This is a genomic window from Comamonas aquatica (assembly GCF_018064205.1).
Taxonomy (GTDB): Bacteria; Pseudomonadota; Gammaproteobacteria; order Burkholderiales; family Burkholderiaceae_C; genus Comamonas; species Comamonas aquatica.
In genome coordinates this window covers 1,582,827-1,696,714 of the sequence record NZ_CP072916.1, presented here as the reverse complement: position 1 = coordinate 1,696,714, position 113,888 = coordinate 1,582,827, and the positions used below count along the sequence as shown (strand labels likewise).

Below are 113,888 nucleotides of genomic sequence, written 5' to 3'. Positions count from 1 at the left end.
CCGTGTGGCTGATGCCCTTGATCAGCCGGATGCGCTCCAGCGCCCGCGCCAGCTCGGGCAGGGTGGCCACCTGCAACTCGGCCAGCAGGTCCCACTGGCCGTTGGTGGCGTGCAGGGCCTGCACGGCGGGTTCGCCCAGCAGGCTGGCGGTCACGCGCCGGGCATCGTTGCCCTCGATGGCAATGCTCATCCAGGCCTGCAGGCCGCCGGTGTCGGCCGCGGGTTTGAGGCGCAGCGTGTAGCCGGCGATCACGCCCTCATCCTCCAGCCGGCGCAGGCGGTTGGTGACCGTGCCGCGCGAGACACCCAACCGCGCCGCCAGCGTGGCCACGCTTTCGCGCGCGTTGTGGCGCAGCAGGGCGATCAGGCGTTGGTCGATCTGGTCCAGATTGGACATAGTGGTAATTCATGCTGTCGAAATGACAGGTATTTAACGATTTTGAGTCAGATTTGGCAATTTGAATTGTGCTTGACCTGTGTCACGCTTGGCGCATCGCCCTGGAGCCCCCACGGCAGGAGGACCTATGACCCCCGTGACCCCCACCACCCAACGCTTGCCCCGCAACGCCGCACCCAGCCCGGTGCACACCGAGTTCTTGAGCGCCAGCGACGCCGCCCGCCTGGTGGCGCGCGTCGGCGTCGTGGCCTGCCTGCGCCAGATGGTGCAGGCGCTGGAGGCGGACTTTGCCCGCTGGAACGATTTCGACAAGAGCGCGCGCACGGCGGCGCATTCCGCCCACGGCGTGATCGAGCTGATGCCCGTGGCCGACGCGCACGACTACGCCTTCAAATACGTCAACGGCCACCCCGTCAACACCCAGCACGGCCTGCCCACGGTGATGGCCTTTGGCGCCCTGGCCGATGTGGCCACCGGCGCGCCGCGCTTTGTCAGCGAGCTGACGCTGACCACCGCCTTGCGCACCGCCGCCACCTCGGCCATGGTGGCGCGCCGGCTGGCGCGGCCGGACAGCCGCTGCATGGCGCTGATCGGCAACGGCGCGCAAAGTGAATTCCAGGCCCTGGCCTTCCTGGACCTGCTGGGCGTGCGCACGCTGCGCCTGTTCGACGTGGACCCGGCCGCCTCGGCCAAGCTGCAGCGCAACCTGGCGCCGTGGCTGGACCAGTACGGCGCCGAGGCAGTGACCGTGGACAGCGTGCAGGCCGCCGTGCAGGGGGCGGACATCGTCACCACCGTCACCGCCGACAAGCGCAACGCCGCGGTGCTGGACGCCCGGGCGCTGGCGCCGGGCATGCACCTCAACGCCGTCGGCGGCGACTGCCCCGGCAAGACCGAGCTGGCGGCCGAGGTGCTGCGCCGCAGTAGCGTGTTTGTCGAGTACGAGCCCCAGACCCGCCGCGAAGGCGAGCTGCAGCAGATGCCGGCCGACTTCGCCGTCACCGAGTTCTGGCGCGTGCTGACCGGCCAGGCCCCCGGGCGCGTGTCGCCGGCGCAGATCACCCTGTTCGACTCCGTGGGTTTTGCGCTGGAGGATTACTCTGCCCTGCGTACCATGCAGGCGCTGGGGCGCCAGGCGGGCCTGCTGTCGGCCATCGAGCTGGTGCCCACCTTGGCCGACCCCAAGGACTTGTTTGCCCTGCTGCACCCGGCCGCCGGGGTGGGGCATCCCGTTTTGCACAAGGTGGCGTGAATGCAAAAGCTGCAAAAACAAGAGCTATTGGCACAAGACCAGCAAGCGCTGGATGCCAAAAAGGCTGTGACTCTGATCGGCGTGCCCACCGATGTGGGCGCCGGCCGCCTGGGCGCCGCCATGGGCCCGGATGCGCTGCGCGTGGCCCAGCTGGGCCGGGCGCTGGGCCGATTCGGCGTGGACGTGCAGGACATCGGCAACCTGGCCGGCCCGCCCAACCCGCGCGGACCGCGCGATGCCCAGGGCCTGCGCAACTATGCCGAATGCTTGGCCTGGAACCAGGCCGCGCACGATGCGGTGTACGCCCAGCTGCGGGCCGGGCGCATGCCCATCATGCTGGGCGGCGACCACACCCTGGCCACCGGCTCCATCAGCGCCGTCGCGCGCCACTGCCGCGCCACCGGCCAGCGCCTGCGCGTGCTGTGGCTGGACGCGCACGCCGACTGCAACCTGCCCGAGATCAGCCCCACCGGCAACCTGCATGGCATGCCCGTGGCCAGCCTGTGCGGCCAGGGCCCTGAGCCGCTGGCCGCCCTGTCGGGCGCCATCCCCGCCGTGCAAGGCCCGCAGATCTGTCAGATCGGCCTGCGCAGCGTGGATGCGGTGGAAAAACGCATCATCCAGCGCCTGGGGCTGGAGGTGTTCGACATGCGCGCTATCGACGAACAGGGCATGCGTGCCGTGATGCAGCAGGCCCTGGCGGGGCTGGATGGCCCGGACGGCGAGGGCGTGCACCTGCACCTGAGCTTCGACGTGGATTTCCTGGACCCCGAGATCGCCCCCGGCACGGGCACCACCGTGCGCGGCGGCCCCAATTACCGCGAGGCCCAGCTGTGCATGGAGATGATTGCCGACACGGGGCGCCTGGCCTCGCTGGACATCGTGGAGCTGAACCCGGCGCTGGACATCCGCAACCAGACGGCGGAGCTGGTGGTGGATTTGGTGGAGAGTTTGTTCGGGAAAAGCACCTTGGTGCGGGGGTGAGGTGGGGCTTTTGTTTGCCTTGCATTGGCTTGGTGGGTGGCCGCCCTGTGTCGCCGCTGCGCTGCGACAGCTTGCGCCTGGTGGGCGGCGGGTTGCAGCGCCAGTGAAGACTTGGTGATCAGAGGCCGGGAGTTCGCCCCGGCGGGCGACCTCCTTTCATTTGTCTCGCCAAATGAAAGGAGGCAAAGCAAAGGCGACTCTGCCGAGTGCTTTGCCGTGGAACTCGCTGCGCGCCGGAGGCGCTTCGCTCAACCAGCCACGGCAAGTCAGGTGACGAAGCAGACCTGTCTCGCAGCGCTGCTGCGGCAGGTCTGCGGGAAGAGCCAGCGCTGTGGCGAAGCATGCGGGCATGACGAGGCACAGCGCCACCCGTGTACGCACAAGCGTCGTGCACCGGGAGGAAGTCCTTCTGACTTTCGGCGACTGTCGGAGTGCAGCGCGCTCTCCCAGGCAGCCGTCGGCAGACGCGTTGCTTTGGCCTTCACTCACGGTGCTCCGCAGCGTGCGTGGCGTCCCACGCCAGCGTGAAAGTCACTGGGCTGCCGAGGCGCCCCCCGGCCTTTGCCCCACAACACACCACCCAATATGCATTCGGGCGCTGCAGCCAATTTGGTGCATGCACCAAATTGGCTGCTAACGCTTGCTAGACAAGCGCCAGCAGCTCTTGTTTTTGATTCGATGAATCTTTGTCAGTTCGCCGGCAAAGGCGCCACTTCAGCTTTCTGTCCCTGGCGTGCCAGGCGCTCGGTGCCCAGGTGCAGGGCCAGCTTGGCGTCCAGCGGCAGCGGTTCGCCGTGTAGTTGGGCGGCGATCAGCTCGCCGCACAGCACGGACAGGGTCAGGCCACGGGCCCCCAGGGCGGTCAGTGCCCACAGGCCCGGGGTGGCATCGCCCACCGGGCCGGCAATCGGCAGGCGGTCGTGGCTGGCCACGCGCACGCGGCCCCAGGTGGGCTGGCAGCGTTCGTCGCCCGGCGTGAACCATGGCGCCATCGGCGCAGCGCTGGCGGGCAGCAGCGTGGCGAGCTTGTCGTAATTCACCGCGTGGGCGGCCATCTGGTCTTCGGCGGAGATGGGCAGGGTGTCCACATCGCGCTCGAAGGTGGAGCCCATGACCCAGGCCGCGCCGGGGGCCAGGGGCACATGGGTGACCAGGTTGCCATTGCCGTTGACGGGGAAGGGCGGCAGCGCGGTGGCGTTGGCGGGGGTGTGCCAGCCCCAGGTGATCTGGCCGCGCAGCGCCTGCAGGGTCCAGGCGGTGCCCGCCGGCAACAGCGCCGCAGTGCCCGGGCCGCAGGCCAGCAGGGCGACATCGGCCTGGGCCAGCACTTGGCCTTCGGCATCCAGGGCCTGCCAGAGGCCGGTGTCCGTGGCACGCAGCTGCGCCACCGGGGTCTGGCCGCGGAACTGAATCAAGGGGTGCTGCAGTTGCGCCTGCACCAGCTGGGCCGGGCGCACCCAGCCGGCCTGGGCGTGCCAGCAGGCGGTGGTGTCTGCGGGCAGGCCGGCGGCCTGCAGCTGCTCTGGCGTGGTGGCGTGGCTCCAGTCGGCGCCGGGGCCGTGGGCCCAGTCGGCGGGCAGGCCGGTGCCGCCGTCGGTGCAATGCTCCAGCACGCCGCTGTGGCCCCAGTCCTGGCCTTCGTGGCAGACATCGCGCAGGCGCTGCAGCGTCATGCGCACGCCGCTGCGTGACAGGCGCGAGAGCACGCTGTCGTCGGGCGAGACATGGGGGCAGAACAGCCCAGCCGGCAGGCCGGAAGCCCCATCGGCCGGGTCCTGGCCCTGGCCCAGCACCGTGACCTGCCAGCCGCGCAGCGCCAGGCTGTGGGCCACGGCGGCACCCGCCAGGCCCGCGCCCACCACCAAGGCAGTGCCCGGCTGGGTGGCGATGGGCGGGCTGGAGCTGCGCTGGCGCGGCTCCCAGCGTGGGTCGAACCGCAGCACCGGGGTGGTCGCCGTGGTGTCCGCCACAAAGCCCACGCCCGCCAGGGCCTGCTGCAGGGCAGCGTCCGCAGGGGTGACGGCCAGCACTGTGCCCCGCCGGCAGTGGCGCGCCAGGGCCTTGAGGCTGTGGGCATCGCTGGCCCAGGGGGTGTGCAGCAGCACGGCATCGGCCACGCTGTGCTGCTGGCGCAGCAGGCTGTGCGCCTCGCCCACCCACAGCGTCAGCAGCACGCGGCCGTGGTCAAAGCCCAGGCGGTGCACACCGGGCAGCAGGCCGTACAGCTGGTCGGCCAATGCCTGGGCCTGGGGCTGCAGCGCCGCCGGGGCCTGGGCCAGCACCTGCTGGGCGGTCACGGGCTGTGCCAGCACGGCGGTGACGTGCAATTGGGCGCTGCGCGCGGGGTCGGCCTGCCAGGCGGACCAGACCTGCAGAAAGCTGTCCCCGTGGCCGAAATCGGTGCTCAGCAAGCGCCAGCTGGGGCGGCCTTGCCAGGCGAGCAACGGGGAGGAGGGGAACAGCAGTGCAGGTGGAAAATGCATATCTATGAATAAATCAGGCGCGATCGCCTGCGGGGCTCACTCCCAGCGCTGCTGGTAGGAGAACACGGGCAGGCGCCAGCCAAAGCGGATGGCGGCCAGGCGCAGGCCCAGCCCCCCGGCAAAGCACAGGGCGGTGCTGATGCCGATCGACACCTCCAGCGCCTGCAGGCCCAGGTAGAGCAGGCAGACCAGCATGGAGACGCTGGCATACAGCTCGCGGCGGAAGACCACGGGCACCTGGTTGCACAGCACATCGCGCAGAATGCCGCCGCTGATGCCGGTGATCATGCCAGCCATGACGACCACCAGCGGGTCATACCCCAGCTTGATGGCCACGTTGCTGCCGATCAGCGAGAAGGCAATCAGCCCCATGGCATCCAGCAGCAGGAACACATGTTTCATGCGTTGCATGTAGCGTGCAATGACGGTGGTCAAGAGGCCCGCAGACACCACCAGGTAGACATAGGCCGGATGCTGGGTCCAGCCGATGGGGTAGTTGCCCAGCACCATGTCGCGGATGGTGCCGCCACCCAGGGCGGTGACGAAGGCGATCACGACCACGCCAAAGATGTCCATGTTGCGACGCCCGGCGGCCAGCGCGCCGGACATGGCTTCGGCCGTGATGGCGATCAGGTAGATGACGAGGATGACGTCCAGCTGGACGCTGGCGGCGGAGTGCAGGAAATCGGACAGGACGGACACGGCAGGCAGCGCCCATGGGCGCACAAGGGTGAGACCCACACGCCCAGGCCTGCAATGCAGCAGCTGCCATGGGGGCATGGATGAGCCTCTCCCGCTGTCCTTTTACCTGAGAGTTTTTGCACGGCGCATGTTCGTCATGCGTGCGCTTGCCCCTTCGGTGAGCCGGCTGACCTTGTGCCAAGGTCCCGGCTGCTCTCCAGTCGGCATGTGTGTTCCGTGGTGCTGGGTGCCTGAGCGATTATGGGAGTTTGCGCCTTCGGCGGAGGCCGGCCCGGTGTGGCTGCCTCGCTCTCCCACGGAAAACAAAAGCTGCGATTATGGCCTGCGTGCAAGACCCAAACGCCCAGGGGGACTTGCCGGCCCATAAAAAAACCGGCCTGTGGGGCCGGTGGGCGGGAGGCTTTGGCGGAACCGCGGTCCTGCCATGCGGTGTCAGGCCAGCCGGTGCAGGGCATGCCGCCCAACCCCTGTGTCACCGCTGCCGAAGCCGTGCTTGTGACGCCCCTCGCTGCAGCGCCTGCCGTGCCGGATGCCGACGGGCATGTAGCCCGCCGCTGCGTCGCTACCGACGAAGTGGTTGGGGGCAACCACTTCACTGGGGATTACTGCGCGCTGGGAGGCACGTAACCGGCGGCAGCGTCCGCGCCTGCGCCGAAGAAGTGGTTTTCCATCTGGCGGGCCAGGTATTGGCGGGCGCGGGCATCGGCCAGGTTCAGGCGGTTTTCGTTCACCAGCATGGTCTGGTGCTTGAGCCAGTCGGCCCAGGCTTGCTTGCTCACATTTTCAAAAATGCGCTTGCCCAGTTCACCGGGGTAGGGGGGAAAGTCCAAGCCTTCGGCTTCCTGACCCAGTTTGATGCATTGAACGGTACGTGCCATGGGGTGTCCTCGGTTGATTTCAGATGTTTAGGTAATAAAGAACTGAAATCTTATTGGTTTAAGTTTTGTTGGCTTGCTTTCAGAATGCCATTCAACGGTGAAACGGACCGTATTTCCCAGCACAACCCAGAAAGCCAACAATGAACGATCGCCGCAACTTTATCAAGATTCCCGTTGCCCTCAGCCTTCTGGCGGGCTTCTCCTTCACGGCTTTGCCGACATTCGCGGCCGACCCGGTCACCCTGCTGAACGTGTCCTATGACCCCACCCGGGAGCTGTACGTCGAGTACAACAAGGCGTTTGCCAAGCACTGGAAGGCCCAGACCGGCCAGGACGTGACCATCAAGCAGTCGCACGGTGGTTCGGGCAAGCAGGCGCGCTCCATCATCGACGGCATCGAATCCGATGTGGCCACCCTGGCCCTGGCGGGGGATGTGGATGCCCTGGTGAAGAACGGCAACTACCTGTCGGCCGACTGGCAAAAGAAGCTGCCGCTCAACAGCGCGCCCTACACCTCCACCATCGTGTTCCTGGTCAAGAAGGGCAACCCCAAGGGCCTGAAGGACTGGAACGACCTGGTCAAGCCCGGCGTGCAGGTCATCACCCCCAACCCCAAGACCAGCGGCGGTGCGCGCTGGAACTACCTGGCCGCCTGGGAATACGCCAAGCGCAAGAACGGTGGCGACGAGGCCAAGGCCAAGGATTTCGTGAAGCAGTTGTTTGCCAATGTGCCCGTGCTGGACACCGGCGCCCGTGGCTCCACCATCACCTTCGTGCAGCGTGGCGTGGGCGATGTGCTGCTGGCCTGGGAGAACGAGGCCTTCCTGGCACTGCGTGAATTCGGCCCCGAGAAGTTCGAGATCGTCGCGCCGTCCATCTCCATCCTGGCCGAGCCCACGGTGGCGGTGGTCGACAAGGTGGTGGACAAGAAGGGCACGCGCAAGGTGGCCCAGGCCTACCTGGAATACCTGTACTCCGACGAAGGCCAGCAGATTGCCGCGCGCAACTTCTACCGCCCCACCAACGAGAAGATCAAGGCCGACTTCGCCAAGCAGTTCCCCAAGCTGGAGCTGTTCACCATCGACCAGGCCTTTGGCGGCTGGGCCAAGGCCGACAAGGCCCACTTTGCCGACGGCGGCAGTTTCGACCAGATCTACACCAAGAAGTGATGTGCCGCACCAGCGGCCCGGGGGCGGCGTTGCGCGCCGCCCCGATTGTTTGAAGGAGCGCACCATGTCCACCCCCATCGTTTCCATCGCAGCCCCTGTCGCCACGTCGCGCGACGTGTTGTGCGTGCACGCCCTGCGCGTGCTGCGCACCACGGCGCAGCAATGGGGCATGGGGGCCATGCCGCGCCCGCAGCGCACACCGCAGGTGCAGCGCTGCGGCCATGCCACCTCGCCGTGCGCGGCGTTGCGGGCCTGGGGGCTGGCAGCATGAGTGCCCGCCTGCCTGCCGATGGCGTGGTGCTGGGCGTGCACCATGTGCAGCTGCCCTACCCGGCCCACCTGCAGGCGCAGGTGGAACGTTTCTACAGCGAGGGCCTGGGGCTGCCACGGATCATGCATGCCCAGGTGCAGGCCTACCTGGCCGGTGCCCAGCGCATCGACCTGGTGCCGCGCACCACCCCGGGCCACGGCTGCGAATGCCTGGGGCACCTGGCCTTGCAGGTCGCCGGGGTGGAGGCGCTGCAGCAGCGCCTGCAGGCCCAGGGCGCCACGGCCCTGGCCGTGGTGCGCGTGGCCGAGGGCTGGCGCTTTTACGCCAAGGACCCCGCCGGCAACACGCTGGAGCTGCTGCAACCCGCGCCGCTGGCCGCCCCACGGCCGCGTGCCGCCCCGGCGGCGCAGCCGGCAGGCCAGCAGCAGGCCCCCGTGGACAGTGCCTGGACGGTAGCTGCATGAAATTGGCTGTCAACGCTTGCTGGTCAAGCGCTGACAGCTTCTGTTTTGATAGTATATGAATTTCCAGCAATTGCGCTCCGTGCGCGAGGCCGTGCGCAGCGGCTTCAGCTGTCGATCGCCGCCACGCACAGCCAGGCGCGCTATGCGCTGCCGCAGGTGGTGCAGGAGTTCCGCCAGCATTACCCCCAGGTGCGCTTGCACCTGCACCAGGGCTCGCCCAAGCAGGTGGCGCAGATGCTGCTCAGCGGCGAGGCCGACCTGGGCGTGGCCACCGAGGCCCTGGCCGGCTACGAGGGCCTGGTCACGCTGCCTTGCTACCGCTGGACGCACAGCGTGGTGCTGCCGCCCGGCCACCCGCTGCTGCAGCATGAGCTGCCGCTGACCCTGCAGGACCTGGCGGCCTTTCCCATCATCACTTACGAGCAGGGCTATACCGGGCGCGCCCACATCGACGAGGCCTTTGAGCGCGAGGGCCTGGCACCCGACGTGGTGCTGACCGCCATGGACGCCGATGTGATCAAGACCTATGTGGAGCTGGGCATGGGTGTGGGCATCGTCGCCTCGGTGGCGCTCGATCCCGAGCGCGACCTGCACCTGCACGCCCTGGATGCAGGGCATTTGTTCGAGGTGAACGTCACCCGCCTGGGGCTGCGCCGCGGTGCCTGGCTGCGCGGCTATGCCTACGACTTCATGCAGCGCTTCGTGCCCACGCTGACGCGGGAGGTGATCGCGCAGACCCTGCAAGGCAAGGCGCCGGCGGTGTAGAGTCGGGCCCGTGTTGCGCGCTTACCCACCCCCTCATTTCTGGATCCTGCACATCGATGGCTCGGCCATGCCCAACCCGGGGCGCATGGCGGTGGGCCTGGTGCTCACCGGCCCCGATGGGTCCCACCACCGCGCGGCGCGGCGCCTGCCGCACACCGGCTGCAACAACGAGGCCGAGCTGACCGCCTTGCTCGACGGCCTGCAGGCCGCGCAGCAGGCCGGGGCCCAGGCCCTGCGCGTCTACACCGACAGCCATGTGCTGCTGGAGCAGCTGGCGCCAGCCCCCGGCCGCCCACCGCGGCCGATCGTGCGGATGGAGCCGCTGTTCGCCCAGGCGCGCCAGGCCTTGCAGGCCCTGGGCACGGTGCAGTTGCGCTGGGTGCCGCGGCGCTGCAACAGCGAGGCCGATGCCCTGGCGCGCGCGGCCGCCGAGGCGCTGGAGGTTTGAGAAAAACATAGCGCACAGCGCAGTCTGCGTAAGCGCTGGTACCATTTTTGGCTAGAAAATCTGGTGCAGCCGTGCCGTGAGGACCGGGGGCGCGGCTGTGCCGGCCCGGCCTGCTGCCATGCGCCATCCACGTGGGGGCCCCGCTTTCCTGTTGCCGCGCAAGGTACTCAGAGCCTGAGACAATGTCGCCCATCATGAGTGACCAGAACGACAAGATTTCCCCCGATACCGAGTACGCCGACATGCCCGCCGCCAACCCCAGCCTGCCCGAAGGCTGGCTGGAAGTGGTGTCCATGGACATGGAAGCCAAGGGCGTGGCCCGCAAGCCCGATGGCAAGGTGGTGTTCATCGACGGGGCTTTGCCCACCGAGCTGGTCACGGCCAACGTGCACCGCAAGAAGAACAACTGGGAAGCCGCCAGCCTGCGCGAGATCCACCGCGAATCCGCACAGCGCGTGCAGCCCGGCTGCCCCAACTTCGGCCTGCACGACGGTGCCTGCGGCGGCTGCAAGATGCAGCACATGCACGTGGCGGCCCAGGTGGCCGTCAAGCAGCGCGTGCTGGAGGACAACCTGTGGCACCTGGGCAAGGTCAAGCCCGAGACCCTGCTGCGTCCCATCGAAGGCCCGGCCTGGGGCTACCGATATCGCGCCCGCCTGTCGGTGCGCTATGTGATCAAGAAGGGCAAGGTGCTGGTGGGCTTCCACGAGCGCAAGAGCCGCTACATCGCCGACATGGAAACCTGCAAGGTGCTGCCACCCCACGTGGACGCCATGCTGATGCCCATGCGCGCGCTGATCGCCAGCCTGGATGCGCGCGAGACCTGCCCGCAAATCGAGGTGGCCTGTGGTGACCATGTCACCGCCCTGGTGCTGCGCCACCTGGAGCCGCTGTCCGACGCCGACCTGCAGCGCCTGCGCGACTTTGCCGCCGCACAGAACGTGCAGTGGTGGCTGCAGCCCAAGGGCCCGGACACCGTGCATCTGATGGACCCGGTTGGCCCGCAGCTGTCGTATGCGCTGCCGGACTTCGGCATCACCATGCCGTTCAAGCCCACGGACTTCACCCAGGTCAATCCGCACATCAACCGTGTGCTGGTGACACGTTCGCTGCGCCTGCTGGATGCGCAAAAGAGCGACCGTGTGATCGACTGGTTCTGCGGCCTGGGCAACTTCACGCTGCCGCTGGCCACCATGGCGCGCGAGGTGCTGGGCATCGAGGGCTCGGACGCGCTGGTGCAGCGCTCGCACGAGAACTACGCCGCCAACAACGCCACGCGCGCGCAGGGCGATCAGCTGGCTCCGACCCGCTTTGTGGGCCGCAACCTGTTCAACATGACGCCGGCGCTGCTGATGGCCGACGGCAATGCCGACAAGTGGCTGGTGGACCCCCCGCGCGAGGGCGCGTTCGCCCTGTCCAAGGCGCTGGCCGACATCCACCAGATCCGCATCGGCGCCAAGCAGACCGGCGTGGCCACGCAAGAGCAGCCCGACCTGCTGCCCCCGCTGCCCGAAGGCCACGAGGCCTGGCAGTTCCCCGAGCGCATTGTCTACGTCAGCTGCAACCCCGCCACGCTGGCGCGCGATGCCGGCCTGCTGGTCCACCAGGCGGGCTACCGCTGCGTGGCCGCCGGCGTGGTCAACATGTTTCCGCACACGGCCCACGTGGAATCGATGGCCGTGTTCGAGCGCGCCCACTGAGGGTGTACCTGACCGGGGCGGCGTTGCTGCCCTGGGTGTGACACGCCACAAAAAAGCCCGGAGAGCCTTGCGCTCATCCGGGCTTTTTTGTGGGGGCTGGGCGCCCGCTCAGCTGCGGGGGCGGGTGTATTCGGTTTCGACGTCGTCTTCGCGGGCGCGTGCAGGCTCGGGCTTTTGCGTCAGCACCGAGGGCGTGCCCTCCAGCTTGTGCTCGCGCATGTACTCGTCCATCTCCTTCCAGCCGGCGAACACCATGGCCTTGGGCGCCTTGGGGTTGAGGGTGTAGCAGTCTTCGATGCCGCGCATGGCATGGCGGCAGGCGCTGCCGATGGCCTTGGCCTCGTTCTCGCGGATCACCATGCGGGGGTCCGGACCCAGACCCGGCACCTGTTCAAGACAACCTGCCAGCAAGCCTGCGGCCAGCGGCAGCAGCAAGAAGGCAGGGCGGAAGGAGTGGAGATGTTTTGGCATGTGTCAGTGGTATCGACAAGCTGCAGACAATATTAAGGGTTTCTTCGCGCGGACGTAAAAAAAGCCCCCGAAGGGGCTTTTTTGTCGTGTGGCGATCCACTGCGCATCAGTCGCGTTCGCCGCCCATGATGCCCAGCAGGGCCAGCAGGCTCTGGAACACGTTGAAGATGTCCAGGTACAGGGCCAGGGTGGCGCTGATGTAGTTGGTCTCGCCGCCGTCGATGATCTGCTTGATGTCGTACAGCATGTAGGCCGAGAAGATGCCGATGGCCAGCATGGAAATCGCCATCATGCCCGCGGTGGAACCCACGAACACGTTGATGACGGCACCCACCATCAGCACCAGCGCGCCGACGAACAGCCACTTGCCCATGCCGGAGATGTCACGCTTGATGACGGTGGCCAGCGAGGCCATGACGAAGAACACGCCGGCCGTGCCCGCAAAGGCGGTCATGATCAGCTGTGCGCCGTTGCTGAAGCCCAGCACCATGGCAATCATGCGCGACAGCATCAGGCCCATGAAGAAGGTAAAGCCCAGCAGCACGGGCACGCCTGCGGCCGAGTGCTTGGTTTTTTCGATGGCGAACATGAAGCCGAAGGCGCCGCCCATGAAGACGAGCAGGCCCACAAAGCCTGTCAGGCCGGCCGTGATGCCGGTGGCCACACCAACCCAGGCGCCCAGCACGGTGGGCAGCAGGCTCAGTGCCAGCAGCCAGTAGGTGTTGCGCAGCACTCTGTGGCGCTGCTGCTGCGCGATACCGTAGCTTGCAGAGTCCAAAGTGTTTACTTGGTGGTTCATTGAGTGTTTTCTCCTGTTGAACGGGCGAAATGCCCGTGGCGTCCATTCTATGAGAAGGGTTGCGGGGTGTAAGTTCCCGCCGCCCGCGCAGGGGACAGCGGTTTTCCGCGCGTTTTTGGGTTGGAATGTTTTGCGCAGAAGGTTGGGGCGGGGGGCTGGATTGTCGCTATGCTTGCCCTGTTTTGTATACAAATTGTGGGAGTCGTAGCGATGAAGAGCAAGTTTGAACTGGAATTGGCCGATGTCAAGAAAATTGCCGCCGCGGCAGAAGCCGAAGCGCTGAAAAACCACTGGCCAGTGACCATCTCCATCGTGGACGATGGCGGCCACCTGCTGTGGTTGCAGCGCCTGGACGGCGCAGCCGCCATCTCCTCGCACATTGCGCCAGCCAAGGCCCGCTCGGCCGCTCTGGGCCGCAAGGATACCAAGGCCTTCGAGGACATGATCAACAACGGCCGCACGGCCTTCCTGAGCGCGCCCTTTGTGGATGGCCTGCTGGAAGGTGGCGTGGCCATCCTCAAGGACGGCCAGTGCCTGGGCGCCGTCGGTGTTTCCGGTGTGAAGGCCAGCGAAGATGCGCAGGTGGCGCAAGCCGGCATTACCGCGCTGGGCCTGTAAGCTGCTGCTTCTGCAGCCATAGAAAAAGCGACCGGTCAGGTCGCTTTTTTTGTTGGGAGCTTCGTGGAAAAAAAGGACTGGCTACGCAATGCCCGATGAACGCCTTGTTGGCTGGCCTAAAACGATGCCGGGCCAGTGAACCCGGAATCGCCCCACGATGAAACGGTTTATTTGGTCAGGATCAGCTTGCCCAGCTTGGTGGCCTGCAGGCGGTAGGTGGCGCCGTTGTGCACGATGGACACCGATTTCTGGCCACGCAGCAGCAGCTCGCTGTCCACGCTCAGGTCCTCGGCGGCGCTGGCCGGCTGGCTGGCACGCTCGGACAGCACAGACGATGGGGCTGCAACGCGGCGCGCGGTGGGGAGGGTGAGAGTGGCTTGCATGGTGCGAAGTGTTGGGTTGGTGTGAATGTTTTTTAATGATAACGATTCTTATTCGTGCGTCAACCGCTATTCGGTGTCCCTGGATGTAAAAGGGGATTGCATGCAGGAATAGATAGCGCCTGGCGCTCGTCTGCATTCGCATTCAGCCCAAAAAGTGATTGAAACCCAGGAATGGCAAGCGCTAACAGCTCTGTTTTTTTGCAAAGCCCTAAAAAAAGCCCTGCAGGCTTGCGCGTGCAGGGCGGCGGCGTTCTCGGGAATGCAGCCGGCGGTCAACGCTCAGGTTCGGTCACGAAGCCGATCTTGCGGATGCCCGAGGTCTGGGCCGCCGCCATGGCCTTGGCCACGCGCTCGTAACGCACTTGCTTGTCGCCGTGGATGTGCAGGTCCGGCTGCGGATCCTTGGCGGCCTCGGCCTTCAGGCGCTCCACCAGCTGTTCGTCGCTGATGGCTTCCTTGTTCCAGTGGTACTGGCCCTGGGCGTCGATGCTCAGGCTGATGTTCTGGGGCTTGACCACCTCGGGCTCGTTGGAGGCTCGGGGCAGGTCCACATTCACCGCATGCTTCATGACAGGCACGGTGATGATGAAGACGATGAGCAGCACCAGCATGACGTCCACCAGGGGCGTCATGTTGATTTCGTTCATGACTTCATCGCTGTCGTCTTGGGTGCCGAAGGCCATGGCTTACGCGCCTTTCTTGATCGGCAGCACCTTGCCGTCGGTGCCGTTGCTGGATGTGTCCACGGTCATGCGGGCGCCAGTCACGAAGAAGGCGTGCAGGTCGTGGGCAAAGCTGTTCAGGCCACCCAGCACGCCCTTGTTGCCGCGCACGATGGCGTTGTAGCCCAGCACGGCGGGGATGGCCACAGCCAGACCGAAGGCCGTCATGATCAGGGCCTCGCCGATGGGGCCGGCCACCTTGTCGATGGACGCCTGGCCACTGGTGCCGATCACGATCAGCGCGTGGTAGATGCCCCAGACGGTGCCGAACAGGCCCACGAAGGGGGCGGTGGAGCCGACCGATGCCAGGATGGCCAAGCCGGACTGCAGGCGGGCCGTGAACTCATCGATGCCGTTGCGCAGGCAGCGTGTGATCCAGTCGCTGACGTCCAGCGCATCGTGCAGGTGGGCACTGGTCTTGCGGTGGTGGGCGATGGCTTCGCGGCCTTCCAGGGCCAGGTAGCGGAAGGGGTTGGACGGATTGGCGTCCAGCTTGTTCAGGCCGGCGCCGAAGTCTTCGCTGTGCCAGAAATCCTTGGCTTCCTTGGCGTACTTCTTGAACTTCATCAGGCCCAGGGCCTTGACGATGATCACGACCCACGAGGCGACCGACATGAGCAGCAGCAGGATGGCGACGCCACGCGTGACAAAGTCGCCTTGCGCCCAGACGTGGGCAATGCCGAATTGGGATTCCATGAAAACTCCTGAGATGACTGTTTATTCGAGAACGAAATTGATGGGCACGATGTACCACATGGCTTCGGGGACGCCATTGCGCTTGCCGGGCACAAAGCGCCAGCGCTGCACGGAGGTGATGGCGGCCTTGTCCAGGCGCTCATAGCCACTGGACGTCTTGATTTCAATTTGCTGCGGCAGGCCTTGTTCGCTCACCATCACGCGCAGCAGCACCTTGCCTTGTTCGCCCATGCGGCGGCTGATCGATGGATAGCCGGGGCGTGGATTGTTCAGGTAGGCGGCGTCGCTGGATGGCAGCTGCACGGCCCCGCCCGAAGGTGCGGCTGGCGGTGTCGACGGGGCCGGTGGCGCGGGCGGGGCGGGCGGCGCCGTGTTGACGGCGGGTGCGCTGTCCAGCGTACCGGTGGGGGCATTCGGGGCAGGCGTCGGGTCCGCAATCGCCTTGGGCATGGGGGGCGCCTTTTGCACCGGCTGCGGCTTGGGCGGCGGCGGCTTGGGGGTGGGCTTGGGCGGCTGCGGGGTGGGCGGTGCCGCAGGTGCGGGAGCGGGGGGTTCGGGCGCTGGCGGCGCAATGAATTGGGCAATCACCTCGGCCGGAATGATCTGTGGCTCTGGGGGGCGGTCCATACCGCTTTGCAAGGCCCAGATGCCTGCGGCATGCAAGGTCAGCACCACGCCGGTGATCATGGTCTTGTGACCAAAATGTCCGGCAGGCGCGAATTTTTCAGAAGGAGACATAGATATCAAAAAGCCGGCTGTCGCAGCCAGCAGGCCTGCCATCGCGGCCTAGTGCGCAAGGTGGAAGAAATCGTACGCCCAAAGCGTCGGTGCTGCGTCCGCTATTTGCGGAAGATCCACCATGAGCAGCCCAGAACCAGAATCAGGCTGCCTGCAACTGTTGAGACGAATGCCATGCTTTGCTCTCCAAGATAGGGGTGGCAAGCTGAACTGTCTGTACGCTGGCTTCGTTGTGGATGGCCGCCGCAGCACCGCTGCTGCAGCACTTGGCCACCACGTCACGGGCGCAGGTTTCGCAGCGACCGCATTGGGTGGCCACACCCAGTTCGAATTGAATTTCGTCAAAACTCATGCCCGCATGTGCATGGCGCGCGATCTCGCGATCAGAAACTCGGTGGCATACACAAACGATCATGGCTGCAAGCAGTTGTGGCTGGCTATTGATGTGATGCAGAAATTATAAATGCGAATTCATCGCATTTGCAAACACTTTCTATGTGTCGGGTTAAAGCGAGGCCGCAGACGGGCGTAAAAAAACCGGCCGAAGCCGGTTGTGTGTGCGCCAGGTGAATCAGCTGACGTGCTTGCCGATCAGGCCAGCCATTTCGAACATCGAAACTTGGGGCTTGCCGAACACTTCCTTGAGCTTGGCATCTGCGTTGATCATGCGCTTGTTGGCAGCGTCTTGCAGCTTGTTGGCCTTGATGTAGACCCACAGCTTGCTGATGATTTCGGTGCGGGGCAGAGGATCCTTGCCCACCACGGCCGCCAGAGCGGGGCTGGGGGTCAGGGGTTTCATGAAGGCGGCGTTAGGAGTGCGCTTTTTTGCGGGAGCTGCGGTTGCAGCAGTTGCCTTCTTTGCAGTTGCCATGTTTGCTTTCCTTGTTGGGATGGGTGTTGTGCCAGCTTGGCGGGGCGCGGGCCTGCGCCACGACTGGTTGAGCCTGATGCTAATGGGAAAAATTAGGCTTTCCAAGCGGGCGAACCAGTTTTTTTCACCAGAGTTGTTGCAACAGAGCACGTCTTGACGCAAAAGCGTACCGTTTCTTTCCAGTCCGCCCAAGAAATGGGAGCATGCCTCTGTGTGAATCCAGAATCAAACCAAGGGCGTTGACCTGCCCTCAAGAGGAGATGTGATGCCAGTCAATTTTCAGACCTGTGACCTGTGCGACGCCCACAAGAGTGAGGATGGTGGGGCCTTCAGGGTGTTGCCGCCGGTGTTTCACCACTATGGGGGGATGCGGCAGTTTGCGGGTCCAGTTGCCACCGTAAAGTGCTTCGAGGACAACAGCCTGGTCAAGCGGGCGGTGGACTCTGCCGGGAGCGGGCGGGTCTTGGTGGTGGACGGCGGCGGGTCTCTGCGCAAGGCGCTGGTGGGGGGCAACCTCGCAGCGGCTGCGGCGCGCAACGGCTGGGCGGGGGTGGTGGTCGATGGGTGTGTGCGCGACGTTGCAGAGTTGCGCAGTGCGGAGGTGGGCATCATGGCCCTGGGTCTGATGCCCATGCCCACTGAGAAGCGCGGCGAAGGCCAAAAGGATGTAGCGGTGATGCTAGCGGGCGTGCCCGTGCGTCCGGGGGACTGGCTGTATGCGGATGAAGACGGGGTGGTGGTGACACATGGGCCGGTGCACATGGCCGCAAGCTGAATCAGCCTTTCAGCCGCAATTTTCACTTGGCAAGGATGTGTTTTCATATTGCAAAATTTCTCAATGTTGCAATGCAATAAGAAATTTCACGGATAAGAATTTGATTTTGTATTGAGAAATATGTGTATAAGTATTTGATTTTTAATGATGAAAATATTTGTCTTGTATAAGACATAAGAGCTTGCATGACTCTTCTATAAGACTTAAATTTATCTCCAGGCCGACAAGAAATCGGCACCCAAGTTCGGATCATTGACTGACTTTTAACTGGAGACCCACCATGCCTGAATCCCTGAACCAACAACTCAGCCGTGAACAGCAGATCGCCGCCCTGGAAAAGGATTGGGCGCAAAACCCCCGCTGGAAAGGTGTGAAGCGTGGCTATACCGCTGCCGATGTGGTGCGCCTGCGTGGCAGCCTGCAGCCTGAGTACACCCTGGCCCAGCGCGGCGCAGCCAAGCTGTGGGAAAAGATCAACGGTGGTGCCAAGAAGGGCTATGTGAACGCCTTCGGCGCGATCTCTGCAGGCCAAGCCATGCAGCAGGCGAAGGCAGGGCTCGAAGCGGTGTACCTGTCGGGCTGGCAAGTGGCCGCCGACGGCAACACTTCCGAGACCATGTACCCCGACCAGTCGTTGTACGCCTACGACTCGGTGCCCACCATGGTGCGCCGTATCAACAACACCTTCAAGCGTGCTGACGAAATCCAGTGGGGCCGTGGCATCAATCCTGGCGACAAGGAATTCATCGACTACTTCCTGCCCATCGTGGCGGATGCCGAAGCCGGCTTCGGCGGTGTGCTGAACGCCTTCGAATTGATGAAGAACATGATTGCCGCTGGTGCTGCCGGTGTGCACTTCGAAGACCAACTGGCGGCTGTGAAAAAGTGCGGCCACATGGGTGGCAAGGTGCTGGTGCCCACGCAGGAGGCCTGCGAGAAGCTGATCGCCGCGCGCTTCGCCGCCGACGTGATGGGTGTGCCCACCATCGTGCTGGCCCGTACCGATGCGGAGGCCGCCAACCTGATCACGTCCGATCACGACGCCAACGACAAGCCCTTCCTGACTGGCGAGCGTACGCAAGAAGGCTTCTACCGTGTCAAGAACGGTCTGGAGCAGGCGATCAGCCGCGGCGTGGCCTACGCACCTTATGCGGATCTGGTCTGGTGCGAAACCGGTGTGCCCGACATTGGCTTTGCCCGTGAGTTCGCACAGGCCGTGCACGCTGCCTGCCCTGGCAAGTTGCTGTCGTACAACTGCTCGCCCTCGTTCAACTGGAAGAAGAACCTCGACGACAAGCAGATCGCTGCGTTCCAGGACGACCTGTCGGCGCTGGGTTACAAGTACCAGTTCATCACGCTGGCCGGCATTCACGTCAACTGGTTCAATACCTTCCAGTTCGCCCATGCCTATGCCCGTGGTGAAGGCATGAAGCACTACGTGAACATGGTGCAGGAGCCCGAGTTCGCGGCGCGTGACAAGGGGTATACCTTCGTGTCGCACCAGCAGGAAGTGGGTGCGGGCTACTTCGACGACGTGACCACCGTGATCCAGGGTGGATCTTCCAGCGTCAAGGCGCTGACCGGCTCGACCGAAGAAGAGCAGTTCCACTGATTGAGCGCCTGCCGGCGCAGAGCATGGTGGGGTTCTGCGCTGGCTTGGAGTGATATGGCTTGGCCTGCAGTCGCTGACTGCGGGCTTTTTTGTTGTTGCAGCGTTAAAATGCGCAAATACTTAATCAACAAGGGCGAGAAAGGCAATCTGGTTATGACACCGCGAACGACGAGCACGGAGTTCTCTCGCAGCCATTGAGGCTGTGTGTTCGCGCCTGCCTGCAGTTGTTGGCCCCTCCAGCGCGGACATGTCCGCGCTTTGTTTTTTCAGTCACTGCGCGCTTCAGTCACAGACAAGTTTCCAAGGATTTTCATGCTAAAGATCACACTTCCAGACGGCTCGCAACGCGAATTTGACGGCCCTGTCACGCCCATGCAGGTGGCTGCATCGATTGGCCCTGGCCTGGCCAAAAACACGGTGGCTGGCAAGGTCAATGGCCGTTTGGTGGATGCCTGCGATCTGATTGAGCAAGACGCGCAGCTGCAAATCATTACGCCCAAGGACCAGGACGGCCTGGACATCATTCGCCACTCCTGTGCCCACTTGGTGGGGCATGCCGTCAAGCAGCTATATCCGACCGCCAAGATGGTGATCGGTCCTGTGATCGACGAAGGCTTTTACTACGACATCTCGTACGAGCGTCCCTTCACGCCCGAAGATATGGCGGCGATTGAAGTGCGCATGAAGGAGTTGATCGCGCAGGACTATGACGTGATCAAGAAGATGACCCCGCGCGCCGATGTCATCAAGGTGTTTCAGGAGCGTGGCGAAGACTACAAGCTGCGTCTGGTCGAGGACATGCCGGACGAGCAGGCCATGGGCTTGTACTACCACCAAGAATACGTGGACATGTGCCGTGGCCCGCACGTGCCCAACACCCGCTTCCTGAAAGTCTTCAAGCTGACCAAGCTGGCAGGTGCGTACTGGCGTGGTGATGCCAAGAACGAGCAACTGCAGCGTGTGTACGGCACGGCCTGGGCCGACAAGAAGGACCTGCAGGCCTACATCACCCGCATCGAGGAAGCTGAAAAGCGCGATCACCGTCGTCTGGGGCGCGAACTGGACCTGTATCACATCGACGAATGCTCGCCTGGCACCGTGTTCTGGCACCCCAAGGGCTGGCGCGTGTGGCAGGAGGTGGAGCAGTACATGCGCCGCATCTACCGCGACAACGGCTACGAAGAAGTCAAGGGTCCCCAGATCCTGGACAAGACGCTGTGGGAGAAGACCGGCCACTGGGACAAGTACCGCGACAACATGTTCGTGACGGAGTCCGAGAAGCGCGACTACGCCTTGAAGCCCATGAACTGCCCCGGGCACATCCTGATCTTCAAGCAGGGCATCAAGAGCTACCGCGAATTGCCGCTGCGCTATGGCGAATTCGGTCAGTGCCACCGCAATGAGCCCACCGGTGGCTTGCACGGCATCATGCGTGTGCGCGGCTTCACGCAGGACGATGGCCACATCTTCTGTACCGAAGACCAGATCCAGCAGGAAGTGCTGAACTTCAATCAGTTGGTGCAGAAGGTGTATGCCGACTTCGGCTTCACCGACATCATCTACAAGGTGGCCACCCGCCCTGCGGCGCGCATCGGCTCGGACGAGATCTGGGACAAGGCCGAAAAAGCCTTGTTCGATGCACTGAAGGCATCGGGTTGCGACTACCAGATCGCGGTGGGCGATGGTGCCTTCTACGGCCCCAAGATCGAGTACACCCTCAAGGATGCGCTGGGTCGCCAGTGGCAGTGCGGCACCATCCAGGTGGACTTCTCCATGCCGGAGCGCCTAGATGCCGAGTATGTGGGCGAAGATGGGGCACGCCACCGCCCCGTGATGCTGCACCGGGCCATCGTCGGTTCGCTGGAGCGTTTCATCGGTATTTTGGTCGAACAGTACGCGGGCGCCTTGCCCGTGTGGCTGGCGCCAGAGCAGGTGGCGGTGCTCAACATCACGGACGCACAGGCCGATTACGTGAAGGAAGTTGTGGCAAAGGTGCAAAAAGCATTGCCCCATCAAAGCCTTAAGGTCGTGTCTGATCTGCGCAACGAAAAGATCACGTATAAAATACGCGAGCATGCATTGCAGAAGCTGCCTTACATCCTGGTCGCCGGCGACAAGGAAAAAGCGGCAGGCACCGTCGCTGTGCGTGCCCGAGGTAACAAGGACTTGGGCGTCATGTCGGTGGAGGCGTTCATTGAACTGCTGACCAGCGATATCCACAACAAAGTCTGATGCAGTAAGGCGCGGCCAGTCCGCGCCGATCTCATCAATGCAAGCAGCTACGCTTTTCGTAGCGTTTTCAATTTAGGGTGAAAGCCATAGCTACAGAATTCCGTGACCGTCGCCACCGCGAGGAACGCAAACACCGTCTGAACCGTGAAATCATGGTGCCTGAAGTGCGTCTGTCGGGTCCTGAGAATGAGCCCCTGGGCATTGTTTCCTTGCAGGAAGCATTGCGCATGGCCGGTGATTTGGACGTTGATCTGGTGGAAATTGCCGCAACGGCAACGCCGCCCGTATGCCGCTTGATGGACTACGGCAAGTTCAAGTACCAAGAGCAGAAGAAGGCGGCGGAAGCCAAGGCCAAGCAGACCGTGATCGATATCAAGGAGGTGAAATTCCGCCCAGGTACCGATGATGGCGACTACAACATCAAGCTGCGCAACATTCGCCGTTTCCTGGCGGACGGCGACAAGGTCAAGGTGACCCTGCGTTTCCGCGGCCGTGAAATCACGCACCAGCAACTGGGTCTGGATCTGCTGAATCGTCTGCGCGACGAGCTGGCGGACTCCATCCAGGTGGAGCAATTCCCCAAGCTGGAAGGCCGCCAGATGGTGATGATGATCGCTCCTGCGCGCAAAAAGCCTGCCGGTGGCAAGCCTGCCGCAGACACGGGCGCACAAACCGCGTAAAATGAATTGTTTTTCGGGAGCCTGCCCGCAAGGGCAGGTTTTCGTTTTGCAGCTTCCAAAGCTGTAAAAGCCGGCGCAAGCCAGCACCCAGAAGTGTCTCGGGGCCTACAAGTTGGGGCAGGGTTGCCACAACGCCTCACGAGCACAACAAACAGGAGCATTCACATGCCCAAAATGAAGACCAAGAGCAGCGCGAAGAAGCGTTTTCGCGTTCGTCCCGGTGGTACCGTCAAGCGCGGTCAAGCCTTCAAGCGTCACATCTTGACCAAGAAGAGCACGAAGAACAAGCGCCACCTGCGTGGCATCACTTCCGTGCATGAAGGCGATATGGGCTCCATCGCAAAGATGTTGCCTGGCGCTGGTCTGTAATTCACTGACGAACTAGGAGAAAACACATGCCTCGCGTCAAACGTGGTGTAACGGCTCGTGCCCGTCACAAAAAAGTTCTGACCCTGTCCAAGGGTTTCCGCGGTCGTCGCGGTAACGTCTTCCGCGTCGCCAAGCAGGCGGTGATGAAGGCAGGCCAATACGCCTACCGTGACCGTCGTACCAAGAAGCGCGTGTTCCGCCAGCTGTGGATCGCCCGTATCAACGCCGCTGCACGTGAACTGGGCCTGACTTACAGCCAGTTCGCCAACGGCCTGAAGAAGGCTTCCATCGAAATCGACCGCAAGATGCTGGCCGATATCGCTGTGCACGACAAGGCTGCTTTCAGCAGCATCGTTGACCAAGTGAAGGCCAAGCTGGCTGCTGCTTAAGTTAACGGTTGGTTGCTACTCTTCGGGTAGCTGCTAGCGCACAAACGGCAAGGGCTAGGGCTTGAAAAGGCACTAGCCCTTGTTTATTTTTACAAGTCGATAAAGAGTCGATATGAACGAGTTGGATTCTCTGGTCGAAAGCGCGCAGCAGCTGTTTGCGCAGGCCCACACCCCCGCTGATCTGGAAAATGCCAAGGCGCAGTTTCTGGGCAAGTCGGGCAAGATGACCGAGCTCATGAAGGGCATGGCGCAGCTTTCCGTCGAAGAGAAAAAGTCGCGTGGCGCTGCCATCAACGTGGCCAAGCAGTCGATCGAAGCGGCCCTGACCGCGCGCCGCAAGGCGCTGGCCGATGCCGAGCTGCAGGCCCACCTGAAGGCCGAGGTGTTGGACGTGACCCTGCCGGGTCGCCGCCGCGGCACTGGCGGTCTGCACCCCGTGTCCGTGACGATGGAGCGCATCGAGGGCATCTTTGGCTCCATGGGCTTTGACGTGGCCGAAGGCCCCGAGATCGAATCCGACTGGTTCAACTTCACGGCGCTGAACACGCCCGAAGACCACCCCGCGCGCTCCATGCACGACACCTTCTACGTGGAAGGTGGCGCGCAGCACGCGCCCAACCTGCTGCGCACGCACACCAGCCCGATGCAGGTGCGCCATGCCGTGCAGCACGTCAAGAAATACCGCAATGCACTCGATGCCGGCCAGTCCATGCCCGAGATCCGCGTCATTGCCCCCGGCCGCACCTACCGTGTGGACTCGGACGCCACGCACTCGCCCATGTTCCACCAGTGCGAAGGCCTGTGGATCGGCGAGAACGTGAGCTTCAAGGACCTGAAGGTCGTGTTCACCGACTTCTGCAAGACCTTCTTTGAATCGGACGACCTGGTGCTGCGCTTCCGCCCCAGCTTCTTCCCGTTCACCGAGCCTTCGGCCGAAATCGACATCCAGTTCCAGAGCGGCCCGCTGGCCGGTCGCTGGCTGGAAGTGGCCGGCTCCGGCCAGGTGCACCCCAACGTGGTGCGCAACATGGGGCTGGACCCCGAAAAGTACATCGGCTTTGCCTTTGGCATGGGCCCCGATCGCCTGACCATGCTGCGTTATGGCGTGAACGACCTGCGCCTGTTCTTCGACGGCGACATCCGTTTCCTGTCGCAGTTCCAGTAATTCATAAAGTGAGCGGTTTGTGCGCGCCCATCAAGTGTTTCGGATGGTTTTGATACGGAAATCCTTGATCACCGCGCGCCAACAGCTCCTGCTTTTGAAAGTACGCCTGCCCAGTCCGCTGCAGACCTGCAAGGTGCAACGGGCATGAACGCCAAAGAGTCTGACTATGCAATTTCCTGAATCCTGGTTGCGCGAATACTGCAACCCGACACTGACGACCCAAGAGCTGGCCGACACCCTGACCATGGCTGGTCTGGAAGTCGAAGAACTCGACCCCGTGGCGCCTCCCTTCACCGGCATCGTGGTCGGTGAAATCAAGGAAGCCGTGCAGCACCCCGACGCCGACCGCCTGCGCATCTGCCAGGTCGACGTGGGTGGCCCCGAGCTGCTGAACATCGTCTGCGGCGCGCCCAATGCGCGCGTGGGCATCCGTGTGCCTTGCGCCACTGTGGGCGCCGAGCTGCCACCCGGTGAGGACGGCAAGCCCTTCAAGATCAAGATCGGCAAGCTACGCGGTGTGCAGAGCTTTGGCATGCTGTGCTCGGCCAAGGAGCTGGGCATCGACGACGACGCCAGCGGCCTGCTGGAGTTCCCCGCCGATGCGCCCCTGGGCCAGAACGTGCGCGAGTACCTGAACCTGGACGACACGCTGTTCACGCTGAAGCTCACGCCCAACCTGGCGCACTGCCTGAGCGTGTATGGCGTGGCGCGCGAGCTGTCGGCCCTGACCGGCACGCCGCTCAAAGCCCTGTCCTTCCCTGCCGCCGCCGTGGCGCTGCAGGACAAGCTGCCCGTGAAGATCGAGGCGACCGACCTGTGCGGCCGTTTCTCGGGCCGCATCGTGCGCAACGTCAACACGCAGGTGAAGACGCCCCAGTGGATGGTGGATCGCCTGGCGCGCTGCGGCCAGCGCGCGGTCTCGCCCCTGGTGGACATCTCCAACTACGTGATGTTCGAGCTGGGCCGTCCCAGCCACATCTTCGATCTGGACAAGATCCACGGCGGCCTGAATGTGCGCTGGGGCAAGGAGGGCGAAACGCTCAAGCTGCTCAATGGCAACACCATCAAGATTGATGATTTCCTCCAGGTCGGCGTGATTGCCGACGACCAGGGCCTGGAATCGCTGGCCGGCATCATGGGCGGTGATGCCACGGCCGTGTCCGACGACACCAAGAACATCTACATCGAAGCCGCGTTCTGGTTCCCCAAGGCCGTGGCCGGGCGCTCGCGCCACTTCAACTTCTCGACCGACGCCGGCCACCGCTTCGAGCGCGGCGTGGACCCTGCGTTCACCACCGAGCACATCGAGCGCATCACCGCGCTGGTGCTGGAGATCTGCGGCACGCCCGACACACAGGTAGGCGCCCTGGACGACCAGCAGCCCAATATGCCCGTGCCCAAGACCGTGCAACTGCGCGTGGCGCGTGCGGCCAAGGTCATCGGCATGGCCGTGACGCAGCAGCAATGCCTGGATGCCTTGAATGGACTGGGCCTGCCAGCCACCGTGGCCGGTGAAGGCGTGATTGCGGTCACTGCACCCACCTTCCGCTTCGACATCAACCTGGAAGAGGACCTGATCGAGGAAGTGGCCCGCATGATCGGCTACGACAACCTGCCGACCACCAAGCCGCTGGCGCCCATCGCGCCCAAGCTGCGCGCGGAAAACCGCCGCAGCCCCTACGCCGTGCGCCATGCGCTGGCCGGCCTGGGCTACCAGGAAACCATCAACTTCTCGTTCGTGGAGGCCAAGTGGGAAGCCGAGCTGGCGGGCAACCAGGACCCCGTCAAGCTGCTGAACCCGATTGCCAGCCAGTTGAGCGTGATGCGCTCCAGTCTGATCGGCTCGCTGATGCAGGTGCTGAAGTTCAACGTCGACCGCAAGGCGCCGCGTGTGCGCGTGTTCGAGCTGGGCCGCGTGTTCTTCAAGGATGCGTCCGTGGTCGACTCCGACACCACCGTCAAGGGCTTCTACCAGCCCATGCGCGTGGCCGGCCTGGCCTATGGCGCGGCCGAGCAGCTGCAATGGGGTCGTGTGGATGCCAAGGTCGACTTCTACGACGTCAAGGGCGATGTGGAAGCGCTGCTGGCACCGCTCAAGCCCGTGTTCGAGCCTGCCGAGCACCCCGCCATGCATCCCGGCCGCTGTGCCCGTGTGCTGCTGGACGGCCAGGCCATCGGCTTTGTCGGTGAGCTGCACCCCCAGTGGCGCCAGGAATGGGATCTGGCCCAGGCGCCGGTGATGTTCGAGCTGGAGCTGGACGCCGTGCTGGCCCGCCAGGTGCCCGTGTTTGCCCCCGTGGCCAAGCACCAGGCGGTGGAGCGCGACATTGCCGTGGTGGTCAAGGAGGCCGTGACCCACGCCCAGGTGATGCAGGCGATTGCTGCGGGCGTGCCCGGCGGTATGCTGCGCCATGCCGTGCTGTTCGACGTGTTCCGTCCCAAGAAGCTCAAGGCCGGCGAGGAAGCGGCGCCCGGCAGCCTGGCGCAGGACGAGAAGAGTCTGGCCGTGCGCCTGACCCTGGGTCGCGATGATGCATCGCTGACCGACGTGGACATCGACACCGCCATGCAGGCGGCGATTGCCGCCTTGCAAACCCAAGTGCAGGCCCGCCTGCGCGGATGAGGCACACCATGGAAGCAAGCAAAGTGCTGATGGACAGCGACGTGGACACGGCGGGCGCCTTGACCAAGGCCCAGCTGGCCGATCTGCTGTTTGACCAACTGGGCGTGAGCAAGCGCGAGGCCAAGGACATGGTGGATGCCTACTTTGACCTGATCGCGCAAAGCCTGGTGCAGGGCGAGGAGGTCAAGCTCTCGGGCTTCGGCAACTTCCAGATCCGTACCAAGGCGCCGCGCCCTGGGCGCAACCCGCGCACCGGCGAGCTGATCCCCATCGAGGCACGCCGCGTGGTGACCTTCCACGCCAGCACCAAGCTCAAGGAGCAGATCCAGGGCTGAGTGGAGGGCTAGGTCCTTGATTTCAAAGGATATGGTTGAAATCTGTGGTTTGCGGCGTCTGATTTGCCTCAGATGCTACAAAAACTGGATTACAATCATGGCTTCGGCGTGTAGCGCAGCCTGGTAGCGCACTTGCATGGGGTGCAAGGGGTCGCGAGTTCGAATCCCGCCACGCCGACCAATTTATCGAAAATGTGCCAGATACCCATCTGGCACATTTCACTTTCCAAGCATCCTCAGTGTTTGGAAAAGTGGGTGTCAAAACCGCGGTATAATCTGAGGCTTCGGCGTGTAGCGCAGCCTGGTAGCGCACTTGCATGGGGTGCAAGGGGTCGCGAGTTCGAATCCCGCCACGCCGACCAGTTTGAAAAGGCCTTGATCTTCGGATCAAGGCCTTTTTCATTGGTGCATATAAATCACCAAGCATAGCGGCCAGCGTAGGCCTGGCCGGCCTTTGCAATATCTTTGGCACCGAACGCCAGAAACAGTGCGCGCGAGTAGATATGTTTTTGGTAGCGGGTCAAGCCCTTTCTGTGCTTTGTTTTACGCAGGACAAGGCTTGGATGCCGCCGCGTTAATTAACGTCAAACTGTCATCGTGGGGCCGTGGCAGGCACTTAGGATCGCGCCTTTGTCTGGCGCCAGCCATGCCTTGCACCGATTTTGTGCGTGTGCGGGCTCTCTGAGAACGACGTGTATGCGCGAAAACCTTCCCGTGATGGACCAAGAATTTGATTACCCGGCGGACGAGCTGTTGATGTCCACCACCGACAGCCAGGGGCGCATCACCCACTGCAATGCCGCTTTCGAGCGCGTCAGCGGCTACACCATGCAGGAATTGATGGGGCAGCCGCACAACCTGGTGCGTCACCCGGACATGCCACCGGAGGCCTTCAAGGACATGTGGTCCACGATTGGCCATGGCCGCAGCTGGAAGGGGCTGGTCAAGAACCGGCGCAAGGACGGCAGCTTCTACTGGGTGGCGGCCCATGTCACGCCCATCGTGCACCAGGGCAGGCCTCTGGGCTATATGTCGGTGCGGGCCAAGCCCACGCGGGCGCAGGTGCAGTCGGCCGAGGCCCTGTATGCCCAGCTGCATGCGCAGCGGGGGCAACCACAGCCTTCGGTGGCGCTGCATGCCGGCCACGTGCGCCGCCAGGGCTGGCGCAACCACCTGGGCAAGCTGCAGCGCCTGTCCTTCACGCAGCGCATGGCCTGGTTGCTGGCACCGGTGTTGGCACTGGCCCTGATTTTCCCCTGGATGGGCTGGACCCAGGCGTGGCAGCTGGCCGTGCAGGCGTTGGCGCTGCTGGCGTGGATGGGGTTGGCGCTGTGGCGCTTGCATGCACGTGTCAGCCTGCCGTTGGCGCAGGTGCAGGCGCTGGCCACGGACCTGGCCGGCTGCCAGCTGAACAAACCCTTGCCGCCCTTGCTGCCGGGGCGCCATCCCATGGCCTTGCTGATGGAGCGCTTGCAGCAGATTCACATCAACCTGCGCGCGGTGGTGGGTGATGCGCGGCATGAGATCGGCAGCTTCACCGATCTGTCGCACGGCATTGCGGCGGGCGCCACCCACCTGGCGCAGCGCACCGATGTGCAGGCCGGCAAGCTGCAGGAAACGGCCAGCACCATGCAGGTGCTGGCCCAGGCGCTGGGGCAGTCGCAGCAGACCACGCTGGAGGTGATGGCGGAAAGCCAGAAGAGTGCGCAGCTGGCATCCGAGGGCGGCAAGGCCATGGAGCACGTGGAAAGCCTGGTGGAGAGCATCCGTCGTTCGTCGCAGCAGATGGGCAGCATCATCGCCACCATCGAGTCGATCGCGTTCCAGACCAACATCCTGGCGCTGAACGCCGCGGTGGAGGCCGCACGCGCCGGCGAGCAGGGGCGTGGCTTCGCGGTCGTGGCCGGGGAGGTGCGGGCCCTGGCGCAAAGCAGTGCCCAGGCGGCGGGGGAAATCCGGCGGCTGATCTCGGATTCGCACGCACAGATGGGGCAGGGGGTGGAGAAGATGCAGGATGCTGGGCGCACCATCGCCGAGGTGGTGCAGGCCGTGGCCCATGTGAGTGATCTGATGGGGGCGATTGGCGATGCTTCGCGCGACCAGGCCAGCGGCATCGGTCAGGTGGATGCCGCCTTGCGCGATCTGGACACGGTGACCCAGGGCAATGCCCGCCAGGCCGAGGAATCGGCGCAGGCCGCCCTGGGCATGAGCAGCAATGCCACCATCCTGGGTCGCACCCTGGAGGTCTTCAGGCTGTAGCGGAGTGCGGTCCCCATCGGTGGATGGGGGTTGGCAATCAAAAAGCCCCGGAGCGCATGGCTGCCGGGGCTTTTTTGATGGGGTGTGCGCGGCTTAGGCGGCTTGCTGGTCCTGGATCAGGAAGTTCAGGCGGTCCTGGCCGGCGATCCACAGCGGTGGCTTGCCGCGGCCGGTCCAGGTGGCGCCCGTGGCGGGGTCGCGGTACTTGGGGGCCACGGTCTTGGCGCCGGTGCTGGCGGCCGCGCGGGGGGCTTTCTTGGAGAAGACGTCTTCTTCGGTCAATTCATACTCGGCCACGATGGCGCGCACCTGGGCGATGGCAGAAGCCAGGGCTTCTTTGCGTGCCGCTTCAATTTGCTTTTCCAGTTCTGCGCGCTGGGCCAGTAGCTCTTTATAAGTAGTCATCAAGTTCAGAGGTGTCGGTGAAAAGGGGAGTTACGCCGAAACGCAATCTCAATTGGGTTTCTATTTTATCTGAGTTTGCAGGAAACAAAAATTAATACGGACAAGGAGTGCAGCTTTCTTGCGGAAATCGTAGGTCGCTGGAGAAAAGGTGCTGCGCTCTACGTAATTCCACGAATGAAAATTGCATTCCATGGACGTCAGCTTGTCGAAAGAGCGCCGTGAATAATGGCCGGCAGATAAAAAGTCAAGGAGACGAAACCATGGTGTCATTTGCTGAACTCCATCAGCGCTCGATTGATCCCGCCACCCGCGACGCATTTTGGGCCGAGCAGGCGCGTTGGGTGGATTGGGCGCAAGCGCCGCAGCAAATCTGCGATTACAGCAACCCGCCATTTGCGCGCTGGTTTGCCGATGGCCGATTGAATCTGTGCCACAACGCTGTGGACCGGCATTTGGCCGATCGTGCGGAGCAGGCCGCCTTGATCGCGGTATCGACCGAAACCGAAACGGAAAAGACCTACAGCTACCGCGAACTGCATACCGAAGTGCAGCGCATGGCGGCGGTGCTGCAATCGTTTGGGGTGGAAAAAGGCGACCGGGTGCAAATCTATATGCCCATGATTGCCGAGGCCGTGTTTGCCATGCTGGCCTGCGCCCGTTTGGGGGCCATTCACAGCGTGGTATTCGGCGGTTTTGCGGCGGTGTCGCTGGCATCGCGCATTGAGGACGCCCAGCCCAAGGTGATTGTCAGCGCCGATGCCGGCTCGCGTGGCGGGCGCGTGGTGCCCTACAAACCCCTGCTGGATGAGGCCCTGGGCCTCAGCGCACACAAGCCACAGGCCGTGCTGCTGGTGAATCGCGGACTGGCCAAAATGGATTTGCGCGCGGGGCGCGACCACCTGTGGGGTGATTTGCGCGCCCGCTATCTGGATGCCCAGGTGCCTTGTACCTGGGTGCAATCCACCGACCCCAGCTATATCCTCTATACCAGTGGTACGACCGGCAAGCCCAAGGGTGTCCAGCGCGATACGGGCGGTTATACCGTGGCCCTGGCCGCCAGCATGCCGCATATTTTCGGCACCAAACCAGGGCAAACCTTTTTCTGCACCAGCGATATTGGTTGGGTCGTGGGCCACAGTTACATCGTATATGGCCCCTTGATTGCCGGCATGGCCACCATTTTGTATGAAGGCCTGCCCATCCGGCCCGATGCCGGCGTGTGGTGGAGCCTGGTCGAGAAATACCGCGTGACCCACATGTTCTCTGCGCCCACGGCAGTGCGCGTGCTCAAAAAGCACGATGCGGCTTTTCTGCGGCAATATGACCTGTCGAGCCTGCAGGCCCTGTGGCTGGCGGGCGAGCCCCTGGATGAGCCCACGGCGCAATGGATCAGCGAGGCCTTGCAGGTGCCCATCATCGACAACTACTGGCAGACCGAAACCGGCTGGCCGATTCTGACGCTGTGCAATGGCGTGCAGCCGCAGGTCAGTCGCTTTGGCAGCCCCGGCAAGGCCGTGTATGGCTACAACGTGCAGTTGCTGGATGACAAGACCGGCGAGGAACTGACCGAGCCGGACCGCAAGGGGGTGTTGGCGATCGAAGGGCCCCTGCCGCCGGGCTGCATGCAGACCGTGTGGGGTGACGATGCCCGCTTTGTCAAAACCTACTGGCAGAGCATTCCAGGCAAGCTGGTCTACAGCACCTTTGACTGGGGCATCCGCGATGCCGATGGCTATTACTTCATCCTGGGGCGCACCGACGATGTGATCAACGTGGCGGGCCACCGGCTGGGCACCCGGGAGATCGAGGAAAGCATTGCCGCCCATCCGGACATTGCCGAGGTCGCCGTGGTTGGCGTGGCCGACAACCTCAAGGGGCAGGTGGCCATGGCGTTCGCGGTGGTGCGCGATGCCGGCAAGGTGGCGGATGCCGCGGCCCAGGCGCGCATGGAGGCCGAGGTCATGAAGCTGGTCGACAGCCAGCTGGGGGCCGTGGCGCGTCCTTCGCGGGTGGTGTTTGTGTCGGCCCTGCCCAAGACGCGCAGTGGCAAGCTGCTGCGCCGTGCGCTGCAGGCGGTGGCCGAGCGCCGTGACCCCGGGGACCTGACCACCATGGAAGACCCGACGGCCCTGGCCCAGGTCAAGCAGCTGCTGGATGCCTGACCGACCTCCGTCCAGCACGAGGGACCGCGAGGTCCCTTTTTTGCACCGGTTTTTTCGAAAAGAGGAGCTGTCAGCGCAAACAGGATAAGCGCTGGAGGCCTATTTCTTGCATTTTCTGGGCGACGCAACGCGTCGTGGCCCGTGGGGGGGCGTGTGCCCCGTGGGGGCCGGTGGCGTTGTCGGTCGCCCTTCAGCGCACGGCGGCGGGGGCGACGGGCGGAGTGGCCTGGGCGGCCGACCAGGTCGACAGCCAGGCGGGCAACTGGGCCAGCGGCATCGGGGGGGCGAAGTGGAAGCCCTGGGCGATGTGGCAGCCCATGAGTTCCAGGGCAGTGCACTGGTCGGCGCTTTCCACGCCTTCGGCGATCACCGAGTAGCCGAAGGCCTGGGCCAGGCTGACGACGCCATGGACGATGGCGCAATCCCCGGGGTCGCTGAGCATGTCGCGCACAAAGCTGCGGTCGATCTTGAGCGAGTCCAGTGGCAGGCCGCGCAGATAGGTCAGCGAGGAGTAGCCGGTGCCGAAATCGTCCAGGGTCACGCTGATCCTCTGCGCGCGCAGCTGTGCCAGCACCTGGGCCACGTGCTGGATGTCGTACAGGGCGGCGCTTTCCGTGATCTCCAGCTCCAGCCAGTGCGGAGGCACGTCCGGGTGGGTCTGCAGCAGCTCCGTCACCCATTGGGCAAATCCCGGCTGCTGCAGGTGCCGCGCGGAGATGTTGACGGCCACCTGCAGCTGCAGTCCCTGTGCGATCAGCTGCTCGATGCAGCCCATGGCATGGCGTAGCGCCCATTGGCCGAACGGCACTTCCAGTTCCGTGCCTTCGATCAGGGGCAAAAAGTCCTGGGGGCTGAGCACGCCGCGCTCCGGGTGCAGCCAGCGTGACAAGACCTCCACGCCCACGACGCGCTGGTGGCGGGTGTCGACCTTGGGCTGCACGTAGAGCGTGAACTCCCCGCCCTCCAGTCCCTCGCGGATGCGCAGGCCCTGGATCTGCTGCGCGCGCTGGCTGCGCTCCAGGGTGCTGTCAAAGGCCTGGATGCGGTTGCGCCCGCTTTGCTTGGCCTGGTACATGGCCTGGTCGGCGTGGCGGATCAGGGTGTCGGCGTCGCAGTCGTCCTCGGGGTAGAGGGTGTAGCCGATGCTGGCGGTGACCTGCACGGCTTCGCCATCCAGGGTGTAGGGGCGCGAGATGCTGGCCATCAGCCGCTGCAGCAGGTTTTCGCACTGCACGCGGGTGTGGATCTGGCTGAGCAGCAGCACGAATTCGTCGCCGCCAAAGCGCGCCACGCAGTCATCGGCGCGCAGGGCGTGCTGCAGGCGCTTGGCCACCAGGACCAGCAGCCGGTCGCCGGCGTCGTGGCCCAGGCGGTCGTTGATGGGCTTGAAGCCATCCAGGTCCAGGTAGACCACGCCCAGCAACTGCTGGCTCTGGCGCGCCTGGACCAGGGCTTCGTGCAGGCGCGCCGCCAGCTCGATCCGATTCGCCAGTCCGGTCAGGGCGTCAAAGTGCGCCAGCTGCTGCAGACTGTGCTTTTGTTCCTGCTGGGTGGTGACATCCAGGCACACACCCAGCATGCGCATGGCGCGCCCATGCAGGTCGTAGCGCACCACCTTGCCCATGGAGCGCAGCCAGCGCGAGCGGCCATGCGCCGGCTGCAGGAGCCAGGTGACATCGAAGGGCCCATCCTCGGGGTGGTCAATGTGGCGCAGCAGCTCCAGGTTGAAGCGCGGGATGTCGTGGCTGCCGACCAGCTCGGTCCAGTGCCAGTCCTGGCGGGCCTGGCCCAGGCTGGCCGGGCCATCCTGCACGGGCAGGTGGTTGAGCGTGCTCCAGAACGCATCGCCGGTGATCAGTCCGGTGTGCAGGTCCCAGTCCCAGCGGCCCAGCGAGGCCGCCTCCAGCGTGATGGACAGCAGGGCTTCGCGCTCGCGGATGGATTCTTCCTGGCGCTTTTGCGCATCGATGTCCTGCATCACGCCGCGCATGGCAGTGATGCGGCCGTCGTCGTCCAGGACGGCTTCACCGCGCGAGCGCACCCACAGCTTGCGCCCGTCGGTGCGCAGGATCTGGATTTCCAGCTCCCAGTCGCTGCGTGCGCGCAGGCAGTGCTGCAACTGCGTGCGCATGCGGTCACGGTGCTCGGGCACCACAAAGGTGTTCAGGTAGTCGCGTGGCAGCGCACTGCCGCGGGGCACGCCATGCATGTCGTAGCATACGTCGGACCAGTAGACCAGTCCCTGGCCGCGCCGGTCTTCCCAGGCGCCCAGGCGCGCCAGGTGGCCAGCCTGCTGCAGCTGGCGGTTGAGGGCGTACAGCTCCTGCACGGTGCGTTCGTGCTCGCGCATGTCGTGGAAGACGAAAAGCATGCACTCTTCGCCCGCCACGGTGATCGGGATGGCCGAGATCGTGCCCGGCACCAGCTCGCCCCCGGTCTGGCACATGATGCGCATCTTGTCGACCTGGCCCTTGAGGGACAGCTCGTCCAGCAGCTTGCTGCGTTCGTCCGGGGTGGCGTAGACCTGCAGTTCGGCATTGGTGCGGCCGATGATCTGGTGCAGCTCCAGCCCCACCATGCGGCAGAACGCTGGGTTGACATCCACAAAGCGCCCATCGCGCAGCGAGGTGATGCCGGCGGCATCGGGCAGGGTGCGGTAGGCCGCACTGTAGATGGTCTGCACCACCTGGCGCTGCGCGCAGATGTGGTTGTGCCAGAGGTGGGCCAGTGCGGCCCAGGCCAGTGCAACGGCCAGCCAGGGCAGGTTCAGCCAGTCCCAGCCCTGGCCCCACCAGGCGCCGGGGTGCTGCGGCCACTGCTGTGTTTCCCAGATCGCCACCAGGGTGACGGCCAGGACCACAGCCAGGCCCAATGCCGCAGTGCGGGTGCGCAGCAGGGAAAGAAAGAGTGGACGGAGGGCATTCATGGACCGGGGAGTGTGGGGCAGCCGAGAGCAGCCGCAATGCTGGGGGCGGTCCCCGCTCGTTGGAATCGGGGATTTCCTTGTAACAACATGTTTTTCGTGCTGCATCAAGCTTTCGCCCGGGCTTGTGCAGACGGGGTGGACGCCGCCACTAAAATGTGGCTGCAGGCACGACGGACGTGCCTTGTTTTTTTGCAGATCCAACGCTGAGGACACCACTGTGCAAATTGCTGCTTCCATCTTCAAGGCCTACGACATTCGCGGCATCGTGCCTTCCACGCTGAACGAGGAGGTGGCGCGCAGTGTCGGGCGGGCCTTTGGCCAAGCTGCCCTGGCCGAGGGTGAGCGGGTGGTGGCCGTGGGGCGTGATGGTCGCCTGTCCGGCCCGGCGCTCAGCCAGGCATTGATGGCCGGGCTGGTCGAGGCGGGCGTCGACGTGCTGGACGTGGGCATGTGCACCACGCCCATGCTGTACTTTGCGGCCAGCACCTTGTGCACCAGCGGCATCATGGTGACCGGCAGCCACAACCCCAAGGATTACAACGGTTTCAAGATGGTGCTGGCCGGACGGGCCATTTATGGCCCCGAGATCCAGGCCCTGCGCCAGACCATTGAGGCCGAGCGCTGGTCGCTGCCCGGTGGCGGCCAGGTGCGCCAGGCCGATGTGCTGGAAGCGTACACGGCGCGCATCGTGGGCGACGTGCAGCTCAGCCGCCCGATCAAGGTGGTGGTCGATTGCGGCAATGGCGTGGCTGGCGCCACGGCGCCCGGCATCTTCCGCGCCCTGGGCTGCGAGGTGCTGGAGCTGTTCTCGGAGGTGGATGGCACCTTCCCCAACCACCACCCCGATCCCAGCAAGCCCGAGAACCTGCGCGACGTGGTGCGTGCGCTGCAGGAGACGGATGCCGAACTGGGCCTGGCCTTTGACGGCGACGGCGACCGCCTGGGCATCGTCACCAAGGACGGTCAGACCATCTACCCCGACCGCCAGATGATGTTGTTTGCCCAGGACGTGCTGTCGCGCGTGCCCGGTGCGACGATTCTGTTCGACGTGAAGTGCACGCAGCGCCTGGCACCCGCGATCCGCGCCGCCGGTGGCGTGCCGGAGATGTACAAGACTGGCCACTCGCTGGTCAAGGCGCGCATGAAGGAAGTCGACTCGCCCCTGGGTGGCGAGATGAGCGGGCACATCTTCTTCAAGGAGCGCTGGTTCGGCTTCGACGACGGCACCTATGCCGGCTGCCGCCTGCTGGAAATCCTGAGCCGCGAGGCCGACCCTAGTGCCGTGCTGAATGCGCTGCCCACCAGTTTTTCCACGCCCGAGCTGAACGTGGCCTGCGCCGAGGGCGAGCCCCATGCGCTGACCGCCGAGTTGCAGGCCCTGGCCCCCGCGGTGTTTACTGCGCCGGCGCAGATCAGCACCATCGACGGCCTGCGCGTGGACTGGCCCGATGGTTTCGGCCTGATCCGTGCCAGCAACACCACGCCCGTGCTGGTGCTGCGCTTCGAAGGCCAGACCGAGGCTGCGCTGCAGCGCATCGAGGCGCAGATGCTGGCACTGCTGGAGCGTGTCAAGCCCGGTGCCCAGGTGGGCCATGCGGCGCACTGAGCCGGGGACCCTGGCTGCATAGGACACCGCGCATGAACTGGAGCTTGGCTGCCTATTCCGCCCTGGCCTGGGTCGCGCAACCGCTGCTGCGGCGCAAGCTGCGCCGCCGTGCGCAGGCCGAACCCGGCTACGGCGAGTCCGTGGGGGAGCGCTTTGGTCGCTACGCCCCGGCCGACCTGGGCCGTGACGGCGCAGGAAACTGGGTCTGGGTGCATGCCGTCTCGCTGGGCGAGACCCGGGCGGCCGCCCTGTTGATCGCAGAGCTGCGCGCGGCCCTGCCCGGCATGCGGCTGTTGCTGACCAATGGCACGGCCACAGGCCGTGCCGAGGGGCGCAAGCTGCTGCAGCCCGGGGACGTGCAGGTCTGGCAGCCCTGGGACAGCCCGCAGGCCGTGCGGCGGTTTTTGCGCCAGTTCTGTCCCGCCGTGGGCGTGCTGATGGAAACCGAGATCTGGCCCAATCTGGTGGCCGGCTGCCACCAGGCCGGCGTGCCCCTGGTGCTGGCGAATGCGCGGCTCAACCCCAAGTCCCTGGCCGGTACGCAGCGCTGGCCGGCCTTGTTCGGCCCCACCTACGCCGCCTTGCGGGCCGTCTGGGCGCAGTCCCAGGAGGACGCCGAGCGCCTGCGCAGCCTGGGCGCACCGGTGCAGGCCGTGCTGGGCAATCTGAAGTTCGATGTCCAGCCCGACGCGCAACTGCTGGCCCGCGGCCAAGCCTGGCGCGCCGCCAGCCCGCGCCCGGTGGTGATGCTGGCCAGCGCCCGCGAGGGCGAGGAAGCCCAGTGGGTGGCCCAGTGGGATGGGCGCAAATTCCACGGTGTGGCGGGCCAATGCCAATGGCTGATCGTGCCGCGCCATCCGCAGCGCTTTGAGGCGGTGTATGCCCTGTTGCAGGGGGCCGGCCTGCGCGTGGCCCGCCGCAGCGCCTGGGGCGATGGCCTGCCGCCTGCGGATGTGGATGTCTGGCTGGGCGACAGCGTGGGCGAGATGCCGCTGTACTACGCCGCTGCCGATGTCGGGCTGCTGGGTGGCAGTTTCGAGCCCCTGGGCGGCCAGAACCTGATCGAAGCGGCCGCCTGCGCCTGTCCGATGGTACTGGGGCCGCACACCTTCAACTTTGCCCAGGCTTCGCAGCAGGCCTGCGAGGCCGGGGCCGCGTTTCGCGTGCTGGACATGGAGCAGGGCGTGCAACTGGCCACCGCCCTGGCGCGCGATGCCGATGGGCTGCGCCGTGCGCGCCAGGCGGCGCTGGAGTTCGCTCAGGCCCACCGCGGTGCCGCGCGGGCCACGGCCCAGGCGATTGCAGCGATCGTGCACACGGGCGATACTTTGAAAAAGTGAGCTATCAGCGCTTGCCAGTTGTGCGCTGGAAGCCATTTTTATTGATATTTTTGCGACCGCATCGGTTCGGCGCTGCACGATGTACAACACCCACGATCCCCAAGTCCTTCCTATCCGCGACGGCGTCAAGCCCAGTTGCGTGGTCTTGCCCAGCACCGGGCAGGGCCGCACCCTGGACTATCTGGTGCAGCGCCTGCCCGCCGTCGCCGGGGACGACTGGCTGGCCCGCATGGCGCGCGGCGAGGTGGTGGATGAGCTGGGCCGCCCGGTGCAGCCGGACACCCCGCTGCTGCATGGTTTGCGCGTGTACTACTACCGCGAGGTAGACACCGAGCCCCACATCCCCTTCGAGGCCGAGGTGCTGTACCAGGACGCGCACATCGTCGTGGCCGACAAGCCGCACTTTCTGCCCGTGGTGCCCGGCGGGCGCTACCTGCAGAACACCTTGCTGGTGCGGCTGAAAAAGCAGCTCGGCCTGCACGACCTGTCGCCCGTGCACCGCATCGACCGCGACACGGCGGGGCTGGTGCTGTTCGCCATCCGGCGTGAGGACCGGGGGGCCTACCAGGCCCTGTTCCGCGAGCGCACGGTGCACAAGACCTACGAGGCGATTGCGCCCTGGAACCCACAGCTGCAGTTTCCCCGCGAGCACGCCAGCCGCATGGTCGAAAGCCAGAACTTCATCCGCATGCACGAGGTGGCGGGCGTGCCCAACAGCCTGACGCGCATGGAGCTGCTGGAGCACAACCTGCAATGGGCACGCTATCGGCTCAGCCCCGTCAGCGGCAAGCGCCACCAGCTGCGCGTGCACATGGCCGCCCTGGGCCTGGGGCTGAAGGGCGATGGCCTGTACCCGGTGGTGGACGATGCGCCGGAAGGCGACTTCTCGCGCCCGCTGCTGCTGCTGGCCCAGACCCTGGCGTTCCAGGACCCGGTCACCGGCGCGGCGCGGCAGTTCCGCACGCGCCGCAGCCTGGGGCCGTTGCCAGACCCGGCGCCGGCTGCCTGAACCTGCCGGCGTTGCGCGCGGGGCGCAATTGCAGGCCTGCGCCCGTGGTACAGGCCTGCAAACCTATAATCCCCGGTTGTCCCGTGCCGCGAGCTTTGCGCACAACGAAACCACATATCCATGAGCACTCCCACTTTCTCCGTTGCAGACATCCGCAAGACGTTCCTGGACTTCTTTGCCTCCAAGGGCCACACCATTGTGGAATCCAGCCCGCTGGTGCCCGGCAATGACCCCACCTTGATGTTCACCAACTCGGGCATGGTCCAGTTCAAGGACGTGTTCCTGGGTACCGACAAGCGCCCCTACACGCGTGCGACCAGCGTGCAGACCTGCCTGCGCGCCGGCGGCAAGCACAACGACCTGGAGAACGTGGGTTACACGGCCCGCCACCACACCTTCTTCGAAATGCTGGGCAACTGGTCGTTCGGCGACTACTTCAAGCGCGAATCGCTGAAGTGGGCCTGGGAGCTGCTGACCGAGGTCTACAAGCTGCCGGCCGAGCGCCTGCTGGCTACCGTCTATGCGGAAGACGACGAGGCCTATGACATCTGGACCAAGGAAATCGGTCTGCCTCCCGAGCGCGTGATCCGCATCGGCGACAACAAGGGCGGCCGCTACAAGTCCGACAACTTCTGGATGATGGCCGACACCGGCCCCTGCGGCCCCTGCTCGGAAATCTTCTACGACCACGGCCCGGAAATTCCCGGCGGCCCTCCAGGCTCGCCCGATGAAGACGGCGACCGCTACATCGAGATCTGGAACAACGTGTTCATGCAGTTCGACATGGCCGAAGACGGCTCGGTCAAGCCGCTGCCCGCACCTTGCGTGGACACCGGCATGGGCCTGGAGCGCCTGGCGGCCATCCTGCAGCACGTGCACAGCAACTACGAGATCGACCTGTTCCAGAAGCTGATCGCCGCGGCCGGCCGTGAGACCCACACCGCCGATCTGGCCACCCCCTCGCTGAAGGTGATTGCCGACCACATCCGCGCCACCGCCTTCCTGGTGGCCGATGGCGTGATCCCTTCCAACGAAGGCCGTGGCTACGTGCAGCGCCGTATCGTGCGCCGTGCCATCCGCCACGGTTACAAGCTGGGCCAGAAGACCCCGTTCTTCCACAAGCTGGTCAAGGACCTGGTCGCCGTGATGGGCGATGCCTATCCCAAGATCCGCGAACAGGAAGCCCGCATCACCGACGTGCTGCGCGTGGAAGAAGAGCGCTTCTTCGAGACCCTTGCGAACGGCATGGACATCCTGGACAGCGCGCTGGCCGGTGGTGCCCAGGTGCTGCCTGGCGATGTCGCCTTCAAGCTGCATGACACCTATGGCTTCCCGCTTGACCTGTCCAACGACGTGGCGCGCGAGCGTGGCGTGACGGTGGATGAGGCCGGTTTCCACACGGCCATGGAGCAGCAAAAGAACCAGGCCCGTGCGGCCGGCAAGTTCAAGATGGACCGTGCGCTGGAGTACACCGGTGTTTCCAACACGTTCACCGGCTACGACCGTCTGGTGGAATCTGCAAAGATCGTAGCGCTGTACGTCGATGGCACGGCCGTTTCGGCGCTGAACAATGGCCAAAGCGGCGTGGTGGTTCTGGATACCACGCCCTTCTACGCCGAATCCGGTGGCCAGGTCGGTGACCAGGGCGTGATCAGCGCCGGCTCGGCCCGCTTTGCCGTGGCCGACACCCTCAAGATCAAGGCCGACGTGTTCGGTCACCATGGCACGTTGACCACCGGCACGCTGAACGTGGGCGATAGCGTGCAGGCCGAAGTCGACACCCAACTGCGCGCGGCCACCATGCGCAACCACTCGGTCACGCACATCATGCACAAGGCCCTGCGCGAAGTGCTGGGCGAACATGTGCAGCAAAAGGGCTCGCTGGTCAACGCCGACCGCACCCGCTTTGACTTCACCCACAATGCCCCCGTGACCGCGGAAGAAATCCGCGAGATCGAGCGCCGTGTGAACGCGGAAATCCTGGCCAACACCGCCACCGACGCCCGCGTGATGGACATCGAATCGGCCAAGGCCACCGGCGCCATGATGCTGTTCGGCGAGAAGTACGGCGAATCCGTGCGTGTGCTGGACATCGGCAGCAGCCGTGAACTGTGCGGCGGCACCCACGTGCACCGCACCGGTGACATCGGCCTGTTCAAGGTCGTGGGCGAGTCCGGCGTGGCCGCTGGCGTGCGCCGTATCGAAGGCATTACCGGCGAGAACGCGCTGGCCTACCTGCAATCGCTGGAATCCACCGTGGACCAGGCCGCTGCGGCCTTCAAGGCACCAGCGACCGAGCTGACCCACCGCATCGGCGGTGCCCTGGATCAGATCAAGGCCCTGGAAAAGGAAATCGCTGCCCTCAAGGGCAAGCTGGCCTCCAGCCAGGGCGATGAGCTGCTGACCCAGGCGGCAGACGTCAAGGGCGTGAAGGTGCTGGCCGCCAAGCTCGAAGGCGCCGATGCCAAGACCCTGCGCGACACCATGGACAAGCTCAAGGACAAGCTGGGCGCGGCCGTGATCGTGCTGGCGGCTGTGGATGGCGACAAGGTGCAGCTGGCGGCGGGCGTGACCAAGGCCGAGACCGCCAAGGTCAAGGCCGGCGAGCTGGTGAACTTTGTGGCCCAGCAAGTGGGTGGCAAGGGGGGCGGTAAGCCCGACATGGCCATGGCCGGCGGCACCGATGCCGCGGCGGTGCCTGCTGCGCTGGCCTCCGTGCAAACCTGGGTGACCGAGCGCATCTAAAACGCAAACGGCCCAGCCGTTCGAAAGCCAGGGCTTCCGCTCCCTGGCTTTTTTTTGTCTGCCATCCGGGAAAGGGAAGGGTAGTGCTTTGTTTATTCCTATTGGGTTGCTTGGTCTATTGATTTTTTAAAAGCTTTTGCGCTTAATCTGTATCCATGTCTGTATGCAAGCGGCTGACTTCAGCGCTTACGGTGGTCTGTTCTTTATTGCGTCACGCCAAGTCTTTGGGCTTGTGCGTGGCTGCTGCATGGGCCGCCATCTGCATGCCGGCCACTGCGCAGTTGGTGGTGTTCATCAATCCCGGTAAAGCCACTGAAACCTTCTGGGCCTCTGCTTCCGACGCCATGCACAGGGCGGCCCAAAGTCTGGGCATGCAATTGCGCGTTATCTATGCCGAGCGCGATCGGCTGGAGCCGATTGCGATTGCCCAGCGTTTGGCGCAACTGCCGCCGTTGCAACGCCCGCAGTACGTGGTTTTTTCGAATGACTACAGCGTGGCTCCGGCGGTGTTGCGTGCCCTGGAAGGCTCCGGCATCCAGGCTTTCTTGGCCTACAGTGCCATCCAGCCGGAGCTGCGTGACCAGGTCGGGGTGCCCAGGGGGCGTTACCCATTCTGGCTTGGCAGCCTGGAGCCCCGGGCCCAGGACGCCGGTTATCTGACGGCCAAGGCCCTGATCGAGGCCGCGCGCAAGCGCCCCGTGCTCAAGGCGGCAGATGGCAAATTCCACCTGCTGGCGATTGCCGGGGATCGCTCCACCGCTTCCTCCATCGCGCGCAACCAGGGCCTGCACCGGGCTGTGCAGGAAGCGCCGGATACCGTGCTGCTGCAGGAGGTCTATGGCGAGTGGCGGCGCGACAAGGCGCGCTTGCAGGCGCAGGAGTTGTTCCGCCGTTATCCGGAAGCGCGCTTGGTCTGGAGCGGCAATGATGAAATGGCCTTGGGCGCCATGCAGGCCTGGCAGATCCAGGGCGGCAAACCCGGCAAGGACGCGCTGTTCAGTGGGATCAATACATCGGCACAAGCCTTTGAGGCCTTGCGCCAGCAGGAATTGAGCGCCCTGGCGGGCGGGCACTTTCTGGCGGGGGCCTGGGCCTTGGTGCTGCTGTTTGATTACCACCACGGGGTGGACTTCAACTCCGAAGGCCTGGAGCTGGTGTATCCGATGTTTAAACTCTTTGGTACATCCAGCAGCCTGCGATTTGAGAAAAGCTTTGGCACAGGACAGCACACCCTGGACTTCAAGCCGTTCAGCAAATACCACCATCCTGCTTTGCGACGTTACGACTTTGACCTGGACCAGCTGCTGCGCTAGCAGCGTGTGAATGTATGCACCGTGAAGCCGGGGAGTTCCGCTCGATTGCCACCTTGATGTTGCAGCGCATTATCGCGTTGACGCTGGTCTGCCTGATTGGGATGGGGGGACTGCAGTTGTGGCTGGAGCGCCAGCAGCAGGAAAAGCTGTTCTTCCAGACCATGGCCTTGATGGTGGAGACCAGCAGCCAGGCGATGGCGCATGCCATCTGGGACATTGATCGCGATGTGCTGAGCTTCCAGATCCGTCGTCTGACGGAGCTGGAGGCGGTGGGGCTGGTCCGGGTGCACATCCGGTCGACCGGCGAAATCCTGACATCCGGGCGTGCCGGGGTGGCTCAGGATGTGCCGTCCTACCAGACGGTGATTTACGCCCCCCACGCGCTGCAGCAGCCCTTGGGCACGATCGAGGTCTGGGCCGATCGCACCTATTACCGCAATCTGTTGTGGGAGTCCCAAAAGCGCGTGATTCCCGGCTATCTGATCTTCACGGTGCTGATGTGCCTGATGGTCGCCTGGGTCATGCGCCGCGACCTGGGTCTGCCGCTGCGCCAGATCGCGGACTTTGCACGCAACCTCAGGCCCGAGACGCTGAGCCAGCCGCTGGAAGTCCGGCGCCCGGAACGGGCCCGCGCCGACGAGATCGATATGGTGATGCAAGGTTTCGAGCACCTGCAACAAGCCCTGGATCGCCACATCAAGGACCTGGATGGCATGGTCAAGGAGCGCACGGCGGAGCTGAGCGCCCTGGTGGATGAAGTCAAGCGCCTGTCCCAGCTGGATGCGTTGACTGGGACCTTCAACCGCCGCGCCATGGAGCAGCGCCTGCCGCTGGAGATGGAGCGTTGCGTGCGCTATGGGCGCCCGTTTGCGGTCATTTTTGCGGACATTGACCATTTCAAGCGCATCAACGACCAGCACGGCCATGCCGTGGGGGACGCTGTGCTCAAGGCCGTGGCATCGCGCTTGCAGGCATGCCTGCGGGCCAACCTGGACTGGATGGTGCGTTTCGGTGGCGAAGAGTTCGTGATCTTCATGCCCGAAACCGATCTGTCACACGCCCAGGCCGTGGCCCAGCGGCTGGCCGAGGACATGCGCGCCACGCCTTGGGCGTGCAACGGCTTGAGCCTGTGGCTAACCTGCAGCTTCGGCGTGGCCGAATACCAGTCGGGGGATTCGATGGAGAGCCTGCTGGAGCGTGCCGACCACATGCTTTATCGGGCCAAGGACCTGGGGCGGGACCGCGTGTGTGCGGATGCCACGGTGTGAGTCACGGCAGTGCGGTGCTTCGGCCCAGCCCATCCCTTGGCGCAGGTGCGGTTTAAGGGGCTCAGAACAGCTCGACGTCCGCGTGTGACACCTGGGAGCCGCCCAGCAGGCCTTGATCCTGCAGGCTTTCAAAGTGGCAGACGCGGTTGCGGCCATGTTCCTTGGCGTAGTACAGGGCCTGGTCGGCCTGCCCCAGGATTTCCACGGGCGAGCACAGTTTGGCGCCGGCAAAGCCGACACTGACGGTGACCTGCCCGACCTGCGGAAAATCATGCCGCGCCACCATGGCCCGGAAGGCTTCGAGCGAGGCCTGCGCAGACTCCTTGGTCATGGGGGGCATCAGCACCACGAATTCTTCGCCACCAAAGCGGAAGATGCGGTGGCGTGGACCGAAGGCCGAGCGCAGCAGGTTGGCCACCAGGATCAGCACCTCATCACCGAACAGATGGCCAAAGCGGTCGTTGACCAGCTTGAAGTGATCGATGTCGATCACGGCCAGCCACGGCTGAATCTCGGTCTGCATGCTGACGGCGCTGGCAAAGCGCAGCAGGTGCTCGTCGAAGGTCTTGCGGTTCAGCAGATCCGTCAGCGCATCGCGTTCGCTGTAGTCCAGCAGGCTTTGGTAGTTCTGGTAGACGTTGAACACCCCGGTGATCACGTCCAGGTTGTGGGTGTTGAAGGGCTCGGACTGGGTGATCTCAATGCACACATGCACTTGCTCGTGCATCCAGACGGGCAGCCAGATGGTGTGCTGGTGCGCGTCGGAGTGCTGGGCCTGTTGCGCCTTGTGGGCAATGCAGGCCTGCAGGTGGGGCAGGGCCTGCAGCGGAAAGCGCTGGGCATCGTTGGCAAAGTCCTGCTCGGCCGCCACCAGTTGGCCGGCTTCGTACCAGGTGCGGGGGCGCACCCAGTATTGGTCACCGAGCTTGAGCAGCTCCAGCGCCCGAACATTCGTGATGTGCGGTAACTGCAAGAACGTGGAGAGTACGGACAACTCCAAGCGCAAATGATCGCGTTGGCCGGTCATTTGAACCAAGTTTTGCAGAAGGTGCATGAAGTTCGGCGCGGTGGTGACAACCAGGAAGCGCGCAGCTTAACACTTGGTGAAGACTAAGTCCCAGACTCCGTGGCCTAAACGCAGCCCCCGATTTTCAAACTTTGTTAACGGGCGGTAATCTGGCTTGGCGGCATAGCCCTGCGCGGTGGTGGCCAGCTGCGGTTCGGCGCTGAGCACTTCCAGCATCTGCACGGCATAGGGTTCCCAGTCGGTGGCGCAGTGGATGTAGCCACCGGGTTTCAGACGGGTGGCCAGCTTGGCGACCAGCGGCGACTGGATCAGGCGGCGCTTGTTGTGCTTTTTCTTGTGCCAGGGGTCGGGGAAGAAGATGTGCACGCCGTCAATACTTCCTTCGGGCAGCATGTGGTCGATCACCTCCACGGCATCGTGCTGCAGGATGCGGATGTTGGTGATGTCGTGCTCGCCAATGCGCTTGAGCAGGGCGCCCACGCCGGGCTCGTGCACTTCGCAGCACAGGAAGTTGTCGTCGGGGCGCACACGGGCAATGTGCGCGGTGGCCTCGCCCATGCCGAAACCGATCTCCAGGATCAGCTTGCCGGGGCGGCCGAATGCGGCCTGGGCGTCGAGCGGTGCGTTCGCGTAGCTCAGCAGGAACTGGGGCCCCAGGTCCTCGAACGCCTTGGCCTGGCCGGTGGTCACACGACCGGTGCGGCGCACATAGCTGCGAATGGTTTTGGGAAATGCCACATCCGCCGGGGCCTGGCCTGCGGCGTGTGCTTGGGGGGCGGCTGCGTCCGGGGCAGCCTGGGGGGTGTTTTGTTGCTCAGTCACGCTGCGCATTGTAAGTGGAGCGCCAGATTTCAACCCACTGCGCCAGCGCATCGGCCACCGTGGTTTCGGGGTTTGCCGCGGGCAGTTGCAGCACCTGGGCTGCGGCATTCAAGGCCTGCAGCGGCTGGTGCAGCTCCACCGCGGGGGCGCCATGCTGTTTGGAGAGTTTTTCGCCATCGGGCATGCGCACCAGGGGGGTGTGCAGGTACTGCGGATGCTGCAGACCCAAGGCGTGCTGCAGCAACAGCTGGCGGGGTGTGTTGTCGGCCAGGTCCTCGCCGCGCACGACGTGGGTGATGCCTTGCAGGGCATCGTCCACCACCACGGCCAGCTGGTAGGCATACAGGCCATCGGCGCGCTGCAGCACAAAGTCGCCGGCCACCTGGCCGGGGCATTGCTGCTGCGGGCCCAGGCGGCGGTCGTGCCAGTGCAGGCAACCGTCAATTATGGAAAAAGGAGCACTCAGCGCTTTCCCTGTCTGCGCTGCAGGCCAATTGGATGCATAGGCGTCAAGGGCAAAGCGCCAGCTGCGCACCGGCTTGCCGTGCAGCCCCTGGCGGCAGGTGCCGGGGTAGGGGCGTTCCACATGCCGCTGGTGGGACAGTCCCAGGTGCTGCCACGCGGCCTCGATGTCCTTGCGGGTGCAGCCGCAGGCATAGGCCAGGCCCGCCTGCTGCAACTGGGCCAGGGCCTGGGCGTAATGGCTGTGGCGCTGCGATTGCCAGGTGGGGGCTTCATCCGGCAGCAGGTGGCACTGGGCCAGCTGCTGCAAGATGGTCTGGTCCGCCCCGGGGGGGCAGCGCGGGGGGTCGATGTCCTCGATGCGCACCAGCCAGGTGCCGTGGTGGGCGCGCGCATCCAACCAGCTGGCCAGGGCAGCCACCAGGGAACCCGCATGCAGCGGCCCGGTGGGCGAGGGCGCAAAGCGCCCGCGGTACGCGGTGCGGGGCATGGGGTCAGGCCTGTACCGGGCCGGCCACGGCCGTGGGCGACAGTCGGTGGTCGTTGAGCAGGGCTTTCTGGGTCACCGGGCTTTGCAGCTGGGTCAGCCACCAGTGCAACGCCTTGCCCAGTCCGCCACTGCTGGGTTTTTTCCAGGCATAGCGCATGCGCAGCTGGCGTGTGGGGCGGGTGACTGGCTTGGTGACCAGCAGTCCGGCTTCCACATAGGGGCGGGCCATGCTTTCGGGCAGGAAGCCGCAGCCCAGGCCACGCACCTGGGCGTCGATCTTGGCCTGGACGGTGTCGACCGTGAACGTGTCCTGGCCGCCCAGCAGGCCGATGGAGGTGCGCTCGCGCTGGGCCGAGTCGGCGACGACGATCAGGCGGTGCTCCAGCAGCAGTTCGTCGGTGATGGGCTGCTCCACCTGCGCCAGGGGGTGGAACGGCGCCACGGCAAAGACAAAGGTGATGTCGCCCAGGTCCTCCAGCTGCAGCCCGGGCACGCTGGTGTTGTTGCTGCCCACACCCAGGGCCAAGTCGGCCCGGCCGGTGCTCAGCAGCTCGACCGGTCCCGTCAGCGTGCCCATGCCCAGCTTGATCCGGGTGGGGGACTTCAGGGCATAGAAGGCCTCGACCAGGTCGAACAAGGTGGCCTGGGAGATCACGCCATCGGCGACCAGGGTGAGTTCCGGCTCCCATCCGGTGGCAACGCGGCGCACGCGGTGCGCCACGGCGTCGATGTCCTGCAGCAAGCGGATGCCCTCGGTCAGCAGGGCCTGGCCCGCCTCGGTGGCCTGGGCCTGGCGGGTGCTGCGGTCGAACAGCAGCACATCCAGCGCTTCTTCCATCTGGCGCACGCGATAGGTCAGCGCACTGGGCACCAGGTGCAACTGTCGCGCCGCAGCGGCAAAACTGCCAGTGTCGGCAATGGCCTGCAACATGGCCAGGCTGTCTGGCGTTAAAACATCACGAGGGCTGGGCATGCGGTGGAACGCTCATTCAAAGAGTTTGAATGATGCCATCAAACGGTGGCGATCAACGCTGGAACTGGCGCCCTTACAGTTCTGGACATGGCAGGTCACGACCTGCAGATGCAAGGAGCACCCCATGATTCAAATCCGCAAATCCCACGAACGTGGCTACGCCGACCACGGCTGGCTCAAGTCGTTCCACAGCTTTTCGTTCGCCGGCTACTACGACCCGGCCCACATGGGCTGGGGCAACCTGCGCGTCATCAATGAAGACCGCATCGCAGCCGGCACCGGCTTTGGCGCCCACCCCCACCACGACATGGAAATCGTCAGCTATGTCATGGAGGGCGAGCTGTCGCACAAGGACAGCATGGGCAACGTGCAGACGATTGCGCCGGGCGAGGTCCAGCGCATGACGGCCGGCACCGGCGTGGTCCACAGCGAACACAACCACGCGGCCGGCCGCACCACCCATTTTCTGCAGATCTGGCTGCTGCCCAGCCGCCAGGCGCTCGAGCCTGGCTATGAGCAAAAACGCTTCAGCGATGCTGAGAAGACCAATGTCCTGCGCCTGGTGGCGTCTCCCGACGGCCAGCAAGGCTCCGTCCACCTGAATGCCGATGCCCGCATCTACGCCAGCCTGGTGCGACCGCAGCCCGGGCAGGCGGTACAGCTGGAGCACGTGTTGCCCCAGGGACGCAAGGCCTATGTGCTGGTGGTCCAGGGCCACATCGAGATTGCGGGACAAAAGCTGACAAGCGGCGATGCGCTGCTTGCAGAAAATGAGCGCAACCTGCGCATGGAGAGCCAGCAGGCTGCAGAGTTGCTGGTGTTTGATTTGGCACCCTGAGTGCCTGGTTTGTTGATGGATTCACCCAAGGGCACTGCCCATAGAAAGCAATAGATATGAACAACTCTCTTCAAGACACTCTGGCCTTGGTGGGCCGCATTCTGCTGGCATGGCTGTTTGTGCCTGCCGGTTTTGGCAAGATTGCCGGCTTTTCCGGCGCTGTCGGCTATGCGACATCCGTGGGCCTGCCCCTGCCCGAGGTTGGGGTGGCGGTGGGGCTGCTGATCGAGCTGGTGGGCGGGCTGATGCTGCTGGTCGGCTTCATGACGCGCCCTGCTGCTGTGCTGCTGGCGTTCTTCACCCTGGTGGCCAGCTTCTTCTTCCATGCCTATTGGTCGCTGCCGGCGGACCAGGCCATGATGCAGCAACTGATGTTCAACAAGAACATCGCCATCTCGGGCGGTTTGCTGGCCTTTGCCGCCTTCGGGGCAGGCCGCTGGAGCCTGGACGCCAAGCGCCAACGCGTTTGAGAGTGATCGGTGGTGGCTTGGCCGCCACCGTCATCTGCCCATAAAAAAAGAGCTGCATAACGCAGCTCTTTTTTTATGGGCATCGCGCCGCAATCACTCGGGCTGCGGCGCAGGCAGCATGGATTTGATGCGGCTGGCCAGTTGTGCCACCGCCAGCGAGGCCGCACAGCCCGGGGTGGCTTGCAGCAACAGTTGGCGGCGCATCACGGCATCGCGAACGGCCTTGTCGGCAGGGATGTCGCCCATGTGGATCAGGCGCATGGGCAGGCCCGACTCGGTGTTGACAAAGCGGTTCAGCACCTGTTGCAGCTGGCCGGTGATGGCGCGGCCATCGCCAGGGCGGATGGCCTGGTTGATCACCAGGCGCATATTCTGGCGCTTTTGCTGGGTGGCCAGCACCTTGATGGCCGCATAGGCATCGGTCAGTGAGGTGGGCTCCGGCGTGGCCACGATCAGCACTTCCTTGGCCAGCGAGACCGAGAACAGCACCACGTCGGAGATGCCGGCGCCCGTGTCCAGCAGCACCACGTCGTAGTTGGGGGCCAGGGTGTCGATCACATGGATCAACTGATTGCGCACCTCGGGTGTCAGGCGCGAGTATTCGACCATGCCCGAGCCGGCCAAGAGCACATGGAAGCCGCCGGGGGCCGTGACCACCGCGTCTTGCAGCGAGGCCTTGCCGGTGAACACATCGTGCAGCGTCACCTTGGGGTAGAGGTTCAGCACCACGTCCAAGTTGGCCAGGCCCAGGTCGGCGTCCAGTACCAGCACGCGCAGTCCCAGGCGAGTCAGCGCGGCGGCCAGGTTGGCGGAGACAAAGGTCTTGCCTACCCCGCCTTTGCCACTGGTGACGGCAATGATGTGCGCGTTCGAGGTGCGGATGGTGCGCGGTTCGCCACCAGGGGTGTTGGCCTTGGTGGGGTGGAGGGGGGACAGCACGTCGCTCATCTCAATGCTTTCAGTTGACGCCATCTGTCGAGCCCAGGGGGGCGGCGAATACATCGGACCAATCCCCTGACCAGCTGGTATCGCCAGTCAAATCGGGGACAAAAAGCAGTTTTTTTTCTTCTGCAGTCACGGTGCTGTCAGGTTGTTGTTCGATTTCAATCCGGTTGCGGCCATGGCTCTTGGCTTGGTACAACTGCTGGTCTGCACGCTCAATCCACAGCTTGCGCGTGCTGCGTATCCATTGCAGGGCATAGGCACCACCGATGCTGACGGTGACGGTCAGTTCCTGGCCTGGGGCGACGGGGATGCGCAGCGCTTCCACCGCCTTGCGCACGCGTTCAGCCACATTCTGGCCATAGGCAGGCTGGCAGGCCGGAAGGACGATGGCGAATTCTTCGCCGCCATAGCGGGCCAGCGTGTCCATGGGGCGCACGCAGCCATTCAGCGCCTGGGCCACCGCTTGCAACACCATGTCGCCGACGTTGTGACCGTGCAGGTCGTTGACACGCTTGAAATGGTCCACGTCGATCATCAGCAGCAGTGCCACGTCACCGGAACGTGCCACGCGGTCCAGTTCACGGTCCAGGATGGTGTCGAACTGACGGCGGTTGGCGCAGCCGGTCAGCGGGTCGCGCAAAGAGAGTTCGCACAGCTCATCGATGATGGCTTGCAAGTGGGCGGAGGGATCGTGGTCCGCTGGGGGCAGGCCTGCACTTTCTTCTTTACCCAGCAGTGCAAGCGCTCCGTCCAGACGGAGCTGATGCAGTGTGATGGGGAGAGTTGTGGCAGTACCAGTCACAAAAAACGATCCAGCGTGGTTAATTCGTTCAAGTGTAGCAGTCCGTGCAGGCTGGCTGCGGGCTTCCTGCCATTTACCTCAATAAGCGTTGCGCAAAAAAGCCAGTGCTTGTGTATTGGTACGGTGCAGGTGCAGGCCGGTGCCGGGCGACAGGCATCCTGCTTTGTCCAGTATCGCTTGCACCGGCAATTTCAATCCGCCGATATGCAGGTCAATCCCGCGCTTTTGCAGGCTTTGGCGCAAGCGCAGAAAGCTCTCCACGCCGGTGACATCGATCCGGTTGATGGGCTGGGCGTCCAGGTACAGGGCCTGCAGGTCCGGATGCTCCTGCAGTGCCTGGGCCAGATGGCGTTCCAGCGCGGCGGAGGAGGCGAAGTCCCATTCGGCATCCAGGCGCACGGCCAGCACGTGGGGGGTGATGGGGGGCAGGTTCCAGATGGCCCGTGAGCGCAGGCTGCCGTCCGCGTGCTCGCCGATTTCCACAATCCGCGGATGCAGGCGGTGGTACAGGAAGTGGCACAGGCTCAGCAGCACGCCCGTGAGCACGCCCCAGTACAGGCGTGGTGCGGTGGCCAGGGTCAGCACGAAGGTCGTCAGGGCAATGCTGCCTTCCACCGCCGAGATGCGAAACAGCGCCTGCAGGCTGCGCGGCTGGATCAGATTGATGACGGCCGAGACCACCACCGCCGCCAGGGCTGCCTGGGGGATGTGGTACAGCCAGGGCGTGAGCCACAGCACCGTCACCAGCACCATGCCGATCGCGAACACGCTGGTCCAGCCGGTCTTGGCGCCCACGTGCAGCGTGACGGCCGAGCGGGAAAACGAGGCACTGATGGCAAAGCTGCCGCTCAGGCCGGACACCACTTTGGACATGCCCTGGGCGATCAGGTCCTGGTTTTCATTCCAGCGCGTGCCGGCCTGGCGGTGCTCCAGCTGGGCGCTGGATGCCACTTCCAGAAAGCTCACCAGGCTGACCATGATCACGGGCAGCAGCAGGCGCGAGACTTCGTCCCAGCCGATGGCGGCTGGCCAGCTCAGCCCGGGCAGGCCTGCCGGCAGGTGGCCGACGATGTTGCCGTCGCGTTCGGCATAGCCCAGGGCGGCGCTCAGCATGCCGCACAAGGCCACCACCAGCACGGCCGAGGGCCAGCGCGGGGCCAGTTTCTTGAGCAGCAGCAGCAGGCCCAGCCCGCCCAGGCCGAAGCCGGCGGCCCAGCCGTCGAAGTGGTGCAAATCGGGGTTGTGGAACCAGGCGCTCCAGGTGCTGCGCAGCCCCAGCAGGTCGGGCAACTGCGACAGCAGGATCAGGATGCCCGCCGCCTGGGTGAAGCCGTTCAGCACTGGCGAGGTGACCAGGTTGACCAGCCAGCCGCTGCGCAGCGCGCCCAGCAGCCACTGCACGGCGCCGGCCATGATGGCCATCCAGCAGGCCAGGGTGACCCAGTGGGCGCTGCCGGGTTCGGCCATGCCGGCCAGCGACGCACCGATCAGCAGGCTGGTCAGGGCCGTGGGGCCGACGCCCAGGCGCGGGGAATTGCTCCACAGCACGGCCACCAGCGAAGGCAGCAAGGCCGCATAGATGCCGGTGACCAGCGGCATGCCCGCGAGTGCGGCATAGGCCACGCCCTGGGGCAGCAGCATCAGGCCGACCGTGACCCCTGCCAGCATTTCGCCGCGGGCCAGCGCCCAGGTGGGGCGGGGCCAGGCCAGGAAGGGGAACCACTGTTTCAATTGCATAAGCCGCTATTGTGGAGGGATTGCAGGGCGTCTTGGATGTTCGTGCTTGTCCTACGGACGCTTCGGCCCTCTCCGACCGGGCGGGATTCGGGTTGCCCCTAGGATTCACCCCACGTCGTCACGGTGTTGAGGCCGTGGCTTTGCCTATATGAAGATTGATGAGGAGCTTTCACACATGTCGATATCTCACAAGCGCGTTGTTCAAGTTCTGGCTGTCTCGGCCCTGGCCCTGGGCCTGGCCGCATGCGGCCCCAAGGAAGAAACCGCCGGCCAGAAGCTGGACAACACCATTGAGCGTACCGAGCAAGCTGCTGAAAAGGCCAAGATGGAGGCAGACCGCGCCGCCGAGGCAGCCGGTCAGAAAATGGAAAACGCCGTAGAGGCCACCAAGGAGGCCGCGCAGCAGGCCGCCGATGCCACCAAAGATGTGGCCAGCGATGCCCTGGCCGTGGCCAGCGAGGCCAGCATCACCGCCAAGGTCAAGGCCGCACTGGTGGGCGATGCCGACCTGAGCGCGCTGAAGATCAATGTGGACACCAAGGGCAGCGTGGTCACCCTGCACGGCGAAGCCCCCAACCAGGCAGGCAAGGACCGTGCCGAGCAACTGGCCAAGGCCGTGGAGGGCGTGTCCTCCGTCAACAACCTGCTGACCGTGAAGTAATTCGGCGCACGGTTTCCAAGAAGGCCGCCTTCGGGCGGCTTTTTCTTGGCCGGCGTGCGCGGTGGGCGGCTTAACATGTGGGCATGAAGCAAGCACGCCACATCACGACCGAGCTGGTACACCACGTGTACCAGGCCCCCGCCGCTTTCTCCGCGCCGCAGCCGGCGGTGCACAAGGCTTCCACCGTCCTGTTCGACAACGTGCAGGACATGCGCACGCGCCGCTGGTTGGACAAGAGCGGCTACACCTATGGCCTGCATGGCACGCCCACGACCTACCAGCTGGAAGAGCGCCTGTGCAGCCTGGAAGGCGGCCAGCAGTGCCTGCTGGTGCCCAGCGGGCTGAGCGCCATCAGCACCGTGGCCCTGGGCCTGCTGTCGGCGGGCGATGAGGTGCTGATTCCCGACAACGCCTACGGCCCGAACAAGGATTTCGCCGACCACGAGCTGACCCGCTGGGGCATCCGCCCGGTGCTCTACAACCCCATGGATGTGGCCGACCTGCAGGCCAAGATCACGCCAGCGACCACGCTGGTGTGGCTGGAAGCCCCGGGCAGCGTGAGCATGGAGTTCCCCGATCTGATCGCCCAGGTCCAGGTCTGCCGCGCGCGCGGCGTGACCACGGTGCTGGACAACACCTGGGGCGCGGGACTGGCGTTCCAGCCGTTCGACCTGCTGGCCGATGGCGGCAGCCTGGGGGTGGATGTGTCCGCGCACGCGCTGACCAAGTACCCCAGTGGTGGTGGCGACGTGCTGATGGGCAGCATCATCACGGCGGACGCAGCCCTGCACATGCGCATCAAGCTGACGCACATGCGCCTGGGCATTGGCATCGGCGCCAACGATGCGGAGCTGGTGCTGCGCTCGCTGTCCAGCGTGGCCCTGCGCTATCGCGCGCACGACCTGTCGGCCCGCACCCTGGCGGCGGCACTGCAGCGCCAGAGCGCCGTGGTGCAGCTGCTGCACCCGGCCTTTGCCGGCGCGCCCGGCCATGCCCACTGGCAGCAGCTGTGCGGCGCCGCCAACCAGGGCCAGGGCGCGGCCGCGGGCCTGTTCAGCGTGGTGATCGACCCGCGCTACGACCGTGCCGCCATCGACAAGTTCTGCGACAGCCTGCAGCTGTTCCGCCTGGGCTACAGCTGGGGCGGGCCCATGAGCCTGGTCGTGCCCTATGACATCGACAGCATGCGCAGCGGTGGGCGCGGCAGCCTGCAGGCCGGCTCCGTGGTGCGCTTTTGCGTCGGGCTGGAAGATACGCAGGACCTGCTGCAAGACCTGGCCCAGGCGTGGCAGCTGGCCTTTGGCACGCCCTGGCAGGACTGAGGCCGTCTGAAAAAAAGGAGCTGCTGGCGCTCATCCATATTGGCTTTCAGAGCGAAATATCTATGAAGTCTTTTATTGATAAGCGCTAGCCGCTCTCTTTTTTTATTGGGTGTTTTCCGCAGATTGACGCTTGCGGGTGGCTATGTTTTCCTGTTCCCCACAGGAGGACAGCCATGGCAACACCGGATTCCCCCGTGCATGTGGTCGCCGCCAGCGAGGGCGCGCCCATCGTCATCCGCAGCGTCGGGTGGCAAGAACCCTTGCGCTGGCTGGCCGCCGGCTGGCGTGACATCCGCCGCGCCTGGGGCGTGGCCCTGTTCTACGGCAGCTGTTTCTGGCTGATGGCGCTGGCACTGGCCTGGGTGTTTCGGGCCAGCCCGGAATACACCATGTCGCTGGCCAGCGGCTGCCTGCTGCTGGGGCCATTTCTGGCCATGGGGCTGTACGACACCAGCCGCCGCCTGGAGCTGGGGCTGGCCCCGGACCTGGGTCAGTCCATCACCTGCTGGGACAAACAACTGGCCAGCATGGGCATGCTGGTACTGGTGCTCATCGTGCTGGAGCTGCTGTGGGGCCGCGCTTCGCTGGTGGTGTTTGCCGTGTTCTTCAACACCGGCATGCCGTCCACCACCGGCGTGGTGCAGGCCTTGTTCAGTGTCGACAACTGGGAATTCATCGCTGTCTACAGCGCCGTTGGCGGTGTGTTTGCGGCCCTGGTGTTCGGCAGCACCGTCGTTTCGTTGCCGATGATGCTGGACCGCGGCACCGATGCCATGACCGCCGCCATCACCAGCTTGCGCGTGGTGACCACGCAGACCGGGGTGCTCGTGTTGTGGGGGCTGCTGATCGTGCTGCTGGTGGCGGTCGCCTTGCTGGTGCCCTGGCAGTGGCCGTTGGTGGTGGTGGGGCCATGGCTGGGCTGCGCCAGCTGGCACGCTTACCGGGCCTGCGTGGGGTCACAGCCGGTCACAGCAGAGGGCGCAGCACCGGCCACACGTTCTCCAGCATGAGCGGCTGGGCCTGGGCGTTGGGGTGGATGCGGTCGGCCTGGAACAGGGCCAGCGGGTCCTTGCCATCGGCCACGCCCTGCAGGAAGAAGGGCAGCAGCGCGGCCTTGCGCTCCTGCGCCACGCTGGCAAACAGCTGTTCAAAATCCTGGGCGTATTGCCGGCCGTAGTTGGGCGGCATCTGCATGCCCAGCAGCAGCACCTTGGCGCCGGCCTCCTGCGCCGCCTGGGTCATCCAGCGCAGGTTGTCGCGCGTGCCGGACAGCGGCAGGCCGCGCAGCGCATCGTTGCCCCCCAGCTCGATGATGACCACGCTGGGCTGGTGCTGGCTCAGCAGGCCCGGCAGCCGCGCGCGCCCGCCCGAGGTGGTGTCGCCGCTGACGCTGGCATTGGTGACCTGCACCGGCTGCTGGTGCTGCGCCAGGCGCTGCGCCAGCAGGGCCACCCAGCCCGTGCCGCGCGCCAGGCCGTATTCGGCGCTCAGCGAATCCCCGACCACCAGCACATGCTTGGCAGGGCGCGCCTGCGCCTGCACGCCACTGGCCAGGGTGGACAGGCCCAGGGCCAGCGAGGACGCGATAAAGTGGCGGCGGTGTTTCTTTGTTTGTGCGTCTTGCATGCTAGCGATAAGGCCTTTCATGTCTGCTGAATTGATGTCTGCCCCGGTGATCGAAGTCGAGCACCTGCATAAAACCGTGAGCGACTCCACCGGTGCGCTGGAGATTTTGCGGGATATCCATTTCAGCCTGCAGCCCCGACAGACCGCAGCCATCGTGGGGGCATCGGGCTCGGGCAAGAGCACCTTGCTGTCGATGCTGGCCGGGCTGGACACCCCCACGCAGGGCACGGTGCGCCTGCAGGGGCAAGACATTTTTGCACTGGACGAGGATGCGCGCGCGGCATTGCGTGGGCAGAAGATGGGTTTTGTGTTCCAGAGCTTCCAGCTGCTGCCGAACCTGACGGCACTGGAAAACGTGATGCTGCCGCTGGAGCTGGCCGGCGCGCGCAGCGCGCGCCAGCAGGCCAGCGAGATGTTGCAGCGCGTGGGGCTGGGCCAGCGCCTGGGCCACTACCCCAAGCTGCTCTCCGGCGGAGAGCAGCAGCGCGTGGCCCTGGCACGTGCCTTTGTGGTGCAGCCGGCCGTGCTGCTGGCGGATGAGCCCACGGGCAGCCTGGACTTCGCCACCGGGGCGGCGGTGATGGCGCTGATGTTGTCGCTGAACCGCGAACTGGGCACGACCCTGGTGCTGGTCACCCACGACCGCGAGATTGCCGCGCAGTGCGAGCGCACCCTGACCATCGAGGCCGGTCGCCTGGTGTGAGTGCCAGGACATTGCCAAATGCACGACAATCGCCGCATTCGTGAATTGGGACCCTGTGCCCGCAGACCTGGAAATTTTTTATGACTGACGCTATCGCCCGCCCAGAATTGCCCGATCACCTGTCGATCGACCCCAGCAGCAAGTTCTTCGTGGCGGCCGTGTTCGAGCACGACATCGGCATCCGCTTCAACGGCAAGGACCGCAACGATGTGGAGGAATACTGTGTGAGCGAAGGCTGGGTGAAGGTGCCGGCTGGCAAGACCCTGGACCGCAAGGGCCGTCCGCTGCTGATCAAGCTCAAGGGCACGGTGGAAGCCTACTACCGCTGAGCCCGGACTGGCCCAGCCCCCTGCAGCAGCCTTCGGGCTGTTTTTTTTTGTGCGCTCAGCATGGGATGCGCATGAAAAAGGCCCCTGGGCAGGGGCCTTGGTCGATGGGAGTGCGGCAGGCGTCAGCCCTGGCGCTGCTCCTGGGCCATGCAGGCTGCGGCGGTGAACAGCACGTCGGTCGACGAGTTCAACGCCGTTTCGGCGGAATCCTGCAGCACGCCGATGATGAAGCCGATGGCGACGACCTGCATGGCCACATCGTTGGAGATGCCGAACAGCGAGCAGGCCAGGGGGATCAGCAGCAGAGATCCACCGGCCACGCCCGAGGCGCCGCAGGCGCAGACCGAGGCCACCACGCACAGCAGGATGGCCGTGGGCATGTCGACCGCGATGCCGACGGTGTGGGCCGCCGCCAGCGACAGCACGCTGATGGTGATGGCCGCACCGGCCATGTTGATGGTGGCGCCCAGGGGAATGGCCACGCTGTAGGTGTTCTCATCCAGGTTCAGGCGCTTGGCGATGGCCAGGTTCACGGGGATGTTGGCGGCCGAGCTGCGCGTGAAGAAGGCCGTGACACCGCTTTCGCGCAGACACATCCACACCAGCGGGTAGGGGTTGCGGCGGATCTGCCACCACACGATCAGGGGGTTGACGATCAGCGCCACAAACAGCATGGAGCCCAGCAGCACCGCCAGCAGGTGCACATAACCAGCCAGCACCTGGGTGCCGGTGGTGGCCACGGTGGAGGCCACCAGGCCGAAAATGCCCAGCGGCGCCAGGCGGATCACGGCCTGGATGATCAGGGTGATGCCGCTGGACAGGTCGGCCATGGCCTGGCGGGTGCTGTCCGCGCCCTTGCGCAGGGCGATGCCGATGGCAATGGCCCACACCAGGATGCCGATGTAGTTGGCATTCAGCAGGGCGTTGACCGGGTTGGCCACGGCGCTCTTGAGCAACTGGACCAACACCTCACCGATGCCGCCCGGGGCGGCCATGCCCGAGGCCGCATCCTGCAGCACCAGCGTGGAGGGAAACAGCATGCTGGCCGTCACGCCGACGATGGCGGCGGTCAGGGTGCCGACCAGGTACAGGCCCAGGATGGGGCGCAGGTGCCCGGTCTGGCCGGGGCTTTGGTTGCTGATGGCGGCAATCACCAGCACGAACACCAGGATGGGCGCCACGGCCTTGAGGGCCGAAATGAACAGGGTGCCCAAGAGCTCGACGCGCAGGGCGGCGTCCGGCCAGATCAGGGCCAACGCAATCCCCAGCACCAGGCCGATGACGATTTGCGTGACGATGCTGGTCTGCTTGGACCAGCGCAGCAGGGGGTGGAACATGATGAAAAAGCGTGCACCGAAGTCGGGAAAGTGCGCAAGTGTAGGGAGTTCGTGGATCCCTTGTCGGGTGCATGAATTCATAACTTGGCGCTATGAAGTGCCAAGGCCATACACCGGCATGAATCGAAGCCCGCTCTACAGGTATCTGTGTGCGTCCCTTGGCGCAGGGCTGCGAAGCGGGATAATCGCTGCCCTATGTCGTCCCCCAAAGTGCTTTTCGGCTTTCATGCCGTCGGCGTGCGTCTGAAGACCGCGCCCCAATCCATCATTGAAATCTATTACGAAGGCACGCGCCGCGATGCGCGCATGCGCCAGTTCTTGGAAAAAGCCAAGGAAGCCGGTGCGCGCCTGATCGAAGCCGATGCCATGCGCATCGCCAAGCTGGCCGGCAGCCACGGCCACCAGGGCGTGGCCGCGCGCGTGGACGAGGTCAAGGACACCCGCACGCTCGAAGAGCTGTTGGACGACCTGGAGGAAAGCGGGGTGCAGAACCCCTTGCTGCTGGTGCTGGATGGCGTGACCGATCCGCACAACCTGGGCGCCTGCCTGCGCGTGGCCGACGGCGCGGGCGTGCACGCCGTGATCGCGCCCAAGGACCATGCCTCGGGCATCAACGCCACGGTGGCCAAGGTGGCCAGCGGCGCGGCCGAGACCGTGCCCTACTTCATGGTGACCAACCTGGCGCGCACGCTCAAGGAACTCAAGGAGCGCAACATCTGGATCATCGGCACCAGCGGTGATGCTGACAAGCACCTGTACCAGGTGGACCTCAAGGGTCCCGTGGCCCTGGTGCTGGGCGCCGAGGGCGACGGCATGCGCCAACTGACCCGCAAGACCTGCGACGAGCTGATCAGCATTCCCATGCAAGGTGCCGTGGAAAGCCTGAACGTGTCCGTGGCCAGCGGCGTGTGCCTGTACGAGGCCGTGCGCCAGCGCCAGGCATAAGCACAAAAAGATAGCTGTCAGCGCTTGTCATGCCTGCGCCAGAGCCAGAAAACACAGAAATTCTGCGGCAGGTGCGCGCCTGGTTGCAGCAGGCCCGGCAAGTGACGGTGCTGACCGGCGCGGGCGTCAGTGCCGAGTCGGGGGTGCCCACGTTCCGCGACGTGCAAACCGGCATCTGGGCGCAGTTCGATCCGCAGGAGATGGCGTCGGAGCCAGGTTTTCGGGCCCACCCGCAGCGGGTCTGGCAGTGGTATGCCCACCGGCGGAACTTGGTGTCTGCGGTGCAGCCGAATGCCGCGCACCGGGCGCTGGCGCAGTTTGCTTGCCACCACCCGGGCAAGCTGCAGCTGGTGACGCAGAACGTGGACGGTCTGCACCAGCGGGCAGGCAGTCCGGAGGTGATTGCCCTGCACGGGGATTTGCTGGCCCATCAATGGCTGGACGCGGTGTGCCCGCAGTGCGATCTGGAGGCTGCCGTGCAGCGTGGGGGCGAGCCACCATCCTGTCCCACCTGCGGCAACCCGGTGCGCCCCGGCGTGGTCTGGTTTGGCGAGCACCTGCCAGCGGCGGCCCTGGCGCAGGCGGAAGCCGCGGTGCAAACCTGCGACCTGATGCTGGTGGTGGGCACCTCGGGCGTGGTCTACCCGGCAGCGGGGCTGGTCTTTCAAGCCCACCAGCAGGGAGCACGTGTGGTGGTGGTCAACCCCGATGCGACCGAGCTGGACAGGCTGGCCGATGCCTGCGTGCGCGCCACGGCGGCCCAGGCCTTGCCGCAACTGCTGCAGCTGGATGAGGGGTGTGTTTAAGGGTGGGTCTTGCCGTGCGCGGTTTGAACGGCCAACCATTCGTGGAAGCTGCCATGCAGGTGCCGGGGGATGGTCACCAGTTCCTGCTCCAGCACGCGGGCCATTTCCTGCAGGGTGGACAGCCGTGGATCCAGTCCGTTGCTTTCCAGCCGTTGCACCGTCATGCGCGACAGCCCGGCATGCTGGGCCAGTTCGGCCTGGGTCATATGACGGGCCTTGCGGATAGCGGTCAAGGCGGTGACCAGGGGGTAAGCGGGTTTGTGGTGGTCTTCGCCGGTGGCTGGGGTGGTGCTCATGCCACGACTGTAATCCGGTTTGGAGGCCGCGGTCGGCGGCCTCAGGCAAATACGTTGAGGCGTGTGCCCAGGTTGCCGTAGCGCGCCAGCTCGGGTTGGGTGTGCGCCATCGGTGTGGCTGCAGCGCTGCCCGGCGTGGCGGGATGGTCGCGTTGCGGTTGCTGCTGCTGGTTGGGGGAACGGCGCAGCTCCTGCAGCGTCAGGCTGTCGGTGACGCGGTTCTGCGCCCAAGCGTTGGTGGCGTTGCGAAGGGCGGTGGCGTAGCGTAAATCCATGGTCAGGCAGGGTCCGGTAGGAATGCCTGAACTCTAAAAGTGGAGCTCATCTTGCGGTCGATCAATAAAAAACCGATTGCCCGCTTTGTTTGGCCGATACGCGCAGGCTGGCGGGGCTGGGCCTTGGAATCAATCGGGCCAGTAGGGCAGCCAAGCAATCCGTCCCTGGCCGCCGTCGTTGAGGTGCTGGACCAGGGCTGCGCTGTGCGGCTGGGGCATGCTCCACTGCATGTCCACGCGGCTGTGGTGGCGGATGTTCTGCAACTGGGCGCCGGCCTGCTCCAGTTCGCGGCGCAGCCAGCCTTCTAGGGCATAGGGCAGGCTGCACTGCAGCGTCACCATGCGCTGCAATGTGATCTTTTCGGCCTGCAGCAAGGCCTGGGCCACGCTGTCGGTGTAGGCGCGCACCAAGCCTCCGGCGCCCAGCTTGACGCCGCCAAAATAGCGCACCACGGTGGCCAGCACGCCTTCCAGGTCGTGGTGGCGCAGGACTTCCAGCATTGGGCGGCCCGCCGTGCCACTGGGCTCGCCATCATCGACCGCAGCCGACTGGCCGCCCGCCAGCAAGGCCCAGCAAACGTGGGCGGCGCCAGGGTGGGTCTGGCGCAGGGCATCGACCACCGCCTGGGCGCTGGCGCGATCGTGCATGGGTTGCACGCAACCGATGAAGCGGCTTTTTTTGATGAGCAGTTCGCTGTGGGCTGGGCGGGCAATCGTTTGCGGCATAGGGCGGCAAGCTTAAAGGAATCCGAGGGCCGCGCTGGCGACTGGGTGAGGGTTATACCTAGGCCCCAGTGACAGTCCTTGTGAACCTTGTCCTACGGCGGCGGTTGTTCAGGCTTCTTACAGTCGAGTTCAAGGAGCGTGCCGCCATGTCCACACCACCTGCCACCCACAGCCTGTTGTCCGGTCACACCTTTGGCCGCCACCATACGCAGCACCAGCCACTGTCTGCGCCCTTGCAGCAGGGGCAAGCCTCCAATGTGGCGAAGATGGGTGGCGATGCACCGCAGGCAGTGCAAGCCCAGGCTGGCCCCACGCCATGTGACCTGGACCATCTGGTGCGCAGCATCGGGGAGTGGTGAGCGTGAGATTTCCGCATAAAAGCCGCCAATGAGGGCGGCTTTTTGATGGGTGGGCTTACTCGTCCGGTTGTTGCGGGCTGAAGATTTCCCAGCAGGCGATGAACAGGGCGGCGATGGCTGGGCCGATCACGAAGCCGGTGAGCCCGAAAATCGACATGCCCCCCAAGGTGGTGATGAGCACAATGTAGTCAGGCAGCTTGGTGTCCTTGCCAACGAGTATGGGGCGCAGGATGTTGTCCACCAGCCCGATCACCACCACGCCATAGGTGGCCAGCACCAGGCCCTGGGTGACGCTGCCGGTGGCCATGAAGTAGATGGAGACCGGCCCCCAGATCAGGCTGGCGCCCACGGCGGGCAGCAGCGACAGGAAGGCCATCAGTACCCCCCAGAGCACAGCGCCCTGGATGTCCAGAATCCAGAAGATCAGGCCACCCAGTGCCCCCTGGGCGCAGGCAACCACCAGGTTGCCCTTGACGGTGGCGCGGATGACGGTGGCGAACTTGTCGGCCAGGGCTTGCTTGTGCTCGCGTTCCATTGGAATGGCGTTGCGCACGCGCTGTGCGAGGCGGGTGCCGTCGCGCAGCAGAAAGAACAGTAGGTACAGCATGATGCCGAAGCTCACCACAAAGCCCAGCGTGTTCTGGCCCAGTTCCACGGCCTTGCCCGCGATCAGCTTGCCGGCTTCGGCGGCCACGCTGGAGAGCTTGCTCTGGATTTCCTGGGTTGACGCCAAGTTGATGCGTTGCAGCAAATCTTTCATCCACGCGGGCATGGCGGCACTGATCTGCTGGAAGTAGGTGCCGAAGTCCAGCTGCCCCGTCGACATGCGGTTGTAGATGATCACGGTTTCGCTGACCACGGATGTGGCGATTAGCACTAGCGGCAGGATGACTCCCAGCAGACAGAGCGCCAAAGTGACCAGGGTGGCCAGGTTGGGCTTGCTGGGCATGCGCTGCAAAAGGCGCTTGTTCAGTGGGTGGAACAGGATGGCCAGCGCCAGGGCCCAGAAGATGGCGCCGATGAAGGGCCACAGAATCACGCCGAATCCCGCGCTGACTGCAATCAAGAGAAGCAAGAAGGTGCGGTTGGTGGTCTTTTCAGAGGGCATGGCCAAATGGATGGGGCTGAGGGGGCTCGGCTGGTGCGATGTTCAAGCGCAGACTGTACGCGACTTGCTTATTGCCGAAACTATGCTGCAGGCGGTTTTACATAAGAAATATGTTTTGAGGAGCATTTCAGGCACGTGTTTGTTGCAATGCACGATGAAATTCCTCAACTCTTACATAAGACCTTCACAAACGAATTGTGCTTTCGATGGCACAATGGCGCAGCAACAACAGGCCCTTCCTTTGCCACAGTCGCATCCGCCAATCGGTACAGCCGTGTCGCGGGAGGTTTACCAACCAGCTAAAGCTTTCTCCAGGAAAGCGAAGGTCAGCGGAATATGAGCGATCAGCCCACTGTCTACCAAGCCTATCAAGGCAACACCTATCTCTTCGGCGGCAATGCCCCTTACGTCGAAGAAATGTATGAGAACTATCTGGCCAACCCTGGCAGCGTTCCCGATTCCTGGCGCGAATACTTCGACGCCCTGCAGCACGTTCCTGCAGTCGATGGATCCAACGCCAAAGACATTCCCCACCAGCCCGTCATCAATGCTTTCGCTGAGCGCGCCAAGCAAGGCGGCACCAAGGTGGTCGTGGCTTCCGGTGCCGACTCCGAACTCGGGCGCAAGCGCACCGCGGTACAACAGCTGATTGCGGCCTATCGCAACGTCGGCCAACGCTGGGCCGATCTGGACCCCCTCAAGCGCACTGAGCGCCCTGAAATTCCTGAACTCGATCCTGCGTTCTACGGCTTCACCGATGCCGACCAGGAAACCGTGTTCAACGTGGGCAACACCTTCTTCGGCAAGGAAACCATGTCCTTGCGCGAGTTGCTCAACGCATTGCGCGAGACCTACTGCGGCACCATCGGTGTCGAGTACATGTACACCACCGACCAGGTGCAAAAGCGCTGGTGGCAGCAACGCCTGGAGTCCATCCGCTCCAAGCCTGCTTTCAATGCCGACCAGAAAAAGCGCATCCTGGACCGCCTGACTGCGGCCGAAGGCCTGGAACGCTACCTGCACACCAAGTATGTGGGCCAGAAGCGCTTCTCGCTGGAAGGCGGGGAGTCTTTCATCGTGGCGATGGACGAGCTGATCAATGCGGCCGGTGCCAAGGGTGTCCAGGAAGTGGTCATCGGCATGGCCCACCGTGGCCGTCTGAACGTGCTGGTCAACACCCTGGGCAAGATGCCCAAGGACCTGTTCGCCGAATTCGAGCACACTGCGCCCGAAGATCTGCCCGCAGGTGACGTGAAGTACCACCAGGGCTTCAGCTCCGACGTGTCGACCATCGGCGGCCCCGTGCATCTGTCGCTGGCGTTCAACCCTTCCCACCTGGAAATCGTGAACCCTGTGGTCGAAGGTTCGGTGCGTTCGCGCATGGACCGTCGCAACGACCCCGAAGGCAAGCAGGTGATGCCTGTGCTGGTGCACGGCGATGCCGCTTTCGCCGGCCAAGGTGTGAACCAGGAAACCCTGGCACTGATGCAGACCCGTGGTTATTCCACCGGCGGCACCGTGCACCTGATCATTAACAACCAGATCGGTTTCACCACCTCTGACCCCCGCGACAAGGGTTCGACCACCTACTGCACCGACATCGTGAAGATGGTCGAGTCGCCCGTGCTGCACGTGAACGGTGATGATCCCGAAGCCGTGGCACTGAGCATGCAACTGGCCCTGGACTACCGCATGGAGTTCCAGCAGGACGTGGTGGTGGACATCGTCTGCTTCCGCAAGCTGGGCCACAACGAGCAAGATACGCCTGCGCTGACCCAGCCTCTGATGTACAAGAAGATCGCGGCCCACCCTGGCACGCGCAAGCTGTATGCCGACAAGCTGGCAGCCCAAGGCCTGGGCGAGACCCTGGGTGACGACATGGCCAAGGCCTACCGCGCTGCCATGGACGAAGGCCGTCACACCCAGGAAGTGGTGCTGACCAACTTCAAGAGCCAGTACGCGGTCGACTGGAGCCCCTTCCTGGGCAAGAAATGGACCGATGCCGGCGATACCGCGATTCCTCTGGCCGAATGGAAGCGTCTGGCCGAGAAGATCACCACGCTGCCCGAGACCGTCAACCCCCACTCCCTGGTGAAGAAGGTGGTGGACGACCGCGCCGCCATGGGCCGCGGCGAAGTCAACGTGGACTGGGGCATGGGTGAGCACATGGCCTTCGCATCGCTGGTGGCCTCGGGCTACCCCGTGCGTCTGTCTGGAGAAGACTGCGGCCGTGGCACCTTCACCCACCGCCACGCCGTGATCCACGATCAAAAGCGTGAAAAGTGGAACGAAGGCACCTACATCCCGCTGCAGAACGTGGCCGAGAACCAGGCGCCCTTCGTCGTCATCGACTCCATCCTGTCCGAAGAGGCAGTGCTGGGCTTTGAATACGGCTACGCCTCCAACGATCCCAATACCCTCGTGATCTGGGAAGCCCAGTTCGGCGACTTCGCCAACGGCGCCCAGGTGGTGATCGACCAGTTCATCGCCTCCGGCGAAGTGAAGTGGGGCCGTGTCAACGGTCTGACCATGATGCTGCCCCACGGCTACGAAGGCCAGGGCCCCGAGCACAGCTCGGCGCGTCTGGAGCGCTTCCTGCAACTGGCGGCCGACACCAACATGCAGATCGTGCAGCCCACCACGGCCAGCCAGATCTTCCACGTGCTGCGTCGCCAGATGGTGCGCAACCTGCGCAAGCCTTTGGTGATCATGACGCCCAAGTCGCTGCTGCGTAACAAGGATGCGACATCGCCGCTGACCGAGTTCACCTCCGGTGGGTTCCAGACCGTGATCCCAGAGCGCGATGCCGCCGTCGTTGCCAAGGCCGACAAGGTCAAGCGCATCATCGCTTGCTCCGGCAAGGTCTACTACGATCTGGTGAAGAAGCGTGCCGAGAAGGAAGTGGACGATGTCGCCATCATCCGCGTGGAACAGCTGTACCCCTTCCCGCACAAGGCCTTCGAGGCCGAAGTCAAGAAGTACGCCAATGCCAAGGAACTGGTGTGGTGCCAGGACGAGCCACAAAACCAAGGCGCGTGGTTCTTTATCCAGCACAACATCTACGAGAACATGCAAGAAGGCCAGAAGCTGGGTTACGCCGGTCGTGCAGCCTCTGCATCGCCAGCTGTGGGTTATGCCCACTTGCACGCTGAGCAGCAAAAGAACCTGGTGGAAGCCGCGTTCGCCAAGCTCAAAGGCTTTGTCCTGACCAAGTAATCCAGGCACAACCCCTGCTTAGGCAGGGGCGTCCCCCACTTTTTGGAAAGAATTCAAAATGGCAATCGTAGAAGTTAAAGTCCCCCAGCTGTCCGAGTCCATCGCCGAAGCGACCATGCTGACTTGGAAGAAGAAGCCCGGCGAAGCTGTCGCCGTGGACGAAATCCTGATCGAAATCGAAACCGACAAGGTCGTGCTGGAAGTGCCTGCCCCCGCTGCTGGCGTGCTGACCGAAATCGTGCAAGGTGACGGTGCCACCGTGACCGCCGACCAGCTGATCGCCAAGATCGACACCGAAGCCGTGGCCGGCGCTGCCGCACCTGCGGCTGCAGCCCCTGCCGCCGCCGCTGCACCGGTTGCTGCGCCTGCCGCTGCCGCCAACAAGGGCGATGTGGCCATGCCTGCTGCTGCCAAGCTGCTGGCCGAGAACAACCTGTCCGCCGCCAATGTGGCTGGCACAGGCAAGGATGGCCGTGTGACCAAGGGTGATGCCCTGTCCGCCATCAAGGCGGGCGCCAGCATCCCCACGGGCGCTCCCAAGGCTGCCTTGCCCCAGGTGGCAGCACCTGCCGTCAAGGAAGACCTGTCGGGTCGCCCCGAGCAGCGCGTGCCCATGACACGTCTGCGTGCCCGTGTGGCCGAGCGTCTGCTGCAGTCGCAATCCACCAACGCCATCCTGACGACGTTCAACGAAATCAACATGGCGCCCGTGATGGCGCTGCGCAAGAAGTTCCAGGACGACTTCACCAAGGAACACGGAGTGAAGCTGGGCTTCATGTCCTTCTTCGTGAAGGCAGCCGTGCATGCCCTGAAGAAGTACCCCGTGCTGAACGCTTCGGTGGACGGTAACGACATCGTCTACCACGGCTACTTCGACATCGGTATCGCCGTGGGTTCGCCCCGTGGCCTGGTGGTGCCCATCCTGCGCAACGCCGACCAGATGAGCTTTGCCGACATCGAAAAGAAGATCGCTGAATTCGGCAAGAAGGCAGCCGACGGCAAGCTGGGCATTGAAGAGATGACCGGTGGCACCTTCTCGATCTCCAACGGCGGTACCTTCGGCTCGATGATGTCCACCCCCATCATCAACCCCCCACAGTCCGCCATCCTGGGCGTGCACGCCACCAAGGACCGCGCCGTGGTCGAAAACGGCCAGGTCGTGGTGCGCCCCATGAACTACTTCGCCATGTCGTATGACCACCGCATCATCGACGGCCGCGAAGCCGTGCTGGGCCTGGTGGCCATGAAGGACGCGCTGGAAGATCCTTCCCGCCTGCTGTTCGACCTGTAATTCCCACAGGGTTCGAACCTCGACGAAAACCCACCCTCGGCCACGCCCTGCGGTGGGTTTTTTCAAGCACCTGACACACAGAGATTTTGAGTTATGAGCAAGCAATTTGACGTTATCGTGATCGGCGCCGGCCCCGGCGGCTACATCGCCGCCATCCGCGCGGCCCAGCTGGGCAAGAACGTGGCCTGTATCGACGCTTGGTCGACCACGGCCGGCACGCCCGCACCCGGCGGCACCTGCACCAACGTGGGTTGCATTCCCTCCAAGGCGCTGCTGCAGTCGTCCGAGCACTTTGAACACGCCAAGCTGCACTTTGCCGACCACGGCATCAGCACGGGCGAAGTGGCCATGGACGTCAGCAAGATGATCGCCCGCAAGGACGCCATCGTGAAGCAGAACAACGACGGCATCCTGTACCTGTTCAAGAAGAACAAGGTCACCTTCTTCCACGGTACGGCTTCGTTCGTGAAGGCCGTGGACGGCGGCTATGAGATCAAGGTGGCCGGCAAGGCCGAAGAAACCCTGGTCGGCGCACAGATCGTGGTGGCCACCGGCTCGAACGCCCGTGCCTTGCCCGGCCTGCCTTTCGACGAAGACAAGGTGCTGTCCAACGACGGCGCGCTGCGCGTGGGCGCCACGCCCAAGAAGCTGGCGCTGATCGGTGCGGGCGTGATCGGCCTGGAAATGGGCTCCGTATGGCGCCGCCTGGGTGCCGAAGTGACCGTGCTGGAAGGTGCACCCGCCTTCCTGTCGGCGGTCGACGAGCAGATCGCCAAGGAAGCCAAGAAGTCCTTCGATAAGCAAGGCCTGAAGATTGAGCTGGGCGTGAAGATCGGCAACGTCGACACCTCCGGTGCCGGCGTGAAGCTGGAATACACCAACGCCAAGGGCGAAGCCCAGGTGCTGGAAGCCGACAAGCTGGTGGTGTCGATCGGCCGCGTGCCCAACACCAACGGTCTGAACGCCGAGGCCGTGGGCCTGGAGCTGGACGAGCGCGGTGCCATCGTGGTCGATGGCGATTGCAAGACCAACCTGCCCGGCGTGTGGGCGGTGGGTGACGTGGTGCGCGGCCCCATGCTGGCGCACAAGGCCGAGGAAGAGGGCGTGGCCGTGGCAGAGCGCATTGCCGGCCAGCACGGTCACGTGAACTTCGCCACCATCCCTTGGGTGATCTACACCAGCCCTGAAATCGCCTGGGTGGGTCGTACCGAGCAGCAACTGAAGGCCGACGGCGTGAAGTACAAGGCCGGCTCCTTCCCGTTCCTGGCCAATGGCCGTGCGCGCGCCCTGGGTGACACCACCGGCATGGTGAAGTTCCTGGCCGATGCCGAGACCGACGAAATCCTGGGCGTGCACATGGTGGGCCCCATGGTGTCCGAGCTGATCTCCGAAGCCGTGGTGGCCATGGAGTTCAAGGCCTCGAGCGAAGACATCGCCCGCATCTGCCACGCCCACCCCTCGCTGTCGGAAGCGACCAAGGAAGCTGCCCTGGCCGTGGACAAGCGTACGCTGAACTTCTAAACCAAGTTTCAAGCCGTAAATAGCTGCCAGCGCCCGTGGATAGGGCGCTGGCAGCTATTTTTTTGGGGGGATGCTGAGTGATCCAGGGCCAGGGCCAGGGCCAGGGGCAAAAGGCATTCCGACAATAGGAGGCATGCAGGTCCTGCGGATGCATCCGGCGGCCGTGCAGACCGCAGGCTGGCGTCTGCAGCGTGCGCAGGGCAGGTCTCAGGGGCGGCGCAGGCTGGCTGGGTACCAGAAGTCGCGGAACATGTCGCTGCCATACGACTGGCCGTCATAGCGCAGCACGGTGCGCACCCGGCGCTGGCGGGTCTGCCCGGCCGCGCCGTCGCGCACTTCGTGCTGCGTAACGTGCGCGGTCAGGGACAGGTCGGCGAAGCCATGGCGGCTGGTCTTTTCCACGGCCAGGGTGATTCGGGCCTCTTCGCTGCGCTGCAAGCGCTCTTGCAGCATGCACGGTGTGCCCACGATGCTGATCCAGCCCCGCAGGTTGGTGCCCAGCACGGGGCGCAGTTGCGGGCCTTCGCGCACCCACAGCGTCAGCTCGGAGCTGGCATTCGCGTCGCCGCAGCGTGAGCCCAGGGCGTGGCTGTGGAACACCGTGCCGAAGGCGCGCACGCTGGGGCTGAGTCTGTAGCGCGCCGTGTCGATGTGGTAGCGGCCCACGGCGGTGGTGGCGTCCTCTTCAATCTGCGAGCGGTGGGCGGCGACCACCGCGCCGTGCTCGACCAGGGCCACCACCTGCAGCTTGCTGCCGTCGCCCTGGGTGGGGCCTTCCTGCAAGGTGTCGAAGGCGATGGCCGCGATGGTGGTCTCCGGCGCATCGGGCAGGGGCTTGCAGGCCGCTGCCGCGATCAGGCCACCTGGCGTCTCCCACGGCACCAGTGGGCCGCTGACGCCGGCCCAGCGTGCCACGGCGGCGATGGTGCTGGGGGCGCAGGCCTGTTCGTCGTCTGCCCAAGCGGAAGGGCTGGCAGCGGCCGCGGCCAGCAGGACCGCGATCGACAGGGTGGGGTGGCGCAGGAGATGGGGGAGGTGCATGGAAGGCGGGAGAGGGGGCGCTGCAGCGACCGCCGTGCTGGCACGCAAGCGCCTGTGCAGGCGGCTAGAATGCAGGTTTGTCGTTGGCTCGACATGATACCCACAAGCCCCTGCGGATCTGCTGTCCGCGCGCCTGCTGCGACGCCGTGCACCGATGGACCTGTGTCGCGTGCCCCCATCCTCGCCTCCTTCCCCCTGAGACTTGGCTGAACGCGAGTGCATGCTTGAGCCATGGACCCGTGTTGGAGGTAGAAGGTGAATGTGAGACAAGCGTACGAGGCCGAGCTGGCTGCCAAGGGCTTTACCGCCGATCCTGCGCAGCTGCGCGCCGTAGATGCGTTGCAGCGCTGCGCCGATGACTGGGCGGCTTACAAATCCAAGCGCTCGAATGCGATCAAGAAGCTGTTCCAGAAGCCGGAAATTCCGCGCGGCGTCTATATGTACGGCGGGGTCGGACGGGGCAAGAGCTTCCTGATGGACTGCTTTTTCAATGCCGTGCCGATCAAGCGCAAGGTGCGCCTGCACTTCCACGAATTCATGCGCGAAGTGCACCGCGAGCTGCATCTGCTGCAAGGCACGCAGAACCCGCTGGATGCGCTGGGTGCCAAGATCGCCAAGCGCTACAAGCTGATCTGCTTTGACGAGTTCCACGTGGCCGACATCACCGACGCCATGATCCTGCACCGCCTGCTGGTGTCGCTGTTCGACAATGGCGTGGGCTTTGTCACCACCTCCAACTTCACGCCCGACGGGCTGTACCCTGACGGGCTGCACCGCGACCGTATCCTGCCGGCGATCGACCTGCTCAACGCCCGCATGGACGTGGTCAACGTGGACAACGGCACGGACTACCGCCGCCGCACGCTGGAGATGGTCCAGCTCTACCACTGCCCGCTGGGGCCGCAGGCGGACGCCTCGATGAAGGATGCGTTTGAGAAGCTGGCCGATGTGCCCGACGAGAAGCCGGTCTTCAAGATCGAGTCGCGTGAACTCAAGCCCCTGCGCCGCGCTGGTGGCGTGATCTGGTTCGACTTCCGCGAACTGTGCGACAACCCGCGCTCGCAGAACGATTACCTGGAAATCGCCTCGCAGTTCCATACCGTGCTGCTGTCCAACGTGCCCTACATGCCGGTCAACATGGCCTCGCCGGCGCGCCGCTTCACCTGGCTGGTGGACGTGCTCTACGACCGGCGCGTCAAGCTGATCATGTCGGCCGCCGTGCCGCCCGAGCAGCTGTACACCGAAGGCCCGTTGGCCCACGAGTTTCCGCGTACAGTGTCACGCTTGAACGAAATGCAATCCCAGGAGTTCCTGGCGCTGGAGCGCCGGGTGGTGGACACCGGGCTGACCTGATTTGAAAGCTATGACATCTGCTTGCTTGTTGACGCGTACGGGCTGCTGGCTGACCCTGGGTTGGCTGGCGTTTTCGGTCCAGGCCCAGCCTGTGCCCGCGGCCGATGCCGCACCATCCCCGCAGGAGCTGCAACAGCGCGCGCAGCAGCGTGCACAGGAGCGCCAGGACATCCTGCACAGGCGGTCCCAGATCGACGCCCGCAGGGTGGAGGGCGAGAAAGCCTGCTGGCAGCGCTTTGCGGTGGACAACTGCCTGCGTGAGGTCCGCGCCCAGGCGCGCGAGCAGGACACGGCGCTGCGCGAGCGCGAGCTGCGCATCAACAGCGAGGAGCGCCAGGAAAAGGCCAGCGAGCGCCTGCGGGCCATCGAGCAAAAGCAGCGCGAAAAGCATGCGCCGGCGCCCATGACCTCCAGCACCAAGCAGGGCGCCCAGCCGGCGGTCAAGACGCCGGCGGAGCTGGCCCGTGAGCAGCAGGAGCGCCAGACCGCGGCCCAGCAGCGGGCTGCCGCCCAGGCGCAGCGCGAGGCGGCGCACACCGCCGGGGCGGCCGAGCGCGAGGCCAAGTCCGAGGCTGAGCGGGCCCAGCGCGTGCAGGCGCTGCAGGACAAGCAAAAGGCGGCCGAGGCGCGCCGCGCCCGTGGCGCAGAACCGCGCCGTGGCGAACCTTTGCCCACCCCCAAGGGCTTGCCGCAGCCTTGAAAAAGAGGAACTGTTGGCGCAAGCCTATCGAGCGTTTCACATGGTTTTATAGGTGAAACGCCTGCAAAACCTGCGCAGCCAGCTCACTTTTTATTGAAAACACCTTGCTGCCCCTGAACCTGCACGACCAAGTGGCCGCCGCCTTTGTCCAGGATGGCTGGCTGGCGCGTGCAGAGCCGCACTTTCGCCCACGCCCCGGCCAGACGGCCATGGCCCTGGCCGTGGCGCGCACCGTGGAAGACGGCGGCGTGCTGGTGGTCGAGGCGGGCACCGGCGTCGGCAAGACCTTCTCCTACCTGGTGCCGGCCCTGCTCAGTGGCCAGCGGGTGCTGATTTCCACGGCCACCAAGGCGCTGCAAGACCAGCTGTTCCTGCGCGATGTGCCGCGCCTGGTCCAGGCCCTGGGCCTGCCCCTGCGGGTGGCGCGGCTCAAGGGGCGTTCCAGCTACCTGTGCTTGCACCGCCTGGGCCAGGTGCACCAAAGCCGGGTGCCGCTGGACCCGCAGGTGCTGCGCGCCGTGGCGCGGGTGCAGGACTGGTCGCACGGCACCCGCAGCGGTGATCTGGCCGAGCTGCCGGGCTGGGTGGAAAACTCCACCGTCGCGGCCATGGTGACGTCGACCAAGGACAACTGCGTGGGCAGCGCCTGCGCCCACTGGGAGCAGTGCCACGTCAACACCGCACGCGCCCAGGCCCTGGCCGCCGATGTGTGCGTGGTCAACCACCACCTGTTCTTTGCCGACATGGAGGTGCGCGATTCCGGCGTGGCGCAGTTGCTGCCCTCGGCCGGCGTCGTGGTGCTGGACGAGGCGCACCAGCTCAATGAAACCGGCATCCAGTTTGCCGGCTGGACCCTGGGCACGCGCCAGCTGCAGGGCTACATCAAGGATGTGCTGGCGGATGTGACCCTGCATGCGCGTGGGCTGGCCGACTGGATGCAGCTGCTGGCACAGCTGGAGCAGGCCATCAACGCCTGGCGTGCCGTCGGGGGCGCATGCCCGCCCGGCAGTCGCCTGCGCTGGCTGGGCGTGGCGCCGGAGGGCTTGCCCGAGGCCAGCTGGCGCCAGGGGCTGCATGCCGTGGGCCAGGCCCTGCGCGCGCTGCTGCTGGCCTTGGCCAAGGTGGCGGAAACCGCCCGCGCCCTGTTGCCGCTGTACGAGCGCGGTGCGCGCCTGCTGTCCCAGCTGGCCAGCTTTGCCCAGCCGGTGCCCGATGACGCCGTGCGCTGGCTGGAGGTGACGCGCCAGCACCTGAAGCTGATGGAGTCGCCGCTGAGCATTGCGCGGCTGATGCGCGCGCACATGGAACCTGAGGCGCAGGAAGAGGGGGGCACGCCGCCGGCGGCACCCCGTGCCTGGATCTTCACCTCGGCCACGCTGGGGGATGACGCGGACCTGCGCTGGTTCACGGAAACCTGCGGCCTGCGCGCGGCCCAGGTGCTCAAGGTGGACAGTCCGTTCGACTATGCCCGACAGGCCGTGCTGTACGTGCCCGAAGACATGCCCGAGCCCGCGCAGCAGGCCGCCCACAGTGCCGCCGTGGCGCAGCTGGCGGCCGAAGGGGCCCTGGCGCTGGGTGGGCGCACGCTGGTGCTGACCACCACGCTCAAGGCGCTGGACAGCATTGGCCAACACCTGCAGCAGCGCTTGGGCCTGCTGGAGCCGGTGGATGTGCTGGTCCAGGGGCAGAGCCCCAAGCATGTGCTGATGGAGCGTTTTCGTGCTGGCACTGTCCAGGGGCGCGGTTGCGTGCTGGTGGCCTCGTCGACCTTCTGGGAAGGGGTGGACATTCCGGGTGATGCGCTGCAGCTGGTGGTGATCGACAAGCTGCCATTTCCGCCGCCGGACGATCCGCTGGTGGAGGCGCGCTCGCGCCAGCTGGAGGCGGTCGGTCGTAGCCCGTTTGCCGACTACATGCTGCCGGAGGCGGCCATGGCCTTGAAGCAGGGCGCGGGCCGCCTGATCCGGCGTGAAACCGACCGCGGCATCCTGGTGGTGGCCGATGTGCGTCTGCGCACCAAGGCCTATGGCCGGCGGCTCGTCCAGGCCTTGCCGGCGATGCACCGGATTGGCTCGACCGCAGCCTGGCGCCAGGCCCTGGCCCGGCTGGCCGAGGGGGCATCGCCGGTCGAGGAGGTCTGACGGGCAGTTGCGCGGTGCCCGGCTGTGCGGCGTGCGCTTGCTCCGCAGTCGTCATCGGGAGCCTAAAAAGCAAAATGCCCGCGTGGTAGCGGGCATTCGGGCAAGCGGGTTGGGCTTGCGGTATTTGGTAGGCGCGATTGGATTCGAACCAACGACCCCCACCATGTCAAGGTGGTGCTCTAACCAACTGAGCTACGCGCCTGTGTTTGTTCGAAGCACAAACTATAGCAGCTTTCTAAGTGCCTTCAGGGCAAATGCGCAAAAAATTCCAGTGAAAAAAGGGTGGTGCACTGGGCGGTCCACCCTGGCCATCACCAGAGTTTCCACCAGGGGCCTTTTTTCTGGGTGGTCTTGGTGGCGTCGGGCGCATTCGCAAAGTTGGCCTCGCGCACGCGCTTGGCGTCGTCGCGCAGGTCGTTCATGCCCAGTTTGTCGTAGGAGTTGACGAGGATGTCCAGCGCTTCCTGGCTGGCGGGCACGCCCTGGTAGTCGGCCAACGCGGCCTGGGCGCGGGCGATCGCTGCCACATAAGCGCCGCGGTTGTAGTAGTAGCGGGCCACGTGCACTTCGTACTGCGCCAGCGAATTGATGATGTAGGTCATGCGCTGGCGGGCATCGGGGGCGTAGCGCGAAGCTGGGAAGCGGCTGGTCAGCTCATGGAAGGACTCGTAGGAGTCTTTGGCGGCCTTCTGGTCACGCTCGGACAGATCCTGGCGCGACAGCCAGGCAAACATGCCAAGGTTGTCGTTGAAGTTCACCAAGCCCTTGAGGTACAGCGCGTAGTCGATGGCGGGGCTGGTGGGGTGCAGGCGGATGAAGCGGTCCAGCGTGGCATGGGCCTGCTCTTTTTCACCGGCCTTGTACTGGGCGTAGGCCTTCTCGATCTGGGCCTGCTGGGCCAGCGGGGTGCCCGCAGCGCGGCCTTCCAGCTTTTCGAACAGCGGCACGGCCTTGTCGAAGGCGCCGGCCGTGGCTTCGTCCCGGGCTTCGGTGTAGATGCGATCGGGGGACCAGTTTGCTGTGGGGTCTTCTTTGGTCGAAGAGCAACCAGCCAGCAGGCCGGCTGCAAACGCAGCAGCAAGAACAGGTCGTGAAATACGCAGCATGACAAACAGCTTTCGGGCAGAAGTTGAAACGAGTTCCGAGTCGGGCCGCCCAGGGACAGCCCGCAATCCGTAATGTGAGGTGCATTGTATAGGGCTAAATCTGGTCTCCCGAAAGCGCATGGCCTCCGTGAATGGCTGTGGGCATGGCGGCGGCTTGGTCAAGGAGGCTTCGTCTTTTTCTACAATCTGCCCCATATGTTTGTTCACTTGCGCCTGCACACCGAGTTCTCCGTCGTCGATGGAACTTGTCGTATCAATGACGTTATCAACGCTGCGGCGGCGGACAGCCAGCCCGCGCTGGCCATTACCGATCTGAACAACCTGTTCGGGGCGCTGAAGTTCTACAAGGCCGGCAGGGGCAAGGGCGTGAAGCCCATCCTGGGCGCGGAGCTCAACATGGAAGGGCTGGCGGGCGGGCCCACCAGCCGGGTGCTGGTGCTGGTGCAAAGCCAGCATGGCTACCACAACCTGTCGGAAATCCTGGCGCGGGGCTGGACCGGCAATGTCTCCAAGGTCCAGGCGCAGCCGTTTTTCAAATGGGAGTGGTTGCAGGAACTGGGCGAGGGCCTGCTGCTGCTGTCCGGGGCGAACGCCGGGCCGATCGGTCAGGCCTTGCTGCGGGGGGACACCCAAGGCGCGGCGAACATGGCGCTGCAGCTGGCGAGCATGTTCCCGCACCGCTTTTACCTGGAGTTGCAGCGCGCCGGGCGCAGCGAGGACGAAAAGCTGGTGATGCAGACCGTGCAGCTGGCGGCGCGCCTGCACCTGCCGGTGGTGGCCACGCACCCGATCCAGTTCTACAAGCCGACGGATTACGAATCCCACGAAACTCGGGTGTGCATTTCCGAAGGTGAGGTGCTGGGCAATCCCAAGCGGGTGCGCCGGTTCACGCGGGAGCAGTATTTCAAGAGCAGCGCCGACATGGAGCAGCTGTTCGCCGACATTCCCTCGGCCATCGAGAACACGGTGGAAATCGCCCGCCGCTGCAGCGTCTCCCTGCTGCTGGGCAAGTATTTCCTGCCGGACTTCCCCACGCCGAACGGCATGTCGATCACGGACTATTTCCGCCATGCCTCGTTCGAGGGGCTGGAAGAGCGCCTGGTGCTGCTGTTCCCCGATGCCGCCGTGCGCAACGCCAAGCGCCCGCAGTACGTGGAACGCCTGGAGTTTGAGCTGGGCATCATTTTGAAGATGGGCTTTCCCGGCTACTTCCTGATCGTGGCGGACTTCATCAACTGGGCCAAGAACAACGGCTGCCCGGTGGGCCCGGGCCGTGGCTCGGGGGCGGGCTCGCTGGTGGCCTATGTGCTCCAGATCACGGACCTGGATCCCATCCACTACAACCTGCTGTTCGAACGTTTCCTGAACCCCGAGCGGGTTTCCATGCCCGACTTCGACGTGGACTTCTGCCAGGCCAACCGCGACCGGGTGATCGACTACGTGAAGGACCGCTACGGTCGCAATGCGGTCAGCCAGATCGCGACCTTCGGCACCATGGCCGCACGGGCGGTGATCCGCGACGTGGGCCGGGCCATGGACATGAGCTACACCTTCTGTGACGGCATCTCCAAGCTGATCCCGAACAAGCCGGGCTTGCACGTCACCCTGAAGTACCCGCCCAATCCCAAGAAGGAGGGCGACAAGTACACCTATGCGATCGAGGCGGAGCCCGTGCTGGCGCAGCGCATCGAGCAGGAGGAAGACGTCAAGAACCTGATCGAGCTGGCGCAAAAGCTCGAAGGCATGACCCGCAACATCGGCATGCACGCCGGGGGTGTGGTGATCGCACCGGGCAAGCTAACGGATTTTTGCCCCTTGTACCAGCAGCCGGGCAGCGATTCGGCCGTGGCGATGTTCGACAAGGACGACGTGGAGCAGATTGGCCTGGTGAAGTTCGACTTCTTGGGCCTGGCCACGCTGACCATCCTGGAGATCGCGCGCGAGTTCATCATGAAGCGCCACAAGGGCCAGGAGCACTTCCGCTTCGAGGAAATCCCGCTGGACGACTACCCGACCTACAAGCTGTTCCAGGAGGGCAAGACCGAGGCCGTGTTCCAGTTTGAATCGCGCGGCATGCAGGGCATGTTGCGCGATGCCAAGCCTTCGCGCCTGGAAGACCTGATCGCGCTGAACGCGCTGTACCGTCCCGGCCCCATGGACCTGATCCCGTCCTTTGTGGCGCGCAAGCACGGGCGCGAGCAGATCGAGTACCCGCACCCGCTGGTGGAGCAGGTGCTGGCCGAAACCTACGGCATCATGGTCTACCAAGAGCAGGTGATGCAGACGGCCCAGGTGCTGGGCGGTTATTCGCTGGGCGGCGCCGACTTGCTGCGCCGGGCCATGGGCAAGAAGAAGGTGGAGGAAATGGTCAAGCACCGTGCCACCTTCTGCGAGGGCGCGGCCAAGCAGGGCATCGATGAGCACAAGGCCGGTGAAGTGTTCGACCTGATGGAGAAATTCGCGGGTTACGGCTTCAACAAGTCGCACGCGGCCGCCTATTCGCTGCTGGCCTACCACACGGCTTGGCTCAAGGTGCACTACACGGCGGAATTTTTCTGCGGGAATATGACCGTGGAAATGGACAACACCGACAAACTCAAGGTGCTGTACGAAGATGCGCTGAAGATGGGCATGAGCTTCGAGATGCCCGACGTCAACCGCGGCGTGTACCGCTTTGAGCCCGTCACGGACCAGGTCATCCGCTATGGCCTGGGTGCGATCAAGGGCACCGGCCAGCAGGCGATCGAAGCCATCATCGCCGCGCGCGAAGGCCAGGGTGTGGGTCCGGACGGGCATGTCAAGGGACCCTTCAAGAGCCTGTGCGACTTCTGTGCGCGCGTGGACCGCAGCAAGCTGAACAAGCGCACGCTGGAGGCCCTGATCAAGGCAGGGGCCTTCGACAGCATCCACCTGGACCGCGCGGCGCTGGTGGCCTCGGTCGACCATGCGTTCGAGTACGCGAACGCCCAACTGGCGAATGCCAACCAGGGCGGCCTGTTCGACATGATGGGCGACGATGCCCAGGGCTCCAGCACCCAGGAGCCGGCACTGGCCGAAGTCCTGCCCTGGGGCGTCAAGGAGCGCCTGACGCAGGAAAAGCTGGCGGTGGGTTTTTACCTGTCGGGCCACCTCTTCGACGAGGTGGAGCACGAAGTGCGCAACTTCCTGCGCACCCCGTTGAGCGAGCTGGGCGACAGCCGCGAGCCGCAGTTGCTGGCCGGCATCGTGAGTGATCTGCGTGTGATCAACGGCCAGCGCGGCAAGCTGTGCCTGTTCAAGCTGGACGACAAGAGTGCGGTGCTGGAGGCCTCGGTGGACGAGGCCACGCTGAATGCCCACAGTGATCTGCTCAAGGACGACGAGTTCGTGGTGCTCAGCGGTCGCGTGCAGCACGACCACTTCAGTGGCGGCTTGCGCATCAAGGCGCAGAACGTGTTCAGCCTGGCCGATGCGCGCTGCCGCTTTGCGCGCTATCTGCAGGTGGATGCGGCCCACAAGCTGCCGGATGTGCAGCGCCTGCTGCGGGAGTTCCCGGCGCAGCGCGAGGTCACGCCAGAGGGCGAACTGCGGCGTGGCCTGCGCGTGCGCCTGGGCGTGCGCTGCGAGGCCGATGGCATGGCGGCCTTGGCCGAAGTCGATCTGGGCGAGCAGCACAAGTTCTACCCCAGCGATGCGGCCCTGGCGGCATGGCGTGCCGAAGTCGGCACGGCCAGCTGCCAACTGGTGTGGCGCAACGCTTGAGGCCGCCGTCCTCAGACCCCATGTAGGCTTGCAGCTTGCAGTGTCCTACATGATGTTTCTTGAAATATCCCTAATCGCTCCCAATTCAGCCCAGGAAGAATGAGCTTGGGCAGATCGCTAGAATGAAATTCATGGCTACCCCACAAATTCCGCACCGCCCCGCCTCGCCTGACCCCATCTCTCGGGAGGACGATGACCAGGCCGTGGTGCTGGAGCGGCGCACGCAAAAGCTGGCGCCACCCCCGATGTACCAAGTAGTCATGCTGAATGACGACTTCACACCGATGGAGTTCGTGATCGTGGTGTTACAGGAATTCTTTGGCAAAGACCGGGAACAGGCGACGCAAATCATGCTCAAAATCCATATGGATGGACGGGGCGTATGTGGTGTTTATTCCAGGGACATTGCAGCCACCAAGGTGGACCAGGTGATGCAAGCAGCCCAGCAGGCGGGTCATCCGTTGCAAGCTGTCAGCGAGCCTATTGAATAAATGGCAATTGCCCCGACCTACCAAGTTAGTCAAGTAACCCGCAAGCACAAAGGAGCGAACGCATGATTGCCCAAGAACTGGAAGTCAGCTTGCACATGGCGTTTGTTGAAGCGCGTCAACAACGTCACGAATTCATAACCGTGGAGCACCTGCTGCAGGCCCTGCTGGACAACCCCAGTGCGTCCGATGTCCTGCGCGCCTGCTCCGCCAACATTGATGACCTGCGTGCTTCTCTGAGCAACTTCATCAAGGACAACACCCCCCAGGTCGCCGGCACGGAAGAGGTCGACACGCAGCCCACGCTGGGTTTCCAGCGGGTGATCCAGCGCGCCATCATGCACGTGCAGTCCACCGGCAACGGCAAGAAGGAGGTGACGGGTGCCAACGTGCTGGTCGCGATCTTCGGCGAGAAGGACTCCCACGCCGTCTACTATCTGCACCAGCAGGGGGTGACGCGCCTGGACGTGGTGAACTACATTGCCCACGGCATCCGCAAGAGCGATCCGCCCGAACCCGCCAAGTCCGACAACGGCATGGAGGGCGAAGAAGCATCCATGGGCAACGAGCGTTCCGAGAAGGCGTCGCCGCTGGAGCAGTACACGCTCAATCTGAACCAGGCCGCCAAGGAAGGCAAGATCGATCCGCTGATCGGCCGCGACTACGAAGTCGAGCGCACCATCCAGATCCTGTGCCGCCGCCGCAAGAACAACCCGCTGCTGGTGGGTGAGGCTGGCGTGGGCAAGACCGCGATTGCCGAGGGCCTGGCCTGGCGCATCACCGAGGGCACGGTGCCCGAGGTGCTGTCCGAAGCCGTGGTCTATTCGCTGGACATGGGCGCGCTGCTGGCGGGCACCAAGTACCGCGGCGACTTCGAGCAACGCCTCAAGGGCGTGCTCAAGACGCTCAAGGAAAAGCCCAATGCCATCCTGTTCATCGACGAGATCCACACCCTGATCGGTGCCGGTGCGGCCTCGGGCGGTACGCTGGATGCATCCAACCTGCTCAAGCCCGCCCTGTCCAGCGGCCAGCTCAAGTGCATTGGCGCCACCACGTTCACCGAGTACCGCGGTATCTTCGAGAAGGACTCGGCCCTGTCGCGCCGCTTCCAGAAGGTGGATGTGGTTGAGCCGACCGTCCCAGAGACCATTGAAATCCTCAAGGGCCTTAAGCCCCGCTTCGAAGAGCACCACGGCGTGAAGTACGCGACCGAGGCACTGCAGGCGGCAGCCGAGCTGTCGGCCAAGTACATCAATGACCGCCACCTGCCCGACAAGGCCATTGACGTGATCGACGAGGCCGGTGCCGCCCAGCGCGTGATGGAAGTCAGCAAGCGCAAGGGCACGATCGGCCGCCTGGAGGTTGAGGAAATTGTGGCCAAGATCGCCCGGATTCCCCCTGCCAACGTCTCCAACGACGACCGCAGCAAGCTGCAGACGCTGGAGCGCGACCTCAAGAGCGTGGTGTTCGGTCAGGACAAGGCCCTGGAAGTGCTGGCCAGCGCTGTCAAGATGGCGCGCTCCGGCCTGGGCAAGCCCGAGAAGCCAATTGGCTCCTTCCTGTTCTCCGGCCCGACCGGTGTCGGCAAGACGGAAGCCGCCAAGCAGCTGGCCTACATCCTGGGGGTGGACTTGATCCGCTTCGACATGTCCGAGTACATGGAGCGCCATGCCGTCAGTCGCCTGATTGGTGCACCTCCGGGCTATGTGGGCTACGACCAGGGTGGTCTGCTGACCGAGGCCATCACCAAGAAGCCGCATTCGGTGCTGCTGCTGGATGAAATCGAGAAGGCGCACCCCGACATTTTCAACGTGCTGCTGCAGGTCATGGACCACGGCACGCTGACAGACAACAACGGGCGCAAGGCCGACTTCCGCAACGTGATCATCATCATGACCACGAATGCCGGGGCCGAGACCATGCAGAAGGCGACCATCGGCTTCACGACACAGCGCCAGCCCGGCGACGAAATGGGCGACATCAAGCGCCTGTTCACGCCCGAGTTCCGCAACCGCTTGGACGCCATTGTCAGCTTCAAGCCGCTGGACGAACAGATCATCCTGCGCGTGGTGGACAAGTTCCTGCTGCAGCTGGAGCAACAGCTGGCCGAGAAGAAGGTGGAAGTCACCTTCACCGACAAGCTGCGCAAGCATCTGGCGGCCAAGGGCTTCGATCCTTCGATGGGCGCACGCCCGATGCAGCGCCTGATCCAGGACACCATCCGCCGCTCGCTGGCCGACGAACTGCTGTTCGGTCGTCTGGTCAACGGTGGTCGCCTGGAAGTGGACTGGGATGCTGCCGCCAACAACGGCGTGGGCGATGTGCTGCTGGAGATCAGCAGCGTGCCGCAGGCGGAGACCAAGTCGGAGCCCGCCGAGCCTGAAGAGGCGGCCGCTGCAGACTGAGCGTCTGGCGCGCAGCCAAAAGCCGACAGTGTCCGCACTGTCGGCTTTTTTTGTGTCGGCAAGGCGGTGGCTACCGGGCAGGCAGGCTACAGTCTGTGCCCATATCAGAAGGAGGAGATGTGGACGCGATATCACCCTGGTTGACGCGCGAGCATGTCGTCGGGCTGCTGTCCATCCTCTGGCCTGCCTATGTGGCCGTGGTCGGGGTGTGGATCGTGCTCCAGCGCCGCGCGCCGGTGGCCACGCTCAGCTGGTTGCTGTCAATGGCGGTGATTCCGGTGCTGGGGCTGGTGATCTATTACTTCCTGGGCCCACGGCGGCTCAAGCGCCAGCGTCTGCGGCGCCTGCGCAGCCGCCGCCGTTCGCGCGTGCGCGGCAGCATGGCGCGGCTCAAGGAGAAGGTGCCGCAAGCCCCCGAGCGCCTGCACCAGGTGGTCAAGCTGGTGGCCGCGGCCACGAATTTCCCCGTCAGCACCGCCGACCGGGTCGAGCTGCTGGTGGGCGGCGCCGCCACCTTCGACAGCATCCTGGCGGCCGTGCGCCAGGCGCGCCAGCACATCCATCTGGAGTACTACATTTTCGAGCCCGACCGTACCGGGCTGGGCCTGATCGCGGCGCTGTGTGAGAAGGCGCGCGAAGGCGTGGCCGTGCGCCTGCTGGTGGACGCCCTGGGTTCCAAGCGCCTGGCGCGGCGGCATTACGCGCCGCTGGAGGCCGCGGGCGGCGAGGTGGCGCTGTTCCACCCCACGCGCCTGGGGCGGCGCGTGCGGCCGGTCATCAATTTCCGCAGCCACCGCAAGATCGTGGTGATCGACGGGCGCATCGGCTACACCGGTGGCGTGAACATCACCGACGAGGAGGACAAACGCATCCAGTCCGATGCCTACCACGACGTCCACGTGCGGCTGGAGGGGCCGGTGGTCAACTGGCTGCAGACGGTGTTCCTCGAGGACTGGGCCTATGCGCTGGACTATGCGCGCAAGACCGAACCCCGCGACTGGGAGGCCCTGCTGCCCGAGCTGCCCGATGGCGACCAGGTGGTGCAGATCATGACCTCGGGCCCGGACAGCAACATGGAGGCCATCCACCGCGTGCACGTTGCAGCCATCCATGCCGCGCACCAACGCGTATGGCTGACCACGCCGTACTTCGTGCCCACCGAGGCGGCCATGCTGGCGCTGACCAATGCCGCCTTGCGCGGGGTGGACGTGTGCCTGCTGGTGCCGGAAAAATCGGATTCGCGCATCGTCACCGCCGCGGCGCGCTCCTACTTTGACGAGCTGATCGCCTGCCGCGTCAAGGTGTACGAGTACCACGCCAGCATGCTGCACTCCAAGACCATGCTGGTGGACGACATGGTGGGCATCATCGGCACGGCCAATTTCGACAACCGCAGCTTCCGTCTGAACTACGAGGTCTGCGCCGTGGTCTATGGCGAAAGTTTTGCCGCCAAGCTGGAGCAGCAGTTCTACGAAGACCTCCAGCACGCCCGGCGCGTGGGCTATGCACGGCCCCAGCACTTCCTGCAGCGCCTGGGCGACTCGCTGGCGCGGCTGTGCTCGCCGCTGTTGTAGCGGCTGCTATTTATCCAGGAGCTTCTTGCGCTCGGTAAATAAGGATTTCCAGCTGAAAAGGCTCGGAAAGCCAGATAAATCCAGCGCAGGCCGCTCTCTCTTTGGCAGAAGCTGGCGTGCGGCATACTCGCAGCATGGCTGAACACACCTTCCTCTGGCACGACTACGAAACCTTTGGTGCCAACCCCCGCTATGACCGGCCCGCGCAGTTCGCGGCCATCCGCACGGACCTGGAGCTCAACGAAATCGGCGAGCCGCTGATGTGCTATTGCCAGCCCGCACCGGACTACCTGCCCAGCCCCGAATCCTGCCTGATCACCGGCATCACCCCCCAGCAATGTCTGGAGCAAGGCCTGCCCGAGGACGCCTTTGCGCGCCAGATCGAGGCCGCCTTCACCCAGCCCGGCACCGTCGGCGTGGGCTACAACACCATCCGCTTTGACGACGAGGTGACGCGCTTCCTGTTCTGGCGCAACCTGATCGACCCGTATGCGCGCGAATGGCAGAACGACTGTGGCCGCTGGGACCTGCTCGATGTGGTGCGCATGGTCTACGCCCTGCGCCCCGAGGGCATCCAGTGGCCCACCAAGGAAGACGGCAGCCCCAGCTTCAAGCTCGAGGACCTGGCCCGTGCCAACGGCCTGCTGCACGACCAGGCCCACGACGCACTCAGCGATGTGCGCGCCACCATCGCACTGGCGCGGCTGATCCGCGAGCGCCAGCCCAAGCTGTTTGAATTTGCCTTCGGTCTGCGCAAGAAAGACAAGGTGCTGCACGAAATGGGCCTGCCGGCCGAGCAGTTCGACGCGCGCCCCTTCCTGCATGTCTCCGGCATGATCCCGCCGCAGCGCGGCTGCATTGCCGTGATGTGGCCGCTGGCCCAGCACCCGACCAACAAGAACGAGGTCATCTGCTGGGACCTGAACGCCGACCCGGCCGAGCTGGCCAGCCTGGACGCCGACACCCTGCGCCTGCGCATGTTCACCAAGGCGGCCGAGCTGCCCGAGGGCGTCACGCGCCTGCCGATCAAGGGCATCCACATCAACAAGTCGCCCATGGTGGTGCGCAACCTCAAGACGCTGACGCCCGAAATGGCGGCGCGCTGGGGCATCGACATGGACACCTGCCTGGCGCACGCCGCCACCGCGCGGGCGCTGCCCGACATGAGCGCGTTGTGGAAGCAGGTCTACAGCCGCCTCGAAGGCCATGGCCCGCAGGATGTGGACCAGGACCTGTACAACGGCTTTGTCGGCCCGGCCGACCGCCGCCGCCTGACCCAGCTGCGCGCGCTGAAGCCGCAGGAGCTGGCCATGGACCGCACCGGCTTTGACGATGCGCGCCTGGCCGAGTTGGTGTTCCGCTGGCGCGCCCGCAACTGGCCCGACAGCCTGAGCGAGCAGGACACTGCCCGCTGGCAGCAGCGCTGCGCTGCTGCGCTGATCGACGGGCAGGGCGGCGCCCGCACGGCCGCTCAGATGTTTGCCCAGATCGACGCCCTGTCGGAAACCCTGGAAGACGAACGCTCCGAAGACATCCTGGGTGCGCTCTACGACTGGGCCGAAGCCATCGTCCCCGAGCAGTGAAGCGCCGGACGGCGTTGAATTTGTAAAGAAAATGGCTGCTGGCGCAGACCTGGCAAGCGCTTGCAGCTATCAAAATTGGGGATTGTGTGGTCTGCGGCTTGGTGGGCAAGCGCCAGGTCTGCCAGCGCACCGCTGCCGAAGGGCACGGCGCCAGGCTCGATCATCCCAGGTCCCACCACCCCAGGTTTGGGAAGTTCAGCCTCCGCGGCGCGGCTCGCAGCGAACTCGGCGCCCCGGAGGGCGCTGCATGGCCACCGCCACCCGCATCGGCCATGGACTGGGCCATGTCCCGCCCTGCGGCTGCATGCCCAGGGCCTGCCGGCGCGCGCACGACGCACCGCTGCTGCCCGCACCACCCACATCCCCCTGCGCCGGTCGCTGTGGGCTGACGAATTCAAAAGCAAGACCCGGAGTGCTGGAGGCGGGCGCCGCATCTACAGTGTCGACATGCAGTTTTTGGATGAAAGGCGTGACCATGTCGAAGCACAGTGAGGCCCTGGCACAGGCCGTGGTGTCCGATCCCCGCTGGGCCGCGGTCGTCGCGCGCGACCGGCAGGCCGATGGGCAGTTCTTTTACGCGGTCAAGACGACGGGGGTGTACTGTCGTCCCTCGTGCGGCGCCCGCACACCGCGGCCCGAGAATGTGGGTTTCTTCCAGACGCGCGCGGCGGCCGAGCAGGCCGGCTTTCGCCCCTGCAAGCGCTGCAAGCCCGAGCAGCCGCCACAGCGGGTTCAGCACGCGGAGCTGGTGGCCCGGCTGTGCCGCCACATCGCCGCGGCCGAGACGCCGCCCAGCCTGCAGGAGCTGGCCCAACTGGCCCAGATGAGTACTTTCCATGTGCACCGGGTGTTCCAGGCGGTCACTGGCGTGACGCCCAAAGCCTATGCCACCGCGCTGCGCGCCGAGAAGGTGCGGGCGGAGCTGGGGCGCGCCAGCTCGGTCACGCAGGCTATCTACGAGGCGGGCTACAACTCGAGCGGCCGTTTCTACGACGCTTCGCAGCAACTGCTGGGCATGGCGCCCTCCACCTACCGGGGGGGCGGGGCGCAGGTCACGATCCGCTTTGCCATCGGCCAGTGCTCGCTGGGGGCCATCCTGGTGGCCGCCAGCGCGCGCGGCCTCTGCGCCATCCTGATGGGCGACGATCCGGAGGCCTTGGTGCGGGACCTGCAGGACCGCTTACCCAAGGCGGAGTGCATCGGCGGCGATGCCGAATTCGAGCAATGGATGGCCCAGGTGGTCGGTTTTGTCGAAATGCCCAAGCTGGGCCTGGACCTGCCGCTGGATGTGCGCGGCACGGCCTTTCAGCAGCGCGTCTGGCAGGCGCTGCGCGATATTCCTGTGGGGCAGACCGCCAGTTACACCGACATTGCCCAGCGCATTGGTGCGCCCCAGGCCGTGCGTGCCGTGGCCGGGGCCTGCGCGGCGAATGCGCTGGCAGTGGCCATTCCCTGCCACCGGGTGGTGCGGACCGATGGCAGCCTGTCGGGCTACCGCTGGGGGGTGGAGCGCAAGCGCGCCTTGCTGGCGCGGGAGGCCACGCAATGAGCGCGGGGGCGGTGGAGCGTCTTTCGCAGCGCCTGGCAAGCCGTGAGGGAGCAGCTGCTGGCCATCCGTGGCATCGGCCCCTGGACCGTGAACTACGCCTTGCTGCGCGGTTATGGCTGGCTGGGCGGGTCGCTGCATGGCGATGCGGCGGTGCGCCGAGGCCTGCAAACGCTCTGGGGGCGGCCGGACAAGGTCAGCATGCAAGAGGCCGAGGACTGGTTGGCTCCATTCGCGCCATGCGCGCGTTTGTGGGGGCCCTCCTCTGGGCGGCGCAATCGTCAACGGCCTACTGAAGGCGCGGTGAAGGAAGACGGGTCAAACCGCGGCGCGCCGCCAGCTTTGGCTGGCGTGCGGTCTCGTCCTAGTTGGGGATGTGCTGCCCGCAAACACTGTCACCGCAGGCAAAGGAATCGGTACGGAGTGACTGGCGTCTTGGTGTCCCAGCCATCTGCGGGATTAGGGCTTGAAAAGCAGCGGGGGATGCGGCTGCCTGCAAGCCACAGCCCTGTGCGACAGATGCTGCGATGAAAAAAGGAGGCTGCTGCCTCCCTTGTGCGTGTGGTCCTCGCGGGCGCTTCAGGCCGCCACAGGCTCTGCCATGCCTTGGTGGCGCAGCAAGGCGTCCAGCTGGGGTTCGCGGCCGCGGAAGGCTTTGAAGTTGTCCATGGCGCTGCGGCTGCCGCCCATTTCCAGAATGTTGTGCAGGTACTTCTGCGCCGTGGTCTGGCTGGTGCTGCCGTCGGAGCCCTGGGTTTCTTCGAAGGCCGCATAGGCGTCGGCGCTCAGCACCTCGGCCCACTTGTAGCTGTAATAACCTGCCGCATAGCCACCGGCAAAAATGTGGCTGAAAGTGTTAGTGGAACGGTTGTAGGCGGTCGTGGGCAGCACGGCCACTTCAGCGCGCACCTGTTGCAGCAGGGCGTTGTAGTCGGCGTCGGGCTGGTGCTCGGTATGCAGCAGCATGTCGAACAGCGCAAACTCGACCTGGCGCAGCGTCCCCATGCCCGCCTGGAAGTTCTTGGCGGCGATCATCTTGTCGTACAGGGCGCGCGGCAGGGGCTCACCGGTCTCCACATGGGCAGTCATGTGGCGCAGCACATCCCATTCCCAGCAGAAGTTTTCCATGAACTGGCTGGGCAGCTCCACCGCATCCCATTCCACGCCGTTGATGCCGGACACGTCCTTTTCGTTCACCTGGGTCAGCATGTGGTGCAGGGCGTGGCCAGATTCGTGGAACAGGGTGATCACGTCATCGTGCGTCAGCAGCGCGGGCTTGCCATCCACACCGTCGGCGAAGTTGCAGACCATGTGGGCCACCGGTGTTTGCAACAGACCGGTGTCGGGGCGCAGCCAGCGGCTGCGCACATCGTCCATCCAGGCGCCGCCGCGCTTGCCCTTGCGTGCGGGCTGGTCCAGGTAGAACTGGCCCACGGTCTGGCCCTTGCGCTCCAGGCGGTAGAACTGCACGGCGGGGTGCCAGACGGCGGCTGTGTCACGGCTGATCTTCACATCGAACAGGGTCTCAATGATCTTGAACAAGCCATCCAGCACCTTGGGGGCCGTGAAGTACTGTTTCACTTCCTGCTCGCTGAAGGCGTAACGCGCTTCCTTGAGTTTTTCGGCGATGTAGGTCCAGTCCCAGGGCTGGGGATCGCTCAGTCCCAGTTCCTTGGCGGCAAATGCGCGCAGGTCGGCCACGTCCTTTTCGGCGTAGGGGCGCGCACGCTGCGCCAGGTCGCGCAGGAAGCCGATGACCTGCTGGGGTGACTGGGCCATCTTGGGGACCAGCGAGACTTCGGCGAAGTTGGCGTAGCCCAGCAATTGGGCCTCTTCCAGGCGCAGGGCCAGGATTTCCTTGATCAGGGGGGCGTTGTCGTATTGCACGGCGTCGCCTTCGGCTTGGTCGGAAGCGCGCGTGACGTAGGCGCGGTAGAGCTTCTCGCGCAAGGCGCTGCTGTGCGCAAACTGCATGACCGGCAGGTAGCAAGGCATCTTCAGCGTGAGCTTGTAGCCATCCTTGCCCTCGGCCTGGGCGGCGGCGCGGGCAGCCTGGACCACGTCGGCAGGCACACCGTCCAGCTCGGCTTCGGTGGCGTAGTAAGCCCAGGTGTCAGTGGCATCCAGGGTGTTTTCGCTGAATTTCTGCGCCAGCTCGGCGGCGCGCTCCTGGATCTTGGCAAAGCGCTCGCGTGCCGCGCCCTGCAGTTCGGCACCCGACAGCACGAAGCCGCGCAGGGCATTGGCGTGGGCCTTTTTCTGCTCTGCAGTGAGGCGGTTCACGTCGATGGCCTTGTACTTGGCGTACAGGCGCTCGTCGGCTCCCAGATTGGTCCAGAACTCGGTGATCTTGGGCAGCACCTCGTTGTAGGCGGCGCGCAATTCGGGGCTGTCGGCCACGCTGGACAGGTGGCTGACCGCGCTCCAGGCCATGCCCAGCTTCTCGGTGGCGACATCCAGTTCCTGGGCGATGGCATTCCAGTCGGCCGGGAAATCGGGGGCCGTCACCGTTTCCAGGGCCGCGCTGGCACGTGCCATCAAGGCCTCGATGGCGGGAGCGACGTCCGGCGGGGTGATGCGGTCGAACAGAGGCAGGCTGGCAGTTTCAAGCAAAGCATTGGTCATGCCTGCTATTTTGCGCCATCCGTACAGGTTTCAAGGTCGTGTTCGAACACGACCACGGCGTTGCGTCCGTGTAATTTGGCTTGGTACAGCGCCTGGTCCGCGCGCTGGATCAGCCGCGCGGGTTCGGTGCCATGGGCGGGGAACAGCGCCAGCCCGCAGGACAGGGTGGTCGACAGGGATGGGTCCTCGACCCGCAACTGCTGCACGGCGAAGTCTTGGCGCAATTGCTGGGCCCGCGCCAGCGCGGCGTCCGGCGTGACTTCGGTGAGCAGCAGCAGGAACTCATCGCCGCCATAGCGGCAGGCCGTATCACCCGCCCGGCAATTGCGCAGCAACAGCTGGGCCAGGGTCTGCAGCAACTGGTCGCCCACGGCATGACCGTGGCGGTCGTTGATCTGCTTGAAATGGTCGATGTCCAGCAGCAGCACGGCCGCGCCCGAGCCCATCACGGCGCAGCGCTGCAGCTGCAGCTGCATGGTTTCGTCAAGGTGGCGGCGGTTGTACAGCCCGGTCAGCGGATCGCGAAGGGCCAGCTCCGTCAGCTGGGCCTGCAGTCGGTGGTTGGCTTCGAGCTGCTGGCGCAGCTGGGCGCGGTGGCGGTGCAAGGACGTGGCGCGCAGGTAGGCGTCGTAGGCGAAGGCCAGGATGTACAGGCCGAGCGTGAACATGCTCAGGCCCGTGGTCAGCAAGCTGGTGTCGGCCTGCCAGGGGGTGGGACGCAGCCCGTGCATCACCGCGATGCCAAGCGCCATGCACAGCGTGGCCTGGACCCAGCCGCGAAAGCTTTCGAACACCAGCAGGTTCATGCTGACGCCGATGTACATGGTGAAGGTGATCCACAGCGGCAGGCCCAGAAAGCTGCACCACAGTCCGAAGCCCAGGCCATCGAGCAGCATGTTGCGCACTTCGACCTGACGCTGGCGCTGCTGGGGCAGGCGCCGGGTCAGCAGGTAGAGCACCTGCGGGTACACCACGAACTGCAGCACCAGCAGCAGCCAGGCGATGGGGCCGGGTTGCCGGTCTGCCATGTGCGAGGCCACGGTCAGCGCCAGCAGGACGAAGCAGATCGACCGGTTTTTCCAGTTCATCCGGACGATCCAGTGGACGCCCGCGGTGGGTGCGATGGAGTCTGGCTGCATGCTTGCTCCTCTGTGGCGGTATTCGCTGAACCACTGTAACAGAGCGTTGTGTATACAAAACGCGACTGCCTGTGGCCCTGGGAACAACCACTGGGGGGCATGCATCTGTGTCAAATAGGCAGCTAGCGCCTGCGCAGAGCGCGCAGGTAGCTATGAAATGCAGAGTGCGATTGTGCCGGCCCGCAGTCCTGGCCGCGGACCGGCAGGCGCTTTAGCGGGCTGCCGCGGTGCGCTCGGCCGCTTCCATGGTGTTGACCAGCAGCATGGTGATGGTCATGGGGCCCACGCCGCCGGGCACGGGGGTGATGTAGCCTGCCACATCCTTGCAGCCGTCATAGTCCACGTCGCCGCACAGCTTGCCTTCGGCATTGCGGTTCATGCCCACGTCAATCAACACGGCGCCGGGCTTGATCATGTCGGCAGTCAACACGTTGACCTTGCCCACAGCCGCCACCACGATGTCGGCCTGGCGGGTCATGGCGGCCAGGTCGGCCGTGCCGCTGTGGGTGATGGTGACGGTGGCGTTGGCGGCCAGCAGCATCATGGCCATGGGCTTGCCCACGATGTTGGAGCGGCCGATCACCACGGCGTGCTTGCCGCGCAGGTCCTTCATGCCGATGGATTCCAGCATTTTCATGCAGCCGTAGGGCGTGCAGGCCTTGAAGCCGACCTCACCCACCATCAGCGCGCCGGCGCTGGCCACGTGGAAGCCGTCCACGTCCTTCAGGGGCGAGATGGCTTCGATGACCTTGTGGTCGTCGATGTGCTTGGGCAGGGGCAGTTGCACCAGGATGCCGTGGATGCTGGGGTCGTTGTTCAGCGCGTCCACGCGGGCCAGCAATTCGGCTTCGGTCATCGAGGCGTCGTACTTCTCGAGCACAGAGTGGAAGCCCACGTCTTCGCAGGCCTTGACCTTGTTGCGCACATACACCTGCGAAGCCTGGTTGTCACCCACCAGTACCACGGCCAGACCGGGCTTGGTGCCCTGGGCGGTCAGGGTGGCGGCGCGCTGGGCAACTTCGGTGCGCAATTGGGCGGAGAGGGCTTTGCCGTCGATGATTTGGGCTGTCATGGTGTATCTGCGTCAGAAATAAAAATACTGCCAGCGACCTGTTTCCAAGTGGCTGGCAGTTTTAGGGAAACCCCTGAAGTTTATGCCGGGACTTTGCCGCCTGCAGCGCTAGAGCCCAAAGCAATCTTGAGCAGGTCGGCTACCGTGTTGGCACCCAGCTTTTCCATGATGTTGGCGCGGTGGGCTTCCACGGTCTTGATGCTGATGCCCAGGTCGTCGGCGATCTGCTTGTTCAGGCGGCCGGCAACGATGCGTTCCAGCACCTGGGATTCGCGCCCGGTCAGCTTGGACAGCAGGGCCTCGCGGCTGGCGGCCTGCTGGTGGCCGGCAAAGGCTTCGCGGGCATGGTCCAGCATGCGTTCGACCACGCTCAGCAGGTCATCCTCGTTGAAGGGCTTCTGGATGAAGTCCAGGGCACCCTTCTTCATGGTGTTCACGGCCATCGGCACGTCGCCGTGGCCGGTGATGAAGACGATGGGCAGGGGAGACTTGCGTTCCAGCAGCTTGTCCTGCAGCTCCAGGCCGGTCATGCCGCCCATGCGGATGTCGGCGATCAGGCAGGCGACTTCGCGGGGGTCGTAGCGTGCGAGAAAGGATTCGGCCGAGTCGAAGCAGCGCACACGATAGTCTTTGCCTTCCAGCAACCACTGGAGCGAGTCGCGCACGGCCTCGTCATCATCCACGACGTAAACCGTTCCTTTTTTGGGTGTCAAACTCATGCAGGATTCCTTGTATTTGGATTAATAACCGTAGAAAGGTTGTCTCCCTTTTCCTGGGGCGTGGCCAGCGGAATCCAGAAGGAAAACCGGCAGCCAACCACCTCGGAACCATTGTAGAGGTTCTCCGCAGCCATACGGCCATCGTGAGACTCCACAATCGAGCGACACAGATTCAGACCAATGCCCATGCCTTCGTTCTTGGTGGAGAAGAAGGCTTCGAACAAACGCTCCTGGACCTCGGGTGCCAGGCCCTTGCCGGAGTCCTGGACGGAGAATTCCACTCCCAACTGACCTTCTACCTCTTTGGGGACGACCCGCAATTCCACCAGCCGTTGCGCCGTGGTGCGCTGTGCCTGGTCAATGGACTCGCCCGCATTTTTTATCAGATTGATCAGCACTTGCTCAATCAAAATCGTGTCTGCCAGCACAGGCGGTATGCGGGCCGCCACAAAATGGCTCAGTCGCACGTTGCGCCGGCGCATTTCGATGTTCGCCAGCTCCAGCGCCTCGTCGACGATGGACTCCACCTGGGCCATGGTGCGATTGGGTTCGCTGCGCTTCACGAAGGAGCGGATGCGCTGGATGATCTGCCCGGCGCGCTGGGCCTGGTGGGCGGTCTTCTCCAGCGCAAACTTCATCTGCTCTTCGGTCAGCGTGCCGTTGGCCAGGCGCGTCAGCATGCCGCTGCTGTAGTTGCTGATGGCAGTCAGGGGCTGGTTCAGCTCGTGGGCCACGCTGGACGCCATCTCGCCCATGGTGATCAGGCGGCTGGCACTCTGGGCCTGTTCGGCCTGGCGCGCGGCCTGTTCCTCCGCCATACGGCGCTGGGTGATGTCGGTGGCAATCACCATCTGGGCCAGGCGGCCGTCGACCCAGCTGAGGTAGCGCGAACGCACTTCCAGCCATTTGCCCAGTTCGGCCACATAGATTTCGGCGTTGTTGCTGGAGGCGCTGGTGATCGGATCGGTGGGAAAGCCCATCAGTCCGTCTTCGTCGTCCACGGTTTCGCTGCGCTCGGCCGGCAGGCCGGCCTGCTGCACCAGCTGCAGGTGGCCCGTGGTCTGTGAGCCAAACCACTGCCGGTACAGCTTGTTGGCGAACAGCAGCTCGGCACTGCCCAGTGGTGCTACAGAAACAGAAGCGTCCAGCGCTTCCAGCACAATGGTGAAACGGTCGTGGGAGGCTGCAAGCTGGTCGCGGATGCGCTTGGACTCGGTGATGTCGGTCATGGACGACATCCAGCCCGTCTGCTGTCCGCGGGCATCGATCAGTGGCGAGATGTACAGCCGCGCATCGAACATGCTGCCGTTCTTGCGCCGCACGCGCACCTGGAAGCCCCCTTGCAGGGTCTTGCCGCTGAGCTCGTCGTTGAGCTTGCTGTGCAGGTAGTCGTAGTCGCTTTCAGCCCAGTAGGAATAGGGCGGTGTCTGACCCACCAGTTCGCTTTCGCTCCAGCCGGTCATCTGGCAGAAGGCGGCATTCACGTAGGTGATGCGGCCTTGCATGTCCAGCGCGCGCATGCCGGTCAGCAGCGAGTTTTCCATGGCGCGGCGGAAATTGGTTTCCGCCACCAGGGCTTCCTGGGCGCGCAGGCGCTTGCGGGTGTGGCGCCAGGTGCCCAGCAGCAGCCAGGCGGTCATCATGCTCAGCGAGGCCACCAGCCAGAACATGCCGTTGCCCACCATGCTCAAGGAGGTGCTGTAGGCCTGCCCCTTGATCTGCAGCGAGTTGCCTACCGGGGAGATGGGGATCTGGTATTCACTGGCCTCGGGCTTGGCGATCTGGTACCAGTGCTCGGCGGTGTGCGGGCGCTTGAGCGGCGTGCCAGCAATCAGCACACCCTGGGCGTCGGTCATGGTGATGGCGTAGCGGGCCAGCAACTCACTGGGCGTGGCATAGCGCATCAGGCTGTCGACCGAATACTCGGCCATCACCGTGCCGCCAAAGCTGCTGGTGCCCATGACCGGGGCATGGAACTGCAGCAGCGGTGGGTTCTGGCCGGGCACCACCACCGGCTGGTGGTAGACCGACTGGTAGCTGTCCTTGACCTGCTGGAAGCTCTCGCCCGCGCTGTCCTTGCCCAGGCGCTCTGCCGGCATGCGCAGTTGCTCGCGTGGCACGGTGGGCGCGGCATAGCTGGTGATGATGCGGCCGTCACGGTCCACCCAGGTCAGCACCTGCAGTTCGGGGTACTGGGTGACCAGCACTTCGGCGCGGTTACCAAACTCCACCGTGCCAATGTCGCCGTAGCTGAGGTCGCGCGCAATGCGCATCACCTGTTCCTGGCGTTCCAGCAGGCGCAGGCGCATGCGCTGCTGGGCATATTCCACATCGCGCTTGAGGGCTTGCTCGCCGCGATCGACTTCCTCTGCGCGCAAATACCAGAAAGCCGCAATGATTGCTGCCATGAACAGTGCCACTGACACCAGCGGCGCCAGTGCGGCCAAGCGGTCCTGGCGGGTCGGCGAGAGGCTGCGCCACCACATGCGCCACCATTGCGTGGGATCGGCACTGGTGAAGGCGGGGGAGGCAACCGGGGCCGGGGACTTTTGTTCAGGGGAAACCATGTGTGCAGTGTAGGGGGATTCCCTGGCGGCGCGGGTCATCCCCGTGACGATGGCAACGTCTTGTTTTTAATGTGCAGTTGCAGCAATTTTTCATAATATGAGAGTTGTGTGCATCATTTGAAAAATGGAAAAAATGTGCGAAACTGCGCGCCGAAAGGTCGCCAAATTGGGCGTATTTGTTTCGCAGGCACGGTGTGGGCTTCCGCTAAGCTGAAGGCTCGGCACACACCGCTTCAACTGTGGCCGCAGACAAGCGCGTTCGATGGATGCAATTCCCGACCACCCCCTGCAGCCTCTTGAACAGGAGACACATATGACCGCTCAGACCGACCCTCAGGCCGGCGCCAACGCCAAGCCCAGCCTGGATCCCCAGGAATCCCGCGAATGGATGGAGGCGCTGAGCGCCGTCATCGACCGCGAAGGTGCCGAATATGCGCACCAACTGATTGAAGAAGTGCTGGAACACGCCCGCCAGAACAGCGTGGACCTGCCGTTCTCGGCCAACACCGGCTACGTCAACACCATCGAAACCAGCCAGGAAGCCCGTTGCCCCGGCAACTTGGAGATCGAAGGCCGCCTGCGCGCCTACATGCGCTGGAACGCCATGGCCATGGTGGTCAAGGCCAACCGCCACCACCCACCGGAAGGCGGCGACCTGGGCGGCCACATCGGTTCCTTCGCCTCGCTGGCCAACATGTTTGCGGCCGGCTTCAACCACTTCTGGCACGCCGAGAGCGAAAACCACGGTGGCGACTGCCTGTACATCCAGGGCCACGTCTCGCCCGGCATCTACGCCCGCGCCTACCTGGAAGGCCGCATCTCCGAAGAGCAACTGCTGAACTTCCGCCAAGAAGTCGACGGCAAGGGCCTGTCCAGCTACCCCCACCCCAAGCTGATGCCCGAGTTCTGGCAGTTCCCCACGGTGTCCATGGGCCTGGGCCCGCTGATGGCCATCTACCAGGCGCGCTTCCTGAAGTACCTGCACGCCCGTGGCATCGCCAACACCGAAAACCGCAAGGTCTGGGTGTTCTGCGGCGACGGTGAAATGGACGAAGTCGAATCGCTGGGCGCCATCTCCCTGGCCGCGCGCGAGAACCTCGACAACCTGATCTTCGTCATCAACTGCAACCTGCAACGCCTGGACGGCCCGGTGCGCGGCAACGGCAAGATCATCCAGGAGCTGGAAGGCGAATTCCGTGGCTCCGGCTGGAATGTGATCAAGCTGCTGTGGGGCCGTGGCTGGGACGAGCTGCTGGCCAAGGACAAGGACGGCGTCCTCAAGAAGATCATGATGGAGTGCAACGACGGGGACTACCAGTCGTTCAAGGCCAACGACGGCGCCTACGTGCGCAAGCACTTCTTCGGCCGCGATCCCCGCGCGCTGAAGATGGTCGAGCACATGTCCGACGACGAGATCTGGAACCTGCGCCGTGGTGGCCACGACGCGCAGAAGGTCTACGCTGCCTTCCACGCCGCCAACAACACCAAGGGCCAGCCCACCGTGCTGCTGGTCAAGACCGTCAAGGGCTTTGGCATGGGCAAGATCGGTGAAGGCAAGAACACCGTGCACCAGACCAAGAAGCTGAGCGACGAGGACATCAAGGCCTTCCGCGACCGCTTCAACATCCCGATCCCCGACAGCCAGATCGCGGACATCCCCTTCTACAAGCCGGCCGACGACACGCCGGAAATGAAGTACCTGCACGAGCGTCGCAAGGCCCTGGGCGGCTACCTGCCACACCGCCGCGTGAAGGCCGACGAAGCTTTCACCGCCCCGTCGCTGGACACCTTCAAGGCCATCCTGGAGCCCACGCCCGAAGGCCGTGAAATCTCCACCACCCAGGCCTATGTGCGTTTCCTGACGCAGCTGCTGCGCGACAAGAACATCGGCCCCCGCGTGGTGCCCATCCTGGTTGACGAGGCCCGTACCTTCGGTATGGAAGGCCTGTTCCGCCAGGTCGGCATCTACAACCCCCACGGTCAGCAGTACACCCCGGTCGACAAGGACCAGGTGATGTACTACCGCGAGGACAAGGCCGGCCAGATCCTGCAGGAAGGCATCAATGAAGCCGGCGGCATGAGCAGCTGGATTGCGGCCGCGACGAGCTACAGCACGTCCAACCGCATCATGATCCCGTTTTACGTGTACTACTCCATGTTCGGCTTCCAGCGCATTGGCGACCTGGCCTGGGCCGCGGGTGACATGCAGGCGCGCGGCTTCCTGCTGGGCGGCACTTCGGGCCGCACCACGCTGAACGGCGAAGGCCTGCAGCACGAAGACGGTCACAGCCACATCCTGGCCAACACCATCCCCAACTGCATCTCCTACGACCCCACCTTCGCCCACGAAGTGGCCGTGATCATGCAGGACGGCCTGCGCCGCATGGTGCAGAACCAGGAAAACGTCTTCTACTACATCACCTTGCTGAACGAGAACTACCCCATGCCCGGTCTGGCCGAAGGCACGGAAGCGCAGATCATCAAGGGCATGTACCTGGTCAAGCCCGGCCAGAAGGTGCCGCAATCCGGCCAGCGTGTGCAACTGCTGGGCTCGGGCACCATCCTGCGCGAATCCTTCTTTGCGCAAGAGCTGCTGGAAAAGGACTGGGGCATTGCCGCCGACGTGTGGAGCTGCCCATCGTTCAACGAACTGACCCGCGACGGCCAGGACGCCGAGCGCCACAACATGCTGCACCCGCTGGAAACCGCCAAGGTGCCGTTCGTGACGCAGCAGCTGCAGACCTCGCAAGGTCCGGTGATTGCATCGACCGACTACATGAAGGCCTACGCCGAGCAGATCCGCCCCTTCATGCCCAAGGGCCGCACCTACAAGGTGCTGGGCACCGACGGTTTCGGCCGTTCCGACTTCCGCCGCAAGCTGCGCGAGCACTTCGAGATCGACCGCCACTACATCGTCGTGGCCGCGCTCAAGTCGCTGGCGGAAGAGGGCAAGCTGCCCGTCACCAAGGTGGCCGAAGCCATTGCCAAGTACGGCATCCAAGCCGACAAGATCAACCCCCTGTACGCCTAATCGAGCACCGGAGACACACACATGGCATTGACAGAAATCAAGGTCCCGGACATCGGTGACTTCGACAGCGTCGGCGTGATCGAGGTGCTGGTCAACGTGGGCGACACCATCAAGGTTGAGCAATCGCTGATCACCGTCGAATCCGACAAGGCGTCCATGGAGATCCCTTCCAGCCACGCCGGCGTGCTCAAGGAGCTCAAGGTCAAGCTGGGCGACAAGGTGGCGCAGGGCGCCGTGATCGCCGTGATCGAAACCGCCGATGTGGCCTCGGCCCCCGCTGCGGCGGCGGCACCTGCACCGGCTGCTGCCGTGCCCGTTGCGGCAACAAATGTGGCGCCAGCGCCCGCTGCGCCTGCGCAGGCTGCTACACCTGCTGCAGCACCCAGCAGCGTGAACATCGCCATCCCCGACATCGGTGACTTCAAGGACGTGGCCGTCATTGAGCTGCTGGTCAAGGTGGGCGACACCGTCACGGCCGAGCAGTCGCTGTTCACCGTGGAGTCGGACAAGGCCTCGATGGAAATCCCATCGCCCGCCGCTGGCACCATCACCGCCCTGACGCTGAAGATCGGCGACAAGGTCAACGTCGGCGACGTGGTCGGCGCCATGAGCGTGCAGGGTGCAGCCCCCGCCGCCGTGGCAGCACCTGCCGCAGCCGCACCGGTTGCAGCACAAAATGCGGCCCCCGCCGTTGCTGCGCCTGCGCCCGCTGCTCCTGCTGCGGTAGCAGCTGTGGCCGCACCGGCCCACAACCCCACCGTGGCCCCCACGGGCGCGCTGCCCCATGCCTCGCCCTCCGTGCGCAAGTTTGCGCGCGAGCTGGGCGTGCCCCTGGCGGAAGTCAAGGGTTCCGGCCAGAAGGGCCGCATCACGCAGGAAGACGTGATGGGCTTCACCAAGTCCGTCATGGCCGGCGCGGTGCAGACCCTGGCCCAGCAGGCCGCAGCGCCCAAGTCCTCCGGCGGCAACGTCGGCGGCCTGGAAGTGCTGGCCTGGCCCAAGGTGGACTTCGCCAAGTTCGGCCCCGTGGAGCGCAAGGACCTGTCGCGCATCAAGAAAATCTCGGGCGCCAACCTGCACCGCAACTGGGTGATGATCCCCCACGTCACCAACAACGACCTGGCCGACATCACCGACCTGGAGGCCTTCCGCGTCTCCACCAACGCCGAGCAGGCCAAGGCCAAGAGCGACGTCAAGGTCACCATGCTGGCCTTCGTCATCAAGGCCGTGGTCGCTGCGCTGAAGAAGTTCCCCGAGTTCAACACCAGCCTGGACGGCGACACCTTGGTCTACAAGCAGTACTTCAACATCGGCTTTGCGGCGGACACGCCCAATGGCTTGGTGGTGCCCGTGCTCAAGGATGCCGACAAGAAGGGCATCATGCAGATCAGCCAGGAAATGGGTGAGCTGGCCAAGAAGGCCCGCGACGGCAAGCTGGGCGCGGCCGACATGCAGGGTGGCTGCTTCTCGATCTCGTCCCTGGGCGGCATCGGCGGCACCGACTTCACCCCCATCGTCAACGCGCCGGAAGTGGCCATCCTGGGCCTGTCCAAGTCCAGCATCCAGCCCGTGTGGGACGGCAAGGCCTTCCAGCCGCGCCTGATGCTGCCCTTGAGCCTGTCGTACGACCATCGCGTCATCGACGGCGCTGCGGCCGCACGCTTCAACGCCTACCTGGGCGCCGTGCTGGCGGACTACCGCCGCATCCTGCTGTAACCAAGGGGCTGACACACATGGCAATCATCGACATCAAAGTGCCCGACATTGGCGATTTCGCCGAAGTCGGCGTGATCGAACTGCTGGTGCAGCCCGGTGACAGCGTCACCGTGGACCAGTCCCTGATCACCGTGGAGTCCGACAAGGCCTCCATGGAAATCCCCTCCAGCCACGCCGGCGTGGTCAAAGAGGTGAAGGTCAAGATCGGCGACAAGGTCGCCGAAGGCTCCATCATCATCGCCCTGGAAGCGGCAGAGGGCGCTGCGGCTGCCCCTGCAGCTGCTGCTCCCAATCCGGCTCCAGCCCAGACTGCACCTGCGCCAGCAGCTACAGCTTCTGCAGCGCCTGCGGCCGTGGCCGCACCGGCCGCCGCCAGCTTTGGCGGCACGGTCGACTTGGACTGCGACGTGCTGGTGCTGGGCGGTGGCCCCGGCGGCTACTCCGCCGCCTTCCGCGCCGCCGATCTGGGCCTCAAGGTCGTGTTGGTCGAGCGCTACGCCACCCTGGGCGGCGTGTGCCTGAACGTGGGCTGCATCCCCTCCAAGGCGCTGCTGCACGTGGCTGCCGTCATGGATGAGGTCAAGCACCTCGAAGTGGCTGGCATCCAGTTCGGTGCGCCCCAGGTGAACGTCGACCAGCTGCGCGGCCACAAGGAAAAGGTCATCGGCAAGCTGACCGGCGGCCTGGGCCAGATGGCCAAGATGCGCAAGGTCACCATCGTGCGCGGCTACGGCAGCTTTGTCGGCGCCCACCACCTGGAAGTGGAAGAAACCACCGGCCAGGGCCAGGACAAGACCGGCACCAAGAAGGTCGTCCAGTTCAAGAAGGCCATCATCGCCGCGGGCTCGCAGGCCGTGCACCTGCCCTTCATGCCCCGGGACGAGCGCGTGGTGGACTCCACCGGCGCGCTGGACCTCAAGGGCGTGCCCAAGCGCATGCTGATCCTGGGCGGCGGCATCATCGGCCTGGAAATGGGGACCGTCTACAGCACCCTGGGCGCCCGCCTGGACGTGGTGGAAATGATGGACGGCCTGATGCAGGGCGCGGACCGCGACCTGGTCAAGGTCTGGCAGAAGATGAACGCGCACCGCTTCGACAACATCATGGTCAACACCAAGACCGTGGGTGCCGAAGCCACGCCCGAAGGCATCAAGGTCACGTTCGCCCCCGCCAAGGACGGCGTTACCGTGCCCGAACCCCAAACCTACGACCTGGTCCTGCAAGCCGTGGGCCGCACGCCCAATGGCAAGAAGATCAGCGCCGACAAGGCGGGTGTAGCAGTGACTGACCGTGGCTTCATCGACGTGGACATCCAGATGCGGACCAACGTGCCGCACATCTTTGCCATTGGCGACATCGTGGGCCAGCCCATGCTGGCGCACAAGGCCGTGCACGAAGCGCATGTGGCCGCCGAAGTCATCGCCGGTGAACTGCAGGGCAACAAGGAACTGGCCGCGGCCGCCTTCAACGCCCGCGTGATCCCGTCCGTCGCCTACACCGACCCCGAAGTGGCGTGGGTGGGTCTGACCGAAGACCAGGCCAAGGCCCAAGGCATCAAGGTCAAGAAGGGCCTGTTCCCCTGGGCCGCCTCCGGCCGCGCCATCGCCAATGGCCGCGACGAAGGCTTCACCAAGCTGCTGTTCGACGACAGCCCCGAGGCGCACGGCCATGGCCGCATCCTGGGCGGCGGCATCGTCGGCACGCATGCGGGCGACATGATTGGTGAAATCGCCCTGGCCATCGAAATGGGCGCCGACACCGTGGACATCGGCAAGACCATCCACCCGCACCCCACGCTGGGCGAAAGCATCGGCATGGCGGCGGAAGTGGCGCACGGGTCGTGCACGGATGTGCCACCGGCACGTAAGTGAAGCGCACCTTGTAGAAGGTGCTGACCTTAAAAAGGCAACCTTCGGGTTGCCTTTTTTATTGGTGTGGATGCTGGCCAGATTTGGCTTCATCTTGCTGATCTGCAGGTCGACGGTGGCACAGAGTTGGGAGTTGCTGCATTTTCTGCGCGCCCAGGCGGCCGGCCAGCTCTTGCAGCTGTCGGGATGCTGGGCCATGCCGGTGGCCCTGCCGGACATGGCGTTGCGCTGCCCCGGCCAGCCCTGGCAGCGCCAGCGGGTGCGCCTGGTCGGCCTGGAGGATGTGCAGGGCCTGCTGCCTGACCCGCGCATGCTGACGCTGTGGCTGCCGCCCGAGGGCCGCGCCGTGGGGGCGGTGCTGCCTGCTGCGGTCGATTGCGTCGTGACCTCAGGCACCGAGGCCCGCCAGGCGCTGCGCTGGTTGACGGGCAGCGAGGCGCTGCAGCAGACCCAGTTGCTGGCGGACAAGCCCGGCTGGCTGCGTGCGCGCAATTACCGCGGCGCCGATAGCTGGAACGAGGGCGACCTGGTGTGCCGTCTGGCCGATGCCGGGGCCGCTGTGCCAGTGAACACTGTGGAAGACAGCCTGACGCGGCTGCTGCGCAGCATGGACAGCCAGCCCGTGGTCTATGTCAAGGGCGGCAGCCTGCACGGTGGCGCTGGCCGGCGCGGTGCGCCGCGCGATCAGGCAGCTTCCTGAAACGCCTGCATGCCCTGCATGCAGTACTGCAAAAAGCGGTTGGCCGCGGGGGAGAGCTGGCGGCCCGCCCGGGTGATGAGCTGGACCTCGGCGCTGAGCAGGGCAGGGTTGTGGATGGGCACGGCCAGCACCCGGCCCTGGACCAGCTCGGTGGTGACCGAGCACTTGGGCAGCAGGGTCACGCCCTGGCCGGTGGTCACAAAGCCCAGCAGCACGCTGATCAGGTTGCTGGTGAGGGCCGGGGACAGGCGGATTTTTTCCGCATGCTCGGCAAATTCAACCAGCTGGCGGATGCCGTAGACGCCCTGCAGCAGGGCCACCGGCCACTGCGACAGCTCCTGCAGCGAGGTGTGCGGTGCTCGGCTGAGCGGGTGGCCGGGGGCGACAATGGCGTGCATCGGCTGGCGGGCCGAGCCGCGCGAGGCGATGTGGCTGTCCGCGGGGGCGTAATAGACCAAGCCGATTTCTGCGGCATCCTCGCGCACGCGGCGCATGATCTCGTTGGTGCCGTAGATGTCGAGCGCGATCGAGACATCCGGGTAGTGCTGGCGGAACTGGCGGATCGGGCCATCGATCAGCTCCTGGGCGAAACCTTCGCCGCTGACGATGCTGACCGTGCCGCTGCGCAGGCCGCGCACGGCGTCCACCTTGGCCAGCATGTCGTGCTGGTGGGACTGGTGCTGGCGGTAATAGTCCAGAATCAGCTGCCCGGCCTGGGTGGGCACCACGCCGGTGCGGTGGCGCTCGACCAGGGCCACACCCATCTCTTCTTCCAGCAGGCTGATCTGGCGGCTGACGGCCGAGGGCACGATGCCCAGTTTTTCCGCCGCGGCGCGCACGGAACCATTGCTCACGGCCTCATACAAATAACGGGCACGGGAATCGTGAAATGTGTGCATGGCAGGCCAGGGTGGGGCAGGGTGAGAGGGACAACAGCGCAGCGCAGGCCGGCATGGTAAGGCGAGCGTTCTGTTTTTTAGAACAGAAAACAAAAACAAACGCAATAAACACGCGGATATATTTTCCGACCTTGGCATGAGCGGACCCGCAGCGTTAGGCGCTGCCGTGGCGGGCTGTGCCAAGCGTTGCCAATTCCTCCCTGAACGTGTCGTTGCCATGCCGCCGGCCCCGGTGGTACAGCAGCCCGTGCCCGGTACAGGCCCGACGGCCTGCGGCGGGGCGTGTTGGCGGCGGACATTCCACATTCATATCAAGCACGTGGCCGCGGTGTGGCGGTGGCGGGAAAAGGAATCCGATGCGTACAGACGTTCAGCCCGGCAAGTCGCCGATGAACTGGGGGGTGGTGGTGCAGGTGTTTGCGCTGGCACTGGTGATTGCAGCCTTGTCCGAATGGCTGGGCCCGCTGCCCATCGAGCTGGGCATTGGCAAGGTGGTGCTGCTGCCCATGATCTGGGCGTTGCTGATTGGCCTGGTGCTGGGCCTGCTGTCCAAGCGCCTGCCTGCACCGGCCAAGCTGGACCTGCGCGGTCAGCACTTTGCCGCGGCCGTGCTCTCGTGTGCGCTGTTCCTGTTCATCGCCAAGCTGGGCCTGCTGGTGGGCGGCTCGCTGCCGCAACTGAGCAAGGTGGGCTGGGCGCTGGCGCTGCAGGAGCTGGGTAACCTGGTGGGCTGCATTTTGCTGGGCATGCCCGTGGCGCTGCTGCTGGGCATCAAGCGCGAAGCGATTGGCGCCACCTTCTCCATCGGCCGTGAACCCGGCCTGGCGATCGTGGGTGAGCGCTTCGGCATGAACTCCCCCGAAGGCCGCGGTGTGCTGGCCGAATACATCACCGGCACCCTGATCGGCGCCATCTTCATCTCCATCCTGGCCGGTTTTGTGACCAGCCTGAACATCTTTCACCCCTACGCCCTGGCCATGGGCGCGGGCGTGGGTTCGGGCTCGATGACCGCCGCTGCCGTGGGCGCCGTGGCGGCGCAGCACCCCGAGATGGCCGACCAGATCGCCACCTACGCGGCGGCGGCCAACCTGATCGCTACCACCTTGGGCACCTACCTGACGCTGTTCATCTCGCTGCCGCTGGCCGTGCGCGCCTACCGCTGGCTGGAGCCGCTGCTGGGCCGCAACCGCAAGGCCGTCTCGATTGACGATGGCAGCGTGGCGCAGCCGAGCGAAGTGGTGCACACCCCCGTGCTGAACCTGGGCATGCGCCTGCTGTCGTGGGTGATGGGCGGCGCCACCGTGCTGGTGGCCAACCGCATCGGCCACGGCGTGCCCATGCTGGACGCGTTGCCTGGCGTGGCCATCATCATCGGCGTGGTGCTGGTGGGCGACCTGGTCTATCTGGCCACGCAGCGCAAGCTGCCTGCCGTGTGCTGGATCTCCTTCGTGGCCATGGCCATGACCTTCCCCAGCACGCCGTATGCGGCCGAAGTGGCGGCGCTGACCGGCAAGGTCAACTTCTTTGCCATGATCACCACCATGCTGACCTTTGCCGGTCTGTCCTTGGCCAAGGACATCCCGGCTTTCCGCCGCCTGGGCTGGCGCATCGTCGTGGTCTCGCTGATGGCGAATGCCGGCGTGTTCCTGGCTGCGGCCGCGATTGCCCAGTTCTTCGTGGGCAGTCTGTGATCCCGTTCCTTCCAAGAAAGCCTGAACGATGAGCAACCCGAATGACAGCGTGAACTGGCCCACGCAGGACAGCCTGCAGGCTTGGCGGCACGACTTCCACCGCCACCCCGAAACCGCGTTCCAGGAGCACCGCACCAGTGCCCGCGTGACCGAACTGCTGCAAGGTTGGGGGCTGGAGGTGCACACCGGCCTGGCCGGCACCGGCATCGTCGCTGTGCTGCGAGGCCGCCGCGGTGACGGCCCCAGCATTGGCCTGCGCGCCGACATGGACGCGCTGCATGTGCACGAGCTGAACACCTGCGCGCACAAGTCGCAGCACGAGGGCCGCATGCACGCCTGCGGCCACGATGGCCACACCACCATGCTGCTGGGGGCGGCCCAGGCCCTGGCCAGCCAGCCCGACTTTGCCGGCACGGTGCATTTCATCTTCCAGCCCGCCGAGGAAAACGAAGGCGGTGCGCGCGCCATGATCGAGGATGGGCTGTTCCAGCGCTTCCCGATGCAGGCCGTCTACAGCCTGCACAACTGGCCGGGCCTACCCGTGGGCACGGCAGCGGTGCACAGCGAGGCCGTGATGGCAGCCTTTGACATCTTTGACCTGACGTTGACCGGCCAGGGCTGCCACGCCGCCATGCCGCACCTGGGCAAGGACGCGCTGCTGGCGGCCTGCCAGCTAGTCACCCAACTGCCCGCACTGATCGCGCGCGAGCAGGAAGTGCACAAGCCCGCCGTGCTGAGCATCACCAGCTTCCACGCTGGCGACACCTACAACGTCATGCCCGAAGTCATCCAGCTGCGCGGCACCGTGCGCTGCTTCGACATGGCGCAGCGCGCCCGCATCGAGCAGCGCTTTCGCGATGCGATTGCGGCCACCTGCACCCTGCATGGCCTGCAGGCCGACCTGGACTACCGCGTCAGCTACCCCGCCACCATCAACCACCCGGTGCATGCGGAAGTCTGTGCCGAGGTGCTGGCCGGCGTGCTGGGCGCCGAGCAGGTGCGCCGCGACCTGAAGCCCAGCATGGCCTCGGAGGACTTCTCCTTCATGGCCCAGGCCTGCCCCGGGGTGTACATCTGGATGGGCAATGGCGAGGACAGCGCCTCGCTGCACAACCCCAAGTACGACTTCAACGACCGCGTGCTGCCGCTGGGCGTGCAGTACTTTGTGCAACTGGTGCAGGCGCTGCTGCGCGACGGCCGCCTGCCGGCGGCTGCCTGACCAGCGCTGGCCCCAGGCCGCACTGCCACTTGTGAGAACCGGGCCTGCGCCCGGTTTTTTTGGGGCCGGCTGTCGCGCAGGTGCCAGGCCAGCGACAAAAAACCAGCTTGAAATACTCGGGATTGCCCCTAGATGGCACAAACTGCCCCCGCACGGCGTGGGGCAGCCCTTTGTTTGATCGACGAGCCTTCCTCCATGACCCAACTTCAAAAACCCTTCAAGATCGGTTCCGTGACCCTGCCCAACCGCGTGGTGATGGCCCCGCTGACCCGCATGCGCGCCTTCCAGGGCCGTGCGCCGGGTGACCTGCAGGTCACGCACTACCGCCAGCGCGCGGGCGCCGGCTTGATCCTGACCGAGGCCACCTCGGTCAGCCCCCAGGGCGTGGGCTACCCCAACACCCCCGGCATTTGGTCGGACGAGCAGGTGGCCGGCTGGAAGCGCGTGACCGAGGCCGTGCATGCCGCCGGTGGCCACATTGCCGTGCAGCTGTGGCACGTGGGCCGTATCTCTGACCCCGAGCTGCTGGATGGCCAACTGCCCGTGGCCCCCAGCGCCATCGCCACCGAAGGCCAGGTGGCCGTGCTGCGCCCCAAGCGCGACTACACTGTGCCACGCGCGCTGGAAACCGCCGAGATCGCCGGCATCGTCCAGGACTTTGTGCAGGCCGCCCGCAACGCCAAGGCGGCCGGTTTTGACTTCATCGAAGTGCACGCCGCCAATGGCTACCTGTTCGACCAGTTCCTGCACGATGGCAGCAACCAGCGCACCGACCAGTATGGCGGCAGCATCGAAAACCGTGCGCGCTTCCTGCTGGAAGTGCTGGACGCGCTGGCCCAGGAATGGCCGGCCGAGCGCATCGGCGTGCACCTGAACCCCATGAGCAACGTCCACAGCATGCGCGACAGCGACCCCGTGGCGCTGTTCAGCTATGTGGCGCAGCAGATCGAAGCGCGCAAGCTGGGCTTTATCTTCTCGCGCGAAGAGCTTAAAGACGGCGTGCTGCCCATCGGCCAGCACCTGCGCAAGATCTACAGCGGCACCTACATTGCCAACGACGGCATGAGCCAGCAGGACGCCGAAGCCCTGCTGGCCCGCGGTGCGGCCGATGCCGTGGCCTTTGGCCGCGTGTTCATCGCCAACCCCGATCTGCCGGCCCGCTTCGCCCAGGGCGCGCCGCTGAATCCGCTGAACGCCAGCACCATCTACAGTGCCGACGCCACCGGCTACAACGACTACCCCGCGCTGGACGCGGAAACGGCCGCCGCCTGAGTCGGGTCCCGCCGCATGCAAAAAAGCCAGTCCGATGACTGGCTTTTTTGATAGCTGTCAGCGCTTGCTGTGCAAAGGCTGGATCCTGATTTGGCTTCTAATCTGCGTGGCGCTTAAAAGCTTTCCCACTCGTCGCTGGTGTCGGCGGCAGGTGCAGCCGCCGGCTTGCTGGGGGCGGGTGCGGCGGCCGGCAGCTTGGCACTGGCGGGTTTGGCGGCCAGCTGCGCGGTCGGGCGTGGGGCCGGTGTGGGCGCCAGGGTGGGGCGCACCGGGGCGGCGGCAGTGCGGACCACGGCCGGCTGTGCCACGCTGGCGGCGTGCCCCAGCTTGAACACGGCGACGGCCTGGACCAGTTCCTGGGCCTGGCCGTGCAGGCTGGTGGCGGCGGCCGACATCTCTTCGACCAGGGCCGCGTTCTGCTGCGTGGCCTGGTCCATCTGCGTCACGGCTTCGCCGACCTGGGCAACGCCGGCGCTCTGCTCGGAGCTGGCCGCGCTGATCTCGCCCATGATGTCCGTGACGCGGCGGATGCTCTGCACCACCTCGTTCATGGTGGCGCCGGCCTGGTCGACCAGGCTGGTGCCTTGATCGACACGCTGCACGCTGGCCGTGATCAGGGCCTTGATTTCCTTGGCGGCTTCTGCCGAACGGCCGGCCAGGCTGCGCACCTCGGCCGCGACCACGGCAAAGCCGCGGCCCTGTTCGCCGGCGCGGGCAGCCTCGACCGCGGCGTTCAGCGCCAGGATGTTGGTCTGGAAAGCGATGCCATCGATCACGCTGATGATGTCGGCAATCTTGGCGCTGGATTCGCTGATGCCCTTCATGGTGTCCACCACCTGGGCCACGACCTGACCGCCTTGCACCGCCACGTTGGAGGCGTTTTGCGCCAGCTGGTTGGCCTGGCGCGCGTTGTCGGCGTTCTGCTTGACGGTGGAGCCCAGCTCTTCCATCGACGCCGAGGTTTCTTCCAGCGCCGAGGCCTGGCTTTCGGTGCGTGCGGACAGGTCCTGGTTGCCCTGGGCAATCTCGGAGCTGGCCGTGGCGACGTTGTCCGAACCGTGGCGCACACTGCGCACCACTTGAGCCAGATTGCTCTGCATGTCACGCAGGGCGGTCAGCAACTGGCCGATTTCGTCGCCGCTGTGGATTTGCACGTCCTGGCTCAGGTCCCCGGCGCCGATGCGCTGGGCCACGGCGCGGGCCTGCTCCACACCGGCGGCGATGCCGCGCGACAGGCGCCAGCTGATGAAGGTGGCGATGGCCACGGTCAGCACCATCAGGATGGCGCCGAGGGTGTACAGCTGGGCGAACATGGCGTTGACTTCGGTCTCTGCCGCGGCCACCTGCTGGGCTTCGCCGTCGACCAGCTCCTGCGTGGCCTGGATGTAGGCTGTGGTCGTGGGGATGAACTTCTGTTGGACGAAATTCTGTACGGTCTGGCTGTCCGCGCTCAGCTTCATCTGGTTGATGTCGTTGCGCGTGCTGAGCCAGACCTTGCGCACTTCACCGACGTTCTGGGCGCGCTTTTGCGACTCTGGATCCAGCGCCTTTTCCAGGAAGGCCTTTTGCTTTTCATCGGTGGAACGCGAGGTGGCGGCCATGGATTCCTTGAAGAAATCCAGCATGGCATTGCCATCGGCATAGGCCACGGCCAGCGAGCGGGCGGAGTTCTGCCGCACGTCGCCTTGCCAGGCGCTGGCGATCTTGAGCAGTTCGGCCGAGCGCTCCATGCGCGCCGTGGCCTGCGTCACTTTCTCCATGCGCCAGGTGGTAATGCCCGCCGTCACAAAGAAAATCAGAATGATCAGCGCAAAGCCGATATTCAGCTTGTGGGATATTTTGGTGTTTTTCATTGTTATGGTGTTTTTTAAACGGTCTGGGTGGCGCTGGCCAATTCACCGGTGTCCGCACCGGCAATGAATTGCTCGATGTCCATCAGGATCAGCATGCGCGCCGCTTCGGCTTGCTCCAGCGTGGCAATGCCGATCAAATGCTGGGAGGCCAGGGTGCTGCTGAATTCGGGCGCGGGCTTGATGTCTTCGGCCTTCAGGGCCACCACATCCTGCACCGCGTCAACGACCAGACCGATGACGCGCTCGCCCACATTCAACACGATGGTCACGGTGTGGCTGTCGTAGTCCGCGCGATCCATGCGCAGCTTGATGCGCATATCCCAGATCGGCACGATGACGCCGCGGAGATTCAGAACCCCCAGGATGAAGGATGGGGCATTGGCGATGCGGGTCGGCGCTTCATAGCCACGGATTTCCTGGACTTTCAGGATATCGATGCCGTATTGCTCACCACCGAGCTGAAAGCTCAGATATTCTCCAGCGTGCTGTCTCATAAGTGTGTGATTTCTGTTTGGGATAAACCAAAGCGCCAGGCTTCCTGGGAAGGCTGGCGCTTATGGCAATACGGCATAGCCCATCAGAAACTACAGCAACGGGCGTTGTGACGACCGTGCCGAATCCGCAATCACAACGATTGTTCGCCGCAATCCCGAACCGGCCTCCGACCGATATGGCGACTGCAGAGGCAGGGGCCTAACCGGGGGCTGTGTGACTCCTGCGTGTGCCGAAGTGTGCCATCACTGCAATTTTAGGGAGCTTCCCCCTGGGCTTGATTTAACCCTTTTTTACAGTCCGGCAATAAAAGATACAAGCCTTGCCGCTGAAGCCCTGTGCTAGCCGTGACAACGTGGCGCTGTTTTCAGTGCCAGCGCAGCAGGGCCAGGGCTGCCGAGGTCTGCGCTGGGATTTACGGCGCGCCTGTCGCCTGCGGCCAGCCCAGGCTGCTCGGCTGTGGGCTTGGCGATTGCCAGCCGTTCACACCACCAACCTGCATAGCAGAGAGTACACGATGGCCATGTTGCGCAGACAGTTTGCCGCCGCCTTGGCGGCGACCACCGGCCTGGGGGCCTTGGGCCTCACAGGGTGCAGCACGCTGGGAGCGCCCCGCGTTGCCATTCCACCCGGAGGGGCGCAGCTGCTGTATTGGGGCGGTCCCATCCTGACCATGAACGATGCCCAGCCTCAGGTGGAAGCCGTGGCTGTGCACGCGGGCCGGATCGTGGCGCTGGGGCGCCGTGACGAGGTGGCCCGCTGGCAGGGCGCCGCCACGCAGGTGGTGGACTTGCAGGGGCGCACCCTGATCCCCGGCTTTGTGGATCCGCACAGCCACCTGGGCGGGGTGGGGCTGCAGGCGATTGCTGCCAACCTGCTGCCGCCGCCGGATGGGCCCAACACCGGCATTGCCCAGTTGCAGGACACGCTGCGCCAGTACATCGCCACCTCGCCCGATGCGCGCGAGTTGCAGATGGCATTTGGCTTTGGCTATGACGATTCTCAACTGGCGGAGCACCGGCACCCCACGCGCGACGAGCTGGATGCCGTGTCGACCCGCGTGCCGATTGTGGCCATCCACCAGTCCGGGCACTTTGCCGCGCTCAACAGCAAGGCCCTGGAGCGCGCGCGCATCACGGCCGACACGCCTGATCCGCAGGGCGGCATCATCCGCCGGCGTCCGGGCTCGCGCGAGCCCGATGGCGTGCTGGAAGAAAACGCCTACTTTGGCGCACTGCAGCACCTGATGCCCGCGCTGAGCGAGGCCCAGGCCATCCGCTGGCTGGAAAAATCCCAGGCGCTGTACCTGCAGTTCGGCTACACCACCGTGCAGGACGGCCGGGCCGACCCGGGGGGCGTGGCCACGGCCGTGGCGGCGGCCCAGCAGGGCAAGTTCAAGGTCGACGTGGTTTCCTACCCGGACATCCTCACCCTGGGCGAGGGCCGCTTCATGCAGGGGCCGTATTACAGCCGCAGCTACCGCCAGCACTTCCGGATTGGCGGGGTGAAGCTGACGCTCGATGGCTCGCCCCAGGGCAAGACCGCCTGGCTGACCCAGCCCTATGTGCAGCCACCGGCCGGCCAGCCGCGCAGCTACGCCGGCTACGGGGTGATGAGCGACGCCCAGGCCACGGCGCAGATGGAGAAGGCCTTTGCCCACAACTGGCAGATCCTGGTGCATGCGAACGGCGACGCGGCCATCGACCAAATGATCCTGGCCGTGCAGGCGGCGCGGGCACGCTACGACGGGGCCCCGCCGATGCGCGACCGGCGCCCGGTGCTGATCCATGGCCAGACCTTGCGCCACGACCAGGTGGCTGCGCTGCGCCGGGTGGGCATCTTTCCCTCGCTGTTTCCCATGCACACCTACTACTGGGGGGACTGGCACCGCAGCGAGGTGCTGGGTGACCCGCGCGCGCAGAACATCTCGCCCACCGGCTGGGTGCTGGCCCAGGGCCTGCGCTTCACCACGCACCACGATGCCCCGGTGGTACTGCCGTCGTCCATCCGCGTGCTGGATGCCACCGTCAATCGTCGCACGCGCACAGGCCAGGTGCTGGGGCCGGAGCACCGCGTGACACCCTGGGTGGCGCTGCAGGCCATGACCTTGTGGGCCGCCTACCAGCACTTTGAAGAGGACCACAAGGGCTCGATCGAGCTGGGCAAGCTGGCGGACTTCGCCGTGCTGTCGGGCAACCCCCTGACCCTGCCGCCCAGCCAGCTGAGCCAGCTCCAGGTGCTGCAGACCATCAAGGAAGGGGTGGTGGTGTACCAGGCGCCGTGAGTGTGCCGCACCACTCGGCGTGGCACAGTGCATCGGGTAGGGCGGCGGCGTGCCCGATCGTTTCGACAGACCTGCAACGGCTGGGGTTAATGCGCTGAAATGTGAGCGCTTTGCGCTTGCTGTATGAGCGCTAGATCCAGTTTTTATGCCGGTCTTCCCGGCGCGCAAGGGTTTCCCTGGGGATGGGTGTGCAGGAGGGACTTCTACACTCATTGTCGCCATATGAACAACAGGGAGACAAAGACAATGAGCATTTCGCGCAGAACCTGCCTGCAGGCAGGGGTGTCCGCCGTGGCGGGCGCCTGGATGGCCGGTGCGCCCGCACTGGCCCAGTCCGGCAAATCCTTTCCGACCCGCGCCATCAAACTGGTGGTGGCCTTCCCCGCAGGCGGCCCCACCGACCTGACCATGCGCCAGCTGGCGGAAAACGCCTCCAAGATCCTGGGCCAGCCCGTCATCGTGGAAAACCGCCCCGGTGCAGCGGGCTCACTGCCTGCGTCGCAACTGCAGTCCACGCCGGCCGACGGCTACATCATCGCCCAGCTGCCCATGAGCGTGATGCGCCTGCCGTTCACCACCGGCCTGAAATGGAACCCGGTGGACGACCTGAGCTACATCCTGAACGTGACCGGCTACGCCTTCTGCATGGTCGCCAGCACGCAGTCCGGCCTCAAGAGCTGGCAGGATGTGGTGGCCTGGGCCAAGGCCAATCCCGGCAAGCTGACTATCGGCAACACCGGCACCTACACCTCGCCGCACATCACCTCGGCCATCATCGCCCAGCAGTTGGGCCTGGACGTGGTGCACGTGCCCTACAAGGGCTCGGCCGAGCTGATGCGCGCCACCATGGCGGGCGAAGTCATGGTGGGTGCCGACACCAGCGCCGTGATCCCGTATGTGGACCAGGGGCGCATGGTGGCCTTGAACGTCTGGACCGAAAAGCGCCTGCCCACACTGCCCAACACGCCCACGCTGCTCGAGCTCGGCCTGCCCACCACGCAGTACTCGCCGTTTGGCCTCGTCGGTCCCAAGGGCATGCCCGCTGAGATCCAGACTCGCCTGCACGATGCCTTCAAGCAGGCGATGGAGATGGACAGCTACCAGGCCATGCTGCAGCGCTTTGAAATGCTGCCCATCTACATGAACAGCAAGGCCTATCGCCAGTTCGCCATCGAATCCACGGCCAAGGAAAAGGCGGTGCTGGCCAAGCTGGGGCCGCAGCCGACCTGAGGCGGATGCCTCGCCACAGGCTGCTGAAAGGGATAGCAGCCTGCGCCCATGCCGCCTGCCCAGGCGGCATTTTTCATGCGGATGACCAAGGTCTGGGGCTAGGCCAGCACCCACCCCAAGCTGGCCGCCAGCGCCACCACCGCCACAGGCGGCAGGCGCCGCAGCAGCAGACCCAGGTAGAGCAGGGCCAGCCCCACATCCAGCAGGCTGCCGATGGCGCTGGTGAGCACCGGGTGGTACCAGGTGGCGGCCAGGATGCCGACCACCACGGCGTTGATGCCGGTGACGGCCTGGCGCATGCGCGGGCGTTGCCGCAACTGGGCCCACAGCGGCAGTGCGCCGGCCACCAGCAAGGTTGCGGGCAGGAAGATGGCCAGCAGCATCAGCAGGCCGCCCATCCAGGGTGACCACGCGGGCCCCAGCGGCAGCAGCGCACCCAGGTAGGCGGCCAGGGTGAACAGGGGGCCGGGCACGGCCTGAGCCGCCGCATAGCCGGCGACAAAGCTGTCGGCCGCCACCCAGCCGTTGGGCACCACGGCCGTTTGCAGCAGTGGCAACACCACATGGCCGCCGCCAAACACCAGCGCCCCGGCCTGGTAGAAGGCCGCAAACGCCTGCAAGGCGGTGTGTGGCCACAGGGCCGCAGCCACGGGCAGGGCGATCAGCAACAGCGCAAACAGGTACAGCAGGGCATAGCCGGTGCGGCGTGCACGGCTGGAGGT

General features: G+C 64.8%; 97 protein-coding genes, 3 tRNA genes and 1 riboswitch (2 of these 101 cut by a window edge). Of the genes, 61 read left to right on the top strand and 39 right to left on the bottom strand.

The window, feature by feature from the left end:
- On the bottom strand, window positions 1–388 hold the 5' portion of the coding sequence (locus KAQ61_RS08020; RefSeq protein ID WP_210931790.1) for an Lrp/AsnC family transcriptional regulator. The gene continues 68 nt to the left of window position 1, outside the view; 388 of the gene's 456 nt are visible here — the first part of the coding sequence; the start codon lies at window positions 386–388; its stop codon lies off the left edge, out of view.
- Window positions 389–524: 136 nt separating this feature from the next.
- Here KAQ61_RS08020 and KAQ61_RS08015 point away from each other — a divergent pair, with 136 nt between their 5' ends.
- Entirely contained in the window at window positions 525–1,649 is a 1,125-nt protein-coding gene (locus KAQ61_RS08015) for an ornithine cyclodeaminase (protein WP_210931257.1), read from the top strand.
- Window positions 1,650–2,633: an arginase gene (gene rocF, locus KAQ61_RS08010; RefSeq protein WP_210931255.1), complete on the top strand. Its 984-nt coding sequence runs from the start codon at window positions 1,650–1,652 to the stop codon at window positions 2,631–2,633.
- Window positions 2,634–3,322: 689 nt separating this feature from the next.
- On the opposite strand, the gene mnmC1 is transcribed toward rocF, so the two are convergent.
- The 3 genes from mnmC1 to KAQ61_RS07995 all read right to left on the bottom strand — a co-directional run bounded on the left by mnmC1 (window position 3,323) and on the right by KAQ61_RS07995 (window position 6,696).
- Complete coding sequence (gene mnmC1, locus KAQ61_RS18945; protein WP_210931253.1) at window positions 3,323–5,116, bottom strand: FAD-dependent 5-carboxymethylaminomethyl-2-thiouridine(34) oxidoreductase MnmC1; 1,794 nt, start codon at window positions 5,114–5,116, stop codon at window positions 3,323–3,325.
- Between the two features lie 36 nt (window positions 5,117–5,152).
- Entirely contained in the window at window positions 5,153–5,809 is a 657-nt protein-coding gene (locus KAQ61_RS08000; RefSeq protein WP_414111679.1) for a trimeric intracellular cation channel family protein, read from the bottom strand.
- Window positions 5,810–6,025: 216 nt separating this feature from the next.
- A riboswitch (glycine riboswitch) is annotated at window positions 6,026–6,124 on the bottom strand.
- Between the two features lie 296 nt (window positions 6,125–6,420).
- Window positions 6,421–6,696 carry an oxidative damage protection protein gene (locus KAQ61_RS07995; RefSeq protein WP_042416570.1) on the bottom strand — a complete coding sequence of 92 codons (276 nt, stop codon included), beginning with the start codon at window positions 6,694–6,696 and terminating at the stop codon, window positions 6,421–6,423.
- Between the two features lie 140 nt (window positions 6,697–6,836).
- Here KAQ61_RS07995 and KAQ61_RS07990 point away from each other — a divergent pair, with 140 nt between their 5' ends.
- The 6 genes from KAQ61_RS07990 (at window position 6,837) to rlmD (ending at window position 11,513) form a co-directional block, all read left to right on the top strand.
- Window positions 6,837–7,865 carry a sulfate ABC transporter substrate-binding protein gene (locus KAQ61_RS07990; protein ID WP_042416566.1) on the top strand — a complete coding sequence of 343 codons (1,029 nt, stop codon included), beginning with the start codon at window positions 6,837–6,839 and terminating at the stop codon, window positions 7,863–7,865.
- Between the two features lie 64 nt (window positions 7,866–7,929).
- Entirely contained in the window at window positions 7,930–8,136 is a 207-nt protein-coding gene (locus KAQ61_RS07985; RefSeq protein ID WP_210931251.1) for a hypothetical protein, read from the top strand.
- The gene (locus tag KAQ61_RS07980) at window positions 8,133–8,600 is read left to right on the top strand and encodes a VOC family protein (RefSeq protein WP_210931249.1); all 468 of its coding nucleotides are present in this window, start codon (window positions 8,133–8,135) and stop codon (window positions 8,598–8,600) included. The genes KAQ61_RS07985 and KAQ61_RS07980 overlap by 4 nt, the downstream gene beginning before the upstream one ends.
- A 45-nt stretch (window positions 8,601–8,645) precedes the next feature.
- Window positions 8,646–9,365: a LysR substrate-binding domain-containing protein gene (locus KAQ61_RS07975; protein WP_338026774.1), complete on the top strand. Its 720-nt coding sequence runs from the start codon at window positions 8,646–8,648 to the stop codon at window positions 9,363–9,365.
- 10 nt (window positions 9,366–9,375) lie between these two features.
- Window positions 9,376–9,813: a reverse transcriptase-like protein gene (locus KAQ61_RS07970; protein ID WP_244983022.1), complete on the top strand. Its 438-nt coding sequence runs from the start codon at window positions 9,376–9,378 to the stop codon at window positions 9,811–9,813.
- Between the two features lie 242 nt (window positions 9,814–10,055).
- Entirely contained in the window at window positions 10,056–11,513 is a 1,458-nt protein-coding gene (gene rlmD, locus KAQ61_RS07965; RefSeq protein ID WP_244983066.1) for a 23S rRNA (uracil(1939)-C(5))-methyltransferase RlmD, read from the top strand.
- Window positions 11,514–11,621: 108 nt separating this feature from the next.
- Here rlmD and KAQ61_RS07960 read toward each other — a convergent pair whose 3' ends face one another.
- Window positions 11,622–11,984, bottom strand: coding sequence for a hypothetical protein (locus KAQ61_RS07960; protein WP_042416558.1), 363 nt, complete (start codon window positions 11,982–11,984; stop codon window positions 11,622–11,624).
- 106 nt (window positions 11,985–12,090) lie between these two features.
- Window positions 12,091–12,783, bottom strand: coding sequence for a Bax inhibitor-1/YccA family protein (locus KAQ61_RS07955; protein ID WP_210931245.1), 693 nt, complete (start codon window positions 12,781–12,783; stop codon window positions 12,091–12,093).
- 210 nt (window positions 12,784–12,993) lie between these two features.
- On the opposite strand from KAQ61_RS07955, the gene KAQ61_RS07950 reads away from it, so the two are divergent.
- Window positions 12,994–13,401: a GlcG/HbpS family heme-binding protein gene (locus tag KAQ61_RS07950; protein ID WP_210931244.1), complete on the top strand. Its 408-nt coding sequence runs from the start codon at window positions 12,994–12,996 to the stop codon at window positions 13,399–13,401.
- Between the two features lie 167 nt (window positions 13,402–13,568).
- Here the strand turns inward: KAQ61_RS07950 and hemP are convergent, their stop codons facing one another.
- The 6 genes from hemP to KAQ61_RS07920 form a co-directional block, all read right to left on the bottom strand.
- Window positions 13,569–13,784, bottom strand: coding sequence for a hemin uptake protein HemP (hemP, locus tag KAQ61_RS07945; RefSeq protein WP_042416549.1), 216 nt, complete (start codon window positions 13,782–13,784; stop codon window positions 13,569–13,571).
- A gap of 272 nt (window positions 13,785–14,056) precedes the next feature.
- Window positions 14,057–14,467 (bottom strand): ExbD/TolR family protein, encoded by a 411-nt coding sequence (locus tag KAQ61_RS07940; protein ID WP_042416545.1) that lies wholly within the window; start codon window positions 14,465–14,467, stop codon window positions 14,057–14,059.
- A 3-nt stretch (window positions 14,468–14,470) separates the two neighbouring features.
- The gene (locus tag KAQ61_RS07935; RefSeq protein ID WP_043386915.1) at window positions 14,471–15,202 is read right to left on the bottom strand and encodes a MotA/TolQ/ExbB proton channel family protein; all 732 of its coding nucleotides are present in this window, start codon (window positions 15,200–15,202) and stop codon (window positions 14,471–14,473) included.
- A 21-nt stretch (window positions 15,203–15,223) separates the two neighbouring features.
- Window positions 15,224–15,940: an energy transducer TonB gene (locus tag KAQ61_RS07930; protein WP_210931242.1), complete on the bottom strand. Its 717-nt coding sequence runs from the start codon at window positions 15,938–15,940 to the stop codon at window positions 15,224–15,226.
- A gap of 142 nt (window positions 15,941–16,082) precedes the next feature.
- Window positions 16,083–16,355, bottom strand: coding sequence for a (2Fe-2S)-binding protein (locus tag KAQ61_RS07925; RefSeq protein ID WP_081888958.1), 273 nt, complete (start codon window positions 16,353–16,355; stop codon window positions 16,083–16,085).
- Between the two features lie 156 nt (window positions 16,356–16,511).
- Window positions 16,512–16,811: an SWIB/MDM2 domain-containing protein gene (locus KAQ61_RS07920; RefSeq protein WP_042416534.1), complete on the bottom strand. Its 300-nt coding sequence runs from the start codon at window positions 16,809–16,811 to the stop codon at window positions 16,512–16,514.
- On the opposite strand from KAQ61_RS07920, the gene KAQ61_RS07915 reads away from it, so the two are divergent.
- The 13 genes from KAQ61_RS07915 to KAQ61_RS07855 all read left to right on the top strand — a co-directional run bounded on the left by KAQ61_RS07915 (window position 16,738) and on the right by KAQ61_RS07855 (window position 29,250).
- Complete coding sequence (locus tag KAQ61_RS07915; RefSeq protein ID WP_162524685.1) at window positions 16,738–16,968, top strand: hypothetical protein; 231 nt, start codon at window positions 16,738–16,740, stop codon at window positions 16,966–16,968. The two genes, KAQ61_RS07920 and KAQ61_RS07915, sit on opposite strands and share 74 nt — an antisense overlap.
- A 108-nt stretch (window positions 16,969–17,076) precedes the next feature.
- Entirely contained in the window at window positions 17,077–17,586 is a 510-nt protein-coding gene (rraA, locus tag KAQ61_RS07910; protein WP_210931239.1) for a ribonuclease E activity regulator RraA, read from the top strand.
- Between the two features lie 280 nt (window positions 17,587–17,866).
- Entirely contained in the window at window positions 17,867–19,198 is a 1,332-nt protein-coding gene (aceA, locus tag KAQ61_RS07905) for an isocitrate lyase (protein WP_043383561.1), read from the top strand.
- Between the two features lie 312 nt (window positions 19,199–19,510).
- Complete coding sequence (thrS, locus tag KAQ61_RS07900; RefSeq protein ID WP_210931229.1) at window positions 19,511–21,430, top strand: threonine--tRNA ligase; 1,920 nt, start codon at window positions 19,511–19,513, stop codon at window positions 21,428–21,430.
- 77 nt (window positions 21,431–21,507) lie between these two features.
- Window positions 21,508–22,110: a translation initiation factor IF-3 gene (gene infC, locus KAQ61_RS07895; RefSeq protein ID WP_210931227.1), complete on the top strand. Its 603-nt coding sequence runs from the start codon at window positions 21,508–21,510 to the stop codon at window positions 22,108–22,110.
- A gap of 165 nt (window positions 22,111–22,275) precedes the next feature.
- Entirely contained in the window at window positions 22,276–22,479 is a 204-nt protein-coding gene (gene rpmI, locus KAQ61_RS07890; protein ID WP_042416520.1) for a 50S ribosomal protein L35, read from the top strand.
- A gap of 26 nt (window positions 22,480–22,505) precedes the next feature.
- Window positions 22,506–22,868 carry a 50S ribosomal protein L20 gene (gene rplT, locus KAQ61_RS07885; RefSeq protein ID WP_042416517.1) on the top strand — a complete coding sequence of 121 codons (363 nt, stop codon included), beginning with the start codon at window positions 22,506–22,508 and terminating at the stop codon, window positions 22,866–22,868.
- A gap of 112 nt (window positions 22,869–22,980) precedes the next feature.
- Window positions 22,981–24,033: a phenylalanine--tRNA ligase subunit alpha gene (gene pheS, locus KAQ61_RS07880; RefSeq protein ID WP_210931225.1), complete on the top strand. Its 1,053-nt coding sequence runs from the start codon at window positions 22,981–22,983 to the stop codon at window positions 24,031–24,033.
- Window positions 24,034–24,199: 166 nt separating this feature from the next.
- Complete coding sequence (pheT, locus tag KAQ61_RS07875; RefSeq protein WP_210931224.1) at window positions 24,200–26,656, top strand: phenylalanine--tRNA ligase subunit beta; 2,457 nt, start codon at window positions 24,200–24,202, stop codon at window positions 26,654–26,656.
- Between the two features lie 8 nt (window positions 26,657–26,664).
- Window positions 26,665–26,991 carry an integration host factor subunit alpha gene (locus KAQ61_RS07870; RefSeq protein ID WP_042416617.1) on the top strand — a complete coding sequence of 109 codons (327 nt, stop codon included), beginning with the start codon at window positions 26,665–26,667 and terminating at the stop codon, window positions 26,989–26,991.
- 104 nt (window positions 26,992–27,095) lie between these two features.
- Window positions 27,096–27,172: transfer RNA gene (locus KAQ61_RS07865), tRNA-Pro, on the top strand.
- Window positions 27,173–27,276: 104 nt separating this feature from the next.
- A tRNA-Pro gene (locus tag KAQ61_RS07860) sits at window positions 27,277–27,353 on the top strand.
- Between the two features lie 355 nt (window positions 27,354–27,708).
- On the top strand, window positions 27,709–29,250 hold the full coding sequence (locus KAQ61_RS07855; RefSeq protein WP_338026772.1) for a methyl-accepting chemotaxis protein: 1,542 nt from the start codon (window positions 27,709–27,711) through the stop codon (window positions 29,248–29,250).
- A gap of 93 nt (window positions 29,251–29,343) precedes the next feature.
- Here the strand turns inward: KAQ61_RS07855 and KAQ61_RS07850 are convergent, their stop codons facing one another.
- The gene (locus KAQ61_RS07850) at window positions 29,344–29,655 is read right to left on the bottom strand and encodes an H-NS histone family protein (protein ID WP_043383549.1); all 312 of its coding nucleotides are present in this window, start codon (window positions 29,653–29,655) and stop codon (window positions 29,344–29,346) included.
- 236 nt (window positions 29,656–29,891) lie between these two features.
- Here KAQ61_RS07850 and KAQ61_RS07845 point away from each other — a divergent pair, with 236 nt between their 5' ends.
- Entirely contained in the window at window positions 29,892–31,817 is a 1,926-nt protein-coding gene (locus KAQ61_RS07845) for a propionate--CoA ligase (RefSeq protein ID WP_276514465.1), read from the top strand.
- Between the two features lie 190 nt (window positions 31,818–32,007).
- Here KAQ61_RS07845 and KAQ61_RS07840 read toward each other — a convergent pair whose 3' ends face one another.
- Entirely contained in the window at window positions 32,008–34,743 is a 2,736-nt protein-coding gene (locus KAQ61_RS07840; protein WP_210931218.1) for a sensor domain-containing protein, read from the bottom strand.
- Between the two features lie 217 nt (window positions 34,744–34,960).
- Between KAQ61_RS07840 and KAQ61_RS07835 the strand changes: the two genes are divergently transcribed.
- The 6 genes from KAQ61_RS07835 (at window position 34,961) to KAQ61_RS07810 (ending at window position 44,024) form a co-directional block, all read left to right on the top strand.
- A complete protein-coding gene (locus KAQ61_RS07835) occupies window positions 34,961–36,349 on the top strand; it encodes a phosphomannomutase/phosphoglucomutase (RefSeq protein ID WP_210931216.1) in 1,389 nt (462 codons plus the stop codon).
- 32 nt (window positions 36,350–36,381) lie between these two features.
- The gene (locus KAQ61_RS07830) at window positions 36,382–37,689 is read left to right on the top strand and encodes a 3-deoxy-D-manno-octulosonic acid transferase (RefSeq protein ID WP_210931214.1); all 1,308 of its coding nucleotides are present in this window, start codon (window positions 36,382–36,384) and stop codon (window positions 37,687–37,689) included.
- A 79-nt stretch (window positions 37,690–37,768) separates the two neighbouring features.
- Window positions 37,769–38,698: a pseudouridine synthase gene (locus tag KAQ61_RS07825; RefSeq protein WP_210931212.1), complete on the top strand. Its 930-nt coding sequence runs from the start codon at window positions 37,769–37,771 to the stop codon at window positions 38,696–38,698.
- A 120-nt stretch (window positions 38,699–38,818) separates the two neighbouring features.
- A complete protein-coding gene (alaS, locus tag KAQ61_RS07820) occupies window positions 38,819–41,443 on the top strand; it encodes an alanine--tRNA ligase (RefSeq protein ID WP_210931210.1) in 2,625 nt (874 codons plus the stop codon).
- A 155-nt stretch (window positions 41,444–41,598) separates the two neighbouring features.
- Window positions 41,599–42,756 carry an ABC transporter substrate-binding protein gene (locus tag KAQ61_RS07815; protein WP_244983021.1) on the top strand — a complete coding sequence of 386 codons (1,158 nt, stop codon included), beginning with the start codon at window positions 41,599–41,601 and terminating at the stop codon, window positions 42,754–42,756.
- Window positions 42,757–42,770: 14 nt separating this feature from the next.
- Entirely contained in the window at window positions 42,771–44,024 is a 1,254-nt protein-coding gene (locus KAQ61_RS07810; protein ID WP_210931208.1) for a GGDEF domain-containing protein, read from the top strand.
- A 61-nt stretch (window positions 44,025–44,085) separates the two neighbouring features.
- Here KAQ61_RS07810 and KAQ61_RS07805 read toward each other — a convergent pair whose 3' ends face one another.
- Genes KAQ61_RS07805 through KAQ61_RS07790 form a run of 4 tightly spaced genes read right to left on the bottom strand, consistent with a single transcriptional unit; the run spans window position 44,086 to window position 47,798 of the window.
- The gene (locus KAQ61_RS07805) at window positions 44,086–45,078 is read right to left on the bottom strand and encodes a GGDEF domain-containing protein (RefSeq protein ID WP_210931206.1); all 993 of its coding nucleotides are present in this window, start codon (window positions 45,076–45,078) and stop codon (window positions 44,086–44,088) included.
- A gap of 39 nt (window positions 45,079–45,117) precedes the next feature.
- Entirely contained in the window at window positions 45,118–45,882 is a 765-nt protein-coding gene (gene trmB / locus KAQ61_RS07800) for a tRNA (guanosine(46)-N7)-methyltransferase TrmB (RefSeq protein WP_210931204.1), read from the bottom strand.
- A complete protein-coding gene (gene gluQRS, locus KAQ61_RS07795; protein WP_210931202.1) occupies window positions 45,866–46,825 on the bottom strand; it encodes a tRNA glutamyl-Q(34) synthetase GluQRS in 960 nt (319 codons plus the stop codon). The genes trmB and gluQRS overlap by 17 nt, the downstream gene beginning before the upstream one ends.
- A 4-nt stretch (window positions 46,826–46,829) precedes the next feature.
- Window positions 46,830–47,798, bottom strand: coding sequence for a LysR family transcriptional regulator (locus tag KAQ61_RS07790; RefSeq protein ID WP_210931200.1), 969 nt, complete (start codon window positions 47,796–47,798; stop codon window positions 46,830–46,832).
- A 124-nt stretch (window positions 47,799–47,922) separates the two neighbouring features.
- On the opposite strand from KAQ61_RS07790, the gene KAQ61_RS07785 reads away from it, so the two are divergent.
- Both KAQ61_RS07785 and KAQ61_RS07780 read left to right on the top strand, forming a co-directional pair.
- Window positions 47,923–48,636 (top strand): pirin family protein, encoded by a 714-nt coding sequence (locus KAQ61_RS07785; protein ID WP_210931198.1) that lies wholly within the window; start codon window positions 47,923–47,925, stop codon window positions 48,634–48,636.
- Between the two features lie 56 nt (window positions 48,637–48,692).
- Window positions 48,693–49,106, top strand: a complete 414-nt coding sequence (locus KAQ61_RS07780; RefSeq protein WP_043383503.1) for a DoxX family protein — start codon at window positions 48,693–48,695, stop codon at window positions 49,104–49,106.
- Between the two features lie 93 nt (window positions 49,107–49,199).
- Here the strand turns inward: KAQ61_RS07780 and KAQ61_RS07775 are convergent, their stop codons facing one another.
- The 3 genes from KAQ61_RS07775 to KAQ61_RS07765 form a co-directional block, all read right to left on the bottom strand.
- Window positions 49,200–50,054, bottom strand: a complete 855-nt coding sequence (locus tag KAQ61_RS07775; protein ID WP_043383500.1) for a MinD/ParA family protein — start codon at window positions 50,052–50,054, stop codon at window positions 49,200–49,202.
- Window positions 50,055–50,064: 10 nt separating this feature from the next.
- Window positions 50,065–50,853, bottom strand: coding sequence for a GGDEF domain-containing protein (locus tag KAQ61_RS07770; protein WP_210931196.1), 789 nt, complete (start codon window positions 50,851–50,853; stop codon window positions 50,065–50,067).
- Window positions 50,854–50,931: 78 nt separating this feature from the next.
- Window positions 50,932–52,590: a SulP family inorganic anion transporter gene (locus tag KAQ61_RS07765; protein ID WP_210931194.1), complete on the bottom strand. Its 1,659-nt coding sequence runs from the start codon at window positions 52,588–52,590 to the stop codon at window positions 50,932–50,934.
- A gap of 175 nt (window positions 52,591–52,765) precedes the next feature.
- Here KAQ61_RS07765 and KAQ61_RS07760 point away from each other — a divergent pair, with 175 nt between their 5' ends.
- From KAQ61_RS07760 to KAQ61_RS07750, 3 genes are all read left to right on the top strand, one after another.
- Window positions 52,766–53,251 carry a BON domain-containing protein gene (locus KAQ61_RS07760; RefSeq protein ID WP_042416464.1) on the top strand — a complete coding sequence of 162 codons (486 nt, stop codon included), beginning with the start codon at window positions 52,766–52,768 and terminating at the stop codon, window positions 53,249–53,251.
- An 83-nt stretch (window positions 53,252–53,334) separates the two neighbouring features.
- A complete protein-coding gene (locus KAQ61_RS07755) occupies window positions 53,335–54,573 on the top strand; it encodes a PLP-dependent transferase (RefSeq protein ID WP_210931192.1) in 1,239 nt (412 codons plus the stop codon).
- Between the two features lie 173 nt (window positions 54,574–54,746).
- Window positions 54,747–55,583, top strand: a complete 837-nt coding sequence (locus KAQ61_RS07750) for a DUF2189 domain-containing protein (protein ID WP_210931190.1) — start codon at window positions 54,747–54,749, stop codon at window positions 55,581–55,583.
- Here KAQ61_RS07750 and KAQ61_RS07745 read toward each other — a convergent pair.
- Complete coding sequence (locus KAQ61_RS07745; RefSeq protein ID WP_042416457.1) at window positions 55,540–56,199, bottom strand: arylesterase; 660 nt, start codon at window positions 56,197–56,199, stop codon at window positions 55,540–55,542. The two genes, KAQ61_RS07750 and KAQ61_RS07745, sit on opposite strands and share 44 nt — an antisense overlap.
- Window positions 56,200–56,218: 19 nt before the next feature.
- On the opposite strand from KAQ61_RS07745, the gene KAQ61_RS07740 reads away from it, so the two are divergent.
- Both KAQ61_RS07740 and KAQ61_RS07735 read left to right on the top strand, forming a co-directional pair.
- Window positions 56,219–56,902: an ABC transporter ATP-binding protein gene (locus KAQ61_RS07740; protein ID WP_338026771.1), complete on the top strand. Its 684-nt coding sequence runs from the start codon at window positions 56,219–56,221 to the stop codon at window positions 56,900–56,902.
- 80 nt (window positions 56,903–56,982) lie between these two features.
- Window positions 56,983–57,231, top strand: a complete 249-nt coding sequence (locus KAQ61_RS07735; RefSeq protein ID WP_042416452.1) for a DUF3297 family protein — start codon at window positions 56,983–56,985, stop codon at window positions 57,229–57,231.
- A 122-nt stretch (window positions 57,232–57,353) separates the two neighbouring features.
- Here KAQ61_RS07735 and sstT read toward each other — a convergent pair whose 3' ends face one another.
- Complete coding sequence (sstT, locus tag KAQ61_RS07730; protein ID WP_043383477.1) at window positions 57,354–58,568, bottom strand: serine/threonine transporter SstT; 1,215 nt, start codon at window positions 58,566–58,568, stop codon at window positions 57,354–57,356.
- Window positions 58,569–58,763: 195 nt separating this feature from the next.
- Between sstT and rlmB the strand changes: the two genes are divergently transcribed.
- On the top strand, window positions 58,764–59,513 hold the full coding sequence (rlmB, locus tag KAQ61_RS07725; protein ID WP_045266852.1) for a 23S rRNA (guanosine(2251)-2'-O)-methyltransferase RlmB: 750 nt from the start codon (window positions 58,764–58,766) through the stop codon (window positions 59,511–59,513).
- Between the two features lie 71 nt (window positions 59,514–59,584).
- Complete coding sequence (locus tag KAQ61_RS07720; protein WP_420839396.1) at window positions 59,585–60,319, top strand: SIR2 family NAD-dependent protein deacylase; 735 nt, start codon at window positions 59,585–59,587, stop codon at window positions 60,317–60,319.
- Here KAQ61_RS07720 and KAQ61_RS07715 read toward each other — a convergent pair.
- The 3 genes from KAQ61_RS07715 to KAQ61_RS07705 form a co-directional block, all read right to left on the bottom strand.
- Window positions 60,316–60,615: a helix-turn-helix domain-containing protein gene (locus KAQ61_RS07715; RefSeq protein WP_210931184.1), complete on the bottom strand. Its 300-nt coding sequence runs from the start codon at window positions 60,613–60,615 to the stop codon at window positions 60,316–60,318. The genes KAQ61_RS07720 and KAQ61_RS07715 overlap by 4 nt on opposite strands.
- A 41-nt stretch (window positions 60,616–60,656) precedes the next feature.
- A complete protein-coding gene (locus tag KAQ61_RS07710; RefSeq protein ID WP_210931182.1) occupies window positions 60,657–60,890 on the bottom strand; it encodes a hypothetical protein in 234 nt (77 codons plus the stop codon).
- Between the two features lie 129 nt (window positions 60,891–61,019).
- Window positions 61,020–61,616, bottom strand: a complete 597-nt coding sequence (locus tag KAQ61_RS07705; protein ID WP_154163865.1) for an IMPACT family protein — start codon at window positions 61,614–61,616, stop codon at window positions 61,020–61,022.
- Window positions 61,617–61,762: 146 nt separating this feature from the next.
- On the opposite strand from KAQ61_RS07705, the gene KAQ61_RS07700 reads away from it, so the two are divergent.
- On the top strand, window positions 61,763–61,975 hold the full coding sequence (locus KAQ61_RS07700) for a hypothetical protein (RefSeq protein ID WP_210931180.1): 213 nt from the start codon (window positions 61,763–61,765) through the stop codon (window positions 61,973–61,975).
- A gap of 55 nt (window positions 61,976–62,030) precedes the next feature.
- Here the strand turns inward: KAQ61_RS07700 and KAQ61_RS07695 are convergent, their stop codons facing one another.
- Window positions 62,031–63,083 carry an AI-2E family transporter gene (locus KAQ61_RS07695; protein WP_042416429.1) on the bottom strand — a complete coding sequence of 351 codons (1,053 nt, stop codon included), beginning with the start codon at window positions 63,081–63,083 and terminating at the stop codon, window positions 62,031–62,033.
- Between KAQ61_RS07695 and KAQ61_RS07690 the strand changes: the two genes are divergently transcribed.
- The 4 genes from KAQ61_RS07690 to lpdA (KAQ61_RS07675) all read left to right on the top strand — a co-directional run bounded on the left by KAQ61_RS07690 (window position 63,082) and on the right by lpdA (KAQ61_RS07675) (window position 69,111).
- Window positions 63,082–63,423, top strand: a complete 342-nt coding sequence (locus tag KAQ61_RS07690; RefSeq protein WP_210931178.1) for a hypothetical protein — start codon at window positions 63,082–63,084, stop codon at window positions 63,421–63,423. The genes KAQ61_RS07695 and KAQ61_RS07690 overlap by 2 nt on opposite strands.
- A complete protein-coding gene (locus KAQ61_RS07685; RefSeq protein ID WP_043383450.1) occupies window positions 63,420–66,299 on the top strand; it encodes a 2-oxoglutarate dehydrogenase E1 component in 2,880 nt (959 codons plus the stop codon). Before KAQ61_RS07690 ends, KAQ61_RS07685 begins: the two co-directional genes overlap by 4 nt.
- 58 nt (window positions 66,300–66,357) lie before the next feature.
- Window positions 66,358–67,590 carry a 2-oxoglutarate dehydrogenase complex dihydrolipoyllysine-residue succinyltransferase gene (gene odhB, locus KAQ61_RS07680; protein ID WP_042418532.1) on the top strand — a complete coding sequence of 411 codons (1,233 nt, stop codon included), beginning with the start codon at window positions 66,358–66,360 and terminating at the stop codon, window positions 67,588–67,590.
- A 93-nt stretch (window positions 67,591–67,683) separates the two neighbouring features.
- Window positions 67,684–69,111 (top strand): dihydrolipoyl dehydrogenase, encoded by a 1,428-nt coding sequence (gene lpdA, locus KAQ61_RS07675; protein ID WP_210931176.1) that lies wholly within the window; start codon window positions 67,684–67,686, stop codon window positions 69,109–69,111.
- A 207-nt stretch (window positions 69,112–69,318) separates the two neighbouring features.
- Here the strand turns inward: lpdA (KAQ61_RS07675) and KAQ61_RS07670 are convergent, their stop codons facing one another.
- On the bottom strand, window positions 69,319–70,152 hold the full coding sequence (locus KAQ61_RS07670) for a PA3715 family protein (protein WP_210931174.1): 834 nt from the start codon (window positions 70,150–70,152) through the stop codon (window positions 69,319–69,321).
- A gap of 255 nt (window positions 70,153–70,407) precedes the next feature.
- Here KAQ61_RS07670 and zapE point away from each other — a divergent pair, with 255 nt between their 5' ends.
- The 3 genes from zapE to KAQ61_RS07655 all read left to right on the top strand — a co-directional run bounded on the left by zapE (window position 70,408) and on the right by KAQ61_RS07655 (window position 74,346).
- Window positions 70,408–71,505, top strand: coding sequence for a cell division protein ZapE (gene zapE / locus KAQ61_RS07665; RefSeq protein ID WP_042418527.1), 1,098 nt, complete (start codon window positions 70,408–70,410; stop codon window positions 71,503–71,505).
- 10 nt (window positions 71,506–71,515) lie between these two features.
- Window positions 71,516–72,205 (top strand): hypothetical protein, encoded by a 690-nt coding sequence (locus KAQ61_RS07660; protein ID WP_210931172.1) that lies wholly within the window; start codon window positions 71,516–71,518, stop codon window positions 72,203–72,205.
- A gap of 107 nt (window positions 72,206–72,312) precedes the next feature.
- Window positions 72,313–74,346: a DNA repair helicase YoaA gene (locus tag KAQ61_RS07655; RefSeq protein WP_244983064.1), complete on the top strand. Its 2,034-nt coding sequence runs from the start codon at window positions 72,313–72,315 to the stop codon at window positions 74,344–74,346.
- Window positions 74,347–74,471: 125 nt separating this feature from the next.
- On the opposite strand, the gene KAQ61_RS07650 is transcribed toward KAQ61_RS07655, so the two are convergent.
- Together KAQ61_RS07650 and KAQ61_RS07645 are read right to left on the bottom strand one after the other, a co-directional pair.
- A tRNA-Val gene (locus tag KAQ61_RS07650) sits at window positions 74,472–74,548 on the bottom strand.
- A 109-nt stretch (window positions 74,549–74,657) separates the two neighbouring features.
- Complete coding sequence (locus tag KAQ61_RS07645) at window positions 74,658–75,452, bottom strand: outer membrane protein assembly factor BamD (protein ID WP_183302511.1); 795 nt, start codon at window positions 75,450–75,452, stop codon at window positions 74,658–74,660.
- 195 nt (window positions 75,453–75,647) lie between these two features.
- Here KAQ61_RS07645 and dnaE point away from each other — a divergent pair, with 195 nt between their 5' ends.
- The 6 genes from dnaE (at window position 75,648) to ada (ending at window position 86,792) form a co-directional block, all read left to right on the top strand.
- Window positions 75,648–79,193, top strand: a complete 3,546-nt coding sequence (gene dnaE / locus KAQ61_RS07640; RefSeq protein ID WP_210931170.1) for a DNA polymerase III subunit alpha — start codon at window positions 75,648–75,650, stop codon at window positions 79,191–79,193.
- A gap of 131 nt (window positions 79,194–79,324) precedes the next feature.
- Entirely contained in the window at window positions 79,325–79,684 is a 360-nt protein-coding gene (clpS, locus tag KAQ61_RS07635) for an ATP-dependent Clp protease adapter ClpS (RefSeq protein ID WP_081889018.1), read from the top strand.
- A 62-nt stretch (window positions 79,685–79,746) separates the two neighbouring features.
- Entirely contained in the window at window positions 79,747–82,086 is a 2,340-nt protein-coding gene (gene clpA / locus KAQ61_RS07630; protein ID WP_042418521.1) for an ATP-dependent Clp protease ATP-binding subunit ClpA, read from the top strand.
- A gap of 119 nt (window positions 82,087–82,205) precedes the next feature.
- Window positions 82,206–83,660: a cardiolipin synthase gene (gene cls, locus KAQ61_RS07625; protein WP_210931168.1), complete on the top strand. Its 1,455-nt coding sequence runs from the start codon at window positions 82,206–82,208 to the stop codon at window positions 83,658–83,660.
- Window positions 83,661–83,794: 134 nt separating this feature from the next.
- Complete coding sequence (gene sbcB / locus KAQ61_RS07620) at window positions 83,795–85,243, top strand: exodeoxyribonuclease I (RefSeq protein ID WP_210931166.1); 1,449 nt, start codon at window positions 83,795–83,797, stop codon at window positions 85,241–85,243.
- Between the two features lie 475 nt (window positions 85,244–85,718).
- Window positions 85,719–86,792, top strand: a complete 1,074-nt coding sequence (ada, locus tag KAQ61_RS07615) for a bifunctional DNA-binding transcriptional regulator/O6-methylguanine-DNA methyltransferase Ada (RefSeq protein WP_244983020.1) — start codon at window positions 85,719–85,721, stop codon at window positions 86,790–86,792.
- A gap of 576 nt (window positions 86,793–87,368) precedes the next feature.
- Here ada and KAQ61_RS07610 read toward each other — a convergent pair.
- The 5 genes from KAQ61_RS07610 to KAQ61_RS07590 form a co-directional block, all read right to left on the bottom strand.
- Entirely contained in the window at window positions 87,369–89,414 is a 2,046-nt protein-coding gene (locus tag KAQ61_RS07610; RefSeq protein ID WP_210931162.1) for a M3 family metallopeptidase, read from the bottom strand.
- A gap of 5 nt (window positions 89,415–89,419) precedes the next feature.
- On the bottom strand, window positions 89,420–90,553 hold the full coding sequence (locus KAQ61_RS07605; RefSeq protein WP_210931160.1) for a sensor domain-containing diguanylate cyclase: 1,134 nt from the start codon (window positions 90,551–90,553) through the stop codon (window positions 89,420–89,422).
- 211 nt (window positions 90,554–90,764) lie between these two features.
- On the bottom strand, window positions 90,765–91,625 hold the full coding sequence (gene folD, locus KAQ61_RS07600) for a bifunctional methylenetetrahydrofolate dehydrogenase/methenyltetrahydrofolate cyclohydrolase FolD (protein WP_210931158.1): 861 nt from the start codon (window positions 91,623–91,625) through the stop codon (window positions 90,765–90,767).
- An 80-nt stretch (window positions 91,626–91,705) separates the two neighbouring features.
- Window positions 91,706–92,344: a response regulator transcription factor gene (locus KAQ61_RS07595; RefSeq protein ID WP_042418500.1), complete on the bottom strand. Its 639-nt coding sequence runs from the start codon at window positions 92,342–92,344 to the stop codon at window positions 91,706–91,708.
- Window positions 92,341–94,911, bottom strand: coding sequence for a PAS domain S-box protein (locus KAQ61_RS07590; RefSeq protein ID WP_210931156.1), 2,571 nt, complete (start codon window positions 94,909–94,911; stop codon window positions 92,341–92,343). Before KAQ61_RS07590 ends, KAQ61_RS07595 begins: the two co-directional genes overlap by 4 nt.
- Before the next feature lie 313 nt (window positions 94,912–95,224).
- Between KAQ61_RS07590 and aceE the strand changes: the two genes are divergently transcribed.
- From aceE to KAQ61_RS07570, 4 genes are all read left to right on the top strand, one after another.
- Complete coding sequence (gene aceE / locus KAQ61_RS07585; protein WP_210931154.1) at window positions 95,225–97,942, top strand: pyruvate dehydrogenase (acetyl-transferring), homodimeric type; 2,718 nt, start codon at window positions 95,225–95,227, stop codon at window positions 97,940–97,942.
- A 21-nt stretch (window positions 97,943–97,963) separates the two neighbouring features.
- Entirely contained in the window at window positions 97,964–99,658 is a 1,695-nt protein-coding gene (gene aceF, locus KAQ61_RS07580) for a dihydrolipoyllysine-residue acetyltransferase (RefSeq protein ID WP_210931152.1), read from the top strand.
- Window positions 99,659–99,675: 17 nt separating this feature from the next.
- Window positions 99,676–101,529, top strand: coding sequence for a dihydrolipoyl dehydrogenase (lpdA, locus tag KAQ61_RS07575; RefSeq protein ID WP_210931150.1), 1,854 nt, complete (start codon window positions 99,676–99,678; stop codon window positions 101,527–101,529).
- A 130-nt stretch (window positions 101,530–101,659) separates the two neighbouring features.
- Window positions 101,660–102,226, top strand: coding sequence for a hypothetical protein (locus KAQ61_RS07570; RefSeq protein WP_210931148.1), 567 nt, complete (start codon window positions 101,660–101,662; stop codon window positions 102,224–102,226).
- Here KAQ61_RS07570 and KAQ61_RS07565 read toward each other — a convergent pair.
- Window positions 102,211–103,125, bottom strand: a complete 915-nt coding sequence (locus KAQ61_RS07565) for a LysR family transcriptional regulator (RefSeq protein ID WP_210931146.1) — start codon at window positions 103,123–103,125, stop codon at window positions 102,211–102,213. The genes KAQ61_RS07570 and KAQ61_RS07565 overlap by 16 nt on opposite strands.
- Before the next feature lie 356 nt (window positions 103,126–103,481).
- Between KAQ61_RS07565 and KAQ61_RS07560 the strand changes: the two genes are divergently transcribed.
- The 3 genes from KAQ61_RS07560 to KAQ61_RS07550 all read left to right on the top strand — a co-directional run bounded on the left by KAQ61_RS07560 (window position 103,482) and on the right by KAQ61_RS07550 (window position 107,307).
- Complete coding sequence (locus KAQ61_RS07560; protein WP_210931144.1) at window positions 103,482–104,816, top strand: DUF3100 domain-containing protein; 1,335 nt, start codon at window positions 103,482–103,484, stop codon at window positions 104,814–104,816.
- 28 nt (window positions 104,817–104,844) lie between these two features.
- Complete coding sequence (locus KAQ61_RS07555) at window positions 104,845–106,035, top strand: M20 aminoacylase family protein (protein ID WP_210931142.1); 1,191 nt, start codon at window positions 104,845–104,847, stop codon at window positions 106,033–106,035.
- 195 nt (window positions 106,036–106,230) lie between these two features.
- Window positions 106,231–107,307: an alkene reductase gene (locus tag KAQ61_RS07550; RefSeq protein ID WP_210931139.1), complete on the top strand. Its 1,077-nt coding sequence runs from the start codon at window positions 106,231–106,233 to the stop codon at window positions 107,305–107,307.
- Window positions 107,308–107,420: 113 nt separating this feature from the next.
- On the opposite strand, the gene KAQ61_RS07545 is transcribed toward KAQ61_RS07550, so the two are convergent.
- Both KAQ61_RS07545 and KAQ61_RS07540 read right to left on the bottom strand, forming a co-directional pair.
- Window positions 107,421–109,160, bottom strand: coding sequence for a methyl-accepting chemotaxis protein (locus tag KAQ61_RS07545; protein WP_210931137.1), 1,740 nt, complete (start codon window positions 109,158–109,160; stop codon window positions 107,421–107,423).
- Between the two features lie 14 nt (window positions 109,161–109,174).
- The gene (locus KAQ61_RS07540; RefSeq protein WP_154165030.1) at window positions 109,175–109,654 is read right to left on the bottom strand and encodes a chemotaxis protein CheW; all 480 of its coding nucleotides are present in this window, start codon (window positions 109,652–109,654) and stop codon (window positions 109,175–109,177) included.
- Between the two features lie 515 nt (window positions 109,655–110,169).
- Here KAQ61_RS07540 and KAQ61_RS07535 point away from each other — a divergent pair.
- Entirely contained in the window at window positions 110,170–111,936 is a 1,767-nt protein-coding gene (locus KAQ61_RS07535) for an amidohydrolase (RefSeq protein ID WP_244983019.1), read from the top strand.
- Window positions 111,937–112,188: 252 nt separating this feature from the next.
- Entirely contained in the window at window positions 112,189–113,166 is a 978-nt protein-coding gene (locus KAQ61_RS07530; protein WP_210931780.1) for a Bug family tripartite tricarboxylate transporter substrate binding protein, read from the top strand.
- 98 nt (window positions 113,167–113,264) lie between these two features.
- Here KAQ61_RS07530 and chrA read toward each other — a convergent pair whose 3' ends face one another.
- On the bottom strand, window positions 113,265–113,888 hold the 3' portion of the coding sequence (chrA, locus tag KAQ61_RS07525) for a chromate efflux transporter (protein ID WP_210931135.1). The gene runs 600 nt beyond the window's last position; 624 of the gene's 1,224 nt are visible here — the last part of the coding sequence; its start codon lies beyond the right edge, outside the window; its stop codon occupies window positions 113,265–113,267.

Bases quoted from the DNA above. Each gene is read 5' to 3' on its own strand.
- KAQ61_RS08015 (WP_210931257.1), top strand. From the start codon at position 525: ATGACCCCCGTGACCCCCACCACCCAACGCTTGCCCCGCAACGCCGCA.
- rocF (WP_210931255.1), top strand. From the start codon at position 1,650: ATGCAAAAGCTGCAAAAACAAGAGCTATTGGCACAAGACCAGCAAGCG.
- mnmC1 (WP_210931253.1), bottom strand. From the start codon at position 5,116: ATGCATTTTCCACCTGCACTGCTGTTCCCCTCCTCCCCGTTGCTCGCC.
- KAQ61_RS07995 (WP_042416570.1), bottom strand. From the start codon at position 6,696: ATGGCACGTACCGTTCAATGCATCAAACTGGGTCAGGAAGCCGAAGGC.
- KAQ61_RS07990 (WP_042416566.1), top strand. From the start codon at position 6,837: ATGAACGATCGCCGCAACTTTATCAAGATTCCCGTTGCCCTCAGCCTT.
- KAQ61_RS07985 (WP_210931251.1), top strand. From the start codon at position 7,930: ATGTCCACCCCCATCGTTTCCATCGCAGCCCCTGTCGCCACGTCGCGC.
- KAQ61_RS07980 (WP_210931249.1), top strand. From the start codon at position 8,133: ATGAGTGCCCGCCTGCCTGCCGATGGCGTGGTGCTGGGCGTGCACCAT.
- rlmD (WP_244983066.1), top strand. From the start codon at position 10,056: ATGCCCGCCGCCAACCCCAGCCTGCCCGAAGGCTGGCTGGAAGTGGTG.
- KAQ61_RS07960 (WP_042416558.1), bottom strand. From the start codon at position 11,984: ATGCCAAAACATCTCCACTCCTTCCGCCCTGCCTTCTTGCTGCTGCCG.
- KAQ61_RS07955 (WP_210931245.1), bottom strand. From the start codon at position 12,783: ATGAACCACCAAGTAAACACTTTGGACTCTGCAAGCTACGGTATCGCG.
- KAQ61_RS07950 (WP_210931244.1), top strand. From the start codon at position 12,994: ATGAAGAGCAAGTTTGAACTGGAATTGGCCGATGTCAAGAAAATTGCC.
- hemP (WP_042416549.1), bottom strand. From the start codon at position 13,784: ATGCAAGCCACTCTCACCCTCCCCACCGCGCGCCGCGTTGCAGCCCCA.
- KAQ61_RS07940 (WP_042416545.1), bottom strand. From the start codon at position 14,467: ATGGCCTTCGGCACCCAAGACGACAGCGATGAAGTCATGAACGAAATC.
- KAQ61_RS07935 (WP_043386915.1), bottom strand. From the start codon at position 15,202: ATGGAATCCCAATTCGGCATTGCCCACGTCTGGGCGCAAGGCGACTTT.
- KAQ61_RS07930 (WP_210931242.1), bottom strand. From the start codon at position 15,940: ATGTCTCCTTCTGAAAAATTCGCGCCTGCCGGACATTTTGGTCACAAG.
- KAQ61_RS07925 (WP_081888958.1), bottom strand. From the start codon at position 16,355: ATGATCGTTTGTGTATGCCACCGAGTTTCTGATCGCGAGATCGCGCGC.
- KAQ61_RS07915 (WP_162524685.1), top strand. From the start codon at position 16,738: ATGAAGGCGGCGTTAGGAGTGCGCTTTTTTGCGGGAGCTGCGGTTGCA.
- KAQ61_RS07920 (WP_042416534.1), bottom strand. From the start codon at position 16,811: ATGGCAACTGCAAAGAAGGCAACTGCTGCAACCGCAGCTCCCGCAAAA.
- rraA (WP_210931239.1), top strand. From the start codon at position 17,077: ATGCCAGTCAATTTTCAGACCTGTGACCTGTGCGACGCCCACAAGAGT.
- aceA (WP_043383561.1), top strand. From the start codon at position 17,867: ATGCCTGAATCCCTGAACCAACAACTCAGCCGTGAACAGCAGATCGCC.
- thrS (WP_210931229.1), top strand. From the start codon at position 19,511: ATGCTAAAGATCACACTTCCAGACGGCTCGCAACGCGAATTTGACGGC.
- rpmI (WP_042416520.1), top strand. From the start codon at position 22,276: ATGCCCAAAATGAAGACCAAGAGCAGCGCGAAGAAGCGTTTTCGCGTT.
- rplT (WP_042416517.1), top strand. From the start codon at position 22,506: ATGCCTCGCGTCAAACGTGGTGTAACGGCTCGTGCCCGTCACAAAAAA.
- pheS (WP_210931225.1), top strand. From the start codon at position 22,981: ATGAACGAGTTGGATTCTCTGGTCGAAAGCGCGCAGCAGCTGTTTGCG.
- pheT (WP_210931224.1), top strand. From the start codon at position 24,200: ATGCAATTTCCTGAATCCTGGTTGCGCGAATACTGCAACCCGACACTG.
- KAQ61_RS07870 (WP_042416617.1), top strand. From the start codon at position 26,665: ATGGAAGCAAGCAAAGTGCTGATGGACAGCGACGTGGACACGGCGGGC.
- KAQ61_RS07855 (WP_338026772.1), top strand. From the start codon at position 27,709: ATGGACCAAGAATTTGATTACCCGGCGGACGAGCTGTTGATGTCCACC.
- KAQ61_RS07850 (WP_043383549.1), bottom strand. From the start codon at position 29,655: ATGACTACTTATAAAGAGCTACTGGCCCAGCGCGCAGAACTGGAAAAG.
- KAQ61_RS07840 (WP_210931218.1), bottom strand. From the start codon at position 34,743: ATGAATGCCCTCCGTCCACTCTTTCTTTCCCTGCTGCGCACCCGCACT.
- KAQ61_RS07830 (WP_210931214.1), top strand. From the start codon at position 36,382: ATGAACTGGAGCTTGGCTGCCTATTCCGCCCTGGCCTGGGTCGCGCAA.
- KAQ61_RS07825 (WP_210931212.1), top strand. From the start codon at position 37,769: ATGTACAACACCCACGATCCCCAAGTCCTTCCTATCCGCGACGGCGTC.
- alaS (WP_210931210.1), top strand. From the start codon at position 38,819: ATGAGCACTCCCACTTTCTCCGTTGCAGACATCCGCAAGACGTTCCTG.
- KAQ61_RS07815 (WP_244983021.1), top strand. From the start codon at position 41,599: ATGTCTGTATGCAAGCGGCTGACTTCAGCGCTTACGGTGGTCTGTTCT.
- KAQ61_RS07810 (WP_210931208.1), top strand. From the start codon at position 42,771: ATGCACCGTGAAGCCGGGGAGTTCCGCTCGATTGCCACCTTGATGTTG.
- KAQ61_RS07805 (WP_210931206.1), bottom strand. From the start codon at position 45,078: ATGCACCTTCTGCAAAACTTGGTTCAAATGACCGGCCAACGCGATCAT.
- trmB (WP_210931204.1), bottom strand. From the start codon at position 45,882: ATGCGCAGCGTGACTGAGCAACAAAACACCCCCCAGGCTGCCCCGGAC.
- gluQRS (WP_210931202.1), bottom strand. From the start codon at position 46,825: ATGCCCCGCACCGCGTACCGCGGGCGCTTTGCGCCCTCGCCCACCGGG.
- KAQ61_RS07790 (WP_210931200.1), bottom strand. From the start codon at position 47,798: ATGCCCAGCCCTCGTGATGTTTTAACGCCAGACAGCCTGGCCATGTTG.
- KAQ61_RS07785 (WP_210931198.1), top strand. From the start codon at position 47,923: ATGATTCAAATCCGCAAATCCCACGAACGTGGCTACGCCGACCACGGC.
- KAQ61_RS07780 (WP_043383503.1), top strand. From the start codon at position 48,693: ATGAACAACTCTCTTCAAGACACTCTGGCCTTGGTGGGCCGCATTCTG.
- KAQ61_RS07775 (WP_043383500.1), bottom strand. From the start codon at position 50,054: ATGAGCGACGTGCTGTCCCCCCTCCACCCCACCAAGGCCAACACCCCT.
- KAQ61_RS07765 (WP_210931194.1), bottom strand. From the start codon at position 52,590: ATGCAATTGAAACAGTGGTTCCCCTTCCTGGCCTGGCCCCGCCCCACC.
- KAQ61_RS07760 (WP_042416464.1), top strand. From the start codon at position 52,766: ATGTCGATATCTCACAAGCGCGTTGTTCAAGTTCTGGCTGTCTCGGCC.
- KAQ61_RS07755 (WP_210931192.1), top strand. From the start codon at position 53,335: ATGAAGCAAGCACGCCACATCACGACCGAGCTGGTACACCACGTGTAC.
- KAQ61_RS07750 (WP_210931190.1), top strand. From the start codon at position 54,747: ATGGCAACACCGGATTCCCCCGTGCATGTGGTCGCCGCCAGCGAGGGC.
- KAQ61_RS07745 (WP_042416457.1), bottom strand. From the start codon at position 56,199: ATGCAAGACGCACAAACAAAGAAACACCGCCGCCACTTTATCGCGTCC.
- KAQ61_RS07740 (WP_338026771.1), top strand. From the start codon at position 56,219: ATGTCTGCTGAATTGATGTCTGCCCCGGTGATCGAAGTCGAGCACCTG.
- KAQ61_RS07735 (WP_042416452.1), top strand. From the start codon at position 56,983: ATGACTGACGCTATCGCCCGCCCAGAATTGCCCGATCACCTGTCGATC.
- sstT (WP_043383477.1), bottom strand. From the start codon at position 58,568: ATGTTCCACCCCCTGCTGCGCTGGTCCAAGCAGACCAGCATCGTCACG.
- rlmB (WP_045266852.1), top strand. From the start codon at position 58,764: ATGTCGTCCCCCAAAGTGCTTTTCGGCTTTCATGCCGTCGGCGTGCGT.
- KAQ61_RS07715 (WP_210931184.1), bottom strand. From the start codon at position 60,615: ATGAGCACCACCCCAGCCACCGGCGAAGACCACCACAAACCCGCTTAC.
- KAQ61_RS07710 (WP_210931182.1), bottom strand. From the start codon at position 60,890: ATGGATTTACGCTACGCCACCGCCCTTCGCAACGCCACCAACGCTTGG.
- KAQ61_RS07705 (WP_154163865.1), bottom strand. From the start codon at position 61,616: ATGCCGCAAACGATTGCCCGCCCAGCCCACAGCGAACTGCTCATCAAA.
- KAQ61_RS07700 (WP_210931180.1), top strand. From the start codon at position 61,763: ATGTCCACACCACCTGCCACCCACAGCCTGTTGTCCGGTCACACCTTT.
- KAQ61_RS07690 (WP_210931178.1), top strand. From the start codon at position 63,082: ATGGCCAAATGGATGGGGCTGAGGGGGCTCGGCTGGTGCGATGTTCAA.
- KAQ61_RS07695 (WP_042416429.1), bottom strand. From the start codon at position 63,083: ATGCCCTCTGAAAAGACCACCAACCGCACCTTCTTGCTTCTCTTGATT.
- KAQ61_RS07685 (WP_043383450.1), top strand. From the start codon at position 63,420: ATGAGCGATCAGCCCACTGTCTACCAAGCCTATCAAGGCAACACCTAT.
- odhB (WP_042418532.1), top strand. From the start codon at position 66,358: ATGGCAATCGTAGAAGTTAAAGTCCCCCAGCTGTCCGAGTCCATCGCC.
- lpdA (WP_210931176.1), top strand. From the start codon at position 67,684: ATGAGCAAGCAATTTGACGTTATCGTGATCGGCGCCGGCCCCGGCGGC.
- KAQ61_RS07670 (WP_210931174.1), bottom strand. From the start codon at position 70,152: ATGCACCTCCCCCATCTCCTGCGCCACCCCACCCTGTCGATCGCGGTC.
- KAQ61_RS07660 (WP_210931172.1), top strand. From the start codon at position 71,516: ATGACATCTGCTTGCTTGTTGACGCGTACGGGCTGCTGGCTGACCCTG.
- KAQ61_RS07645 (WP_183302511.1), bottom strand. From the start codon at position 75,452: ATGCTGCGTATTTCACGACCTGTTCTTGCTGCTGCGTTTGCAGCCGGC.
- dnaE (WP_210931170.1), top strand. From the start codon at position 75,648: ATGTTTGTTCACTTGCGCCTGCACACCGAGTTCTCCGTCGTCGATGGA.
- clpS (WP_081889018.1), top strand. From the start codon at position 79,325: ATGGCTACCCCACAAATTCCGCACCGCCCCGCCTCGCCTGACCCCATC.
- clpA (WP_042418521.1), top strand. From the start codon at position 79,747: ATGATTGCCCAAGAACTGGAAGTCAGCTTGCACATGGCGTTTGTTGAA.
- sbcB (WP_210931166.1), top strand. From the start codon at position 83,795: ATGGCTGAACACACCTTCCTCTGGCACGACTACGAAACCTTTGGTGCC.
- ada (WP_244983020.1), top strand. From the start codon at position 85,719: ATGTCGAAGCACAGTGAGGCCCTGGCACAGGCCGTGGTGTCCGATCCC.
- KAQ61_RS07610 (WP_210931162.1), bottom strand. From the start codon at position 89,414: ATGACCAATGCTTTGCTTGAAACTGCCAGCCTGCCTCTGTTCGACCGC.
- KAQ61_RS07605 (WP_210931160.1), bottom strand. From the start codon at position 90,553: ATGCAGCCAGACTCCATCGCACCCACCGCGGGCGTCCACTGGATCGTC.
- folD (WP_210931158.1), bottom strand. From the start codon at position 91,625: ATGACAGCCCAAATCATCGACGGCAAAGCCCTCTCCGCCCAATTGCGC.
- KAQ61_RS07595 (WP_042418500.1), bottom strand. From the start codon at position 92,344: ATGAGTTTGACACCCAAAAAAGGAACGGTTTACGTCGTGGATGATGAC.
- KAQ61_RS07590 (WP_210931156.1), bottom strand. From the start codon at position 94,911: ATGGTTTCCCCTGAACAAAAGTCCCCGGCCCCGGTTGCCTCCCCCGCC.
- aceE (WP_210931154.1), top strand. From the start codon at position 95,225: ATGACCGCTCAGACCGACCCTCAGGCCGGCGCCAACGCCAAGCCCAGC.
- aceF (WP_210931152.1), top strand. From the start codon at position 97,964: ATGGCATTGACAGAAATCAAGGTCCCGGACATCGGTGACTTCGACAGC.
- lpdA (WP_210931150.1), top strand. From the start codon at position 99,676: ATGGCAATCATCGACATCAAAGTGCCCGACATTGGCGATTTCGCCGAA.
- KAQ61_RS07565 (WP_210931146.1), bottom strand. From the start codon at position 103,125: ATGCACACATTTCACGATTCCCGTGCCCGTTATTTGTATGAGGCCGTG.
- KAQ61_RS07560 (WP_210931144.1), top strand. From the start codon at position 103,482: ATGCGTACAGACGTTCAGCCCGGCAAGTCGCCGATGAACTGGGGGGTG.
- KAQ61_RS07555 (WP_210931142.1), top strand. From the start codon at position 104,845: ATGAGCAACCCGAATGACAGCGTGAACTGGCCCACGCAGGACAGCCTG.
- KAQ61_RS07550 (WP_210931139.1), top strand. From the start codon at position 106,231: ATGACCCAACTTCAAAAACCCTTCAAGATCGGTTCCGTGACCCTGCCC.
- KAQ61_RS07545 (WP_210931137.1), bottom strand. From the start codon at position 109,160: ATGAAAAACACCAAAATATCCCACAAGCTGAATATCGGCTTTGCGCTG.
- KAQ61_RS07540 (WP_154165030.1), bottom strand. From the start codon at position 109,654: ATGAGACAGCACGCTGGAGAATATCTGAGCTTTCAGCTCGGTGGTGAG.
- KAQ61_RS07535 (WP_244983019.1), top strand. From the start codon at position 110,170: ATGGCCATGTTGCGCAGACAGTTTGCCGCCGCCTTGGCGGCGACCACC.